Source organism: Asticcacaulis sp. W401b (genome assembly GCF_046503825.1).
Lineage (GTDB): Bacteria > Pseudomonadota > Alphaproteobacteria > Caulobacterales > Caulobacteraceae > Asticcacaulis.
On sequence record NZ_JBKFEE010000009.1, the window covers coordinates 1 to 109,767 of the forward strand.

The 109,767-nt window shown below is 59.8% G+C and carries 75 protein-coding genes and 4 pseudogenes; 40 read left to right on the forward strand and 39 right to left on the reverse strand.

Annotated features, from left to right (window positions below):
* Positions 1 to 81 precede the first annotated feature (81 nt).
* A complete protein-coding gene (locus tag ACK8OE_RS15775; protein WP_410273329.1) occupies positions 82 to 540 on the reverse strand; it encodes an ATP-binding cassette domain-containing protein in 459 nt (152 codons plus the stop codon).
* Between the two features lie 23 nt (positions 541 to 563).
* On the opposite strand from ACK8OE_RS15775, the pseudogene ACK8OE_RS15780 reads away from it, so the two are divergent.
* Positions 564 to 1,858: pseudogene (locus tag ACK8OE_RS15780) on the forward strand (IS3 family transposase); the annotation flags it as partial.
* Positions 1,859 to 2,075: 217 nt separating this feature from the next.
* Here ACK8OE_RS15780 and ACK8OE_RS15785 read toward each other — a convergent pair.
* The 11 genes and pseudogenes from ACK8OE_RS15785 to ACK8OE_RS15835 all read right to left on the reverse strand — a co-directional run bounded on the left by ACK8OE_RS15785 (position 2,076) and on the right by ACK8OE_RS15835 (position 10,824).
* Positions 2,076 to 2,729: a hypothetical protein gene (locus tag ACK8OE_RS15785; protein ID WP_410273330.1), complete on the reverse strand. Its 654-nt coding sequence runs from the start codon at positions 2,727 to 2,729 to the stop codon at positions 2,076 to 2,078.
* Between the two features lie 405 nt (positions 2,730 to 3,134).
* Positions 3,135 to 3,275, reverse strand: a pseudogene (locus ACK8OE_RS15790) (transposase); the annotation flags it as partial.
* A gap of 53 nt (positions 3,276 to 3,328) precedes the next feature.
* Positions 3,329 to 4,885, reverse strand: a complete 1,557-nt coding sequence (locus tag ACK8OE_RS15795) for an ISL3 family transposase (protein ID WP_410273331.1) — start codon at positions 4,883 to 4,885, stop codon at positions 3,329 to 3,331.
* 203 nt (positions 4,886 to 5,088) lie between these two features.
* Positions 5,089 to 6,699 carry an IS66 family transposase gene (gene tnpC, locus ACK8OE_RS15800; RefSeq protein ID WP_410273332.1) on the reverse strand — a complete coding sequence of 537 codons (1,611 nt, stop codon included), beginning with the start codon at positions 6,697 to 6,699 and terminating at the stop codon, positions 5,089 to 5,091.
* 52 nt (positions 6,700 to 6,751) lie between these two features.
* Positions 6,752 to 7,105 carry an IS66 family insertion sequence element accessory protein TnpB gene (gene tnpB / locus ACK8OE_RS15805; protein WP_410273333.1) on the reverse strand — a complete coding sequence of 118 codons (354 nt, stop codon included), beginning with the start codon at positions 7,103 to 7,105 and terminating at the stop codon, positions 6,752 to 6,754.
* The gene (gene tnpA / locus ACK8OE_RS15810; protein ID WP_410273334.1) at positions 7,086 to 7,583 is read right to left on the reverse strand and encodes an IS66-like element accessory protein TnpA; all 498 of its coding nucleotides are present in this window, start codon (positions 7,581 to 7,583) and stop codon (positions 7,086 to 7,088) included. The genes tnpB and tnpA overlap by 20 nt, the downstream gene beginning before the upstream one ends.
* Positions 7,584 to 8,169: 586 nt before the next feature.
* Entirely contained in the window at positions 8,170 to 8,376 is a 207-nt protein-coding gene (locus ACK8OE_RS15815; protein ID WP_410273335.1) for a hypothetical protein, read from the reverse strand.
* A gap of 61 nt (positions 8,377 to 8,437) precedes the next feature.
* Positions 8,438 to 8,842 carry a hypothetical protein gene (locus tag ACK8OE_RS15820; RefSeq protein ID WP_410273336.1) on the reverse strand — a complete coding sequence of 135 codons (405 nt, stop codon included), beginning with the start codon at positions 8,840 to 8,842 and terminating at the stop codon, positions 8,438 to 8,440.
* A 989-nt stretch (positions 8,843 to 9,831) separates the two neighbouring features.
* Complete coding sequence (locus ACK8OE_RS15825) at positions 9,832 to 10,215, reverse strand: type II toxin-antitoxin system PemK/MazF family toxin (protein ID WP_410273337.1); 384 nt, start codon at positions 10,213 to 10,215, stop codon at positions 9,832 to 9,834.
* Complete coding sequence (locus ACK8OE_RS15830) at positions 10,212 to 10,481, reverse strand: hypothetical protein (RefSeq protein ID WP_410273338.1); 270 nt, start codon at positions 10,479 to 10,481, stop codon at positions 10,212 to 10,214. The genes ACK8OE_RS15825 and ACK8OE_RS15830 overlap by 4 nt, the downstream gene beginning before the upstream one ends.
* Before the next feature lie 64 nt (positions 10,482 to 10,545).
* Positions 10,546 to 10,824 carry a hypothetical protein gene (locus ACK8OE_RS15835; protein WP_410273339.1) on the reverse strand — a complete coding sequence of 93 codons (279 nt, stop codon included), beginning with the start codon at positions 10,822 to 10,824 and terminating at the stop codon, positions 10,546 to 10,548.
* Positions 10,825 to 11,287: 463 nt separating this feature from the next.
* On the opposite strand from ACK8OE_RS15835, the gene ACK8OE_RS15840 reads away from it, so the two are divergent.
* From ACK8OE_RS15840 to ACK8OE_RS15855, 4 genes and pseudogenes are all read left to right on the forward strand, one after another.
* Positions 11,288 to 12,634 (forward strand): IS1380 family transposase, encoded by a 1,347-nt coding sequence (locus tag ACK8OE_RS15840; protein WP_410273127.1) that lies wholly within the window; start codon positions 11,288 to 11,290, stop codon positions 12,632 to 12,634.
* A gap of 309 nt (positions 12,635 to 12,943) precedes the next feature.
* Positions 12,944 to 13,384, forward strand: coding sequence for a Tn3 family transposase (locus ACK8OE_RS15845; protein WP_410273400.1), 441 nt, complete (start codon positions 12,944 to 12,946; stop codon positions 13,382 to 13,384).
* Positions 13,353 to 13,688: pseudogene (locus tag ACK8OE_RS15850) on the forward strand (transposase); the annotation flags it as partial. The gene ACK8OE_RS15845 and the pseudogene ACK8OE_RS15850, both read left to right, overlap by 32 nt.
* Before the next feature lie 226 nt (positions 13,689 to 13,914).
* Positions 13,915 to 14,292, forward strand: coding sequence for a hypothetical protein (locus ACK8OE_RS15855; protein ID WP_410273340.1), 378 nt, complete (start codon positions 13,915 to 13,917; stop codon positions 14,290 to 14,292).
* 145 nt (positions 14,293 to 14,437) lie between these two features.
* On the opposite strand, the gene ACK8OE_RS15860 is transcribed toward ACK8OE_RS15855, so the two are convergent.
* From ACK8OE_RS15860 to ACK8OE_RS15880, 5 genes are all read right to left on the reverse strand, one after another.
* Positions 14,438 to 14,938, reverse strand: a complete 501-nt coding sequence (locus ACK8OE_RS15860) for a hypothetical protein (protein ID WP_410273341.1) — start codon at positions 14,936 to 14,938, stop codon at positions 14,438 to 14,440.
* A 46-nt stretch (positions 14,939 to 14,984) separates the two neighbouring features.
* Positions 14,985 to 15,407 carry a hypothetical protein gene (locus tag ACK8OE_RS15865; RefSeq protein ID WP_410273342.1) on the reverse strand — a complete coding sequence of 141 codons (423 nt, stop codon included), beginning with the start codon at positions 15,405 to 15,407 and terminating at the stop codon, positions 14,985 to 14,987.
* Positions 15,408 to 15,482: 75 nt separating this feature from the next.
* Positions 15,483 to 15,929, reverse strand: coding sequence for a hypothetical protein (locus tag ACK8OE_RS15870; RefSeq protein WP_410273343.1), 447 nt, complete (start codon positions 15,927 to 15,929; stop codon positions 15,483 to 15,485).
* Between the two features lie 29 nt (positions 15,930 to 15,958).
* Positions 15,959 to 16,327 (reverse strand): hypothetical protein, encoded by a 369-nt coding sequence (locus ACK8OE_RS15875; protein ID WP_410273344.1) that lies wholly within the window; start codon positions 16,325 to 16,327, stop codon positions 15,959 to 15,961.
* A 20-nt stretch (positions 16,328 to 16,347) separates the two neighbouring features.
* On the reverse strand, positions 16,348 to 16,803 hold the full coding sequence (locus ACK8OE_RS15880) for a hypothetical protein (RefSeq protein ID WP_410273345.1): 456 nt from the start codon (positions 16,801 to 16,803) through the stop codon (positions 16,348 to 16,350).
* 178 nt (positions 16,804 to 16,981) lie between these two features.
* On the opposite strand from ACK8OE_RS15880, the gene ACK8OE_RS15885 reads away from it, so the two are divergent.
* The 5 genes from ACK8OE_RS15885 (at position 16,982) to ACK8OE_RS15905 (ending at position 23,333) form a co-directional block, all read left to right on the forward strand.
* Positions 16,982 to 17,626: a hypothetical protein gene (locus tag ACK8OE_RS15885; protein WP_410273346.1), complete on the forward strand. Its 645-nt coding sequence runs from the start codon at positions 16,982 to 16,984 to the stop codon at positions 17,624 to 17,626.
* Between the two features lie 75 nt (positions 17,627 to 17,701).
* A complete protein-coding gene (locus ACK8OE_RS15890) occupies positions 17,702 to 20,635 on the forward strand; it encodes a CHAT domain-containing protein (RefSeq protein ID WP_410273347.1) in 2,934 nt (977 codons plus the stop codon).
* Between the two features lie 81 nt (positions 20,636 to 20,716).
* A complete protein-coding gene (locus ACK8OE_RS15895) occupies positions 20,717 to 21,418 on the forward strand; it encodes a response regulator transcription factor (protein WP_410273348.1) in 702 nt (233 codons plus the stop codon).
* Positions 21,415 to 22,794, forward strand: coding sequence for a sensor histidine kinase (locus ACK8OE_RS15900; protein WP_410273349.1), 1,380 nt, complete (start codon positions 21,415 to 21,417; stop codon positions 22,792 to 22,794). The genes ACK8OE_RS15895 and ACK8OE_RS15900 overlap by 4 nt, the downstream gene beginning before the upstream one ends.
* On the forward strand, positions 22,791 to 23,333 hold the full coding sequence (locus ACK8OE_RS15905; RefSeq protein WP_410273350.1) for a hypothetical protein: 543 nt from the start codon (positions 22,791 to 22,793) through the stop codon (positions 23,331 to 23,333). Before ACK8OE_RS15900 ends, ACK8OE_RS15905 begins: the two co-directional genes overlap by 4 nt.
* Here the strand turns inward: ACK8OE_RS15905 and ACK8OE_RS15910 are convergent.
* Positions 23,330 to 23,773, reverse strand: coding sequence for a hypothetical protein (locus tag ACK8OE_RS15910; RefSeq protein WP_410273351.1), 444 nt, complete (start codon positions 23,771 to 23,773; stop codon positions 23,330 to 23,332). The genes ACK8OE_RS15905 and ACK8OE_RS15910 overlap by 4 nt on opposite strands.
* A 636-nt stretch (positions 23,774 to 24,409) precedes the next feature.
* Positions 24,410 to 25,096 carry an ATP-binding protein gene (locus ACK8OE_RS15915; RefSeq protein ID WP_410273352.1) on the reverse strand — a complete coding sequence of 229 codons (687 nt, stop codon included), beginning with the start codon at positions 25,094 to 25,096 and terminating at the stop codon, positions 24,410 to 24,412.
* Here ACK8OE_RS15915 and ACK8OE_RS15920 point away from each other — a divergent pair.
* Positions 24,992 to 25,219, forward strand: a pseudogene (locus tag ACK8OE_RS15920) (Tn3 family transposase); the annotation flags it as partial. The gene ACK8OE_RS15915 and the pseudogene ACK8OE_RS15920 sit on opposite strands and share 105 nt — an antisense overlap.
* A 21-nt stretch (positions 25,220 to 25,240) precedes the next feature.
* Positions 25,241 to 25,789, forward strand: coding sequence for a TonB-dependent receptor domain-containing protein (locus ACK8OE_RS15925; protein WP_410273353.1), 549 nt, complete (start codon positions 25,241 to 25,243; stop codon positions 25,787 to 25,789).
* Positions 25,790 to 26,012: 223 nt separating this feature from the next.
* Here ACK8OE_RS15925 and ACK8OE_RS15930 read toward each other — a convergent pair whose 3' ends face one another.
* The 5 genes from ACK8OE_RS15930 to ACK8OE_RS15950 form a co-directional block, all read right to left on the reverse strand.
* On the reverse strand, positions 26,013 to 26,807 hold the full coding sequence (locus ACK8OE_RS15930; protein ID WP_410273354.1) for a FadR/GntR family transcriptional regulator: 795 nt from the start codon (positions 26,805 to 26,807) through the stop codon (positions 26,013 to 26,015).
* Positions 26,808 to 27,003: 196 nt separating this feature from the next.
* On the reverse strand, positions 27,004 to 27,765 hold the full coding sequence (locus ACK8OE_RS15935) for a FadR/GntR family transcriptional regulator (RefSeq protein ID WP_410273355.1): 762 nt from the start codon (positions 27,763 to 27,765) through the stop codon (positions 27,004 to 27,006).
* A gap of 163 nt (positions 27,766 to 27,928) precedes the next feature.
* Complete coding sequence (locus tag ACK8OE_RS15940; RefSeq protein WP_410273356.1) at positions 27,929 to 30,295, reverse strand: glycosyl hydrolase family 95 catalytic domain-containing protein; 2,367 nt, start codon at positions 30,293 to 30,295, stop codon at positions 27,929 to 27,931.
* Between the two features lie 8 nt (positions 30,296 to 30,303).
* Positions 30,304 to 31,809 carry a tryptophan halogenase family protein gene (locus ACK8OE_RS15945; RefSeq protein ID WP_410273357.1) on the reverse strand — a complete coding sequence of 502 codons (1,506 nt, stop codon included), beginning with the start codon at positions 31,807 to 31,809 and terminating at the stop codon, positions 30,304 to 30,306.
* 144 nt (positions 31,810 to 31,953) lie between these two features.
* Positions 31,954 to 34,998: a TonB-dependent receptor gene (locus ACK8OE_RS15950; RefSeq protein ID WP_410273358.1), complete on the reverse strand. Its 3,045-nt coding sequence runs from the start codon at positions 34,996 to 34,998 to the stop codon at positions 31,954 to 31,956.
* A gap of 994 nt (positions 34,999 to 35,992) precedes the next feature.
* Between ACK8OE_RS15950 and ACK8OE_RS15955 the strand changes: the two genes are divergently transcribed.
* The 5 genes from ACK8OE_RS15955 to ACK8OE_RS15975 all read left to right on the forward strand — a co-directional run bounded on the left by ACK8OE_RS15955 (position 35,993) and on the right by ACK8OE_RS15975 (position 43,860).
* On the forward strand, positions 35,993 to 38,287 hold the full coding sequence (locus tag ACK8OE_RS15955; protein WP_410273359.1) for an alpha-N-acetylglucosaminidase: 2,295 nt from the start codon (positions 35,993 to 35,995) through the stop codon (positions 38,285 to 38,287).
* Positions 38,284 to 39,402 (forward strand): acyltransferase family protein, encoded by a 1,119-nt coding sequence (locus tag ACK8OE_RS15960; RefSeq protein ID WP_410273360.1) that lies wholly within the window; start codon positions 38,284 to 38,286, stop codon positions 39,400 to 39,402. The genes ACK8OE_RS15955 and ACK8OE_RS15960 overlap by 4 nt, the downstream gene beginning before the upstream one ends.
* Positions 39,403 to 39,447: 45 nt before the next feature.
* Positions 39,448 to 40,359, forward strand: a complete 912-nt coding sequence (locus ACK8OE_RS15965; RefSeq protein WP_410273361.1) for a BadF/BadG/BcrA/BcrD ATPase family protein — start codon at positions 39,448 to 39,450, stop codon at positions 40,357 to 40,359.
* Between the two features lie 145 nt (positions 40,360 to 40,504).
* Positions 40,505 to 42,934 (forward strand): beta-galactosidase GalA, encoded by a 2,430-nt coding sequence (galA, locus tag ACK8OE_RS15970; protein ID WP_410273362.1) that lies wholly within the window; start codon positions 40,505 to 40,507, stop codon positions 42,932 to 42,934.
* An 8-nt stretch (positions 42,935 to 42,942) separates the two neighbouring features.
* Complete coding sequence (locus tag ACK8OE_RS15975) at positions 42,943 to 43,860, forward strand: family 43 glycosylhydrolase (protein WP_410273363.1); 918 nt, start codon at positions 42,943 to 42,945, stop codon at positions 43,858 to 43,860.
* Positions 43,861 to 43,864: 4 nt separating this feature from the next.
* Here ACK8OE_RS15975 and ACK8OE_RS15980 read toward each other — a convergent pair whose 3' ends face one another.
* Positions 43,865 to 45,445 (reverse strand): alpha-N-arabinofuranosidase, encoded by a 1,581-nt coding sequence (locus tag ACK8OE_RS15980; RefSeq protein WP_410273364.1) that lies wholly within the window; start codon positions 45,443 to 45,445, stop codon positions 43,865 to 43,867.
* Positions 45,446 to 45,641: 196 nt separating this feature from the next.
* On the opposite strand from ACK8OE_RS15980, the gene ACK8OE_RS15985 reads away from it, so the two are divergent.
* On the forward strand, positions 45,642 to 48,551 hold the full coding sequence (locus ACK8OE_RS15985; RefSeq protein WP_410273365.1) for a TIM-barrel domain-containing protein: 2,910 nt from the start codon (positions 45,642 to 45,644) through the stop codon (positions 48,549 to 48,551).
* Between the two features lie 29 nt (positions 48,552 to 48,580).
* Here ACK8OE_RS15985 and ACK8OE_RS15990 read toward each other — a convergent pair whose 3' ends face one another.
* The 7 genes from ACK8OE_RS15990 to ACK8OE_RS16020 all read right to left on the reverse strand — a co-directional run bounded on the left by ACK8OE_RS15990 (position 48,581) and on the right by ACK8OE_RS16020 (position 65,197).
* The gene (locus tag ACK8OE_RS15990; protein ID WP_410273366.1) at positions 48,581 to 50,224 is read right to left on the reverse strand and encodes an alpha-L-fucosidase; all 1,644 of its coding nucleotides are present in this window, start codon (positions 50,222 to 50,224) and stop codon (positions 48,581 to 48,583) included.
* A gap of 303 nt (positions 50,225 to 50,527) precedes the next feature.
* A complete protein-coding gene (locus ACK8OE_RS15995) occupies positions 50,528 to 53,635 on the reverse strand; it encodes a TonB-dependent receptor (RefSeq protein WP_410273367.1) in 3,108 nt (1,035 codons plus the stop codon).
* A gap of 497 nt (positions 53,636 to 54,132) precedes the next feature.
* Complete coding sequence (locus ACK8OE_RS16000) at positions 54,133 to 55,029, reverse strand: formylglycine-generating enzyme family protein (protein WP_410273368.1); 897 nt, start codon at positions 55,027 to 55,029, stop codon at positions 54,133 to 54,135.
* Complete coding sequence (locus ACK8OE_RS16005; RefSeq protein ID WP_410273401.1) at positions 55,016 to 56,575, reverse strand: glycoside hydrolase family 28 protein; 1,560 nt, start codon at positions 56,573 to 56,575, stop codon at positions 55,016 to 55,018. Before ACK8OE_RS16005 ends, ACK8OE_RS16000 begins: the two co-directional genes overlap by 14 nt.
* A gap of 115 nt (positions 56,576 to 56,690) precedes the next feature.
* Complete coding sequence (locus tag ACK8OE_RS16010) at positions 56,691 to 59,453, reverse strand: glycosyl hydrolase 115 family protein (protein WP_410273369.1); 2,763 nt, start codon at positions 59,451 to 59,453, stop codon at positions 56,691 to 56,693.
* A 14-nt stretch (positions 59,454 to 59,467) separates the two neighbouring features.
* The gene (locus ACK8OE_RS16015) at positions 59,468 to 62,599 is read right to left on the reverse strand and encodes a glycoside hydrolase family 2 TIM barrel-domain containing protein (protein WP_410273370.1); all 3,132 of its coding nucleotides are present in this window, start codon (positions 62,597 to 62,599) and stop codon (positions 59,468 to 59,470) included.
* A gap of 45 nt (positions 62,600 to 62,644) precedes the next feature.
* Positions 62,645 to 65,197 carry a GH92 family glycosyl hydrolase gene (locus ACK8OE_RS16020; RefSeq protein WP_410273371.1) on the reverse strand — a complete coding sequence of 851 codons (2,553 nt, stop codon included), beginning with the start codon at positions 65,195 to 65,197 and terminating at the stop codon, positions 62,645 to 62,647.
* A 940-nt stretch (positions 65,198 to 66,137) separates the two neighbouring features.
* On the opposite strand from ACK8OE_RS16020, the gene ACK8OE_RS16025 reads away from it, so the two are divergent.
* Positions 66,138 to 69,503 carry a DUF4450 domain-containing protein gene (locus tag ACK8OE_RS16025; RefSeq protein WP_410273372.1) on the forward strand — a complete coding sequence of 1,122 codons (3,366 nt, stop codon included), beginning with the start codon at positions 66,138 to 66,140 and terminating at the stop codon, positions 69,501 to 69,503.
* A 730-nt stretch (positions 69,504 to 70,233) separates the two neighbouring features.
* On the forward strand, positions 70,234 to 70,707 hold the full coding sequence (locus ACK8OE_RS16030) for a VOC family protein (RefSeq protein WP_410273373.1): 474 nt from the start codon (positions 70,234 to 70,236) through the stop codon (positions 70,705 to 70,707).
* A 36-nt stretch (positions 70,708 to 70,743) separates the two neighbouring features.
* Here the strand turns inward: ACK8OE_RS16030 and ACK8OE_RS16035 are convergent, their stop codons facing one another.
* Together ACK8OE_RS16035 and ACK8OE_RS16040 are read right to left on the reverse strand one after the other, a co-directional pair.
* Positions 70,744 to 71,871 (reverse strand): hypothetical protein, encoded by a 1,128-nt coding sequence (locus ACK8OE_RS16035; RefSeq protein ID WP_410273374.1) that lies wholly within the window; start codon positions 71,869 to 71,871, stop codon positions 70,744 to 70,746.
* A 57-nt stretch (positions 71,872 to 71,928) separates the two neighbouring features.
* Positions 71,929 to 74,202 carry a hypothetical protein gene (locus ACK8OE_RS16040; RefSeq protein ID WP_410273375.1) on the reverse strand — a complete coding sequence of 758 codons (2,274 nt, stop codon included), beginning with the start codon at positions 74,200 to 74,202 and terminating at the stop codon, positions 71,929 to 71,931.
* 377 nt (positions 74,203 to 74,579) lie between these two features.
* On the opposite strand from ACK8OE_RS16040, the gene pelA reads away from it, so the two are divergent.
* From pelA to kduI, 5 genes are all read left to right on the forward strand, one after another.
* Complete coding sequence (gene pelA / locus ACK8OE_RS16045) at positions 74,580 to 75,893, forward strand: pectate lyase (protein WP_410273376.1); 1,314 nt, start codon at positions 74,580 to 74,582, stop codon at positions 75,891 to 75,893.
* Positions 75,894 to 76,021: 128 nt separating this feature from the next.
* Positions 76,022 to 79,306 (forward strand): TonB-dependent receptor, encoded by a 3,285-nt coding sequence (locus tag ACK8OE_RS16050; protein WP_410273377.1) that lies wholly within the window; start codon positions 76,022 to 76,024, stop codon positions 79,304 to 79,306.
* 81 nt (positions 79,307 to 79,387) lie between these two features.
* A complete protein-coding gene (locus ACK8OE_RS16055) occupies positions 79,388 to 81,637 on the forward strand; it encodes a glycoside hydrolase family 88 protein (protein ID WP_410273378.1) in 2,250 nt (749 codons plus the stop codon).
* Between the two features lie 10 nt (positions 81,638 to 81,647).
* The gene (locus tag ACK8OE_RS16060; RefSeq protein WP_410273379.1) at positions 81,648 to 83,018 is read left to right on the forward strand and encodes an oligogalacturonate lyase family protein; all 1,371 of its coding nucleotides are present in this window, start codon (positions 81,648 to 81,650) and stop codon (positions 83,016 to 83,018) included.
* Between the two features lie 2 nt (positions 83,019 to 83,020).
* Positions 83,021 to 83,869 (forward strand): 5-dehydro-4-deoxy-D-glucuronate isomerase, encoded by an 849-nt coding sequence (gene kduI / locus ACK8OE_RS16065; RefSeq protein ID WP_410273380.1) that lies wholly within the window; start codon positions 83,021 to 83,023, stop codon positions 83,867 to 83,869.
* Between the two features lie 11 nt (positions 83,870 to 83,880).
* Here the strand turns inward: kduI and ACK8OE_RS16070 are convergent, their stop codons facing one another.
* Positions 83,881 to 85,026: a hypothetical protein gene (locus ACK8OE_RS16070; RefSeq protein WP_410273381.1), complete on the reverse strand. Its 1,146-nt coding sequence runs from the start codon at positions 85,024 to 85,026 to the stop codon at positions 83,881 to 83,883.
* A 340-nt stretch (positions 85,027 to 85,366) separates the two neighbouring features.
* On the opposite strand from ACK8OE_RS16070, the gene ACK8OE_RS16075 reads away from it, so the two are divergent.
* Positions 85,367 to 86,077: an SURF1 family protein gene (locus ACK8OE_RS16075; RefSeq protein WP_410273382.1), complete on the forward strand. Its 711-nt coding sequence runs from the start codon at positions 85,367 to 85,369 to the stop codon at positions 86,075 to 86,077.
* 186 nt (positions 86,078 to 86,263) lie between these two features.
* Here the strand turns inward: ACK8OE_RS16075 and ACK8OE_RS16080 are convergent, their stop codons facing one another.
* The gene (locus tag ACK8OE_RS16080; protein WP_126424371.1) at positions 86,264 to 86,695 is read right to left on the reverse strand and encodes a hypothetical protein; all 432 of its coding nucleotides are present in this window, start codon (positions 86,693 to 86,695) and stop codon (positions 86,264 to 86,266) included.
* Positions 86,696 to 87,016: 321 nt separating this feature from the next.
* Between ACK8OE_RS16080 and cyoA the strand changes: the two genes are divergently transcribed.
* The 9 genes from cyoA (at position 87,017) to ACK8OE_RS16125 (ending at position 98,866) form a co-directional block, all read left to right on the forward strand.
* Positions 87,017 to 88,042: a ubiquinol oxidase subunit II gene (gene cyoA / locus ACK8OE_RS16085; RefSeq protein ID WP_410273383.1), complete on the forward strand. Its 1,026-nt coding sequence runs from the start codon at positions 87,017 to 87,019 to the stop codon at positions 88,040 to 88,042.
* 46 nt (positions 88,043 to 88,088) lie between these two features.
* Positions 88,089 to 90,119 carry a cytochrome o ubiquinol oxidase subunit I gene (gene cyoB, locus ACK8OE_RS16090; RefSeq protein WP_410273384.1) on the forward strand — a complete coding sequence of 677 codons (2,031 nt, stop codon included), beginning with the start codon at positions 88,089 to 88,091 and terminating at the stop codon, positions 90,117 to 90,119.
* Positions 90,120 to 90,121: 2 nt separating this feature from the next.
* The gene (cyoC, locus tag ACK8OE_RS16095) at positions 90,122 to 90,799 is read left to right on the forward strand and encodes a cytochrome o ubiquinol oxidase subunit III (RefSeq protein ID WP_410273385.1); all 678 of its coding nucleotides are present in this window, start codon (positions 90,122 to 90,124) and stop codon (positions 90,797 to 90,799) included.
* Positions 90,799 to 91,236 carry a cytochrome o ubiquinol oxidase subunit IV gene (gene cyoD, locus ACK8OE_RS16100; protein WP_410273386.1) on the forward strand — a complete coding sequence of 146 codons (438 nt, stop codon included), beginning with the start codon at positions 90,799 to 90,801 and terminating at the stop codon, positions 91,234 to 91,236. Before cyoC ends, cyoD begins: the two co-directional genes overlap by 1 nt.
* Before the next feature lie 152 nt (positions 91,237 to 91,388).
* Entirely contained in the window at positions 91,389 to 92,888 is a 1,500-nt protein-coding gene (locus tag ACK8OE_RS16105) for a CoA-acylating methylmalonate-semialdehyde dehydrogenase (protein ID WP_410273387.1), read from the forward strand.
* Positions 92,889 to 93,035: 147 nt separating this feature from the next.
* Positions 93,036 to 94,004: a substrate-binding domain-containing protein gene (locus ACK8OE_RS16110; RefSeq protein WP_410273388.1), complete on the forward strand. Its 969-nt coding sequence runs from the start codon at positions 93,036 to 93,038 to the stop codon at positions 94,002 to 94,004.
* 7 nt (positions 94,005 to 94,011) lie between these two features.
* Positions 94,012 to 95,544: a sugar ABC transporter ATP-binding protein gene (locus ACK8OE_RS16115; RefSeq protein WP_410273389.1), complete on the forward strand. Its 1,533-nt coding sequence runs from the start codon at positions 94,012 to 94,014 to the stop codon at positions 95,542 to 95,544.
* Between the two features lie 9 nt (positions 95,545 to 95,553).
* A complete protein-coding gene (locus tag ACK8OE_RS16120) occupies positions 95,554 to 96,564 on the forward strand; it encodes an ABC transporter permease (RefSeq protein WP_410273390.1) in 1,011 nt (336 codons plus the stop codon).
* Positions 96,565 to 96,568: 4 nt separating this feature from the next.
* Complete coding sequence (locus tag ACK8OE_RS16125) at positions 96,569 to 98,866, forward strand: GH92 family glycosyl hydrolase (RefSeq protein ID WP_410273391.1); 2,298 nt, start codon at positions 96,569 to 96,571, stop codon at positions 98,864 to 98,866.
* On the opposite strand, the gene iolG is transcribed toward ACK8OE_RS16125, so the two are convergent.
* Positions 98,856 to 99,839, reverse strand: a complete 984-nt coding sequence (iolG, locus tag ACK8OE_RS16130; protein WP_410273392.1) for an inositol 2-dehydrogenase — start codon at positions 99,837 to 99,839, stop codon at positions 98,856 to 98,858. The two genes, ACK8OE_RS16125 and iolG, sit on opposite strands and share 11 nt — an antisense overlap.
* Before the next feature lie 181 nt (positions 99,840 to 100,020).
* Here iolG and ACK8OE_RS16135 point away from each other — a divergent pair, with 181 nt between their 5' ends.
* The 5 genes from ACK8OE_RS16135 to iolB all read left to right on the forward strand — a co-directional run bounded on the left by ACK8OE_RS16135 (position 100,021) and on the right by iolB (position 106,444).
* On the forward strand, positions 100,021 to 100,899 hold the full coding sequence (locus ACK8OE_RS16135; RefSeq protein ID WP_410273393.1) for a MurR/RpiR family transcriptional regulator: 879 nt from the start codon (positions 100,021 to 100,023) through the stop codon (positions 100,897 to 100,899).
* An 88-nt stretch (positions 100,900 to 100,987) separates the two neighbouring features.
* Positions 100,988 to 102,904: a 5-dehydro-2-deoxygluconokinase gene (gene iolC, locus ACK8OE_RS16140; RefSeq protein WP_410273394.1), complete on the forward strand. Its 1,917-nt coding sequence runs from the start codon at positions 100,988 to 100,990 to the stop codon at positions 102,902 to 102,904.
* A 14-nt stretch (positions 102,905 to 102,918) separates the two neighbouring features.
* A complete protein-coding gene (gene iolD / locus ACK8OE_RS16145; RefSeq protein ID WP_410273395.1) occupies positions 102,919 to 104,745 on the forward strand; it encodes a 3D-(3,5/4)-trihydroxycyclohexane-1,2-dione acylhydrolase (decyclizing) in 1,827 nt (608 codons plus the stop codon).
* A complete protein-coding gene (gene iolE / locus ACK8OE_RS16150; protein WP_410273396.1) occupies positions 104,742 to 105,644 on the forward strand; it encodes a myo-inosose-2 dehydratase in 903 nt (300 codons plus the stop codon). The genes iolD and iolE overlap by 4 nt, the downstream gene beginning before the upstream one ends.
* Positions 105,641 to 106,444, forward strand: coding sequence for a 5-deoxy-glucuronate isomerase (gene iolB / locus ACK8OE_RS16155; protein ID WP_410273397.1), 804 nt, complete (start codon positions 105,641 to 105,643; stop codon positions 106,442 to 106,444). The genes iolE and iolB overlap by 4 nt, the downstream gene beginning before the upstream one ends.
* Before the next feature lie 108 nt (positions 106,445 to 106,552).
* On the opposite strand, the gene ACK8OE_RS16160 is transcribed toward iolB, so the two are convergent.
* Together ACK8OE_RS16160 and ACK8OE_RS16165 are read right to left on the reverse strand one after the other, a co-directional pair.
* Positions 106,553 to 107,644: a Fic family protein gene (locus ACK8OE_RS16160; protein WP_410273398.1), complete on the reverse strand. Its 1,092-nt coding sequence runs from the start codon at positions 107,642 to 107,644 to the stop codon at positions 106,553 to 106,555.
* A gap of 450 nt (positions 107,645 to 108,094) precedes the next feature.
* Positions 108,095 to 109,132: a family 43 glycosylhydrolase gene (locus tag ACK8OE_RS16165; protein WP_410273399.1), complete on the reverse strand. Its 1,038-nt coding sequence runs from the start codon at positions 109,130 to 109,132 to the stop codon at positions 108,095 to 108,097.
* Positions 109,133 to 109,767: the final 635 nt, after the last annotated feature.

A 109,767-nucleotide genomic window follows, 5' to 3' on the forward strand; every position in this document is an offset into this window, starting at 1 on the left:
ACCGTTGAACACGCAGTCCGAGTGATTGTTTATACGAACTTGATCTTTAACTACCAAAGCCCAGAGCGGCCTTGTCCGAGATCAACTGTGAAAAACTTCTGTCGAGGCACCGAGTGCCTTCAATGCCAGCGCCTCGATTTCGGCTTGGCTCAGCCCCTCGAGCGTGGTGGAGGGGCGATGACTAAGCTGCCCGTTCTGGATATAAATCACCTGTTCTGTCAATCGTGAGACTTCCAACGGATCGTGGCTGACGTAAAGTATCGGTAGCCGGAGTGACACGTCGCGTATCAGCGGTAGTATCTCCGCCCTCGCCGCCTGGTCAAGGCTCGACAACGGCTCATCCATCAGCAGCAGTTCAGGTCCGGCCAGCAGCGCGCGCGCCATTGATACCCTTTGTCGCTCACCGCCTGACAATCGCGCGACACTGCGCGACAGCAGCGGCGCGATGCGCAGCAAATCGACAATTTCCGCCCTGTCAGCACCCTTGGGATTGCGTTTCAAGGCAAAGGCCAGATTGCCCTCAACCGACAGATGGCTCAAAAGCGAAGGTTCCTGAAACACGTAGACGCGAGACGCGCCGCCACTTTTCCGCCGAGGAGAAGATCAGGATCGTGCTGGAGGGGCTGCGCGGCGAAGACAGCATCTCGGAACTGTGCCGTCGTGAAGGCATAGCCAGCAGTCTTTATTACACCTGGTCGAAGGAGTTTCTCGAGGCCGGCAAGAAGAGGCTTGCCGGTGACACGGCGCGTCAGGCGACGTCGGATGAGGTGAAGCATCTGCGCAAGGAAAGCCGCGACCTGAAAGAGGTGGTTGCGGAACTGACGCTTGAGAACCGCCTGCTTAAAAAAAGCGCGAACGGAACTGGAGGCGAAGACGAATGAGATATCCCGCCGCCGAAAAGCTTGAGATCATTCACCTGATCGAGCAGTCCCATCTACCTGCCAAGCGCACACTGGCCCAACTCGGCATCCCCAAGACGACCTACTATCGCTGGTATGATCGTTTCCTAACCCACGGCCCCGAAGGCCTGGAAGATAGCACCGGCGGGTCTGCCCGCGTCTGGAACCGTATCGCCGACGAGGTCCGTGGCCAGATCGTTGAGATGGCTTTGGAACACACCGAACTGTCGCCTCGGGAGCTGGCGGTGAAGTTTTGCGATGAAAAAAGCTATTTTGTTTCTGAGGCTTCAGTCTATCGACTGCTTAAGGAACGAAACCTAATCCCCAGTCCGGCCCATATTGTCATGAAGGCCGCAGAGGAATATCACGACAAGACCACATCGCCGAACCAGATGTGGCAGACTGACTTCACCTACTTCAAGATCATCGGCTGGGGCTGGTTTTATCTATCGACCATCCTGGACGACTTCTCGCGCTATGTCGTTGCCTGGAAGCTTTGCACCAATATGAAGTACCAGGATGTCACCGCCACGGTCGAGATGGCGCTTGAAGCCACCGGCCTCGACAAGATCAGGGGCAAGAAACGACCGCGGCTACTGTCGGACAATGGTGGTTCCTACGTCTCGGCCGAGTTGGGCGAGTGGCTATCCGACAGAGGCATGGCTCAGGTCCATGGTAAGCCGGGGCATCCGCAAACCCAAGGCAAGATCGAGCGGTGGCACCAGACCCTCAAGAACCGCATTCTGCTGGAAAATTATTATCTGCAGGGCGATCTTGAAGCCCAGATTGCCGCTTTCATCGACCACTACAACAACCATCGCTACCATGAGAGCCTGGGCAATGTTACGCCCGCCGACGCCTACTTCGGCAGAGCACAGGCAATCCTGAAACAACGGCAAAAGATCAAACTGAAAACTCTCGAACACCGCCGCTTGCAATACCAAAACGCAGCGGCCTAATATCAACCCATACCGAGGTCAAACCCTCCGCTATTTTGCGAACTCGATTGTCCCAATATCTTTGACGACGGACAAACTGAGGGTTAGGCCGCGACAGTGTTTGGGAGAAGACCTCAGTGTCGCGATAAGTGCGCAGATTGGAGCGCAACCTTTGTCTGACCATCACAAGATGAATGGCTGGACCGTCGTCTGCCGCCTCCGGAGAGCCCGAGGTGGGTCAGGGCTTGGTGGGGATCATACCGGTCACCCTCTGGATCTTATCGACCCACCCAGCCGCGACCGGATCAGTCCATGCAATGATTTCCCGAATGCGATCGTACTCTTGCTGGATGTTACGAGAGAAGATCGGCTCGTGGTGAGCGATCCGATTTCTAAGTTCGCGGATCTTGAATAGAGAATTGTGTCCTTGCGCGCGGATGGATTGGACGGTGCTGGTCTGGTCGGCGTGAGGGAAGGATGCAAACAGATACGTGTTCCAAAGGTCTGCGTCGTGACCGTTGGTAAGCATTTTTTCCCAAAACGCAAACTTCAATTCTGCGACGATCTTGCCGCTGGTTGGGAGGTGACGGAGGTTTTGCAAATCCCGCCTTGGGCTATAAGCCTTCTTTGGGTCTCTGAGCGTAATCTCAAAACCTCTCTCCCACGGCCAGTTGGCACCATAGACCGTTTCGATGGCTTTCAGGATTGCATTCCGCACGCTTACTTCGCATATCTGCAAGGGTACAAAAAACGCAGCCGACAGCTCAAGGTTCCACTGGTAGAGTTCCAAGGCATGCCGCTTATCGCCACCTTTAGCGGCCAGATAGGTCGCAAAGCGAGGTGCCGATAACACGCTCGGCAGGGACTGAATTTCTGGCGGGGTGAACGGCAAAGCAGACTTTTCGAACTGAGATCGGAATTTTGTTTCAGATTGACAATGTCAATCAATTTCTGATATGTAAAGAACATTGGCGCGTGAGGTCGCGGGGTAACACCACCCTCATCGTCTTAGGATTATTGAAAAAGCTCGCTTGTGGCGGGCTTTTTCTTTGCCTAAAGACCACGGCCCGGATCGAGATTCCCGCGCCAACAAGACCCCAGATTTAACAACTGATGTGCAGTTGCGCGGCTCACCTAACCCGGTTCATTCATCGTAACGGCGTTCTTCCTTCCGTTCAGGTCGGCGGTTTCATTGACGCGATTGTTCGCGTCGTGTTTTCCGCCACGCGCTAGGTTTGATTTTTCTCCGATGGGGTTGATGGTGATGGCGGCGGTTTCGGGGGCATAGCCCCGTCGTTCATGTGGGGGCGGGTTTGAGGCCGGCCATTAATTGACGGAAGAGAGAGGCCTCCGGGCAAGCCGCGGCGAAGGCAATCCTTACGCGATGTGCGGTCTCTTTGATCCGTGCCCCGATCTTCGGAAGGCGCAAGCGGATGGTATTGTCAACCGGCGTGGAAAAGGGGCTCTGACGCAATTTTGGTGCAAACGGGTTCAATAAACATCCACCAACCGCGCCTGAAGAAGATCGATCTTGGCGCGGCCGTACATTTGGCGCTTCACGAGCTTCAGTTTAGTGATCTGTCCCTCTGTCTGGCCGTTGGACCAGGATGAGGAGATCGCCGCGCTGACTGCCGCCCGGTCCCTGGCCACGCCGTTAGCGAAGGAGGTGATCAGGCTGGCTTTTGCTTGCTCGACCCAGAGGTCGAGTTCAGCCATGGCCTTTTTGCGGATCATGGTGTGGAATTTCGCAACAAGGTCGCGCGCTTCGACAAGTGACGGAACGCCGCCTTCTATAGCCGCGACGAGCAAGGTTTCCGCTTTCGACAAGGTATCTCGGCCCACTGTCATTAGCCTGGCAATGGTCCTCGCCGACGGAACACGCTGTAAGCTTTCAGCGTCGGCCTTTTCCGAACGTCGCCGCCTTGTCGCCCACTCGGTAACGACCCGCATTGAACCTTGGAAGCCTAAGGCTTTGAGACGTCGCCAAAGCTCGGCACCATTTCGATGGCCGGCCACCCATTGTTCATCCAGCCATGGCAAGTGTAGTTCAAGGGAGCTTTCACGAACGCGAAAAATGTCCGAACGTTGGCCCCGCAAGATTTTCCTGACCATACCGCGGCTATGACCGGTAACCCGGGAAATCTCCCGGATCGAAGCTCCGCTTTCCGACTGTTTAAGGATCGCGGCGTTGGTATCTTCACGTCGAAGGTAGCCTTCGTATTGGAGCCGTTCAGCCGAGGTGAGCAAGTCCGCATTGATTACAGTTGCGCCTATTGCCGCCCGGACCTGGCGCATAGATTTCCGCACGGCATCCCTGAATGCCTGGCTGGCATTCTCCATCAGATGCCAGCGATCCGCCACTTGTGTCGCTTGGGGTAGCGCCTTGGCCACGGCCCCGCCGTAACCGCCGCCGCGATCCCGGGCGACAATGGTAATTTGCGGTTGGCCACTAAGCCACGCCTCAGCCGTTGCCGGCTCTCTGTCGGGAAGAAGTCGGATTGGTCGCCGTCGTTCCAGGTCACAAATAATCGTCCCGTAGCGCTGATTGCGACGCCAAGCCCAGTCGTCAATGCCGATTACGCTTGGAGGTGCAAATGCCTTTCCGCTTCGCCGTCGAACGACGCGCAGCAATGTATCATTGCTCACCGGAACCATCAGGCGCGAGGCAAAACTGGCGGCCGGGCGGCCTCCCAATGCCAAGCCGAGTTGGTGAACGACATAGTCGAGCCGAGCTGTCCGGCGTGCCCATGGGACCAGGACCGCACTATCGTACCGCTCGGTAAAGATGCGTTGCTTGCATGAGACGAAGTCGCACTGAAAGCGCCGCGCCGAAACAAGAAGGCGCACCGGCCGCCCAGCCAGTGGCAAATCACCGACACGGCGACAATACCGGCTGCGGACACGTTCGGATAATGAACCGCAGCATGGACAAGCGCTGCCCCTGTTCGTCGCGCGCACCGTGACAACGGTAGCAGCACCGTCGGTCACCGCGTTAACGACCTCGAAGCCGGCGGGGACGAGGTTGGAAGGTTTGAGGGCGTTTTGCATGACGTTGATTCTCAGGTGAAACCAAAGCCAGCCGACGCCCTAACTGCATCAAAATTGAGTCAGAGCCCTTTTTGCACGCCGATCTACACTCTCATCTTCGCTCCTTGATCAGCTACGATGAGGCCAAACCCTCCTTTATTCGTAAGCGCTCATTTCGCTGCACGTAGCGATTTCCGAGATTGTAGACCGCTGTTGAGCTGGGCTTAGGGTTTGGAGGGTTTGGCGAAGTTGAAGGGCAAGAGGTCTTGGAGGTCTGCGTCCTTGTCGCGCTTTGGCATCTCAGTGAAGACATGGCGGAGGTACGCGAGGGGCTCAACGCCGCAGGCGCGGCAAGTGAGCATGAGGCTGTAAACGATAGCGCTGGCCTTTGCGCCTTCGACGGTATCGCTAAACAGCCAGCTCTTTCTGCCTGTTGCAAAGACCCTGATATCGCGTTCGAGCAGGTTGTTGTCGATCGGCATCTGACCGTCTTCAACGTAGCGCGTCAGATAGTCCCATTGGTTGAGCGTATAGCTGACAGCATCCCCAAGCTTGCTGTCAGGCGGAACTTTGGGGGCGATGTCATCGAGCCATTGCTTGAGGGCGGTCAGAACGGGAACGCTATGTGTCTGACGGAAGCGACGGATGCATTCGTATTTTGTTTCGCTGTCACCGGGGATTTCGTCGTGTGCCAGGCGTTCGATGCGATAAAGCTGCTCGAAGAACCGGAGAGCCTGGTCCGGCGGCCCGCCCGGTTTGGGCCTGGCCTTGTGGGCGTCGACAAAGCGTCGCCTGGAATGAGCCATACATCCAAGGTGCGTTGCCCCTTTCAGCGAGCGCCACGCCGTATAGCCATCGCTCATCAAGGTGCCGCGATAGTCCCCCAGGAAGGCCTGGGGGTAGGTGGAGGCACGACCTGGCTGGTAATCGAGCAGTACGATCGGCTCCCGGCTGTCCTCGGCGCTGCGATAGGCCCACATAAAGGACTTACTCGTGGCTTCCCGATCCTTTTCCTTCAGCACCTGAACCGTCGTCTCGTCACCATGGATCAGCGGCTGGGACAAAAGCCGCAGCTTCAGCGCGTCATAGATGCGGCTCAGATGTTTTTCACTGGAACCGATAACCCAGTGGCCCAGGGTGCCGCGGCTGATAGGAACACCCGCGCGTTCAAACGCCTGCGACAGGCGATAAAGAGGCGTTCCGTCGACATATTTATGGACAAGGGCAAAGGCTAGCGTCGAGGCCGTGGCCACACTCCCCGGCAGGGGCTGCGCCGGCATAGGGGCGATGACAACAGGCGTGTGGATACCGTTACGATCGCAATGGCGGCAGGCATATTTGAAGCGCACATTCTGCAGAACCTTCGCCTTGACCTCGATATGAAGCTGCTCGGACTGGACGTCTCCTATCCTATGCATCTGGCCACGACAGCAAGGGCACCCCTTCTGATCGTCGGGAAGGTCATATTCGACGCGCTCGCGCGGCAGGTTTTCCGGTAGCGGGCGGCGCCCGCGCTTCTTACCCGTCTCAGGATTGCCAGACGCTAAGCCGGTTTCCGGTAAAACAACGCCATCGCCATCGCCGCCATCGCCGTCATCACCATCCTCGCCCTCATATTCCGCCACCGTCTGTTCGGCTTCATTAAAGAGGCGGTCGATGTGTTTTTCACTCTTGGGGGCAAATCGATGCAGCCGCGCCAGTGCCAGTTCTTCTTCAAGTTTGACGACCCGCAGGGCAAGCGCTTCCTTCTGCGCCTTCAACAGGGCGATTTCGGCCGCATTGGCCTTCAACTGCGCCAGCAGTTCCGCAACACTTGGCTCGCCCGCTCGATTCATCGGATTCTTGAATCTGAACCGCGTGCCCGCGTCAACTATACAATTGACCTTGTCAGCCTGCGATCTCGTATTGCCGGACAGGATGGCGGACCATGGCATCGACATCGATCCCGTCCAGCAACCAATGCAATTGCTCAGTCGTCAGCGTAACGACCAGGGCCTCGCGCCGAGGCCAGCGAAACCGGTCTTCCGTCAGCCGCTTCAGGACAAGGACAAAGCCCGAACGGTCAAAAAACAGCAATTTCATCCGGTCGCGGCGCCGATTACAAAACGCAAAAACCGCCGGCTTGAACGGGTCCAGTGCCATCGTCTCCTGCACCAGGACCGCAAGACTATTAATCCCCGCACGGAAGTCGATCGGCTCACGATGAAGGTAGACAGGAAGGTCAGCGCCCAGTCTGAACATCGCTCAAAGCCCCAATGATCGCTGCCAATCCATACCTGTCTCCGGCTTCCAGCGTCAGCCTCACCCCGTTGGGTAATGACGCGCTCATCTTCAACGGCGCTCCAAAACCGTCACTCCCCGTAGATCCTAAACGCTCCTGCCGGCCAGATACCATCCGCCCGACCTCCGCCTCTTGCGCACTCTCATCACGGTCGCAAATCTGCACCGGGATGAAGGCTGTCGATGAAGCGCCACCCATTGTGCGGCTCTCTTCGAAGGCCTTGATCCACTTCCTCAACAGGTTCGCGTTTACCCCATGTTCAAGTGCCTGACGCGAAACAGACACTCCAGGTCTAAGGCATGACGCCACCAGCCGCGCTTTCCACACTGGGTCATACCAGCGACGCCCGTCACTCCCAACACGAACAACGCCACGTCCAAAATTCAACGAATCCAATTGGTGTCCACCTTCCTTCTTGGTGGACACATCTTCCAACATCCCCCACCTCACCAAAAGGTGCAGGGAAATTCGCGCTTACCTTTATTCAATTCAACGATTTAGGCCCATTCACGCCGACGCCGGACAGTTACGAACGCTCTTAATTGTCGGGGCGACTTCGATTCTAAAGCAGGCGGGCCGCGGCGTGAAGTTGCCTGCCTGGGTGGTCTCCCTGATAGCACGCCGACCTTACAAAGTGGCCGCTGTTGCCCTCGCGAACAAGATGGCTCGTACAATTTGGGCGCTACTCGTCAAGGGTGGCACCTACCAATCCCCGCCAACCATGGCTAAAGTATAGGCTCAGAATTCCCAGCGTTCTGGCGTTGGGATAAAGCGGCAAGGTGCCAATGCAGGATGAACCTGAGGGACGACACCTCGACGCCGATTAGACCGTCTGACGCAGTGCGCCTTTGAGCGCGCAAAATTGATTAGGCGATCGGCTTCGCGGATATCATCGTGGCCAGCGGTCAATGATCGCACTGATAGGCCGGACATATGACTGCACCGTCCGATGGTGAATTGAGCTAAAAAACCTTGCTAACCGGGCCGTTCCACATATGAGTCAGAGCCCTTTTTGCACGCCGATCTACACATAAATCTGGTCAAGATCGTCCGCCGAATGGTTGACGACATTAATCATCAGGAAGCCCAAAAGTATCGCCGGAATGGAGAAGTTTTTGAGCACTTCAATGACCATCGCCCATGTATGAGAGAGGGTCTGACCGCCTCTCAACCAGTGGCTTCCAATGGTCTTTTCTGGCCTCGGATGGAGGTCCGTTTTAGCTTGTGACATGGTGACGATTTCCAGAAAAAACAGAAATTACAATCACTTAGTATATCACAAGCGGATGTCTTTATTTACCCTTTTTTGACGCCAAGTTATGCGAGACGAAGAGGTCATAGAGGCGTTTATAAAGGGGCGCCGGTTTGTCTTTCAAAGACTCGATGATCGACTTTGGCGTAGGCTTGTAGACGCCGTAACTCGCAACCGTGGCCTCTTCGACGATAGGCCACTTCTTAGCTAACTCCTCAGGCCCTATGCTGTTGGCCAACAGCTCTCCAACGAGGAGCATAGTGATGTGGGAATTCATAGCGGCGCGCTGGCTGTAATACTCACTCTCGTTATCTAGGTCCGCTGCTATGAGGCCCTTGATGTAATCGCTCGTGGAGATACCAGCTAAAGAGGTCTTTTCGGTTATTCGCTTCTTCATTTCGAGCGACACCCGTAAGGTGATCATCTCTTTCTCAAGTTTCCTCATAATGATCCCTTTTTAAATCGATATATCGTTGCACATGATACTGTATTACAGCTAAGTGCTTGTTTTTGGCTGATGTGTCCAATGTAATACGGGTCCGTATTACAAAAAACCGTTTATCCTTATATATCAGTAGCTTAATATGACAAAAAACACAACGGAAGTTGTGCGTAGCGTGTGCAACTTTTTGGTGGTGGATTGCTAGATAGATACCCCCTTTTTCAATGGTCACTATTCCACTGTTTTGATGCCTCGTTACCTATCAGCCTCTTCGCCTTCGGCCGATGCGTGCTCTATCGCTGCGTTAGCCAATGCAGCATGGTCATGAACTGAAATTTCGAAATTGAGTGAGTATCGTTGCATCTGAACCTCCTATGTTCAGAAGCCCCGACCCCTCCTCTAACCTTTCTGCTCGGCCGAACGACAACAGCGCCTAACATTTCAAGATGTTAGACCCTGTTAGATGACATCATCTCAATCTCTCGATCTGGTCTTCGACCGAGTACCATCCTCAATACTCATTAGCCGCAATTTTCTCCCGCCGTAGTTCTTCAAATTCCTCGATGGCGTCGTCCATAAAACGATCGTACTCGTCCATCGTCTTAAGACCATTCTTCGCCATGAAAGAAGCAATTTCCTCTTCTTCCGTGAAGGTCTCCGGCTATTCCTCACCGAACTCATGGGAGGTCTCGTCCTCCATGAACGACGCCTCTCCCCCGTATATTTCGGACTCTTCGAACACACAGGCCTTCGGCGTGTGTCCCTTCATGAAATATACCGTTTTCGATTTTGATGCTGATGTTGTGAGCATGACCCTAATCCTTTTCTGGTTTCACCAGAAAAGTCCCCTCCCTACCTTACATGATTGCGACAGCTCACCCCATTTCAGATTTCTGTAGATTGCGCTGTTATCACATCCTCAATGGCCGCAATGATGCTGGCTTCATAGGAAAGGCTCCATGCAGTAGCATGGAGCCTCAGAGGATGTAGCGCTATCCCCGCTTTGGAAGCTTATAGCCTGCGGGCACGAAGCCGCAAAACGTCCGGTGGATATAACGGATTTGGTACAGCTCATCTATCGTGACTCTACCCACCAGCTCGGCGCCGCGTGCATTCAGATCCATGGTCTGAATCTGGTTTGCGAGCGCAACGGAAGGTCGGTCGTCCTTCAGGGAGGTAATCGGAACCTCCCAAGGCATATTGCGGATTTTCGTCGTCATGGGGGCGCATATCATCATCCCGTTTTTGTTGAAAACCTGTTTCGACAAAACGACGGCCGGGCGCTTGCCTTGTTGCTCATGCCCGGCCGATGGATCAAAGTCTGTGTAGACGATGTGCCCTTCATCCGGGATGAAGCGAGCGGATTCGTCTGTCACAGCAGCTCCTCCCCTCGCGGTCTACCCTTCAGCATTGTCACATCGACCGTTTCCGGCGACATACCCAAGGTCAGCTCGTCGAAAAGACGGTTATGTTCCGCCTCCTCGTCCGTGATAATCGAACAGGGTTCGACCACGATCTTGCCATCGATGAAGTCCATTCTGAACCGCAGGCTGGGTGTCAGATTATGCGCGGCAGTAAAATCCTTTGGCATGTGCAGCGCCAGGCTGTTCCCAGATTTCTTAAGATGAGTAATGACGGACATGATAGGCCTCCCGCAGAGGATTACATTGTAATCCCGCTTTGGCGGAGATGCAAGGCGGAAGGGTTTACGCTTCATTGGTTGCCATCTCCTCTTCCGGACCGAGTTGGTCGAACGTCCACTCTTCTCCGTTTCGATCGAGGTAGATCTCGCGCCCTTCCCTGGTTGCGACCTTCTCACAATCCCAAAACACCTCGGCGGTATCGAGCATTACTGGCTCACCAGAGGCGGTAAATCCTGCGATTTCCGCCCGCCCGACGAGAAGAATCATCTTACCGAGTATCTCGCTTCCGGTGGGGCTATTGTAGGTCCGGAGGTCGTCGGTGTTTCGTGCAATGTCTGACATGCCTTTGCTCCTAAGCTGGCTTGCCGGCATGGGCCCTTCCCTTCCTTTAGCACTGCGACCTCTTCTGCCGTCGCCAAGAGCAATTGTTGTAGTGACGACTTCCGAGCGCCCTCGATCCGAAGCATAGCCGCGCTGCCCGAGATATCTGACCAGTTGCGACTTAATGAGAGGTAGGGGCGGTAAGGCATGGCTTACCCCAAAAACGACGAATGCCGCGATAAACTCAGTCCATCCGCTCATTGCAGAATCTCACTGTTTTGACACACCTTTCGGGCCTACCATAATTCAAAAGGGGTGTTTGCTTCTACTTAATCCGACACGCCCAACATGGAGGAATTTTTAGCCTGGATTATTCACAGCGGGGGCAAAAAAGTGCAGCGGGTGTAGCGTAAAGCGTTGTTTTGGAATAGATTCTGGTTACCACACCTGACCTAAACCCAAGACACGCGGAGCCACACCCGCCATGGACCAGGATACCGATCTTCCATTCGATTTGCCAAGCGTTTCCCGCAAGAAAATCACGGCCGCCTTTGATGGCGGACGCATCAGTTCGGACGGCGGCGTGATGCTGTTGTCTGCCGTGGAACGCCGGATCGGGATCATTGATCGGCTTTGGCGGCTGATACCGGATCGACGCAATCCGTTCCTGGTGACGCACTCGGTGGCTTCGATCCTGAAGGCCCGCATCTTCGCCATCGCCTGCGGTTATGAGGATGGCAACGATCTGGCTTTCCTGCGCACCGATCCGGCCTTCAAGCTGGCATGTGGACGACTGCCTGAAGGCGGCAAGGACCTGTGCTCACAACCGACCCTGTCGCGCCTTGAGAATGCGCCGGACCTGCGTAGCTCGATCAGGCTGACCTACGGTCTTATCGACCAGTACTGCGCCAGTTTCGGGTCGGCTGTTCCAATGGCCATAACCCTCGATATCGATGACACGGTCGACGTGGTTTACGGCCGACAACAGTTGTCGCTCTTCAATGCTCATGAAGGGGAATACGTCTTTAAGCCCATCCACGTCTACGACGTGGCCACGGGCCGACCGGTTGTCGTTATCCTGCGGCCAGGCAAAACACCGTCAGGCAAGGAGGTGCGCGGCTGGGTCCGCAGGATGGTGCGCCAGATCCGCAAACACTGGCCCACAACCCACATTACCCTGCGCGGTGACGGCCACTATGCCCGACCCGAAGTCATGGCCTGGGCTGAGCGCAAGGGCGTTGACTATATCTTCGGGCTCGCCGGCTCAAAGCCTTTGCATGCTAAGGCCGAAGCCTTTGCTGACCACATCCGTGTCGTTCGGGCCGAACAGGACGCCGCGGCCGTGCGCGGCTACACCGAAGTCCGTCATGGAGCCAAATCCTGGGGCTGTGAGCGCCGCGTTATCGCCCGCATTGAAGCCACACCGCTCGGCCTCGACAGTCGCTTCGTCGTGACATCCCTGACCGATCCCGATCCGGAAACCCTCTACGCCAAACTCTATTGCGCCAGAGGCCATGCTGAAAATCTGATCAAGCTCCACAAGACCCAGCTTAAAAGCGATCGCACCTCTTGCCGCTGTCCTCTGGCCAACCAGATGCGCCTGATCCTTCACACCGCCGCCTATTGGCTGATGCTGGCTGTCCGCGATCAGATCCCCAGGGCCCATAAGCTGGCGACCGCTGAGTTCAATACCATCCGCTTGCGCCTTCTGAAGATCGGGGCACGGATCAAAGAGACCGCCCATCGCGTAAGGATTGCCTTCGCCGCGGCTTGCCCGGAGGCTTCGCTCTTGCGCCATTTAATGGCGTCCCTCAAACCCGCGCCCGCATGAACGACGGGGCTATGCCCCCGAAACCGCCGCCATCACCATCAACCCCATCGGAGAAAAATCAAACCCAGCGCGTGGCGGAAAACACGACGCCAACAATCGCGTCCGCGAAAAAGCCGACCTAACTGAAAACCCGAACAACGTTACGATGAATGATCCGGGTTAGACCGTTGAACACGCAGTCCGAGTGATTGTTTATGCGTCTTCGTTGAGCTTCGTGACCGCCTGCGTGCCGGCGACGTCTGGGTCCGCGGAAGTCGGCAATATCGTGCTGTAAATGATCAGCTTTTGCCAAAGAAGGTGTTCGAGGTCATGGCGGCAACTGGTCCTCTTCCAGTGGCCATCCCTCAATCTGCTGCCGAGTTCATTGAACAGCGGAAGGCGTTGCTGCGTAGGAGAATACAAGAGGTTGCGGCCAAAGCTGACCAAGGTGCACTGGCCGACGTCCGCGTCAGCAATTCTGGCTTCAAAATAACGCCGTTGAACGCCGCAACGCCGGAAGCAGCCGAGAGCCTTGGCGCCCGAATATATGGTCTGCTTCCCCGCGTGAAAATCACGGAGCTTTTGGAAGAGGTCAATCAATGGACACGGTTTGCAGACGCCTTCACCCACCTGCGCAGCGGCGTGCTGCCCGACCAACGCGTTCTCCTTTCTGCCATCCTCGCCGACGCCACCAACCTCGGGTTCACCCGCATGGCTGAAGCTTGCAGTGCCGTCACGTATACGCTATCGAGCCAGCAAGGTAGATTGTGAGAGTTGTGAGTTGAAGTCACGGTGCTGCCCGAACGCGCCGGCGCGGAAAGTACCGCGATCAATCTATGAAGGCGCGCGTGACATGGCCAGAGACATTGCAGAAACAGACGCCTATGTGACTTCCAGGCGCGAGCGGAAGAAGGTCGAGATGCTGTTTGCTCATCTCAAGCGCATCCTCAAACTCCACCGCCTGCGGCTACGCGGTCCGAATGGGGCCCGAGACGAATTCCTACTGGCCGCAGCGGCGCAAAATCTTCGGAAATTGGCCAAGGTTCTGCCAATACAGACCCCGCGACACGCCTAAGAGCAGATCGCGACGATTGAACTGTCGGCGGGGCAACCGCCACGACAATAGCAAGACCGACTTTTTCAACAATATCCGCGCGCAGCAGTCTACGCCGATTGCGCCGGAGGGGGAGGCGGCCTGTCCATTTCTTTCGCTTACAATTCACCCCACCTTACAGCCATTGTAAGTAACGCAGGTGCAGCGCGCGTGATAGCTCTGAGGGACTGTTTCAGGAGCCCCTCACGTGTCTCGCCGTCTCGCCCTCAGCGCCCTGCTGGCCATACTTACTCCGATGTCCGCTTATGCCGACACGGCGTTCAACGACGCTGTCCTCAGGTACGAAATAAATATGAAAAATGTCGAGGTTCAGGTGACGGGAGCGGCCACACAGGCACAATTGGGGCAGCATGCCGCCGCCTGCTCGGCCTTGAAAGAGGCGATAAAGTCCTATGACTATGCGTTGGGCAGTCTCGACATGGCGGAGAACGCTCCTGCGGACCCGGCTGACAAACCGCGCCCGACCAAAGACCAGTTCGAGCGCGCGCGCCAGGACATCCGCGACAAGAAGGCAATGTTCGCCCCTATCGTTGAAGAGAGCTGCAATCGCGCTAAATTGAAATAAGGTTGTCCAGATGGGCTATCAGCGCCGCGTTGTGGGGAGGCTTGGGATAGTCCCACGTCTCCTTTGCCCGCCCCCATTCAGTGCTATGTGCCTTCTGGCCTGAGGGTAGGTTTTTGACCGGGCAACGGGCGCTTCCCGGAGGATATCAAATAAGCTTATAGGCGCTTTTCAGGCACCGTTTGGTGAGCGTTATAGCCCCTTTCCGGGTCGTTTTCGCGTCGTCGAAGAAGCCATAGACGATCGTCATCGTCTGGGACGCAATTTGGTATGAAGCCCGATAAGACATGACATTATAGTCATTACTTTCAACCTCCCTGGCCGCGATATCACCAACAACGATCTCCTTAGCCGACACGCGTATGATCGGTGTGGGTTCGCCAAACTGCTCGGGTTTGCAATGGCGCGGGTGGCAAGAGGTCATTGCTTTAAGGTCCACTGCTAGCTCGACGGTCTCGTCGACAATTCCCTGGTAATCCTCCGTCTTCAGAAGCGTACCAAAGCTGTTAGTGCCTTCCAGGCGACTGCTCTGAGGCTGACAGGTCAGGTTAAAGGCGGTCGCGGTTTGCGCCTGGACGGGATTCGACAGCGCAAAAATGACAAGTCCGGTTCCGCAGGCAAGTTTAATTTTCTCATGGACATACGGCATGGCGACCCTTTCAATTTGAGACCTATGCTCAAGGCGAAAAATAGGATCAGCAGAGGTCTTCTTTCTTCACTTCGGTCAGAACGAGCTCAAGCGTCTTGCGGAATTTTTCCGCGGTGGCGACCACCTCTTGGGGAGCCTTCTCCGGTTTGGCATTTTCCAGATAGCCAATCGCCGATTTGAAATCACCGCAGGCCTTGCGCAGGTTGCGTTTACTGTAAAAACCGTCAACGCCACGGCAAAATGAGCGATGGCTTTCCGCCGCCCAAATGGGTACAACGCCCCCGATCTTGAACAGCTCGCCACTTATGCCCTGACATGCCGCTTTTTGGCGATCGAACAGACCATCACTGGAAAGGCCTTCCCCGGTCGTGGCTTCAATAAACTTGTGTGTTCGCGCCACCCAAATACTGGCGCCGTCGTCCGTAAAAGGGATGGCCATGGCCGATTGAGCGTTGAAGGCGGCGACCAAGATGGAGCCCACGATTGCTGTGGACCTACAAAAAGATTTCATGGTTGGATATATCCCTGTTACCAAAGGGTTGGATCAGTTTTTGCCCGTGGGCGTTCCGCGGATCGTCTGAAGTGTCAGCACTACGGCTGCCATGGCGAGCTTTTGTTCAAGATCGCATTCCTCGGCGCCGACTTCACTTTCATTGACTGGCATATCAAGATAGTCGGCCCAGCAGGTTGAGCGCATCTCCTGCGGGCAGCCGGCTTCGAACGACTTTTCGCGTTCTGAGACAAAGCGTTCGGCCATGGCCGCATCGGTGAGTTGGCTAAGCACGCTGAGGGTCAGAGATTTGGCCTCCGTATAAGGCTTTTCCCCGGTCAGGCCACGGCAGTAATAGGCGCTTTCCATCAGGTTTTTCAGATCGTGGGGAAGCTTTTTGACTGCCTCTCTTTGCGCATCGGTGGCAGCGCCCCATGACGGAGGCGCTGCGTACAAAGACAGGCCGATGCTTAGGCCAAGGATGACTGATAAGCGCATCATGAGATGTGGGCTTTCCGATGGCTGATTGTTTAGGGGCAAGGATATGCGGCGCTGAGTATGCGTTTTTGGTAGGCGTTTAGCGTCTCATCATCGATGGGCTTATTGTCCTTAATCGTCGCCTTGAGGCGCATGAGATGCGTATGGGGCTGTGAGAGCAGGCCGATCAGGCCGGGCGCGCATTTGCCAGACGTATCGCCGGTTTTGCGCAGCGCCACGAAGGAGTCGAGATAGCAAAGCTTGAGCTGGTCCGGATTATCGGATTTTGCATTTTTGCATTGCTTGTAAAAATCCTGAGCAGATAGGTCGGCCTGGCCTGAACCCTCTTGTGCAAGGGCGGGGGGCGCCAAAGGGGCCAGGGTTAAACAAAACGTGGATAGGACTATGGGTAAGGACTTCATCGGTTTTCCAGTACTTAGGGTCAGACGGCGCAGTGCTCGCGTTCCACCATTTCAATGGCGGCGGTGAAAGAAATGTAGGTGTAGATGTAGGCATTCTCTTCAGACCGGACATTGACCTTGTCGAAGGTTTGGGCGGACTTTCGGATGACCTTGCAGGCCTTGGCCTTGTCTGTGCCTGAGTTCAGCGTATCGATGCCGTTGCACAGATCGGTCTGGCCACCCACGGCCCACTTCGGCATTTGCCTGCTGTAGGTGTCCACCCCTGAGCGCATTTGCCCGCAGGCGCGCGCCATAGCGTTAAGACCCATGGGACGGGCTTCGGTAAAGGCTATGATCCCCGAAGTGAACTGGGCCTTAGCGTCGGCGGAAAAACCGTTTCCCGCATAGGCGGGCGCTGTGGCGAGCCCCAGGGCGCAAAGGGCCCCGGCTAATACACTAAAGCGTTTCGCAAAATGTCGTGAAGGCGATTGTGCCATTTTTCCCTCATCAATCCCTGACGTGGCGTCAGTGAGAAAAGGGTGGCAAGACGGCTTGCGACTGTCACCTTACATACCCTGTAAGGATTAACCTTGCGACATCCTTACAGGGTTTGTCATTTTCCACGGGTCGATCTTACCCATAAGCTCCGGGGTATCGTTCACCGGGGTTTTAGAGATGCGCTTCTCCTCCGCCATTGCCTCTGCATGCGGTCTTTTCGCCGGTGCCTTAGTGCTTGGGTTTGCGACATCGGGCGAGGTGAAGGGACAGACGACTCCGAGCCCTGTCGCTGAAGATAGGCCCTTAGATTGCGCGGCGGCGCTTGCGGGGGTTGCACTGGCTTTCAAGCTAAATGAGCCCGATAAGTTGCCGCCAGTCATGGCCGATCTTGAAACGTGGATCGGGAAGCTCGGCAAATCGCGTCAGGGCGAGATCGTTCCACACTTCAAAAAGATGGATGCGCAGTATGGCTCGCGTTGGTCGATAGACACGGCCATTTCGTGCCGTAATGAACTGCATAACGCCACCCCTGCCCAATGCCTCCAGGTCGTTAAGGAACGACAGGACCAGGCCATTTGGTATTTTAAGGCCGCCGCTGAACAGGCCAAACTGGGGCGCGCCATTGGCGGGCACATAGGTTACGCCGAGCAGGACATTAAGCTTGGCTGTAAACATATCGATTATGCCCGGGCGTGGCTGCGCGAGAAAAACTGCGATGCTCGCAGTATCGAGGTTATGGAGGAAACATGGCGCAACTACGTGCTGGATGTCCCCGGAGAGAAGGGTAGTGCACGCCTTGCCTGCATCGGAAACGGAAACTAAAGGCGCACTTGCCAATACCCGCGTTATTGCGCCAAGGTGCGCGGAGGGACAAAAAGGCGCGGGGAGTTGGATACCATGTTTAAACGGATGGTCGGGCCTTGGATTTTAACGGCCACCTTGATAGCCGTTCACGGCGCGAGCGCCGCTGCCAAGCCTCCTAGACAGCCAGCATCAATGGCTCAGGCCCCAAAGTCACAAACCCTAAGGCAGGCCGCGCATCAGAACGACCTTCATAAGCGCATTCAGGCCGCCTACGATGCTCCCCCGCCCAGTGACGCCAAAGAAGAGCTTGCGGCACTTGAACCCCTTATGCGGGAGGCGAGGGCGGCAAAAGGGATCGACCCCAATGACTTCGCCAACCTTTCGCTAATCTACGCGCTCGCTCTCTATCACAATGAGCGCGTGAAAGACGCCTCCGACACCATCGCGGAAGCCCTTATTGTCTATGAGCGGGCAGGATTTGGGGATACAGCGCAGCTTTCTGATCTATTGAAAAACCAGGCAGTATACCTCAATGCGTCCGGACGCCCTGACGAAGCCATTGAAATGCAAAAACGCGCCCTTGAGGTCATTTCGCGGCGCGGAGGGGCCGACGGTCAGCAGGCCGGCGCCATACTGGCCTCCATGGCTTTTGCTTACACGAAGATCGGCCGTTTGCAGGAGGCGCTAAAGACCTATGAGCGCGCTATGGCCCGCATGACGGCGGAGAACGGCATGGCTGGCTCTTACAGCGGTCATCTTGGCAACTTCGCCGGACAGCTAAGCTATGTAGGCGATTATGATCGTGCTGTCGAAATGAGCCAGAAGTCTCTCGAGGTCGCCTTAAAAAACCTACCTGAGAATAATCGGGCCGTGCGTTGGGCCTATTCAAAACTTGGCGATCAGCTCAGTGATCTGGGCCGCAACACCGAGGCGGAGATCTACTCGCGCAAGGCTTTGGAGCTGGCCGTCGCCCACACCGGCAAAGTATCTTCGGAAAGCGGCGCATTTGGCTATAACCTTTCGCGCGTGCTTCATCGCATGGGCCGAACCGAAGAAGCTGAAGCGCTGGCGCTCAATGCCCTTGAGGTGGTGAAACAAAAGCCCCCGGTCAACACACCTGACACAATTGGCATCGTGTGGATGGAGCTCGGCGATCTGGCTTTCGAACGGGGTGATCTGGGGCAGGCTGAGGCGCGGTTTCGTCAGGGGCTCGCCGCGATTGAACCCTTGGGCAATCGCGGCGTGGTTACACGCTGCGCCATTCATACGCGCTTATCGAGCCTGTTGCTGGTTCAGGGGCGACGGGATGCAGCGCTTGAGACCGTGAGGGAGGCTCTGCCTTATTATCGGAAAGAGTATCCCCTCTACGCCAAGGCGCGCCTCGATGCTGAAATGCTCGAAGCCTTGATCCTTTCGCGTCAGGGGCAGGCCAATGAGGCCTTTAAGCTTGCTCGTTCCCTGGAAGAAGCGATGCGCGTGCGGCTCCTGAGCGCGCAGTTGACTGTGCGGGAACGGGCCGAACTGGCCGAGGTCTATCGCAACAATTTTGCCCGTTTTGCCGATATTGCGCTGAGTGCCGGACAGTTAGACGTCGCCTTTGATGCGGTGCAATTGGCAGGGTTTTCCGAGAATGCGGTGAACGCCCATATGATGGCCCGCCGGGTCAGCTTACCGAACCCGAGAACACAGGCGCTGTTTGCTGACCTTGAGGCTACGCAGGCCCTGATCTTCCGACTGGAGCGCGAGCGCGCCTTTGCGCTAGGTAAATCTGACGAAGTGGTCGCAGAGGCCCAGGCGCAGCTCGAGCATGCCCGGCAAAGGCTTGTGTCGCTGAGTTCGGCTTTGGACTCTGAAGTCCCTGATTTTAAGGATCTGATGCAGCCAAGCCCAATGCCGCTTGAGATCGCCAGAGCCCGTCTGGGATCTAAAGAGGCGCTGCTTATACCGGTGTCAGTCGACGATCAGTTTATCGCGATGGTGCTTACGCCGAAGGGCCTTGTCTATGACGTTTCACCGATTACCCGCTCTACAGTCAGGGCCTATGTAGAAAATCTTCGCCTGAGCCTAAAGTCTGGCGAAACCGGCGGCGCTTTTGATCAGGTTAGCGCCCTCGGCCTCGGGCAGGCCATTTTCACTGAGCGCAATATGCGGGCTCTCAAAGGGATCGAGGACGTGGCCATACTGGGCGCGGGACCCATTATGCGCGTACCATTTGCGCTTCTGTTGACGAGATCTGGTGGCGCGACCCCGGCCTATGCCATCAAACGTTTTGGCTTTTCTGTTAAGCCGGCCCTACTGATGAGGCCTGCGCCGGAAGCTATGTCGTCTGGATTTGCCGGCATAGGCGCGCCGATCCTTGGTCCCGAAGCCCCGACCTTTGAGCTCCCCGCGTCGCAGGCTCTGTTCAGGGGGGGCAAAGTCGATGCCGATCTCATACGCCTCTTGCCGGGTCTTCCGTTGGCCCGCTCCGAGCTTGAACGGTTGCGGAACGCGCTAAATGAGCCAGATAGTCTTTTGATTCTTGGTGACCAGGCAAATGAGACCAGAGTAAAGGCGACGGCACTTGATCGATTTGGCATCGTCGCCTTTGCGACCCACGGATTGATGGGCGGCGATCTAAAGTCGTTGAGCGAGCCAGCGCTCGTTCTTACACCTCCTGACAGGGCAACGGCCGAGGATGATGGCCTTTTGACCGCTTCGGAGGTCGCCGGCCTTAAACTGAATGCGCAATGGGTCATACTTTCGGCTTGTAATTCCGGGGCCGAACGCGAAGCCGGGGCGGGGGTCTATTCAGGTCTAGCCCAGGGTTTTATTCAGGCTGGAGGGCGCAATCTTCTGGTCTCGCTCTGGCCCGTGCGTGATGATGTCGCCGAGCACTTAAGCGTCGAGACGGTTAGGTTCCATAAGCGGGGGCTGTCGAAGCCGCAGGCATTGCGGCGCGCCATGCTGAATCTGATCAGAAACCCGCGCGTCGATAATGCCAGCCAACCCGTTATCTGGGCGCCTTTCTCATTGATTTCTCAATGATCCTGTCAGGATTTGTAAATTGCCCACCGGTTCCTTTTTTGTTTTAGATTTCTCTTTGTGAATAGCTTGACGAGTACATTCATGCCACCTTCGTCCATATTGTTGATCGAAGATGAACCAGAAGGGGCGGCGATCGTCGGTGAAGCCCTGACCCGGGAGGGCTATGAAGTGGTCTGGCGCGCGACGGCGTCGGCTGGCCTCAGCGAGGCCGGACTAGGCCAGCATCACCTGATCATCCTCGACCGGATGCTCGGCAATACCGACGGCTTGCATGTTCTCACAACGCTTCGCGAGGCAGGCGTAACTACACCTGTCCTGATGCTGTCGGCCTTGGCGCGCAGTGAAAACCGTATCGACGGGCTTGACAGCGGCGCGGACGACTACCTTGGCAAACCTTTTGAACCTAAGGAGCTTCTTGCGCGGGTCCGCGCCCTGATCCGCCGCTCGCAGAACCGTATGCATAGTGCCATACTCATTTACGGCGACCTGGAACTACATGTTAAGTCCCGCACGGCGCATCGCGCTGGGCGACATCTGGCCTTAAGTCCTAAAGAGTTCGAAATTCTCAAGCTCCTGATGGAGCACGCGGGGGATGTGGTCACGCGCGACATGTTGTTGCAGAAGGTGTGGAAGCTCAATTTCGACCCGCAGACCAATGTCATCGACGTCAATATGAGCCGTCTTAGAAATCGCCTTGAAGACGGCTTTGAATACCCCTTGCTTGAGACGGTACGCGGCGTAGGATTTCGCTTGATCTGTCCGGTCAGTGAGGCAGGCCTTTGAACCGCCTGCACATCTATCACTCACTGGCGCTGAGGGTAGCGCTAAAGGTCGCTGCGGCGACCGCGGTCGTGGGCGTCTTGTTGTTCGGCGCTATTTATCAAGGGCTTGCTCATCAGGGACGAAGCGCGCTTTTGGGAGCGATCGACACGGATATAGCCGGTTTGGTCGACGTCTACGCTGGTCAGGGACGAGAAGGACTTATTCTGCGCTTAAAAGAACGGCTAGATGTTGCACCCGCTATATCTGAAACACCCTATTACCGCCTGACAGATTCCAGGCAGCGGGTTCTGGTCGCAAACCTTCCGGCCCTGCCAGCGATCAATCCAGGCACCTCCCCGACCTTCAGTATGCGTCTTACTGACCCGCCGGTGGCGGTGAAGTTGCGCGTGACACGGCTTCGGGACGGTCTGATCCTTGCCGTTGGCCGATCGGAGGAAAAGCTTGAGGCGTCACTGACGCAGCTTCAGCTCATGTTTGGCGGGGCCTTGTTTGTTATGGTGTCGGCGGCGTTCGTAATCGGCGGCTATGCAAGCCTGAGCCTTCGACGTCGGATCTCCGCCATAAACACCTTGTTTGAAAATCTGATCGGCCCGTCTCCAGTGGCTGTAAACGGCTTATTGAACGGCGATGAAGTCAGCTATCTGGAAAGCAATATTCGCGATGCTGCCGCCCGCATTGAGCGTCTGCTAAACGCTCAGCGCGACATTAGCGACCATGTCGCACATGAGATGCGTACGCCCCTGATGCTTTTGGAAAACAGGTTGAGGACGGCGATGGAAAAGGTGGGCAATCCAGAGGTTCTGGTCTCGCTTCAGGCGGCTACCGACCAGACGCATTCTCTACTGCAACTTCTTGATGCGCTGCTGGATATCGCCTCTGCGGAGGCCCAGAGGGGCGATCTTAAGGGGCTTGGCGATATCAGTTTGTCAGAGGTCAGCCGCTCCATATGTGAGCTTTATGCAGCCAGCGCCGAAGAGGCGGGGCTTAAACTCATTTGCGAGATCGAAGACAATGTCACCATGCGTGCAGACGCTATGCAAATCTCACGGCTTCTGGTGAACCTTCTCGATAATGCCTTCAAGTATGGAGCGTCCGGAGAATTCATACGCCTTAAAGTCTCCTGTGGACCCGTGATTGAGATTGAGGACGATGGTCCGGGTGTGGCAAAGGCTGATAGGACCAGAGTATTTGAACGCTATGGTCGAGGGGGGGCCGATCATAGCCGTCGCGGGCACGGTCTGGGGTTGGCGTTGACGCGTGCCATCGCTGCCCGTTATGGACTTGGTGTTAGGCTTGAGGATGGAGCCTCTGGCGGTGCTCGCTTCATCGTCGCGCCCGAAGCCACCACCTCAAATGCGACCGGGCAGACGTCATGAAATCCATTTTGCTTGCAGGCTTACTTATGACCGTGGGAACACAAACGCCATCGGACCAGTTGGCAACGGCGTTACGGGCCGGGTTTGAGGCTGAAGACAGAGACGATGGCAAGGCTCTGATGCAGGCGGCGACTACCCTAAGGCAAATCGGCGCACGCCCCGTTGAGGGCGAACCCGATCTGGCGGACCTGTGGGCTGAACGTGCCAGATTGTTGGGAACGAAAGAGACAAGACTGCCGCTTTGGCGTGGGCGGGTCTTAGGCCCGGCTTATCGCTATGGAGAGTTAGCGGCCAATGCGCGCTTTACCACGCGACAAAGTTTTATCGCTGGGCAGAAGGCGAATGTCGTCGTCGAACCACGGGGCGGAGTAAAGCTTGAACTCGCTGTAAACGACGATGCGGGCGCACCGGTTTGTCAGGTCAGCGCCTCGTCTAAAACCTTAGGCTGTCAGTGGGTCCCGACCTTTACGGGCACTAACGTCATCGATATTGTCAATACTGAAGCCCGCCCCGTAAGGTTTTATCTGATCTTGAACTAAGTGGTCCCCGCGATAATTTTGAGGAGAGATTTAAGCAGGGCCAGGGTGTCATTGTTTTTCTTAAGACAGGCGATCTGCCCCTCGTCCTCACTTTGGGTCGGCATATTCATGTAGGTCCGCCAGCACGTTTCCTTGTCTTTACATTCGGAGGCAAAGGTTGCGTCCTGAGAGGCGATGAAATTGTTGCTCAGTTTTTCGTCCGCCCCCATGGCGCTGAACAAGACGACGGTCATCTCCTTAGCCTTGTCATAGGTTTCCGGCCCGATAACACCCTGACACTTATAGGAGGTCTCCAGAAGATTGCGCGTTGACAGAAACAACAGTTCAGCAGCCTGTTCATCCGATGTTGTCAATGCGGGTTCGGCGGCGCAAACCGCTGGAGACACTGCCATCAAACCAGCCACCAGGAGGCATGATAAGGAAGATCGGTATAGGTGCATGGAGATGTCCTTGGCTTACAGGCTACGAAGGCGTGGCTGTCGGAATCTCTGCCTGGTGACGGCATACGGAAAGAAAAAGTGCAACTGAAAACGGTGCCCATAGATCAGGCCTAGATTCCGACTTCTCAATTTTGTGGAATAATTGCGCGCAAGTCCCGTTACAAACACCGTTAGGGATGTGGATGTACATGCCGTCTGCCCCCCCCACCACGTTTGCGGGAGGCCTGTGATTTAAAAAAATCGAGACGGCCTCTTAAACCTTGAGTGCGAATGCCACCCTTGGCGAGCCGTGACGCTCAGGTCTCGATCGGTCACGGTTGCTCCGTGATTTAAGCCGAAGTTCGTCGGACATCAAAATCACCTTCCGCTTTTGGGGAAGGAATTAGAAACCGCCGCTTTCGCAGTTCCATTTCCGGTTAGGGCGCTGGAGAAAAGGGAGATCAAAAGGTGGTTGCAATCAGTAGGCCCCCGTTGGCCGTCTTAAAAACACCCACCTGTGGCCACTTCAAAAACACCCACCCGAAGCAGCAGACACGTGCAGGTTAAAGTGTGTTTTCAGGCATGCCAAGCCCCATCTGTTTGGTGGGGACGGCTCGCTGAGCGCGCTATTCAAGGGCGCTGTAGCGAGGCGAGCCGCTACTCCGTCGGGGTTGTGATTGAGCGCTCAGCGGCTTCCTTTAGACGCCAGCTTTTACCATCGAAGTTCAGGAGGCGTCCGTGGTGAAGCAGACGGTCCAGAAGGGGTGTCACGACAACGACGTCGCCGATCAGTTGGGACCAGTCGGTGAAGGGACGATTGGACGTGATCAGGGTCGATGCCTTTTCGTACCGTCCCATGAGAAGGTCGGCGAGCTCGTCACCGGCGCCAGCGGGTAGCCGGCGCAGGAAGAGATCATCGATGATCAGCAGGTCGAGGGTTTTGATCTGGGCGCGATATTTTCGGATATTGCCGAGCTCTCTGGCCTCAACGATATCCTCGATGAGCTGGTGGGCTTCTCTGTAGAGGACCTTGTATCCACGCTGCACGGCCATCAGAGCGACGGCCTTGGCGACGAAGCTTTTGCCGGTGCCGGGCGGCCCGATCAGCAGGGCGTCTTCCCTGGCGTCGATAAATTTGAGGGCGCATAGATCGAGGATGTCCCGCCTGGGCAGCTTTGGATTATAGGTCCAGTCGAAGTCTTTGAGGTCCTTGCGCTCCTGAAGGCCCGACAGGGCAAAGTGGTCGTTGCCGCCATAGTTCTTTGGAACACGGTCTACCTCGGGCGCGCGGTGGAAGCGCTGCGCGCCGGCGGCGAGCACGTCGACAAGGACCTCCTCGCTCATATTGCTCCATTGGGCTGGCAACACATCAACCTGACCGGTGACTATCTCTGGGGCGAAATCCGCAACAATCCTCAAAATTGGAAGCCGTTGCGCCAGAAAATCGATCTTCTCGCTGCCGCGTGAACCGCAAAACAGGAAACGTTCTTGTTATGTCCGCTTAGCGAGGTTTTTGACTCCCGGTTACGGCGTGGCCCCAACAAGGCCATATACGACATCACCGTCAAGGCCAATGACCCCTCAAAGAACATGATCAAGGGGTATGAACTGAACTGGCAGCAGTCCCTCGACGCTCTGCTGCCTGTCAACGGGTTCGGTGTGATCGCCAACTACACGCACGTGACTCAGGACAAGTCCGCCAAGTTCCAGTTGCGTAACCTCTCCGAAAACACCGCCAATCTGACGGGTTACTGGGAAAACTCGGTCTTCAGCGCCCGGATCTCGGCCAACTACCGCTCAGAATACCTCCAGAACTCTGCGGACAGCTTCTTTGCGCGTGAAACTCACATTGTGAAGGATCGCACGCAGATAGATGTGGTGCTGGGCTATACGATCAACCCCCAACTGAGCCTGTCATTCGGGGCTCAGAACATCACGGGCGAGACGGAAGAAGCCTATTATCTGAAGGAAAACATCTGGCAAATGACCGCCGTCACCGGCCCCAGCTATTACCTGTCGTTCCAGTACAAACTGTAAATCAAGTACCGACTGACCGGCCAGGGCCTTTGGTTATCCTCCCCCTGGTCCTTGCCGGTTAGAGCGTAAAAAACGCGACCAAACAAAAAACTTAGAGTCCTTCGGCGGCTCAACTAAGCCGACGAAGGACTCTAGACGCCGGGGCTGTGAAACAGAGCGCGTATCCGCTTTCACAGCCCCGGCGTCTGTCTTTTTGCATCTGCGGAAATTCTGTGTGGAGGCTCTAGCCCTGAATGGCCGGCAGGGACTCGCTTAAGGTCAGGGCCGTTTTCAGATTCTCGTAGTGGTGCCACATCGAATAGAAGGCCCCGTCTCCGTCGCCGCGATGCAGGAAGTCGAGCGTGCGCTGATGGTCGGCAAACACAACGCTGCGGAAGCGGTCACCGTACAGGAGAACGCTGAGATTGCGCAGGGCCGGACTTTGCTGACGTCGCTGCCAGGCCTGTTCCGACATGAAGACAAATTCGTAATTGTACGTGGCCTGCGCGATCTGACGATGGAACTGGTGGTTGCGCGGCTCGTATTCCTCGTCCGCACTGGTATTGACCAACATCTGCAAGGCCTTTTCCATAGCCGCCGTGTCGTCTTCGCTGTGGCGCGTCGCCGTGATGCGCGCGATCTGACAATCCAGCCATTGATGCGCGTCAATCAGATGCTGGGGGTTAAGCTGCGCCACCGCCAGTTCGTTCGTCGCAAAACCATCGGACGCCTCGACATTGACGCCCTGCGCATAGGCCTGCGGCATAATGTAGATGCCAGAGCCCTGACGCGATTGCACTGCGCCCTTGACTTCGAGCATGACCAGCGCATCGCGGATGACCGCGCGCCCTACCCCATAGATTTCCGCCAGATCACGTTCAGTCGGCAGTTTGCCGCTACTACGGAATTCCCCGGAACGAATGCGTTCCAGCAGCGACTTGCCGATCACCTGATAGGCGCGAAGGTCTTTCTCGCTCCACGTCTCTTCGCTGCCCGCCGGCTCTGCGTCGGTACCTTCACGGCTGTGTCGGGATGCCATTCTGGGGTTCATCAGGGCTCTCAGATTCTTGCGGTCTGCCGCGGTGAGGGTGTTGCGCCCGCCATTTAGACCATACACTTTTTATTGGCCAACCAATATCTAATTTTGGGGTTAAGGCCCCAAAGACAGCGAAAAAAGCTTTACAGGTTTAATGACTCAGCCATGCCTGCCCATCGGGATTGACCGGCCAATACCGTCAGGACGGCAGGCTCAGCGCGGTGGTTTCGGACTTGTACAAGGTCTTCAGGTTCTCGAAATGGTGCCACATGGCGTAATAGGCGCGGTCGCTATCACCTTTTCTGACCGCCTCCAGCGTCCGTTTGTGGTCGCCAGCGCACAGATTACGCAGGGCCACGAAAGGGGGGGCGTCGTTCGCCAGATGCGCCACCGATGCCTGAGCCCGGCGTTCCCACATCTGTTGCGACAGCCACAGCAGTTCTGTATTGCGCGACGCCTGCGCCAGCGCGCTGTGCCATTGCCCGTTGAGACGATGCAACTCCGGCGCAGAGGCCGTCAGACGCAGGCGCTCAATCAGGTCCTCCAGCCACAGGCCGTCGGCACCCGCCAGCGCCGCCTGCTTGGCAATATGGCTTTCCAGGCATTGCTGGGCGTGCAGGATGTCGAGCCATTTCGGCGCCGGAGCTTCGCTTAAAGGGTGGTCGGCAAACTCCTCCTTGCGCTCAGGCCAGCCCTCGGCATAGGCGGTTTTGGTGATGTAGATGCCCGACCCCTGACGCGACTGCACCAGACCCTTGACTTCCAGCATGACCAGCGCGTCGCGGATGACCGCGCGGCCGACGCTATAGACCTCGGCCAGTTCGCGCTCAGTCGGCAGCTTGCCCGTGGCGTGGAACTCACCGGAGCGGATACGTTGCAGCAGGGATTGCCCGATAACCTGATACGCCCGCAGGTCGCGCTGGGTGCGTAGCTCCTCCGAGGCCATCTCTTCGTTTGACATCACGTTCCGCCGCACGGCTGTTGAACGTCTTGGATAGCCCGCACTTGACCGCCGGGTCAATGCGCCCGCGCGCATTTGATCGGACCCGCCGACGCTGGGCCTGGCGCGACAGGTCGAAAAGGGCGAGCGGTTTTCGACAAAAATATCGCGACAAAACAAAAATTCAGAGCGCATAGGTCCGTCCGGCCTGCAATTCGACCGCCCTGCCCCAGTTCAGAGCCGCCTTGCCGTCGCTGAGCGCTTTGAGACCGTCCTGTCCCGGCGGCGGCAGAATCCGGTAACGGGCCTTGCGCGAGGCCTTCACCACACAATGGGTCAACTGACCGTTCGCCCATTCCAGATCGACGATCAGGCCGCCGCGTGCCCGCAGGCCACGCACACGCCCGTTCGCCCATGACTTCGGCAGGGCGGGCAGCAGGCGCAATATGCCATTGTGGCTTTGCACCAGCATTTCGGCGATGGCGGCCGTCGCCCCCAGATTGCCGTCGATCTGGAAAATCGGCTCCGGCGTGTAGGGGTGGGTGTCGAAGAAGTTGGCCCCGGTGGACTGACGGAACAGCTTGCGCAGCATGGCCAGCGCCTCATCCCCCTCGCCCAGACGCGCCCGGAACATGGTCAGCCACGCGGCGCTCCAGCCGGTGTGGCCACCGCCGTGACGCAGGCGCTCGCTCAGGGTGCGCCGGGCCGCATCAGCCAGATCAGGCGTGTCGTGAGCGTCGATCTCAATGCCGGGATAGAGGCCGAACAGGTGCGAGATATGGCGGTGGCCGGGTTCGGCCTCTTTCAGCGGCTCGCTCCATTCCTGTACGCGCCCGTCCGGCCCGATCTTCAGCCGGTCCAGTCGCGCCAGCGCCGCCGCACAGGCCTGGCGCAGGTCAGGCTCAACAGACAGCGCCTCCGTGGCTTTTTGCGTCAGAGTCAGGACGGTAAAGGCCATGGATTGCGACATGGCGCAGCCCATATCGACATAGCCCACTTCACCGTTGTCCATCACATAGCTGTTTTCCGGCGAGCTGGCGGGGCCAGAAACAAGCTTGCCGGTGCGCGGGTCTTCGACAAGGTAGTCGAGCGTAAATTCGGCACAGGCCTTAAACACGGGCAAGGCGCGCGTCTTCAGGAAGTCGAGGTCGCCCGTATAAAGATAATGCTCCCAGTAATGCAGGGTCAGCCAGGCCAGCCCCTCCGGCCACAACCCCCACTGCACCTTGCCATCCAGCGCGGTGTGTCCCCACGGATTGGTCGTATAGTGGGCCACGGCCCCGCGGCAGCCATAGGCGATCTGCGCCGTCTGCCGCGCATGGGGCATCAGGCGGTCCACATAGTCGAACAGGCTCTCGTGCAGTTCGGACAGGCCGCACACCTCGGCCGGCCAGTAGTTCATCTGGATATTGATGTTGATGTGGTAGTCGGCGCTCCAGGGCGGCGCGAAACCATCGGCCCACAGGCCCTGAAGATTGGGCGGCACGGAGCCCGGACGGTTCGAGCTGATCAGCAGGTAACGCCCGAAATTGAAATAGGTCTCGATCAGCGCCTTTTCGGCCACGTCTGACGCCGCCGCCAGACGCTCGGACGCCAGACGCGGCACACCCGCCGGGGCCAGCGTCAGCTCCACCCGTTCAAACAGGGCGCGGTGATCGCGTTCCCGATCACGGGCGAGAGCCTGCCACGACCGGGCGGCGAGTTTGGCCTGTGCGGCCTGCGCCACCTTTTGCGGTTCGGGAGCCAACAGGTCGGTGGCCCCGGTCAGGGTGAGGACAACCGCCCGCGCGCCGGTCACGCGGAAACCGTGGCCATCGGGTGTGACGCTGCCGCCTTCGCTGCGGCAGGCCAGGTAGGCGCAGTAGTGCACACCGAAGGGCTGCGGCTGACCCGACATTTTCAGCACCTGACCCTGCCAGTCAAAGGCCACATCGCGGTCGCGTTTCAGCGTCGCCGTCAGGGACAGGCCTTCCGGAGCGCTGGTTTCGATCCGCACGGCCAGACACTGATCCGGGGCTGAGGCCAGAACGGTCCGGCTATAGGTCGCCTTACCGATGCGGTAGCGTACCGTCACCTGACCTGTGGCCATATCCAGTTCGCGGCTATAGTCGCTGACGGCCTCGTCGTGGCCCATCTCCAGCCGCAGATCGCCCAGCATCTGATAGGACCCGTAATCGACGTCGTTCATCGGGGCCATCATCTGGTCCTGCGCCAGACGGTTGGCCTCGGCGCGCTTACCGGCAAACAACAGTTCGCGCACCTTGGGGAGAGCGGCGCGCGTGGTCTTGGGGTTGTCTTCGACCGTGCGGCCAGACCACAGTTCGATATGGTTCAGTTGCAGCCGTTCGCTCTTTACGCCGCCATAGACCATCGCCCCCAAGCGTCCGTTACCGACCGGCAAGGCCTCCATCCAGCGCGCCGCGGGCGCATTGAAGCTCAGCACCCTTGTGGAGGCGTTCGCGCCCTGTGCGCGGGCCTGCGCCGCCAGCAGAGGCAAGGTGCTGAGGGCCAGAAGTCCACCGAGGGTTTCGCGGCGTGTCGATCGGGTCATGGGGGTCCTTAGGCTGAAACAGTGGCCGCGCAGAAATGGCGGATATAGTCCTCATGCGGCGGCATCCGGTCGCGGCAGGCGGCGATCACTTCGCGCGTCTGGCGCAGCCAGGTTTCCGAACGCTCTTCAGGGATGCTGAGCACCAGCGGATCAGGCGCGGCCGGGCGCAGGCCCTGCCCCCACATCACCGCCAGCCAGTTGCCGGTGCGAAACTGCTCGCCGCGCTCCTGCGGGATGCGTCCACGGCTGCGGAACAGGTTGAGCCGGTGCGTCAGGGCGTCCGGCACCGTCATGTCGCGGCAATAGCGCCAGAAGTCGCTGTCACAACGTGACCCTACGTAATAGTGCAGGATGAGGAAGTCGCGGACCTCCTCATATTCGCGCGTCAGATCGGCATTGTAGGTGTCGATATCGGCCTGATGGAAGTCACGATCGGGGAACAGATACTGCAACCGCGCAATGCCGTTCTGGATCAGCATGATCGAGGTCGATTCGAGCGGCTCCAGAAAACCCGACGACAGGCCGATGGCAACGCAGTTCTTTTCCCAGAACTTTTGCCGGCGACCCGTCTGGAAACGGATGGCGCGCGGCTCGGCCAGAGGCTCCCCGTCAAGATTGGCCAGCAGGTTCTGGCGCGCCGTCTCTTCGTCCATGAACTGGCTGCAAAAAACGCTGCCATTGCCGACACGGTGCTGCAACGGGATGCGCCAGCGCCAGCCGGCACTGTGGGCGGTCGAGCGCGTATAGGGCACGGGCGGCTCGGTCGAGCGGCTGGGCACGGCCAGCGCGCGGTCGCACGGCAGCCAGTGCGACCAGTCTTCAAAGCCGACGCCCAGCGCTTCGCCCAGCAACAGCGAGCGGAAACCGGTGCAGTCGATAAACAGGTCGCCCTCAATCAGGCGCTCGCCGTTCAGACGTAAACCGCTGATGAACCCGCGCTCATCCAGATCGACGTGTTCGATGCGACCTTCGACGCGGCGCACCCCCTCGGCCTCGGACATCTGGCGCAGGAAGGCGGCGTAGTGGCTGGCGTCGAAATGATAGGCATAGCTGATTTCAGCCAGCGGCGAATTGGCCCCGGCGGGCGGCATGAACTTGCCAGCCCTGGCCGCCAGCGCCTGAAGATTATAGGCGTCGAGCGAGGCGTCGTGATCGCTCAGGGCGTGGCGCAGCCAGACCGAGTGAAAGGGCAACGCGCCAAATTCACGCCCGAAAGGCCCGAACGGATGGACATAGCGATTATTGATGGCCCCCCAATCGACAAACTCGATCCCCAGCTTGTAGGTGCCATAGGTCGCCTTCAGAAAGGCGTGCTCGTCGATACCCAAAACCTGATTGAAGACGCGGATATAGGGGGTCGTCGCCTCGCCCACGCCGATGGTCGAAATCTCTTCGCTTTCAACCAGCGTAATGGTTTCGACGTCATCCTTGAGCAGTCGGGCAAACCAGGCTGCGGTCATCCACCCCGCTGTGCCACCGCCCGCAATGACCACGTGTCTTATTTTCTGGGACATGTCCCCATCCGGATATCTGGAAAAAAAGATGCCTGACAAATCACTTGTCAGGCATCGAGGCCCGTATCCAGAGCTATTTTCAGGAGGGGGAGCGCTCTGGATACGGTCGGAACGGGTTCCCGCGAACGGGAACCCGCGGGAGGCTTAGAAGGTCGCACGCGCTGTCAGCGTGATCGTGCGGCCGTCATAGTCAATCCAGCGAACAAAGCGCTCGTCGTTTTCGTACTCGTAGCGCATTTCGTCGGTGACGTTGTAGGCATCAAGGGAGATGCTGAACCGGTCGGTCACGTTGTACGAAGCCGACAGGTCAAGCTGCCCACGTTCCTTCACCGAACGTGCAGCGCCCGTATAGGTGCCGTTCGCGTTCAGAGGATAATCGGTGCGATAGTTATAGATCGCGCGAATACCGTATTTGGGCGTCTCATAGAAAACGATGGCGTTCATCGCGTGCTTGGAAATACCCGGGAAGGGTGCGATAGCGGGGCTCTTAGAGTCTGTGTAGGCGTAGTTGAAGCTTCCCCCAAAGTTCTTCCAGAAGCCCGGCAGGAAGTCGAGGTTCTGCTGGATGTTGAACTCAAGGCCCTCAACCGTCGTATCGCTGTCGAGGTTGTAGGCACCCGACGAGTTTACGTGCACGACCTTAGCGGCCGAGGACAGGCTGGTCGCCGTGCAGTACTGGCCGTCCCAAGAGAGAGGTCCAAAACCCCAGGTCGAGCCATCCGCCGGGCAAAGGATCGCCGGGTCCGAGGTGCCGACGACCCGACCGGTGATAACCTTCTTGAAGTAGGCAAGCGAGATCACGCCGCCGGGGCGGTTATACCATTCCAGCGACAGGTCATACGAATCGGCTAGGTATGGCTTCAGCTTGTTGTTGCCGATGCGCACACTCACGTCATAGACGCTCGTGGTGGGCGTGGACAGGGTGGCGTTAAGTACTTGTGACGGCGTAATACGCGTTACAGGCGAATACTGTCTCGGCTGCGGACGTACATAGGTCTTGTAGTAGGCCCCGCGCAGGATCAGATCATCACGCAGCTCGGCGGCGAAGATGGCCGAGGGCAGCCAGAAGTCGTAGCTGTTCTCGATTTGCTGCCACTTGAAGTTCGCCAACGATCCGACCGAATTTGTGAACGGCGTGATAACATCGTACGAGTCGATGGTGTTTTCCGTAGATTCGTAGCGAGTACCAAAGTTCCCGTGAACACGGCGACCGAGGATTTCAGTGTCGTATTTGAATTGGATATATGCCTGGCTGACCGTGTTTTCGGTGTTATAGTTGTAGTCAGCAAAGGCACCGTCAGCATATTGAATGTTGAAGCCAGCCGTCGTCAGCCCGCCGCCCGAAGGCGTATAGGGCGTAACCGGCTTCACTGCGGAAATAAAACGTTCCGCGTCGAACGTGATCCAGTTGCGAGTGATGTTCGCCTTCCCACCCATGAAGTCATCGACGAAGGACGGGGTATAGACCATGTCCGCCGTGATGTTCTGCATCTGCAGACCAAAGCCCATGTTTCGGAAGCCGCGCGACTTGAAGCTGTTTTTCAGCAGCATCACTCCGCCTTTGACGCTGGTGACCGGACCAAACTTTACAAAACGCTCGACATTGACCTGGGCCGAATTGACCGTTTCCTCAGCCAGCGACTCCGACCCCGACAGGCTGAAGTAGTAGACACCGCCCGGCTGAAGATAGCCGGCGGGATCAGACGCGTTGGCGTTAATGGCGTTCGAAGCGCCCTGCCAAACCCACCCTGTGGTGAACAGACGGTTGGCCGGTGTTGGGGTTACGGTGTAGTTGAAACGATCAATATCACCAAAGCCCGTGGTGATGGTACCGCTTACGCCATTGGTCCCACCCGTAACGGAATTGGTCTGGAGGTTAAGCTCGGTTTCAATCGACGAGTTTTCACCCTTTGATAGGGCCAAGACACCATCAATCTTCCACGTTTCGTCTGACCACTCTGCGTTGGCGACAACACCGCCCGCCTTTTGGTGCTGACCATACTGACGGGTGGAAATCTTGGCCGGAAAGTTATTGTGGGTTACGGTTTCATAAAGCCAGCGACCGTCTGAGGTCTGAACCGGCGTACCAGAAGGCGTCATTGTACCCGCACCAGACCACACAGCGTTGATCAGGAAGTGCTGGGTCGTCTTCGGTAGGTCGCGATCGGTGTAGTAGCCGACAATACCGAGCTTAGTATTATCATTGGGACGCCACTCTGCGCCACCCGACGCCGTCCAAAGATCACCTTCGTTTGTGCGTGTGTACTGACGGATAGCATCCAGCGCATAGACGCCGGTATTGCCTTTCGAACCCGTGGTCGCCGTGTTGAAGTTTTGGCCAGTCGTGGCCCCGACAGCGTCATTCAGCGTGCGACAGAACGAACCCGAAGACGGGCAGGCCGTCGCCGAATAATAGTCGCCGTACGTGGCAGCGAACTGCGACTGCGTCAACCCGGTCAGGCTTGGCGTCAGGCGGCTGTAGCCGTTAAAGCGCAGTGTATCGCGACGGAAGTTTTCTTTGCGATAAGCCACGGTGCCAAAAACCGCGAGGTTTTCTGCCAAGCGCTTGTTGTAGCCAACCGTGAAAGCCGGCGCTGTCGTGCCGCCAACTTCGTTATACTCATACGACGCCTTGAAAAGTCCCCCCTCCTGACGCGAAAGTGCGCCAGCGATCTGCATGTCCACGTTACCCGATAGACCGCCCGAGGGCGCATTGGCCATCGGGGACTTCTGAATCACGAAAGCCGAGAAGATGTCAGAGTTGAACGCACCCAAGGGCGTGCCCTGATCATTCGCTAACGACGGCGGAGAAGCAAAGGCGATACCATTGATCGTCGTTTGCGCATAGGAGCCCGGCATGCCGCGGACATTAATCGTCGCGTTACGCCCTTCGGCTTCCCGGTTGATCTGTACGCCAGGAACACGTTGCAAGGCTTCGCCGACGTTCAGATCCGGAAAGCGACCCAGGCCATCAGAAGCAATACCGTCAGAAATTTCGATGTTGTTCCGCTTCGCACGGACCGCATCCATGTAGCTTTTCTTGAAGCCGGTAACTACAACCGTCTCGACCTCACCCTCGCTTTGCGCGCCGGCTTCCTGTGCTTGCGCGGCTGCGGCACCGCAACCCATCAGCATGGTGGCGCCAAGAAGGATGGATTTCGTCCCTCTAACGTATGACCGCAATTTCATCTCTAACTTCTCCTGGGATATCTGGCCTTACTCAACTGAGCGGCATGACCTTGGTGCAATTCCATCCTGCGGCCCTGTTCTGCGATTGTTGCAAGGTAAAGATCCGGATTCAGACCTTGTTAATCTCCCTGCCCGCAACACAGATTTTAAAGTCGCGGCTTACTCAACTTAAGCATTCTCTGCTTTTTCTATCATCTTTATTGACGACGCCTGCAGGACAACTTAGTGAGCCAGGGGCGTCAATCGTGGCTGAATATGCGCCGAATAATTGGCCTGTCAATTTGTAATATGCCTGACATAAACGATTTTTGCGCGCCAATTTGGCCGCAATTGCGAAATGGTTCCGCTATCATTTTTTTTATTATTATTTTTCAGATAATTAAATTTTTCGCGCTTACAAATAAAAGGTCAACCAAATTAGAAATTTGACAAAACAGTGTCTCATATATGACACAAACAAAAATGCCGACGGTATAAAACTGGGCCAAAACGGTTTGGTTTGCCAATGTTTGGGCAGGAATCGCCTGCCGGACGAACGGATAGGTCAAACCAATATTGGCCCGCCAAAGCGCTGACCTGAGCGCTCAGTACCGGCCTCGCCAGACGCAAGCGCACCGCGTTTACCGACGTCCCGCGTGGGGATCACAAACCCCTGCAACCGATTCAGCTTGCGATGAAATTTATAAAAATACATTTCTAACAATATTTTAGAATTTTAACCCTCAACCACGTCGGTTGTGTCGCACATGTCTGCACGGAAAAAAGCGACACGGTTTTGATATAAAAAATTGACAGGCCAATTTTTTGACGCATAGACTGCCCTCATCGCCACCCTTACCGGCGGCACAGAATTATCGGGCTGAATCAAATATTAAATGCGATATTTCTTCGGTTCAGCAGTAAATCCGGCCCGTCATTCAGCCCTTGTTTCCCATAAGACAGCGTAATCAGGGCCGGTTGCTGTTCGCGTTCTTTCCTCCGTTGAGACCCTGCAATGCCCGCACTTAGCCGCCGGACGTTCCTTTCAACCTCAATGGCCACGGCGACCGCGCTGGGCCTTATGCCTGTGGCGCGCGCCGAAGCCGCCACGCCCTCCGCTGCTGAGGGTGTACTCAAGCGCTTTCTGGGTAGGGATGCCGCGCGTGTACGTCTGACGCTGGATGCCTCCGGCACCGCTCCTTGGTACGCGGCCAAAAGCACAGGCGCTGGCGTCACTATCACAGGCAATTCACCGGTGGCCCTGACGCACGGGGCCTATAGCTACCTCAAGAGTGCAGGCGCGGCCAATCTGAGCTGGGAAGGCGACCGCGTCGCCCTGCCCGCGCGCCTGCCGGCCGCCACAGGCGCAAAGGTCGAAAGCCCGTTCGCCCACCGCGTCTATATGAATACCTGCACCTTTGGGTACACGACGCCCTTCTGGGACTGGGCGCGCTGGGAGCGCGAACTGGACTGGATGGCGCTGCACGGCATCGACATGCCGCTGGCCATGGAAGGACAGGAATATGTCTGGCAGGCCCTGTGGCGCGAACTGGGCCTCAGCGACGCCGAATTGGCTGACTACTTCTCAGGCCCCGCCTTCACGCCCTGGCACCGCATGGGCAATATCGAAGGCTATCTGGCCCCTGTGCCGCAGGCGTGGATCGAGAAGAAACACAAACTCCAGGTGCAGATTCTGGGCCGCATGAAAGAGCTGGGCATGACGCCCATCCTCCCGGCCTTTGGTGGCTATGTGCCCAAGGCCTTTGCGCAGAAGCACCCCGAGGCGCGCATCTATCCCATGCGCCCTTGGGAAGGCTTCCATGAAACCTACTGGCTCGATCCGGCCGATCCGCTGTTTGCCAAGATCGCCGCACGTTACATTGCGCTCTACACTGATACCTATGGCGAAGGCCGCTACTATCTGGCCGATTCCTTCAATGAGATGCTGCCGCCCATTTCGCACGACGGTTCGGACGTTAAGGCCGCCAAGTACGGCGACTCGACCGCCAATACGAAGGAAACGGAGACCGTCGTCGATCCGGCGGTGAAGGTTGAGCGCCTCGCCGCCTATGGTAAGGCCATCTATGATTCCATACGTCAGGCCCGGCCCGACGCCGTGTGGACCATGCAGGGCTGGCTGTTCGGGGCTGACAAGCACTTCTGGACGCCGGACGCCATCGGGGCCTTCCTGCGCGACGTGCCGCAGGACAGGCTGATGATCCTCGATATCGGCAATGACCGCTATCCCGGCGTCTGGCAATCGAGCAACGCCTTTCAGGGCAAGCCGTGGATTTACGGCTATGTGCACAATTACGGCGCGTCCAACCCCGTCTATGGCGATCTCGGCTTCTACCGCGACGACATCAGGGGCCTTCTGGCGCGCAAGGATACGGGCGATCTCAAGGGCTTCGGCCTCTTCCCCGAAGGCCTGCACAACAATTCCATCGTCTATGAATATGCCTATGATCTGGCCTGGGGTCAGACCGATCAGACGGTGGCCGAATGGCTCAGCACCTATCTGAAAAGCCGCTATGGTCAGGTGACGCCCGCTCTCATTTCGGCGTGGAGCACCTATGTCGAGGCGGCGTTTTCGACGCGCTACTGGACGCCGCGCTGGTGGCGCAGCAAGGCCGGGGCCTACCTGCTGTGCAAACGCCCGACGGCGGATATGGTCGAGTTCGAGGGCCATCCGGGCGACCGTAAAAAGCTGCGCTCAGCCGTCACGGCCTTCCTGTCGCTGAAAGGCTTTGAAGGCTCGGCGCTTTATCGCCACGACGTGATTGATGCCGTGCGTCATCTGGTCTCCGAAGAGATCGACGACCGTCTGATCGCCGCCATGAAGGCCTATAAGGCGGGCGACGTAAAAACCGGCGACGCCCTGCGCGAAGAGATCAGCGCGCTGGTCACGCAGGTCGATACGCTGATGGGGGCGCAGCCCGACACGCTGGCCAGCTGGATAGATGAAGCGCGCGCTTACGGCGATACGCCCGACGAAAAGGCCTACTATGTGCTGAATGCCAAGGCGCAGGTGACGGTCTGGGGTGGCAAGGGCAATCTCAACGACTATGCCTCAAAGGCGTGGCAGGGGCTCTATAAGGACTTCTACCTGCCGCGCTGGATGAAGCTGCTGGCCGCCTTGCGCGCCTCGGCAAGCGGGGGCGCGCCCTTCGATCAGAAGGCCTTTACCCGCGACCTGATCGGCTGGGAGCAGGCGTGGGTCAGGGCTGATATCGCCTTCAAGCGCCATGCGCCGAAACAGCCGCTCAACGCCGCCCGCGCTCTGCTGGCGCAACTGGGGACCAAGGCATGAGTGCGGCCCGCTACACCGCCCTCGATGTGTTTCGCGGCCTGACGGTCTGCGTCATGATCGTGGTCAACACCTCGCCCGCCGGGGCCGAGCCGTTTGCACAGCTTCAGCATGCGCAGTGGTTTGGCTTTACGCTGACCGATCTGGTCTTCCCGTCGTTTCTGTTCGCCATCGGCAATTCGATGGTCTTCGCCTTCCGCAAGCCTCTGCCCCAGAAAGAGTTTCTGCTGAAGGTGCTGAAACGCTCAGCCCTGATCTTCCTGCTGGGCTATCTGATGTACTGGTTCCCCTTCGTGCATCAGACGCCGGACGGAGCCTGGGCCTTCAACGACATCGGCCATACGCGCATCATGGGCGTGCTTCAACGCATCGCGCTGTGTTACCTGTTTGCGTCTTTGGCGGCGCGCTATCTGTCGGTGCGCGGTCTGGTGATCCTGAGCGCGGTGCTGCTGTTCGGTTATTGGGGCCTGCTCTACGCCTTCACACCCGCCGCCGACGCGCTCACCATGACCGGCAATCTGGGGGCGAAGATCGACCAGTTCGTGCTGGGGCTCGATCACATGTACCGCGGCGGCGCCAAGGGCTATGAGCCCGAAGGGCTGCTCTCGACCCTGCCCGCCATCGTCAATGTGCTGGCCGGCTATCTGTGTGGCCGTCTGATCCTCGACAGCGAGGACCGTCGGCGCACCGTCATGATCCTCAGCGGGGCCGGGCTGGCGCTGGTCGCGGCGGCTCTGGTGTGGAATTTTGGCTTCCCCTTCTCCAAGCGCCTGTGGACCTCGTCCTTTGTGGTGCTGACCATCGGGCTCGACTGCCTGATCCTGTCCGGCATCATCGCCTATGTCGATCTGGCCAAACGGCGCGAGGGTCTGGGCTTCTTTGAGACCTTCGGGCGCAATCCGCTGGTCATCTATCTGTTCTCAGAACTTCTGGTCACCGTCCTGCAAACCTTCAAGAATGCTGACGGACATGGGCTTTACGACCTGATCGGCCTGCACGTGTTCCAGACGCCGTTGACCGGCTCGTGGGGCGCGCTGGCCTGCGCCGTCTGTTACATGCTGGTCTGCTGGGCTCTGGGCTGGTGGATGGACCGCAAACACCTCATTATCAAACTCTGATCCGGGTAACCGGACCGTCCTGTTTCTGTTATAAGCGTGACTATCATGAGCGATATCATCCCTCCCCTCTACTATATCGGCGTTGATGGCGGCGGCACGCGCTGCCGGGCGCGCCTGCGCAACCGCGCCGGTCAGGTGCTGGGCGAAGGCTATGGCGGCGCGGGCAATATCCGTCTGGGTCTGGGGCTTGTGTGGCGCAACATCATGGCCGCCGTCGATGAAGCCCTGTCGCAGGCGCAGCTCACCCATGCCGACCTGCCTGACATCCATATCGGTCTGGGGCTGGCCGGGGTCACCTCGGCCACCAGCGCGCAGGTGACGGTCGATGCCGGGCCGGATTTCGGCGCAATCTCGGTGGCCAGCGACGCACACGCCGCCTGTCTGGGGGCGTTTTCGGGCAAGGACGGGGCCATTCAGATCTGCGGCACGGGCAGCGCGGGCTATATCCTCAGCGACGGCGTGGGTCACGGGATCGGCGGCTGGGGTTTCGAAGTCGGTGATGACGGCTCGGCGGCGGGGCTTGGCCGGGCAGCACTCAGGGCGGCGCTGCGGGGCTTTGACAAGATCGCCCCAGCGACCGATTTCACGCGCGAAATGATCGCCTCCTTTGGCGGGCAGCCCGCCGACGTGATCGCCTTTGTCACCACGGCGACGCCCAGCGATTACGGCGCGATGGCTCCCACCATCATGGCCTATGCCGAAAAGGGTGATCTGGTCGCCACGGCTCTGGTGCGCGCGGTGGCCGAAGATATCGGGCTTTATCTGCGTCGCCTGCACCATCTGGGGGCCAAACGCATCGCGCTTGTCGGCGGTCTGGGTGAGCCGATCCGCCCCTGGCTTTCGACACGCGACGCAGCCCTCCTCAGCGAGCCGGAACAGGACGCCGTCGAAGGGGCCATCCTTCTGGCCAGAGGGGCCAGCAACGGTCTGGCCTCGCCCGGCAAGATTCTCGTTTAACCCGATTTTTCGTCCTCCCCGAAACACCGGACAAAGCGTGTGCCGGCTTCGGCAACTGGGCGCATCCTCTCCAAATTCCGGACTTTTGAGAGGATGCACCTCTTTTATGATTGCGTGACCGATGACACCCAACCGACGCACCGCAATGGCCAGCCTCCCCGTTATCGGCATGGCCAGCACTCTGGCGGCCCCGGTCGCCGCCACCACCCCGGCACCAAACAGCCCGCGTCAGCGTCTGCGCCTTGATGACGGCTGGCGCTTTCACTTCGGCCATGCCGAAGACCTGGAGCGCGATTTCGGTTTTGGGGCCAATCAACGCACCCTCGCCAAACATGGCCGCAGCGGTGCCAAGCCCGACGCGGCCGATTATAACGATTCGACCTGGCGGTCCGTCATCCTGCCACACGACTGGGCGGTCGAACTGCCCTTCGTCAATAACGAAGACTATCGCCGCAACCCGGCGGACAAGGACGATGAGGACTACGCCGCCGCGCATGGCTATAAGCCCATCGGGCGCAAGTTTCCGGAAACGTCAGTGGGGTGGTATCGCCGCCTGATCACGCTGGATAAGGCCGATGCGGGCCGCTGCCTGTGGCTGGAGTTCGACGGCGTGTTCCGCGACGCCACCATCATCTTCAACGGCTATGTGCTGGAGCGTCACGACAGCGGCTACACCTCCTTCCGCGTTGATATCAGCGACTTTATCAATACAGACGACACGCCCAATGTGCTGCTGGTGCGCGTTGATGCCTCCTATGGCGAAGGCTGGTTCTACGAAGGGGCCGGCATCTATCGCCATCTATGGCTGGTCAAGGCCGACCCCGTGCACGTGCCGCAATGGGGTGTGTTTGTGCGGCCGCAGACGACCGGCACGGTCGAAGCCACGGTCGATCTCGTCAACCGCAGCGACACGCCCCGCATCGCCACGCTCGATGTCACGGGACTGGACAAGGACGGCACCGCGGTCGCCACGACGCGCCAGACGGTCGAACTGACAGCGCAATCCACGACGCCCCGCGAGGTGCGCCTCACCCTGCCACAGCCGCAGTTGTGGTCCATCGACAGCCCCTACCTCTATACCCTGCGGGTGGAGGTGACGACGGAGGGAACCCGCGATCTCTATACGCTGCGTTTCGGCCTGCGCGACCTGCGTTTTGATGCCAAAGAGGGCTTCTTCCTCAATGGCAAACCGGTCAAGATCAAGGGCACCAACAACCATCAGGACCATGCCGGGGTGGGCGCGGCCATTCCCGATGCGCTTCAGGTGTGGCGTCTGAAACAGCTTAAGAGTCTGGGCTCCAACGCCTATCGCACCTCGCACAATCCGCCGACGCCGGAACTGCTTGATGCCTGCGACGAACTGGGCCTGCTGGTCATTGATGAGGTGCGCCAGATGACCTCCAGCCGTCAGGGCCTGAGCGAGCTTGAGGCCCTGATCCGCCGCGACCGCAACCACCCCAGCGTCATCCTGTGGTCTATCGGCAATGAGGAACCGCAGCAGATGACGCCGCGCGGCCTGAAGGTCGCTAAAAGCATGGCGCGGCGCATCCGTGAGCTTGACCCGACGCGCAAGGTCAATGCGGCCATGAACAAGGGCTTTGGCGACGGCATTACGACGGCGCTGGACGTCATCGGCTTCAACTATCACGAAGCCCAGATTGAGCCCTTCCGCGCGCGCTTCCCCGACATGCCGATCATCGGCACCGAAACGGCCAGCGCGGTGTCCACCCGCGGTGAATACAAGACCGACGCCAAACGGCAGGTCGTGGCCTCCTACGATACCGAACACCCCTATTGGGGGGCGACGGCGGAAAGCTGGTGGAGCCTCTATAATTCAAAGCCTTACCTGCTGGGCGGTTTCATCTGGACCGGGTTCGACTATCGCGGTGAACCGACGCCCTTTAACTGGTGGCCGTCGGTCGCCTCCAATTTCGGCGTCTTCGACAGTTGCGGCTTCCCCAAGGACATCTATCACTATTACCGCGCCTGGTGGCAGGACGAACCCGTGCTGCACCTTTTGCCGCACTGGAACTGGAGCGAAGGCGAGACGGTTTCGGTCTGGGCCTACTCCAACTGCGATGAGGTCGAACTGTTCCTCAATCGCCAGTCGCTGGGCCGTCAGACAATGCGGCGCGACTCGCATCTGGAATGGGCCGTGCCTTTTACGCCGGGCACCCTTACCGCCTATGGCTATAAGGGCGGCAAGGTGGTGATGAAGACCGAGCGCAAGACCGCCGGTGCGCCCCATCGTCTGGTCCTCAGCGCCGATCGGACGCAACTGAGCGCCGACGGTCAGGACGTGGCCATGATCAGCGTCAGCGCCGTGGACAAGGCCGGTGTGCCCGTGCCGCTGGCTAACGATCTGATCCAGTTTGCTCTGACCGGTCCGGGTCGCCCGATCGGCGTCGGCAACGGCAATCCCAACAGCCACGAACCGGACAAGGCCGCCTATCGCCGCCTCTTCAACGGCTATGCGCAGGCCATTGTTCAAACGACCAGGACCGGTGGACGCTTCACATTTGAGGCCCGCGCCGAAGGCGTGACCCCCGCTTCCCTCACCTTCACTTCGCGATAGAGGACGCCATGACCTTTAAACTCAGTACCGCCCTCCTGCTGCTCACGGCGACGCAGGCCCTTGCCGGTGAGCCGATCAGCACGCGCTTTAATGCCGACCCGTCGCCGCACGTCTTCAATGGCAAGGTCTATCTCTACGCCACGGATGATGCTTCCAACTCCGGCAAATACTGGGATTCGACAAGCTGGCGGCTCTACACCTCGGACGACCTGAAAACCTGGCGCGACGACGGGTCGTTTCTGAGCGTCACCGTGTTCAAATGGGCGCGCCCGGATGCCAAGGCCTGGGCCCCCGAAGCCGCCTATCGCAACGGCAAATACTATTTCTACGCCCCTGTGGGCGGCGATAAGATTGGCGTGGCCGTGGCCGATAGCCCGGCCGGGCCGTTCAAGGACGCGCGCAGCGACGCCCTGATCGACAAGGCGCGCGATGCCAATGCCGGGGACGAGCCTATCGACCCGCAGGTGCTGATCGACGATGACGGTCAGGCCTATCTGACCTTTGGCACCCGTGTGCCCAAGATCGTCAAGCTCAACGCCGATATGACCTCGCTGGCCGGCCCGATTGAAAATCTGCTCATCGAGGGCTTTCCGGCAAATGACCCCAAGAAAAAGTACGGTGAGGCCCCGTTCCTGCACAAGCATAAGGGCCTCTATTACTTCAGCTTTTCGACCGGATGGCCAGGGCAGATCGTCTATGCCACCTCAAAGACGCCGATGGGGCCCTATACCTATCGCGGTGTGATCTTCGACTATCTGAAAATTTCGACCAACCATCAGGCGATTATCACCTTCAAGGGTAAGCCGTGGTTCTTCTATCACGACAACCTGTTGCCCGGCGGTGGCGATCACAAGCGCTCCATCGCCATCGAACCGCTGCGTTATAATCGCGACGGCACGATCCGCGAGGTCAAGGTAAAGCCCTGAACGCCTACTTCAGGGTAAGCACGATCAGCGATCTGGCCGGCTGCGTCAGCACCAGATACCCGTTTTCGAGCCGTGCCCCGTCAAAGGGGTGCGGCTTTACGGTGTCTGGGCGCCCGAAATCATTGTGGGCGTCCATCTCACCCGCCGTCAGTATGTGCGCGCTGAGCGTCTGAACCCGCAGGTCGCGCAGGTCGAGACGCATCTCCACAGCCTCGTGTGGTGACAGATTGCTCAGCGCCACCAGATAGTCACCGTTGGTCGCGCGCGCCGCCGCCCCGCTGAGCGATGGCATCCAGGTGGTGCCGACCTTGATATCCGGGGCCGCCAGCCGCAACGGCAGGGCGGTCGCCTCCTGAAACGGCACGTACATCTGATAGGCGTAATAGGTCGGCGTCAGCACCATCTGCGGCCCGCGCGTCAGGATGAGCGATTGCAGGACGTTGACCGTCTGGGCGATATTGGCCATGCGCACGCGGTCGGCGTGACGGATGAAGATGTCGAAATTCACCGCCGCCACCAGAGCATCACGCAGGCTGTTCTGCTGATAGAGGTGGCCGGGATCGGTGCCCGGCTCAACCGTGTACCAGGTGCCCCATTCGTCGATAAACAGCGCCACCCGTTTTTGCGGATCATGGGCGTCCATCACGCGGGAATGGGCGGTAATATAGTCGTCCATTTTCAGAGTCTGAACGAAGGTATCGGCCCAGTCCTGCGCGTCGAAACCCGTGGCGGGCTTTGTCACATCGACATTGCCGGTGGGCGAGGTGTAGTAGTGGACAGACAGCGCGTCCATATTCTCCAGCGCCTCAGCCATCACGGCGTCGGTCCATTCGGTCAGGCCGTTCTTGGCCCCTACGGCGACGCGGGTTGCCGCCTGACCGGGCTGCGGATGATAAAAGGCGGTAAAGCGCATGAAGTCGCGCCCGTACTGCTGCGGCGTCATCTTGCCACCGCAGCCCCAGTATTCGTTGCCAATCCCGATGAACCTGACCGGCCACGGCTTGTCACGGCCATTGCGGCGGCGTTCCTGCGCCAGCGCATCCTCACCGTCCGAGGTCATATATTCGATCCACTGGCGCATCTCGGTCGGCGTGGAGGCGCCGACATTCATCGACACATAGGCGTCGGCCCCGATCTGCTCGACAAAGTCGAAATATTCATGCGTGCCAAAGGCATTGGTTTCCGGCGATCCGGCCCACCAGTTGTTCTTGCGCGCCGGGCGTTTGGCCCGCGGGCCGATACCGTCACGCCAGTTATATTCATCGGCAAAGCAGCCGCCGGGCCAGCGCACGACCGGCACGTGGATGGCCTTCAGTGCACCCACCACATCGCTGCGGATGCCACGCACATTGGGTATGCGGCTGTCCGGTCCGACCCAGATGCCCTCATAGATGCCGCGCCCCAGATGCTCGGAAAACTGGCCGAAGATGTAGCGGCTGATGACCGGGCCCGACGGTTCAGCCATCAGCACACCGGAGGCGCGCAGCGGCTCGGCCAGCACAGCCCCGGCCATAAGGCATCCGCTCAGGACCATACCCGCCAGATAACGCCAGGGGTTTACGCTTACGCTCAGATCGTGTCTCATGCCCCTATCCCGAAAGCAGCCGTAACGCCCAATTTGGCCAACCAATTTGGTAGACCTGACGAAAGTGGTCTGTCAATTCAATTTGCGGACGCCCTCGCGGCTCACAAAACGGTATTGGGCCCAAATCAAACCTTGAGCGCGCATCAAAACTCGCCATAATATACTCAGACTAATAATAAGACCTCCGGAGGATAACATGCGCATCTCACGTCGGGCCTTTGCGGCCCTTACCGGCTCCTCACTTGCGGCCGCGACCAGTGCCGCCCGTGCCAAGGGGCTGAGCGCGCTCGACGCCAACGGGCATGTGATCCGCCTCCCGGCGCCCGATACACCGGGCTTTCACTATCAGCGGCTGAGCGAAGGCGTGCAGTTTTACCTGAACGGCGTCACCAAGACGGTCCTCTTCTATGGCCCCGCCACGGTGCGGGTGAATGCGCACCTCGGCAAAAACCACTGGACCAACAAAAGTATCGTCATCCTCGGCCACCCCAAATCCGTCGCCTTTCAGATCGAGGACGGCAAGGCCACGCTGCGGATCAAAAGCGCGGCCCTGAGCATAGACATCGACAAGGCGTCGGGCGCGCTGAGCTTCCTCGCTGCCGATGGCCGCCTCTATACGCGCGAACGCGCCACGTCACCGCAGGCCATTCGCCCGGTCACCTTGCAGGACGCCCCCAGCTATGAGATCGAAAACAGCTTCACCCTGAAACCCGGCGAAGGCATTTATGGCTTTGGCTATGTCAACGAAGCGACGCTGAACCGTCGCGGTCAGAACCTGCTTCTGGTGCAAACCAATACCGGCATCATCATCCCGGTCATGGTGTCGTCCGAAGGCTACGGCATCTTATGGGACACCTATTCCAAGATGCGCTTTTCTGACGGCGCGGACGGCGCGACGCTGTGGGCCGAAAGCGCTCCGGGCGGGGTGGATTACTACTTCATGGGCGGCGGCAGCGCCGATAAGGTCATCGCCGCCTACCGCACCCTGACCGGGACCGCGCCCATGTATCCGAAACAGGCCTTTGGCCTGTTTATGAGCAAGGAACGCTACAAGACGCAGCAGCGTCTGGTCGAGGTGGCCGAGACCTTCCGCAAGGAGGGCTTCCCGCTCGATTATATCGTGCAGGACTGGCAATACTGGGGCTCAGACAAGGACGGTACGTGGAGCGGTATGATCTGGGACAAGGAACGCTTCCCTGATCCCGACGGCATGATCCGCAAAATCCATGATCTGCACCTGAAACTGATGATCTCCATCTGGCCGTCCGTCGGCAATGATACGGCGCTGGCGAAAGAACTCGACAGCTACGGCCTGCGTTTCAAGCCGCTGCACTGGATCTCCAAAAAGGCGCGCATCTATGACGCCTTCAGCGCCAAGGGCCGGCAGATCTATTTCAAGCACATCAAGCGCGGCCTGCTCGACAAGGGCGTCGATGCCCTGTGGATGGACGGCACCGAGGTCGAGGTAGGCACGGCCTGCTGGGACGCGGCCGAAGTGGAGGCCGATATCAAGGGCCTTGGCGTCAATGCCATGGGCGATTTTACGCGCTACCTCAACCCCTACACCCTGATGACGACGCAAGGCACCTATGACGGGCAGCGGGCCACCGGCAATAAGCGCGTGCTGACCCTGACACGCTCGGCCTGGGCCGGGGCGCAGCGCACGGCGGCCACCTCATGGTCAGGCGATATCTTCGCCAGTTGGAAGACCTTCGCCGAACAGATTTCCGGCGGCCTCAACGTCACCATTACCGGCAATCCCTACTGGACGCAGGATACGGGCGGCTTTTTCGTCACCACCTTCCCCGGCGGCGAAAAGAACCCGGCCTATAGAGAGCTGTTCGCCCGCTGGTTCCAGTTCGCGGTCTTCAACCCCCTGATGCGCGTGCACGGCACCAGTATCGAGCGCGAGCCCTATATTTTCAAGACACTGGACCCCACGGTCTATGCGGCGCTTCTGGAGGCCGTGCATCTGCGCTACCGCCTGCTGCCCTATATCTATAGCCTGAGCTGGCAGGTGACCGCCTCGCACTACACACTGATGCGCGCCCTGCCGATGGACTTCCCGCACGATCCGAAGGTGTACGACATCAACGACACCTTCATGTTCGGCCCGGCCTGTCTGGTGCAGCCGGTGACGCGCGCCATGTATAATCTTCAGGACCCGCCGGCGACCACTATCCCCGCATCGGCGCTGCGCACGCCGGACGGCCGACCGGGGCTGGCCGGGCAATATTTCGAGGGTGAGAATTTCGAGACGCCGAAGGGCAAGGTCATCGACGCCAGGCTCGATCACACCTGGCCGGGGCCGCCTCTGGCCGAAGCGCCGGGCGGCTTGAGTGATCTCAACAGCTTCTCCGCCCGCTGGGAAGGGCAGATTATTGCCCCGGAAGACGGCACGTTTGAACTGGGGCTGGAAGGTGATGACGGGTATCGCCTGTTTATCGACGGCAAGCTCTTGGTCGAAGACTGGGCGAATGGCGCCGCGCGTTATAATGGCACCAAGCTGACCCTGAAACAGGGACAGGCCGTCGCGGTGAAGATCGAATATTATCAGGCGACCGGCGGCCGATCCCTGCGTCTGGCGTGGCGCACGCCTGCCGATCTGCGCGCTATCGCTGAAAACCGCAAGGTCACCGATCTCAATACGCGTACCTACCTGCCCGCTTCGACCGGCTGGTACGACTTCTGGAGCGGTGAAAAGGTTGCGGGTGGTCAGAGCGTGACGCGCGAAACCCCGCTCAATGTGTTTCCGTTCTTCATCCGCGAAGGCTCGATCCTGCCTCTGGGGCCGGTCATGCAGTACGCCACCGAGCAACCCGATGCACCCTATGAGGTCCGCATCTATGCCGGGGCCGATGCCACCTTCACGCTCTATGAAGACGACAACGAAACCTATGACTACGAAAAGGGCGCCTATAGCACCTATGCGCTGAACTGGTCGCAGGCGACACAGTCCCTGACCATCGGGGCCCGCAAAGGCCGCTTCCCCGGCATGGTGCAACAACGCGAGCTGCGCCTTGTGCTGATCGACGGCCAAAATCCGCCGCGCACCCGCAGCCACCTCTATGACGGGCAAAAGGCCGTTTTGAGCTTTAAGGGTTAAACGAAAGGGGGCGTTTGCCCCCTTTCTTATCACACCACGCCGTAGATTTTCAGGACGACACCAAACTCATGGCTGGCCGCAGCCGGAACCTCGACGACCAGACCGTCAGCGCTCTGACGGAAGGTCAGCGGATCGTGGCTGCCCACCACCTCAACGCGCTTGACGCGCTTCTGAGCGCCCCCTTGCAGCGAGCGGATGGTGACCGTCTGTGCCGGTCGGCCCAGCGTGATCGCATAGAGGGCCTTGTCCTTCGTGGTGAAGCGCAGGTCTTCGGCAGTGAAGGGCTTCTGGGCGCTTTCGCCGAACATGCCCGCGCCGACCTGAGTCGGACCTTCGCCAAACACCCGCCACGGGCGCGTGCCGTAAATGGCCTCAGAGAAGCGTGACATCCACGACCCGATGCCTTCGACGATCTTGCGTTCTTCTGAGTCAATCGTGCCGTCCGGGCGCACCGGCACGCTGAGCAGCAGATTGCCGTTCTTGGAGACGATATCACACAGACGATGGATGACATCCGCCGCCGGGCGGTACGTCTTTTCGTCATACAGGCGGCGGTTATAGTGCCACTGCCCGATGCAGGTGCAGGTCTGCCACGGCCGCGAGTCGATGGCCGATTTCGAGCCCCGCTCGACATCGGCAACGATACCGCCATTGAACGGGCCGTGCGGCTTCATGTTGACGACGGCCTCGACCTTGCCGCCGTTCCATTTGGCTGAGGCATTGTAGAAGTGGGCGGTGATATCGAGCCCGACCTGCCCCAGCGGCAGGTCGAAATTATCGAAATAGACCATGTCCGGGCGATAGCTGTCGATCAGGTCCTTGCAGCGCAGATACCATTGGCGCGTAAAGGCCGGATTGCGCAGCGGCGGCTTTTCGTCCCACACCCGGTCATTCAGCTCGTGCCAGGCATTGGCGGTTGTGATGCTGTCGAAGCCATCGGGGAGCGGCATGACCGCACCACCATAAAGCTCTTGCGGATCAAGGCCTTCCCACCACTTGCCCTTGCCGTCTAGCTTGTTGAGCTTATAGGCGTCATAGCGCTCGCCTCGACGCGGGCCTTCGGGGTCGTAGCCATAGGCCGTCTGGAACCAGTGCCAGGCGTGGGCCGAGTGGTTGGAGACGCCAAAGCGCAAGCCCCGCTTACGCGCCGCCTTTTCCCAGATGCCGACAATGTCCTTGCGCGGGCCGATACGCGTCGAGTTCCAGTCATGGAAGCGCGAGGCATACATGTCGAAATTGTCGTGATGGTTGGCCATTGACATGAAGTATTTGGCCCCGGCGCTGACATAGAGATCAAGCAGCTCATCCGGGTTCCAGTTTTCCGCCTTCCAGCGCGGCAAAAGGTCCATAAACCCTGTATCCGCCGGGTGACCATAGGTCTTGACGAAGTGCTTATAGGACCCGCTGCCCTGAAGATACATTTCCCGCGCGTACCAGTCGCCCGCTTCCGGCACACACTGCGGCCCCCAGTGCGCCCAGATGCCGAACTTGGCGTCACGGAACCAGTCCGGCACCTGATACTGGCTTTCCAGCGACGCCCATTGCGGCTTGAAAGGCCCATCCGCAAGGGTGTCAAAGCCCGGTTCGACCAGCTCCGCCGCCCCGGCGGGCATGGCCGAGGCCAGCGCCAGACCGGCGCTGCCACGGAACCACTCGCGTTTCGTCATCTTCATGGCATCGTCCTTTTGTTTTATTTGGAAAACCGCTGATTATATCCAAACCTTATTTTGTCGGACTTTTTTTGACAAGCCTGAACTCAAGCGACGCATGTCGATTGCGCATAAAAAAGCAGTGTGGCCGAGGACCACACTGCTCACAGTCAGTTAGACATTGCGCCTATAGGAGGGGCGTGAACCTAGAGCATTCGTCGGCTAAGTTGGGCCGCCGAATGGATCTAGGTTTTTGTTTTGTCGCGATGTTTTTGCGGAAAACCGCTCACGCTTTTTGCTTCGCCGAGCTCCGTTTCCGCACATCGCTTAGAAGGTCGCCCGCACCGTTGCCGTGATCGTGCGGCCATCATAGTCGATCTGACGGATCATCCGTTCGTCACCCTGATATTCCTTACGGTAGGAATTGGTCAGGTTGTACGCATCCAGCGACACCGTTATGCGATCACTGACATTGTAGGATGCCGACATGTCGAGCTGACCACGGGCCGCCGCGTTACGGGCTGCACCATAATAGGTGCCCTGGCCGTCAAGATTGTACTCCGAACGCCAGTTGTAAACGGCGCGTACCCCGAATTTCGGCGTCTCATAGTATAGGATCGCATTGTAGTTGAATTTCGAAATGCCTGGGAACGGCACCGCCGCCGCACCTGTGCCTCGCTGCTTGGCCTGGGTAAAGGCATAGTTCAACGAACCCCCGAAGTTCTTCCAGAAGCCCGGAAGGAAATCGAAGTTTTGCTGAATATTGAACTCCAGACCACTGACATAGGTGGGGTCCGATACATTGTACTGACCCGATCCGATCACGTGATAGCTGTTCGTCACGCCATTCGTCGTGGCACCAGTAGCGTTACAATAAGTGCCGTCCCAGCTCAGAGGACCATAGCCCCAGCCGCCGCCGTCTGCAGGACAGAGGATCGACAGATCCGCAATATTGGCGATACGGTTGGACAGTTTTTTGCGGAAGTAGGCGATCGAGATCAGACCGTTCGGGCGGTTATACCATTCCCAAGACAGGTCCCACGAGTCTGCCGTGTAGGGCTTCAGACGATTGCCTGCGAAGCTCACAGTCACATCAGTGATGATGTTGGTGGACGTCGATAGGCTATTCGTCGCGTAGGAGTAGGTCTGGACCGGGCTGCTGGTGCGCGGGTCAGGGCGCACGTAGGTCTTGTAGTAGGCCGCCCGCACGACCATGTCGTCACGCACGTCGTAGACCGCAATCGCCGACGGCAGAAGGTGGTCGTAACTGCTCTTGTAGGTGTTCCAGGTATAGTCGGCCAGGGCACCAACCCCGCCATTGCTGGTCACACGCGCGGTGCGGTCAAGCGTCTGGGCGGTGTAATCCGTGGTTTCGCTACGCACACCGATATTCCCGCGCAGACGGCGACCGAGCAGTTGGGTATCAAACTTGGCCTGTACATAGGCTTCCAGCAGCTCGTTGGTGATTTCAAAGTTGCTGCCGCTGAAGCCACCATCGGCGTAGAAGATGTTAAACCCAAGCTCGGACAGGCCGCCGTTTGCGTATTGCTTGACTGGGGTGATGGCTGACAGGAAGGGTTTCGGGTCGATCACGTACCAGTTGCTGTTGATGCTGGCATTGCCCTCCATAAAGTCGTCGGCTGAAGGCGACTTGATCAGCATGGAAGAGGTCACGTTCTGGGACTGAATCCCATAGACCATGTTGCGCACACCTGACATCTTATAGGTGATTTTCTCCTTACGCACGCCGGCGGCTATGTTCGAAAGCGGGCCAAAGTCCAGCGTACGATCGACGTCGAACTGCAAGGACTCGACCGTCTTGTCCGCATAGCGGTGCGTACCGGCAACGTGAAGGATGTAACGGCTGTCGGCCGCGAACAGGTCCGTGGGCGCGCTCGGACGCCAGTTCCAGTAGCCCGCCTGATAGGCGGTCGAAGTCGCGTCATAGAAGGGCATCGCAAAGATGGCATTCTGCGGCTGCGGCGAAACCACCTGCGAATAGCCATCCAGATCACCAAAACCCGTACTGAGGGTGCGTGTCAGGGTGTTCGCCCCGCCAGCCGCCGTGTTACCGATAGTTCTCAGGTCCGCTTCGGTTTCCAGCGAACGGTTGGATGACTTGGTCAGCGTCAAAACCGTTGAGAACTTCCACTTCTCGTTGGTCCAATCGGCATTGGCCACGATACCTTCTGCTGCCTGACGTTGCGAGAACATACGCGTCGAGGCCTTGGCGTCGAAGTTGGTCACCTGCGTTTTTTCCATCACCGCATAGCCATTGCTCATGACCACGGGGGTGCTCAGACCGGTAACGATGGAATAGGGAGTTGAACTGCTGGTTGCCGTAGCACTCAGCATATAGGGTTCATTCAACTGCCAGTATTGCACCGTATCGGGCAGGTCGCGTTCACTGTAGTAACCCACCACACCCATTTTAAGGTTCTCGTTGACGCGCCATTCCGCACCGCCCGAACCGGTAATGAGTGTCCCCACGTTCATACGCGTATATTGACGCATCAGGCCCAGCGACCAGACCCCACCCTGCGCCAGCGAACCGACGTTTGAAGGGGCGGTATAGCCACTTGTTCCCAGAACGGCCGACAGACCACAGGTCTGGTCCGTGCTACAAGTCGTCGCCGAAGATGAATAATAGGCACCATACTTGTCTGCAAACTGCTGCTTGGTCAGGCCGGAGTTCAGCAGACCAAGACGGCTGTAACCGTTAAAGCGCAGGGTATCACGACGGAAGTTTTCCTTGCGGATCGCCAGAACGCCAAAAACCGCGAAGTCGCTGTTGATGTGCTTGTTGTAGCCGAAGGTCGCCGACGGGGCCCCAAGGCCACCCAGCGAGTTGCGCTCATAGGAGCCCTTCACAAAGCCGCCGTCCTTGCGGGAAAGGGCCGGGGCGATCTGCATGTCAATATTGCCCGAAAGGCCGCCCGACTGGCTGTTAGCCATCGGGGACTTCTGGACAGAGAAGGCTGAGAAAATATCCGAGTTAAACGCGCCCATCGGCGTGCCGTCGGCGCCACCGGTCGTTTCGAGATAGGGCGGATCGGCAAAGGCCTGACCGTTCAGGGTCGTACGCGCGTAATAGCCCGGCATACCGCGAAGACCAATATTGGCGTTACGGCCTTCGGATTCCCGGTTGATCTGAATGCCCGGAATACGTTGCAGGGCTTCACCAACGTTTAGGTCCGGGAACCGCCCAAGACCGTCCGAGGAGATACCATCGCTGATTTCAATATTGTTGCGCTTGGCGCGCACGGCGTCGGCCACGCTGCGCTTAAAGCCTGTGACAACGACTTCAGTGACGTCGCCGCCGGCCGCCGGCTTGGCGTCCTGCGCATAAGCCGTTGCGCCCATGCTCATCAGGACGGTTGCGCCCAAAAGCGCCGACCGGAACCCGGTTCCCCTGAGGTTTGAGCCCTTATTCATTTTATTTTCCTCCTGTAACCGCCCTTACCCGAAAGCTGATGCCTCGGCCAATCCCGGAGGGCTTAAACCCCTTTGCCTATCCCTCGCAGATGGGTGCATTGACACCTAACCTATGGGGGGCCTTATCCGATCGACGCTTGTGATCAGCGTCGCGGACCCGAAATGAGCTTGAAATCTTTTTTCCTGGGTTTGGGCTTGTGCCCGTTTGTTCTGGCCTAAGGAGAGTTGCTATCTGTTTTCTTGCCACTTCCTGAGACTTTGAAAAGGGTAAGATCACGGTTACGGAATGTCAATTCCGCGAAATTCTAGTAATAGAATTTTTATTCCAAAAACACGCCTCACAGTAGAAGTCCAAGACGCTGAAAAATTCGCAACCCCATAAAATTAAGACAATTTGTTTTATTTATTGAGGGCGGGTCGAAATTTTGGCCTGACAAATTTTACGCAGAATGTGACCAAAAAACCACGAAACTCTTTCCAAAAAAGCGCTTCACGGGTTAATTGGTATGACCATTTCGGTTCAAATCGCGTGCGATTCGAATGCCCTGGTCGAAATTGATAGCTGAGGGGCGATCCTTAAAGCGTACATCCGGGCGAAGAAACGCTGCCCCATAGACCCAGGAACCACCCCGCAGGACGCGTTGCCGACAGTCTTCCGGGCGAGGTGACGTCCCTTCCTTTCTCGCAACCGTATCAGCCGCGCTCCAGCAATCCTCTACCCATTCCAGAGCATTGCCGAACATGTCATAGAGCCCAAAGCCATTCGCCGGCCGTGTCCCCACAGGCTCAGTCTTCTCGCGCGGTGCAAACACCGCTTGCGTCACGTCTAAATCTTTAGCTGGCTTAGCGGAGACCGGTTGACCGGCGCGCGCTGCGTACTCCCATTCGGCGTCGCTAAGCAGCCGATAGGTGTGACCTGTCCTGCCGCTCAACCAACGAACATAGGTTTGCGCATCATTCCACGAAATATTGATAACCGGACGCCTGTCACGTCCCCACCCCAGATCGCTGATCCGTGTGCAGGCTCTGGCGGCTACGCACGCATCATATTCGCGAAACGTGATTTCAAAGCGCCCGACCGCCACAGACTTTATCTCGACCTCTATGGTCGCCGGTTTCTTGTCGCCTTTTGGAGCCTGGCGCGTAATCCGACCCGCCGGGATCACGACCATTTGCGGGCAGACATCGGCGCAATCACTGAACACATCTCCGGGCTTCAGGCTTTCTGACCCCGTCGCCGCCACCGCAACCGTCATACCTGTCACACCTACCCCGCCTGCGCATGCAAAAAACAAGGCGGACAAACCCACCACTTTACGGAGGTCGAACATACGAGTTTTCTCTTGGATTAGGTTGTTTTCTTCAGGGCTTGCGGGGCGGTCAGAAGTGCGCATGTTCCACCTTTCGCAGGCGTTTTTCCGGCACCGCCAGGCTGCCTGTTGTGGCAAAATCAGTGACATTATTCAGAACGAACCGCGTTTTCTGATCCGGAAGTCGCAGCGCGTTCAGGTGCACACCCGCAACATTTTGCATCCAGAAGGCCGGCCGGGCGTCTGAAGTCTGAAGATCAAAAGAGAGGTTGCTGAAGACCAGTTTCCGCGCGTTACGCACAAAGAAACCGTGGGCGGGCAGGTGGCCGAACATGGTGGGCTCCGGATACCCGGCTTCGTTTTGCGGCGGCACGATTGAAGCCAGAGCTTCGTCGCCACCGCCTTCTTGTTCAAAATGGCACTGACTGATCTGAACGTCCTCCACCGGGTACCCCTCAACACCAGCTATGATCGACGGCATCCGATTGGCACCAGATGAGGTGATGTTGGTAATCAGAACGCGGCGCAAGGTCCCCACCGAGAGCGAGGCCGGTCCGCGCATCCGCCGACCAAGCCTCAGGAAGATCGGCGAGGTCGTGACGTCACGCATGGTGATATTGCTGATCGTTATATCCTCCAGCCGTGCCCCATCCACCGTTTCCAGCGCCAGCCCGCGACATTTGTCGAAGACGCAGTTCGTAATGGTGATGTTACGGAACCCGCCATTGGACTCTGTGCCGAACTTGATGCGACCGTGCGACCCGCGCGGAGCAAACAGATAGACCTTCCACGTCCCGTCCAGCACCGAGCCGATTTCATAGCTGCCGGACACATAGCAGTTATCAATCGTCACGTTTTCTGTTGCACGCGCATAGCCCAGCGCAAAAGACGATTTGGGACAGATAGCGTCATCCCAAGGCGCGTTGATGGTGCAGTTACTGACCCTGACGTTGCGGCAACAATCAATGTCCAGTCCGTCGCGGTTGGTGTCGATCAGAAGGTTGTCGATGGTCAGATTGTCGACGCCCGTTGCCAGCAGGGCAAACCACCCGGCTTGCAACATGCGAAAATCACGCAGCAAGACATTCCGGCACAGTTTCAGGGCAATGGATTTATCACCGACACCGGGCCGGCCAGAGATCGGCATGTCGAAGTCGTAGTCGTGACCGCGCCCCAACCCCTTGCCCCAGATCAGGCCGGGACCTTCGATGGCAATATCAGTCAGACCCTCACCCCAGATCAGGCTATTTCGCCAGTGGCTGTGTCCATGATCCTGATAGTTACGATAGCTTTCGGGCAGTTCGACGTCCTGATCATAGCCGCCCGTTGCCAGCCCCTCCTTTGGCGTGGGGGCCGCCAGAATGACCGCGCCAGCATCGAGGTACAGGCGAATGCGGCTTTTCAGGCGGATTGTGTAGCACGCATAGGTGCCCGCCGGAAAATAGAGGGTTCCGCCGCCTTGGGCCGCAAGTTGCTCAATGGCGGCATTGATGGCAGGACTGTCGATAGTCACGCCGTCACCCCGCGCGCCGAAATGGCGGACATTCAGGCCAAAGGGCGTATCAGGGGCGGCTGGACCAGCCCATGAGATATCAGGCAAGGTCAGGCAGGCCAGTGTGGCGGGCAGCATAGTCAGAAACTGCCTGCGTCCCAATTGTTTCATATGGGTCTGATTCATGGCGGGCTTTTCGTTGGAAAAAGATGTGGCTTGGACAATCCGGGCCTACCCAGGCAGGCCCGGGCGCTTACGGCACAACACCATAGAATTTGTCGGCCCCATCAAGCTTCACCTCGGCATAGTCGAGCACCACGCCGGGATCGAGCGGCCAGACTTTCAGTGTATGCACCCCGGCCTCCAGCTTTTTGAAGCCTTGTGTCTGAATGGCCTTGTTGGTCAGGACATTGCCGCGCCAGACATCGCTGCGGCCCACGGTCGCGAAATCCATCACCTGCACCGGGCCGTCATCCAGTTGCACCGCGACCTTAAGGCCTGTGGCCGGGTTCAGCGCATGGACCGGCAGGGCCACGACGCTCAAGGTGCCACCCACGGCGCTATAGGTGGTGAAGCTATAGGTCAGTGGCGTGCCCGCAGGCGTGGCACGCGTGGGCAGGGTCAGGCGTGAGCGCAGGCTGTTACCGGAATGGCCAAGGCCATCCAGCCGCTCCCAGTCGTCACCGCTCAGTGTGGCCAGCGGAATGATCACACGGCGGTCGTTTTCGATAAACGGCGTACGGGCCGGGGCGGGGAGCAGCTTGGTATAGACACGCACCGTCTTGCCGCCACAGGCGATGTCGATGGGCCCGGTGGACGCCCCGCCTTCATAGCTGACGGTCAGGCGTTGCTCAAAACCGTTGCCGGTCGCCAGACGCCCGCTCGTATCGGAAACCTTCAGGCTGTCACCCGTGACCTTCAACGACCAGTCGCGGGCCTCTGTATCGCGGCTGAAGAGTTCGATGACGCGACTGCGCGGCTGACCCGTCACAAAGGTGAGCGCGTTTTCGTCGTTCCACCAGCCGCCGGACACCGCCGCCGCACAGCCCTTTTCCGGCGATATTGACCATTGCGGCCAGGTGGGTTCCAGAAACACCGGCAACTTGCGCGGGGCCATGTCCATCATGTGGTTCCACTTGCCGTTTTCCAGCCCATTATAAGTGGCCGTATCGGCGACCAGCGCCTGATGCGCCGTCTTGGCTTTCGCCACATAGGCGTTGGCGCTGGCGCGGCCCTGACGGGCATAGAGATTAGCCAGATCGAGGTTCAGTTTGCGGCTGTTGAGATTGGCCGCACCGCGCACCGGATAGAGGATCATCTCGAAAAAGGCCGACTGACGATCGGCGGGCAGGGTCTTCGCCACGGCCTCGGCGCGGGCCACCAGATCGGCATAGGCCTTCAGACGCGCCTGCGCCTTTTCGCCATCGGGCTGGACGAAATCGCTCTCCGTCACCGGCGTGACCGGCTCGGTTTCGGAAAAGCCCATATATTCGGGCTTCCGCTCAAAGGCGAGGTCGTAATAACCCATCATCAGGTCGGTGATCTCTGCCGCCTTTTCGGGGCCGAACTGCTCCGCCGCCCATTTCGTCAGGTGATTGCGCGGGGCCTCGGCAAAGCGGTCGGCATCGAAGGCCAGATCGAGGAAATATTCCGTCAGATACTCGATCGGCTTGATGTCGCCGACATTGACGATCCAGATGCGCCGGGCGTCCAGCGCATAGGATTTCTGCATTTCGGCATGGATCAGCGCCGGGTGCGTCGTCCCGAGCCACAGATAGTCGTGCGGACGTCCCCAGTAGGACAGGTGGTAATAGACGCCGGACCCGCCGGAACGCTTGCGCTCCTCCGGATTGCTGAGGCGGCGCACATAGCCGTAATTGTCATCTGCCCACATCAGGGTCACGTCGTCGGGCAGTTTCAGCCCGGCATCATAGGCCTCCTGAAGCTCATGATAGAGGACATAGGCCTGCGGCACCGTCTCTGGCGCCTTGCCGAAGGTCGAGCGGATCAGGTCGCGTTGCAGGCCGATCACCGACTGAAGCACGTCCTTGCGCGCTTCAAGGGTATCCGCGCCCTGCATGGGACCGTCGTGCAGACCGCGCAGACCTACCGTGTAGATGTTTTCGTCGCGGGCCGTCTCTTTCAGACGCGTACGCCAGTAGTCTAGGATCTTGTCGCGGTTGACCTTGAAATTGAAGGGGCCGCTACGCGCCTCATCCCATTCGCGCAGATTGTTGCGCGCCATCGGCTCGGCGTGCGAGGTGCCCATCACAATCGCGTAGTCGTCGGCCAGCTTGGGATTGGCCTTATTGCCATAGAACTGCACGGTGTTGATGTGCATGGCCGGCCACAGCGTATTGGCCTTCAGTCGCCACATCAGCTCAAAGACGCGCCTATAGGTTTTGGGTCCGATATTGCCGACTTCCGGCTCCAGCGTCTTGCCCGCCCACGGCTCAAGGCCCCAGTCTTCGTCATTGAGGAAGATGCCGCGATACTGCACCGACGGCGCTTTCGACAGACGCGGCGCGCCGTCGATAGCAAGGCGGCTAACGCGGCGTGGCTTGACATCCGCCCACCATTCCCAGGGCGACACGCCCAGCTCACGCGACAGGTCGGTCACGCCATAGACGGTGCCGCGCCGGTCGGAGCCATAGATCAGCACATAGGTCTTGCCCTGAAGTGCAAAGGCCACCCGACCATAGCGTTCCCACTGACCTTTCAGCGCCAGCGGATCAACACCCGCTGCCTTGGCCAGTTGCGCGACGACGGGCGCATCAAAGCGGCCGATAACGACGCAAACCTGCGCACAGTCAGAGAGGCGTTGCGATACCTTCGCCGTCTGACCCGTCAGGGCCTTGAGATCGTCCGACAGCATCTGCGCCGCCAGAGAGACGGTTGCGTTCTTGTCGTGGACGATGCTGAGAGGCTGCGTACCGTCAAACAGGGTTGTGTCCGCCGCCGAGGCCGCGCCCGAACAGGCCAGCAGCAGGGTCGAAAAAAGCCAGACTCGTGACATGGGGTTTCCTCTGTTTAATTCGTCTTTTCGGTGGCCGTCAGGCGGAAGCGATAGCTGACCGGTTGAAGCGGGATGCGGTATTTAACCAGCGGGCGTCCGATACTGTTCCAGCCGGTATCGCCGCCCACACCCGCCTGAGCGATATCGACCAGCAGCGAACCGTCACCACGGAGCGTGATGTCAGAGGACTTCCACGTGCCTTGCGGGCGCATATAGAGGTCCTCATAGGGGAATGGCAGGGCATTAACCGACAGGGGCTGCGCCCCGCTGACGCGGACACCAAAGCCTGTCGCATCAGACAGGCTCAGCCAGCGCACATCGGTCTTGTTGCCCGATTCCTGCGGGCGGGCATAGTCGTGATACTGCGCTCGCACGGACCCGTTATAGAGGCCCAGCGCCGCGCCCGTCTTGCGGTCAGAATAGTTTTCCCACGGCCCGCGTCCGTACCAGTTCAGCCCGTCCAGCGCCGCATCGAAATCAAAGCGCAGGCCGACACGCAGCGGGTCCGGCAGATCGTCTTTCAACGGCACAAAGTCAGCGGTGACATCGACCTGACCGTCGGCGGCCATCTGATAGGTGATGTCAAAGCGCCCGCCGCCTTCACCCAGCGCAAAGCGCACCTTGATGCGGTCGGGGCCGCTGTCGATACCCAACAGCCGCCGTGTGGTAGAATAGTGCTTCCAGTCGGCGTGACTTTTGGCGAGGCCGATGCCGACATCATTATCGGTCAGGCCGCGCCAGAAGTTGGGCGTCCCACCGCTGAGGAGGCGACGGCCCCCCTGTTCGTAACGCATGTGGCCCGTGCGCAGGTCTACCGTCAACTGACGGGCGGCGGCCTTGAGCGACAGGGCCTCAGACGTGCGCGACACCTGAACGCCGCCCGCCGTTAATGACGGGAGGGGTGTGCCCGGACGCAGGATAAACTGGCCGAAGGCCAGCTCGGTGCCGCCCGGCACGCCTTTGATCGCGCCCTCACGCGAAACCGCGCGCAGGCTCAGGATGGCTTCATCGTCGGCCGGCAGGTCAGGCAGGTCGAGCGCCAGTGGCTTCGTTTCACCGGCCTTGACCACGGGCGTCGGCAGCGTGCCGCTGGCCTGAACACGACCATCCACGGCCAGCGCCCAACGCAGCTCATAGCCCGATAAATCTATGAAATCGTGACGATTCTGAACGGAAATCGTGCCGGTGGCATCACGATGAAAGGCCAGCGGGGCCTGAACGTGGCGTAACTCGTAATATTCCTGGTCGGGTGTGCGGTTGGCCTGAATAACGCCGTCGCCGATGACGCTGTTGTCGCCATGCTTGGGGTTAAGGTCGAAACCGGACGCCCAATAGGTGCGACCCTTCGCGTCTTTGGCATAGACGTACTGATCGACCCAGTCCCAGACAAAGCCCCCCTGAAGCTTTTTGTGCGCGCGGATTGTTTCCCAGTAGTCGGCAAAGTTACCCAGACTGTTGCCCATGGCGTGGGCGTACTCCGTCTGGATCATCGGCTGGGTAAATTGCGGGTTTTCGGCATAGTCGCGCATCCGGTCGATATCGTCGTACATCGGCGCGTAGATATCGACATAGGCATTGGGCCTGTGCTCTTCGGTCAGGGCGCTATAGCCGAGGAAGGAGATCAGGCGGGTCGGATCGTTCTGGCGCACCCATTTCGCCGCGGCCTCGAAATTGGGGCCAACCCCCGTCTCATTGCCCAGTGACCAGAAGATGATCGAGGGGTGGTTCTTATCGCGTTCGACCATACGGCTCACGCGATCCAGATGCGCGGCGGCCCAGTGCGGCTTGTAGCCCAGTTGCACGCTGACATTACCCGTATCGCGGCCCAGCGTCATATATTCATGGCTCTCGATATTGGCCTCATCCATGATGTAGAGGCCGTATTCGTCGGCGAGGTCGTAGAGGTACGGATCATTGGGATAGTGTGAGGTGCGCAGGGCGTTGACGTTGGCCTGCTTCATCAGCTCGACATCCTTGCGCATCAGCTCCGGCGTCATGACGCGGTAGGTTTTGGGGTCGTGCTCGTGGCGATTGACGCCCTTGATCAGGATGCGCTTGCCATTGACCTGCACCTCGCCATTGCGGATTTCCACCGTGCGGAAACCGATCTTTTTGGCGGTAGCTGAGATCAGATTGCCCTTGGCGTCCGTGACCTCGATCACCAGCCGGTAGAGGTTGGGCGTCTCCGCCGTCCACGCCTTGACGCCCTTGAGCGTGCCGCTCAGTTGCGCGGGCTTGCCAACATTTGCTTTTGCTGAGGTTTTCAGCACCTGCGTCTCGCCGTCATAGACGGTGGCGGTCACCGTGGCCGCACCCTTCTGACCCGCCAGTTCGGCCTCCAGCGCAAAGACGCCGTCCGTATAGGTCTTGTCCAGCGTCGCGCGCACGGTGAAGTCACGCAGGCGCGTCTTCGGTTCGGCATAGAGATAGACCGAGCGCTCGATGCCCGACAGCCGCCAGAAGTCCTGATCCTCCAGATAGGAGCCGTCGGCGTAGCGGTAGATTTCCAGCGCGATCTCATTGTGACCGGGCTTGAGGAATTGGGTGACATTGAATTCGGACGGCAGCTTGGAATCTTCCGAATAGCCGACCTTCTCGCCATTGACCCAGATATAATAGGCCGCGCCCGCCGCCCCGATATGCAGAAACACGTCCTGCCCGGCCCAGTCGGCCGAAACGTCGAAACCGCGTTTGTAAGACCCCACCTCGATCATATCGTGCGGGATGAAGGGCTCATTGGCCGGGAAGGGGTATTTGATATTCCAGAATTCGGGCAGGCCGAACTTGCCGTCGCCCTGCGCCTGAATCATGCCGGGGACCTGAATTTTGTCCCAGCCGCTGAGGTTCGCGCCGGTCTTATAGAAGTCCTTGGGGCGATTATCGACGCCTTTGGAGAATTTGAAATCCCAGGTGCCATCCAGCGACAGGAAGCGCTTTGAGGCGGCCTTGTCGCCCTTCAGCGCCAGATCACGGCTCTCGAAATTGAAGAAGGTCGCCTTCATCGGCTCGCGGTTCACCGCCACCACCTCAGCCTGCTCCCACTCCGCCGCCCCCTGCGGTGGGGGCGTTTGTGCAAACGATGGCACAGGCGCAAGCATCGCCAGCCCGGTGAGAACCGAGGCCAGCGCGTAAGGACGATAAGACATGGTGTTTCCCGTGGTTGAGACGCCGGTAAGACGCCTGAAAGCCAATTACTGAACGCAGGTTTGGGGTGGCCCCGCGATGAACTCGACCTCGGCCACCTGTGCCTTGGCCTTACCAGCCATGTGTAGCCGGTAGCGGGCATAGGCAGCGGTTTTGAGGTCAAACACACGCGTCATGTGCGGACGGTCAAAGACCTCCCCCTTACGGCGGTCCAGTTCGCGCCAGCGCTTCCCATCCCAGCCCTCCAGTCGCCACGCCGAAGGCATCGGCCCCTCTGCGCCAACGCTAACGCTGTAAGCTTTGAGGCAAACCGGTTCGGATCGCTCAAACGAGGCGCTGTCTCCCGGCCCTGCGGTCCAGGTCGTCGAGGTCTTGCCATCCGCAAGCGCAGGCACCGAGGCCTTAACCCCCACGACCGCCCCGTCATAGACCCACTGACCGGCTGTGTCGCTCATGGTGAAGGCGAGCTGCCCGCCACCGCGGATTTGCGCCTGAGTCACATAGGGCGTCTCAAGCGGCTGTCCATTCAGCGTCACGGCGGCGATATAGGGCCGGTCCGCCCCGGCATTGGCGGCAGTGATCTCGAAGGTCCTGCCATTCTCAAGATGCAGGACGCTGCGCGCATGACGCGGCCCGTGCAGATAGTAGCGGTCGGTTGTCAGCTTTGGAAACAGACCCAGACGGTTGAAGACGTAGTTGGAACTCATCGCGCCGGCGTCTTCATCACCGGGATAGGCCGTATCCGTGAAATATTTGAACGTATCACGCGCCCAGTAGGACGACTGATCGGCACGCCCGATAGCATGGAACAGCCACGGCGTCGAAAAGGACGGCTCATTGGTAATATCGATCAGATGCGCGCTCAGGGCATATTGCAGGCGCTCGTTAAAGCGCACGCGGCCGCCTATCGCCTCGATCAAGCCATCGAGATCATGCAACACACCGTAAGAATAGATCCACGCCGTGCCTTCATAATAGCCGACATTGTTGTGAACCTTACCGTCCCAGCCCAGCTTGGGGTCAATGTCCTGAAACCTGCCGTTCGGATAGCGCGGCATCAGGAAGCCACTGAACCCGTCGCTCTGCGTGGCCGGGTTCCAGATTTTTTTCCAGTTGGCTGAGCGCTTGAGGAGCGTCTGCGCTTCTTCCGTGTGGCCGGTCTTTTGCGCCATCTGCGCCGCGTAGAAGTCGTTCAGCGCAAAGCCCAGCGTTGATGAACCGGACTTGGCGCGCTGATTGTTCGGTTCGGGGCTGAGATCGCCCACCCCGAAATAACCATCGGTGAGATAGCGCGGACGGCGACGCTCAAAAGCATTGAAATGCGTGACGCGCCAGGCCTGCGACCAGTCCACGCCGTCCGCGCCGCGGATCAGCGCCTCGCCCAGCACATTGTCCACCTCATCGCCCCCTTGCCCCACATGGTAGTTCTGGCCGCCGATGATGGCCGTATCCGCCGCGCCGAACTTGTCAAACGTGTGGATCAGGCTGTTGAGGTTGGCGGTGTAATCCGTAGGCGAAATCAGAGACATCAGCGGGAACAGGGTGCGATAGGTGTCCCACAGCGTATAATGATCGTCCCAGTTGGGCCGAGTGAGCTGGGCCCTGGGCTGATCCAGCGAGCGGTCGCGCGGCTGAATGGAGGCGTGATAAAGGGCGGTATAAAAGCGCCGCGTCTGGGCCTCGGTCAGGCCTGAGACTTCGATCTTGGACAGTTGCGCATTCCACGCCACCTGCGTTTGTTGCCGCACAGCATCGAAGTCCCAACCCGGAATCTCCTGATCAAGAAGCGCCTCGGCGGTCTCCGCGCTGGTGAAGGAAACAGCCAGCTTGACCAGAACCGGCTTTGACGGGTCGCCTTTGAAGGTCAGCCACGCCCCCAGCCGCTCATCGGGCCCGGTCCGGCCTTCGTTCGCACCCGGTTTCGCTGTCGCTTTGTCGAAAATGCCCCAGCGGGTGGGTGACTGGCTCAGCTTGGCGACGAACCAGATGTCGATCAGTGCCGGATTCCAATAGCCCTTGGCCTTCACATGCCCGACAATCTTGCCGCTTTCTGGATAGTACTTCACCTCGGCCGCTTCGGAGGCGACCAGTCCGCCGACCTTGCGCGTCACATCGATGACGAGTTGCGCCTCATCGGTTTGCGGATAGGTCAGACGGTAGAGGGCTGAATAGTGGGCGGGGGTAATTTCCACGCGTGTCTTATATCGTGTCAGATCGACCGCGTAATAATCCGCCGCCATCTCAACATTGGCCTTGTCCGACAGATGGTCCGGCTCATTGAACAGAGGCGCCCCTACCTGCGGTGACAGCAAAAACGTGCCGTAGGTCGTAACGCCGCCTGAGCCCTGCGTGTGCAATTGCCCAAAGCCGCTGATCTTTTCGGCCGGATTATAGCCGGAATTATTGGGATTGAGCGTTTCCGGCGACGGGTGGATGGAGCCATTCGGACGCGCCGGGCCGGGGATGGTGTCGCCCTCATTGTCATTGCCAAGACCGATACGCAGATCGGGCAACTTATACAGATTCGAGTCCGCAAACACCTGAAGCGGTGCACAGACAAGCACCCCTGCCAGCAAGGTGATGCGCAAAGTCACTGTCATTTTGCCTCGTCCTGTTGTTTCCGCGAACTTCGGTCGATCCGATTATCGAGACCGGGGCAATCGCGCCGTTATTATGTGTCAACCTTTTTGAGCTTTCGCCGTCTCAGGCCTGAACTCACGAAAAAGACGGACCAGCTACGCTTCGCTGGTCCGCTCAGTCAGGATGAGTGCAGCGAGACCGAAGGGAGGAGTCCCGCCGTTACGCTTACTCAGCTATCGGGTCGCGAAATGCCACTAAAGCAACCCAATGCGCACACCCCCGAAACCCCGGAGGAAATCTCAAGGCCTCAGGTTGTCATCTGAAGCCTAATTCTCTTAAGGCGCGCCCGTCATATCGGACAGCCAAATTGGCCAGACCTTTGCTAAGTTTCTAACCCCACAAGAGTCTTCATCGTTCTTTTGATTTAAAGGTAAACCAATTTAATGCGCTTGACAATAAGACTCCGGTGTCGAGAATTCAAAATTAATAATTTGTTTTTAAACATATTTTTGTATAGAGTTGGAAATTTAAGCGTTTTTGCACTGCACAATGGTTGCCAAATTTCGATCCGATACAGCTGAATTTGGTATGACCTAACTTGAAAGCCTCATTCCCTAAAAAGTCCATCAAAGCCTTTTGGGCGCTCTCAAAGGGTCATAGGGTGTCAAACCGGCTTGCACCGTTTCTATATGTGTAATATTGTCCCTATATGAGAGCTTTGATTTCGCCTCCCAAACGTCATACAGCGTGGCCGGAGGCAGAAACGTGTTCCGATCTCTCACTCCCTGATGCGGAACACCCCATTTAAGCCCCTCCTGAAAAGGGGGGGCTCTTTTTTTGATTTGTAAAACGGTTTATGCTCGATCCTGACGAATATGGCTTGAAGGTGATTAATCGTCTCTATATTTAAAATACAACCCTACAAAAATGACACACAGGGACACGCCATCAGGAGCTTTCATGCCTCGTCTGCGACCGACCGCCCTCGCCTGCCTGTTGCTGTTGTCTTCGGCACTGATCAGCCCCCTTTCCTATTCTCAGGCCCGCGCTCAGGCCCCGGCGGCCACGGGCGGCCTGCGTCCCAATATCGAAGGGCAGATGTCAACGCCGCTGCGTTACCAACCGGACAAGGGCGATTTCGTCATCCGCAATGGCGCGGAATATTTCAACCGCGCGCTCTACGGCGGGCACACGGCCTTTCGCGTCGATGCGGGCGACCGGCCGGAATTTTCGCTCTACCTGCCCGGCCGTGGTGGCAATCTGCGCCTGGGGCTGCGCACCGCTGCGGGTATCAAGTGGATCAATGACGCGCAAAACACCGAGAGCCGCTATCGCCCCGGCGAGATGCTCTACACCATCCGCGATCCGCTGATCGGTGCGACGGGCCAACTGGTCATCGAAGTCATAGCCGACCACGCCAGCGAAGGCCTGTTGCTGCGCGCCAGCGGCTCTGACCTGCCCAAGGGCACGGAACTGGTCTTCGCCTATGGGGCAGGTAATGGTCAGCGCGGCAATCGCGACGGTGATATCGGCACCGAAAAAGTGCCGATCAGCCAGTATTTCCAGTTCAAGCCCGACTATGCCGACGGCACACGCTACAAGACGGATGCGCAGGTCTTCCATGCCGACAGCCGCACGGCAGGTCTGACCGGCACGGTCTCCGTCCCCGCCGCGCTGAAACTGTCCGATGCCACACAATGGAGCGATGCGGCACAGCTTCTGGCCTCCGATCGTGCGGCCATACAGGTGGTCACCGGCCATGTGACGCTGGGCACCGGTCCGGTCTATCTGGCTATACAGGTCACGCGGCGCGGCGCGGCGGAGGAGCTTGGCACCTATCGCGATGTGACGGCGGGCAATACAGGCTCCCGGTCCGAAACCCTCTCGACCTCCGCCGCCTATGCGGCGTCGGAGCTGTCGGCGCGTTTTGAGGACGCCCGTCGCCATTTCGCGCAAATACGCACTCGCGTGCGCACCGAAACCCCCGACCCCTATCTCGATGCGGCCATGGGCGCGCTCAATATTGCCTCGGACGGCCAGTGGGATGAGCGCGACGGCGGCGGCGTCATGCACGGGGCCATCGCCTGGCGGGCACGGCTTCTGGGCTGGCGCGGGCCCTATGCGCTGGACGCGCTGGGCTGGCACGACCGCGCGCGGCAGAATTTCAACGGCTGGACGCGCAAGCAGAACACCAAGCCCATTCCCGATTTCGTTGCCCCGCCCGAAGAGAAGACCAATCTGGCACGCAATCCGGATGGGATGCATACCAATGGTGACCTGTCCAACACCCACTACGACATGAATATCGGCTTCTTTGACGCGATGTTCCGTCACCTGCTGTGGACGGGTGATCTCGAATACGCTAGGCGCGTCTGGCCGGTGATCGAGCGGCATATGGCGTGGGAAAAGCGCCTGTTCCGTCGCGAATACGGCCCGGACAAGCTGCCCCTCTATGAGGCCTATGCCGCCATCTGGGCGTCGGACGATATGCAATATTCCGGCGGCGGCGTCGCCTATACGACGGCCTATAACCTCTACCACAACCGCATGATGGCGCGCCTCGCCACCCTGATCGGCAAGGACCCGACGCCGTATCAGACCGAGGCCGCTCTGATCGAACGCGGGATGCAGACATATCTATGGATGGAGGATCGCGGGGCCTATGGCGAGTTCCGCGACTATCTGGGCAAGCAGTTGCTCCACCCCAGCTACGGCCTGTGGAGCTTCTATCACAGCATCGATTCCGGCGCGCCCGATGCACGTCAGGCGGCACGCATGGCGACCGACCTCGAACGCCGCCTGCGTCCCCTGCCCGTGACCGGTGAAGGCGTGCCCAATGACCGGCCCTATCGGATGCTGCCTTCGTCTGACTGGATGCCCTATAGCTGGTCGATCAATAATGTGGTGATGGGCGAAAACCTGCACACGGCGCTGGCCCTGTGGCAGGCCGGGCGGCCGGACAGCGCCTATGAGATCACGCGCGGCAGCGTGCTCGCCAGCTTCTATATGGGCATCGCGCCCGGCAATGTCGGCAGCATGAACTATCTCGACGTCTATCGCCGCGAGTCGCAACGCGACTTTGCCGATGGCACGGGCGTCATGGCGCGTACCGTGGTCGAAGGCCTGTTTGGCGTGCGCCCGGATGCGCTCAGCCGCACCCTGACGCTCAGCCCCGGTCTGCCGCCGGAATGGGACCATGCGCGGCTTATCCATCCGAACCTGAGCCTTGCTTATCGGCGCGAGGGTCAGACCGATATCTGGACCGTCACCCCGTCGGATCAGCGCTTTGACCGCGCCGTGTTGGACCTGCCCGTGCGCCGCGACCGCGTGGCCCGCCTGACCGTCAATGGCAAGGCCGTCAGATGGGACGCCCCGGAGGGCGTCGGCGCGCCCAAACTGCGCCTAGAGACGCTGCTGAGGGGGCGCACTGAGGTACGCATCGTCTGGGCCGGTCAGGCCATAGACTCGGCCAAAGCGAATAAGGTGCCGGAGGCCGATCCGGCCTTTACGGCGATGTCGCAGGGACAATTTAGCTGGCTGGCCCCCAAGGCCCGGACACCGGACTTTGCATCCTGTCCCGTCACCGCGCCCGCATGGGCGACGGGGGCGCAAACCGTGCGCGCCGAGCCGGTGGATATCAGCGCCGCCTTCAATGACAAGGTGACGAACATCTTCCAGCCGGGAAAATACCGCTCACCGCGCTCGCCCTTTGTGTCGCTGGCCATGCCGGCTCAGGGGATTGGCGCGTGGGCCGGGCACGTCAATGCCACGGCCACTATTGACGATGTTGCCTTGCGTCAGGCGGGGGGAGAGGTCACGACCGTCAATGGTCTGCGCTTCCGCACGCCTGCCGATGGCAACAATATCGCTTTCGCGTCGCTGTGGGACAATTATCCGGACGAGGTGAGCGTGCCTTTACGCGGACAGGCGAAGCGCGCCTTCCTGCTGATGGCCGGTTCAACCAACCACATGCAAAGCCGCCTGACCAATGGCGAGGTCGTCGTCACCTATACGGACGGCACGACGCAGGTGCTGACCCTACGCAACCCGGAAAACTGGTGGCCGATCGAGCGCGACTATTTCATCGACGACTATCAGTTCCGTCTGTGCGGCGAAGTCCCGGTGCGCGTGGACCTCAAGACGGGCAAGGTGTGGACGCCGGGCCCCGACTGGAAAGGTCGCGCGAGCCGTGAAAAAATTGACGGTGGCGCGGGCAGCGTGCTCAGCCTCGACCTCAATCCCAACAAGACGCTGCACAGCCTCACCGTGCGCGCCGTGGCCAATGAGGTGGTGATTGGCCTGATGGGCGTCAGTCTGGAGCGCTGACCGCTGGCACCGCCCCATCGCACTAGAGCGAAATGACTTTAGGTGGAAACGCCATTTCGCTCTAAATTTTTGTTTTGTCGCGATGTTTTTGCGGAAAACCGCTCACACTTTCCGCACAACGCTCAAAAAAAAAAGAACCCACTGTCGCGCGACAGTGGGTAAGATCTGAGAGAGAAATAAAACCGAACCCCGTCTTATGAAGTCTCAAGACCGGGAACCGGGTAAACTACGTGATCAAACACACACTCACGTACTCGCTTACGCCCCGGACCGTAGCAGGCCTTAAGGGCGTCGGAGCTATGGGGCCATTCCGCGTGGGATCGGCCGAAAGGGATCAGAGCCTCAGACAGGTCAGGGTCAAACGGCCAAACCTGTGACCATCATCTCCCTGACATGTGCGCCTTGTCCAGCGATTATTATTTCAATTTGGTTTAATAATGGCAATAGTACTACAATTTGTAAATTTCAATCGCGAATTTCGCTGAAAGTTGATTTTGCGAGTGAAAACATCCCTGTAAATGGCCCTCTGTGTCCAGATTGGCTCAGGCTTTGGGTTTGTAATCTGGCTGTGCCGCACGGGCCGTACGGCAGATCATATAGACACCAAGCGCTTTGGGGAGTAAGATTCAACCGACAGTTTGGGCGAAGCGAAACGAACGCCCGACACCCCCTTCCGCTGTGCCAAGGCCGTTACGCCCACTGCAAAGACACAACACAACGGAGGATTATCATGCCCAAGAACACTGTTTGCCTGTGGTACGCGCGCGAGGCCGAAGAGGCGGCGCGCTTTTACGCCAGCGTCTTCCCGGACAGCGCGGTGACCGCCGTGCATAAGGCCCCGACCGACTTTCCGGGCGGCAAGGCGGGTCAGGTGCTGACCGTCGAATTCACTGTGTGCGGCATTCCCTGTCTGGGGCTCAATGGTGGCGACGCCTTCCGGCAAACCGAAGCCTTTTCGTCCCAGATTGCCACCGAAGATCAGGCCGAAACCGACCGGTATTGGGACGCCATCGTTGGGAATGGCGGCAAAGAGAGCGCGTGTGGCTGGTGCAAGGACCGCTGGGGCCTGTCGTGGCAGATCACGCCGCGCGCCTTAAGCGACGCCATGAAGCAAGGCGGCGAGGTAGCTGAGCGCGTCTTTCAAGCCATGATGACCATGGGCAAGATCGACGTGGCGGCCATCGAAGCGGCGGCGAAAGGGTGAACCTAGCCATCTATAGCCATTAATGGCTATAGATGGCTAACCGGCGCTGAAATCCGTCTCCGGGCGACCACGCACCCACACTTCCAGCAGAGGGTCGTTAAGCCGCCAGGCGCGCTCTACCTTTTCAGCCACCCCGAGCCGCGACAGGCGACGCAGCGCCGTCTGCACGCGGTCAATGGTCGGACCCCCCCCTCCCGTCAGGGCCGCCAGACGCGCGGTCGAGCTTTCGGCATAGGGCTGTTCTATATGCTCGGCCAGCAGCCGCAAGGTGGCGCGCTGAAGCGGGCTAAGGCCGCTCCACAGACGGTCAAATCCGAACTGTGCCCCCAGCTCATCGAGCACATGCGTCATGGCCGTGTCGGGCGTCAGGCGATCGTGCGCCATCAGCGCGATCAGCCATTGCTGAAAAAACAAAGGGTTGTGCTCAATGCGCTCAAATACCCGCAGCGCATCGCTCCGTTCGATGCGGCGGCGTGCCTTGGCCCGAAACACCGCCAGTTGATGATCGACAAAGCCGTCATCCAGTACCGGCAGGGTCATCTGGGTGGCGAAGCGGTAAAAGGGCGCTTCGCGGGCATTGAACACGTTGCGCAACCCCTCCTGCGACGAGCCGGTGAAGACCGAGACCAGCCCTGAGCGCCGGCGGTCAAGACTGGTGCGTAGGGCCGCAACGATGGGGGCGGTGTGCGGGCTGCGCGCCACCTCCTGAAATTCGTCGAACAGCAAAAGCGTCGGGTGTTTGTCATCCGCCAGCCGCTCACAATACTGATCGAGCAGCAGCAAGTGATCGTCCTGCGGTTTGCCGCGCAGGCTCCCCAGATCGACCTCGACCTCCGTGCCGCCGGGCGCAGAGAGTTTGAGTGTCGGTGAGAGGTCGCGCATCGCCGTCCCTAACCGGTCGCTCAGCCGCCCACCGCGCAGGGCCGCGTCAAAGGCGTAGAGCAGGCTGGCGATCGGGGCTTCGACCGTCTGCCACAGACTGACATATACTACGCGGTGTTTGCGCGCCTCGGCCAAAGGCGCCAGGTCTTCGCGCAGAAACTCGGTCTTGCCGGTGCGGCGCGGGCCGAACAGACTGAGTGCGGAAGCCGGGCTGTCGATCAGCAGGCTATAGACCTGCTCGGCAAAGGCCCGTCTCGGGAAATGCCATTCCGATTTTGCCATGTTCAACCTCCTGTAGCCACTTATAGCCACGAATGGCTAACTCTGGCTACAGGTCCGTTACAACGACGGCCGCAGACCTTCAGCCCGCACGCGCCAGCCGTTTCCGGGGAAGCCGGGGGCCGCCCCGCCCTGCCCGTCCCAGCCGCCGGCCATCAGGGCGACGGCCAGCAACAGGCTGCCGTTCGAGGGGAAATAGGTCTCCGCCGCGCGCTGATAACCCGGTCCGTCGGGCCCTGTGTCCGCTTGCACGCCCGCCCCGGTCGCCGTCGGGACAAAGGCTGCGGCGTGGGCATCAAGATGCACGCGCGGCGTCATACCGCTTTGGCCATAATGGTTGTTTTTGGCCTCGAAAAACAGCCAGTCAATCGCCTCATCCGGCGCATTCAGCCGCGCGGCGGTCATAGCGATCATCGCGTAGTCCCAGCCCCAGGTCTGGCGCAAATCCCAGTCGCGTTTCATGCGGTCCAGCGTGCGACGCATAGTGGGTTTATCGACATCCCGGCCCGGAAGCCAACCCAGCGGCATCAGAAAGGACGGATGGTCGCGGTTCTGGCACGTCTCATTTAAGGCATTTGATCTGCACGCCCCCGCCGCCTTGTCCCAGAAATCTGGTTCAGAACGCACGGGCAGATAGAGGCCGTCCTTGTGCGGCAGGTCTGGCCATTTGGCCAGCACCACGTCCCAGTCGGGGCGGCGGCCCTTGCCCGTTCGCTCGCGCCACGCCTGCGCCGTCTCGATGCCCCAGCGATAATAGGCCACCTCAAAGGCCGGATCATAGGTGGTCAGCGGATCGAAATTCTCCTGCACCGGGATGATCGGCGGCCCCAGCCGGTACGTGCCCGTCTGTTCATCGAGATAGGGGAAAGAGGCCAGCAGGTCGGCGCTCTGCTCGACCAGTTCGCCATAGGTTTTGAGGATGCGTCCGCTGTCGCCTGCGCGATACAAAAGTTCGCACATATAGATGGGGTGCGGCTGCTGCCACATGATGAAGGGTGAGACCTTGGACGGGCTATCGACGCCATCCGGTCCGATCATCTTGGGCCACCACGCGCCTTTTAAGCCCTGTTCGGCGGCGCGCGCCTTCGCCCTGGGCAGGAAGGCCACATACCAGCCAAGGCTCTTTTCCAGCAGGTGCGGTCGGCCCCACAGGGCGAAGTGCGCCGAATGCCAGGGGTGCATTTCAAGGTGCGACTTGCCGTTCCAGCTATTGGAGAACAGCCCCTCCTCCTGCGGCGGGAAGGCCCCGGCCGCATTCACCGCCATCAGATATTGCGACAGGATGACCCGGCGTTCCAGCTCCGGCGCGCGTGGGTCGCTCGAACCACTGAAATCAACCATGCCGCCCTTTGACCAGTAGTTGATCCAGTGCGTTTCGGTCGCCGCCTTGGCCGCAGCGGGCTGTGGCAGGGCCGCGATGGGATCAGGCGAAAAGGACGCCATGACGCTCAGGGTCGGGGTTGTCGCGCTGACCCGATAGCTGTGCGGCGCGCGGGCCTCGATAGCGCTCCCCGGTGCGACGATGGCGGCGTGATAGGTGGTCGCGTCGATCTGGCGTTTCAGGCGCACTTCACCGGCCTTGCGAGACACCTCAGTCGTGGTGTGGGCGGACGGATTGGTCCAGTCCGACGGGTCAGGATTGAGCGTCTTCGACACGCCGGGAAAACGCACGGCGACGCCCAGACGGCCCTGCGCCACCAGAGCTGAGGTGACCTCAGCCATGATCGTGTCGCTGTCGGGCAGGACGCGGGTCACGACCGTCACGGCCTCGTCCTCATAGACAAAGCGGCTGGTCAGCGTGCCGTTCCACAGGTCGAGTGTCTGCCGCGTGTCCTTGATGTCGGCAAAGCGCGCGGACGTCCCGTCCTTCGCCCGCAGGTCCAGCGACAGCCGTCCCAGCGAGAAGCGATGCGGGTTTTCACGAATCCACGCCACCGCCGAGTTCTTCGCGGCCTCGGCCCAGTCTTTAATATAGCCATAGCGGCGCTTTTGCCCGCGCACGTCGATCTCGATCTGCGTATCGCGGACGGTATAGCCCTGCGGATTGGGGAAGCTGTGCCAGGCCCATTGCGCCTCGGTCAGAAGCGGCGCGATTTTCGAATAGGGCTCGGTAAAGGTCTGAAGCCCGGTAATATCCGCCGTAAAACCGATATTGCCGTTCCCCAACATCAGCGGCGCGTGCGGATCGACCGTGGTCAGGGTCGGATTGTGACGGCGGACCAGCGCCTCACGGTCAATGGGCATCGTCTCAGCCGACGCGGCGGGCACGGCGAACGAGGCACCCGTGGCCGCCGCCGTGAGCAGCAGATGACGACGGGAAAGCGAAATCGGCATGGGCGGTCTTCCTGTAAGGGGTAAGCGGCGATATCCGCAGTCTCTTTATTTGTAATCTTGTATCACCAGAGAGCGGCTTTATCCGCGTCGGGGAGGGGCGGCAAATGTGTCCGGCGTGATATTTTCCCCTTTTCATAATACCGCCATCCCACGATAGCAATCGTATGAACCGCGGCCATTTCTTCACAATCACGCACATTCAATCAAAAAATGACTTGAAAGCCACACTTTTTTTCATGCAATTGCCCTGTTGCGTTGCAATATTTCGCAAGAGAAAGAGATTTCAAAAAATGTGTCGAAATTGAGCATTTTCGTTTACACCCCCTCACGCTTCGAGTATCTATTTTAAAAAATACATTCCGATAAAAGGGACGAAAATGCCATCAGCGAGATGGGTGGGCCTGATTTCCGCCACGAGCCTTGCCGTGTCTATTGCCGCCGGGCCGCAGATGGTCGGGGCTGCGGTGACCGGCACCAATACGCCGGCACCTGAGGTAAGCCTGAACCGTCTGGCCGAGCTGCCCGCCGCGCAGCGCGCTGCCTGGGCCGACTATATTGCGCGCTCGCAAAAGCAGATGGCCTTCGATAAGGCGACTCTGGCCGCTGAGCTTCAGCCGGGCGAAACCTCGCCCCCGCCACCTGTGGCCGGCAGCGGCAAGATGGCGCTCAATAAGGACGCCGCCTGGTACGCCACACCCGAAGCGCGCGCCATGGCCGACACGATTGTCAGCTTTCAGACCCCGTCGGGCGGCTGGAGCAAAAATCAGGACCGCACCAAGCCGCCACGACTGCGCGGTCAGCGCTTTGGCAATAATGCCGAGACGATGGAGCTGAATACGGGCAGTTTTGATGCCCCGCACGACCGCTTCTGGACCTTTGTCGGCACGCTGGACAATGGCGCGACGTGGACCGAGATGCGCTTTTTAGGCCGCGTGCAGGCGCAAGCCCCCGGCCAGGAGGGCGACGCCTATCGCGCCAGCATCCTCAAGGGCATTCACTACCTGCTGATGGCGCAGTACCCCAATGGCGGCTGGCCGCAGAACTATCCGCTGGAAGGCGGTTTCCACGACGGCATCACCTTCAATGACGATGCGGTGGCGCAAGCGGCCCTGCTTCTGACCGACATTGCCGAAGGCAAGCCGGATTTCGCCTTCGTGCCTGCCGATCTGCGCCGCAAGGCCGGTGAAGCCAGTGCGCGCGCCTTGCGCCCCATTCTCGACGCTCAGATCGTGGTGAACGGTAAGAAGACCGTTTGGCCGCAACAGGTCGATGCCCTGACGCTCGCCCCGATTTCGGCGCGCAATTACGAGATGCGCTCTCTGGCCAGCGCTGAAAGCACGGATGTACTGCTGTTCCTGATGCGCCAGCCCAAACCGTCGGCAGAGGTGCGCGCCGCCATCCATGCGGGCGTCGAATGGCTGAAAGCTCATGCCATCTATGACAAGGCCTTTACCGAGGTCAGCAAAGAGGAAGGCCGCAAGCTGATCGACAAGCCAGGGGCCGGTCCGATCTGGTCGCGCAACTATGACATCCAGACCGGCAAGCCGATCTTCGGCGACTGGGACAAGTCGATTCAGGACGATGTCAATAACATCTCCAAAGGCCGCCGCAATGGCTATTCCTGGTACGGGTCAGGGCCGAAAAAGGCCATAGATGCCTATGCCGACTGGGTGAAAAAATACCCGAAATAACCTTTTGCAGCGTCCGGATGACACCGGTAACCGCAGCTCACAAAACCAATCACACCACCCGGAAGCCAATCCGGGGACACCACAAATGGGAAGGGATTAAGACCATGAAACTTTAGAGCACCGCACTTATGTTCAGCGCCTCTCTGCTGGCGCTCAGTACGGCCAGCGTCGCACTGGCTCAGAACACACCCGCACAACCGGCGGCCAATGCCGACGACGTTCAGGAAGTGATCGTCGTGGGTGCGCGCCGCGCCGAGCAGTCGGCCATCAATCGCAAGAAAAAAGCCGCCACGGCGCAGGATTCCATCGTCGCCGATGACGTGGGCAACTTCCCGGACAAGAATGTCGGCGAAGCCATCGCCCGTATCGCCGGTGTGGCGCTCAATATCACCGACTCCGGCGATCAAGGCGGCTTCACCATTCGCGGCCAAACCGACGATCTGATCCGCATCGAAGTCGATGGCATGTCAATGTTGCCTACCGACTCGCAAAACGGCCGCTCGGTGACGGCGCTCAACGACATGTCGTCTGACCTGATCAAGAGCGTGGACGTGATCAAGGGGCAGACTGCCGATATGCGCCCCGGTGGCGTCGGCGGTACGGTGAAGATCGAACAGCGCGGCGGTCTCGACTTCGCCAAACCGCTGTACAAGTTCAATTTGCAATACCAGCGCAACACGTTGGACGGCAACTGGTCGCCGCGCGCCAACCTCATCCTGACGCGCAAATTCCTCGATAACCGTCTGGGTGTCCTGTTCAACTTCACCTATGACGACGGGCGCACCTCAACCGACTTCAACAGCGTGTCGGACAAACAGGTTGGCTATCAGCCCTTTGGCGACCACGACAATTCGCCGGAAAAAACCTTTACCACCCCCTATGACAAGGTGGCCGCCGCCGTTACCACCAAGGCCGGTTGCGCGGCCCTGCCCACCTCCGGCATCAACAGCCGCCTGAACTGCTATGCGCAATGGGAAGACTATGCGCCGTCGCTGCCGCGCATGCGTCGCGAAAATCGCCGCGACACGCGCACCTCGTTCCAGTTGCGCGCCGACTATCGCTTCAGCGACAGTCTGACCGGCTTCATCTCCTACAACCCCAATATCCGCAAACAGGATTTTCAGGCCTATAATCTGCAAATCATCGCCCCAAGCGGTTCAACCTCAACCGCTGGCGTGCTGAGCACCAATATGCGCAATGTGGTGGTGAATGCGAACCACTACATCACCCAGTACGATCTGATCCGGGGCAATGGCGTCACCACGCTGAACTATGACAGCCAGATCCGCGATATCCAGCGGACCAATGAGCAGCACTACACCCAGATCGGGCTCGACTACAAAAAGGATCAGTGGATCGCCAAAGGCCGTATCCAGTACGGCTCAGCCAAGGGTGAGCGCGAAGATGATGCGTTCAAGATCATCGCCTCCATCCCTTCGGCGCGTTTTTACATGATCCCGGAAAACGGTCTTTGGACGTTTGAGGTGCCTAATGTCGATCTGACCAGCCCGGCGGTCTACTATCCGACCTCACCGGACAATGCCGGGGCCACGCCACGTCCCGGCGTCTTCCAGAACCCGACGACGACCGCGCGTCTGGAATACACGCCGCAGGCCGACAAGAATAACGAACTGAACGTTCAGTTGGATGTCACCCGCTTCTTCGACCATTTCGGCCCCCTGAAGACCGTCAAGTTCGGCCTGTCGCACACGGCACGTGAAAACAAGACCTGGCGCGAAGGCGGCTTTAACATCGCGCCGGGCGTCACTCTGTCACGGGCCCGCAGCCTCGACTATATCCGTCTGTGCGACCCCAGCGTCAGCGGCGCCAATTGTCAGTACGGCTCACGTACCCTCGTGACCAGCGCGACCAGCACAGACCGTCTGGAAAAGGAGCATATGTTGACACCGGCCCAGTATCGGGAACTGCTGCAAAACAGCATCATCAAGATGCCGGGCGCCAACTATTTTGAAGGCATGCCGGACCGCGGTGCGCTGATCAATTCGTGGACAGCGTTTGATTTCGACAGCTTCTTCAGCACGCTGGGTCAATATGCCGACCTCAGCCACCACAATCTGAACTGCCTCTACGAGTGTATTGCCTCCGACGGCAAAACCTACACCCGTCCCAGCTATTCGACCGAAGAAAGCACCACCTCGGCCTACCTGATGGGCGATTTTGAGACCCGCCTGTTCGGTATGGATGTCACGGGAAATCTCGGCCTCCGCTATCAGCGTATCGAGGTACACGCCGCGCCCTCGGTCAACTTCTATAACCGTGCACTCGATACCACCAAGGTGTCAGCCCTCAACCCGGCCCCCTATACCGACGTTTTTGTATCGCGCCGGGTCACTCAGGTTGATCGTCAGTCAGAAGACTTCCTGCCGAGTTTCAACCTCGCCATCTGGCCGATCGAAGATCAGGTGGTGGTGCGTTACTCGATCGCCAAGCAACGCGCACGCCCCAGCATGACGCAGCTAACCGGGACCAGTGCAGCTAACTGCTATAAGCTGGATCAGGCCCTGCTCGACTTCTACGCCAACAATCCGGGCTATTTCGATGACGGTGATCCGGACACCGAAGATCCCACTGCGTCAACCGCTACCCGGTGTTCTGGCCGTATCGGTAACCCGGAACTGAAAGGCTATGAGGCCACAACCTCCAACCTATCGCTCGAATGGTATCCCAACAAGGACACGCAGGTGTCGCTGGCCTCCTACAGCATCGACGTGAAGACCCAGCGTCCCGAAAACGTTACCCTGCCGGAATATGAACTCGAGGGCACCAAATATATCGCCGACACCTTCGAAGACGGGCCTGGCGGTCTGAAGCAAACCGGCTTTGAAGTGTCGGCGAAGACCGCCTTCACCTACCTGCCGTGGTATCTGAGATATACGGGCGCGGGCTTCAACTACTCCAAGACCGAATCGAACGCGGCGAATACGGCCGTTGATCCGATAACGGGCAAGGCGCTGCCGCCGCGTGGTCAGTCCGACTACTATTACAACGTCAATCTCTGGTATGACGATGGTCGCCTCAATGCTCGCGTCGCCTATCAGAAACGCGACTTCTACTATGACCGCATGGACGCCAGCGAAAGCGCCAACCGCGTGCCCAACGCAGCGACCCAGCAAGCGCTTGGCATTAATCTGGAGCCCTTTGGCAGTGCGACCAGCTATTTCAAGACCGTAACACCCATCTACAAGAACGGCTCGAAGTCGCTGGATGCGCGTGTCTCTTATAAGGTCAACAAGAAGCTGGAGCTGTTTGCCGAAGGCAAGAACCTGCTCGATGACACGGTGACCCGCTATGCACCAGAGGAATACCGCAATGTCGGTGGCGGTACGCCCTATGTCTTCGATACCCTCTACTATGGTCGCCGCTATTACTTCGGCATCATCACCACCTTCTAAACCCTTTCAGTACGCGTAACTTTGCCCGTAACTGAGTCCGGCCCCTTTCACCGGGGCCGGACCTTTTTAAGGACGTTTCCCATGACCTCGCACCCGCGCCTGAAACACGCCACCCTGTCGCTGGTCATGAGCGCCCTTATGGCCTCATCCGTTGGGGCCGCCGATGCGCCGCAGACAACCCCCGTGGCGGGGATCGAAGCGCGCTGGCTGACCCCGCCGCCGCGCCCGAACACGACCTTTGCCCCCGACCGCGTGCCGAACCGTCAGGCGGTGCTGCCCGTGCTGGAATATGTCGCCGCGTCACAAATCGCCGATATGAGCCGCCGTCCGATCCAGCTTTCGACCGGCTCCAACCTCTCTGAAATTTCCTCCAACTGGGTGGCCGCCACCTTCTATGTCGGCGCAGCGCGGCTGGCGCGGATCAGCGACAATCCCGACACCCTGCGCTTTCTGACCGCCACGGCGGAGCATTATCATTACGCGTTTCGCGGCGCGCGGGCCGAGCGCCTGATGCTCAATGCCGACGAACTGGCCATCGGCGACCTCTATCAGGAACTCTATGCGCGACGGGGCCAACCGGGCGTGCTGATGCCCTTGCAACAGCGCCTCGATTACATGGTGCCGCACCTCAACCGTCCGCAGGAGACCGAGGCCCTGATCTGGTGGTGGAGCGACGCCCTGTTCATGGCCCCGCCGGTGCTGGCGCGACAATCGGCCCTGACCGGCGACCCGAAATACCTCAGGGCCATGGACAAAGAATGGCGGCGCACGGCGGCGCGTCTGTGGGTCGAACAGGACCGCCTCTTCCTGCGCGATGAGCGTTTCAAGGACCAGAGCCATCTGGGCACCGACGGCAAGCCGATCTACTGGGCGCGTGGCAATGGCTGGGTGATGGGGGGCCTCGTGCGCGTGCTGGACGCCATGCCCGCCGACTTTGAAGGCCGCGGCTTCTATGTCGATATCTTCAAGAAGATGGCCAGCCGCCTGATCGAATTGCAGCAGGCTGACGGCCTGTGGCGCAGCGACCTCAATGACCCAAAGGGCTATCCCGAAGCCGAAACCTCCGGCTCGGCCTTCTTCGTCTATGCGCTGGCCTGGGGGATCAATCATGGCCTGCTGGAGCGCGCCACCTATCAGCCGGCGGTGACGAAGGGCTGGGCGGCGCTCAATCGCCACGTCCTGCCCAATGGCCTGATCGGCGCGGCACAAAAGACCGGCGACCGCCCGGTGCCGACCAAACCCACCGATGTCGGCCCCTACGCCACCGGGGCCTATCTGCTGGCCGGGATCGAGATGATGGACCTCAATGAACCGGTGCAGAGCCTGCCCGAAGCGCCCCGGCCCCGCGATAGCGACGACGCCATCCTTGCCACCACGCCGCAGCCGATCGCGCCGGTGACCGTGGTCGGGGACGCCGAAAAGGCGCGCCGCGAAGCCGAAATGAAGGCGACGCGCGCCCTCGCGTACGATCCGGCAACGCTGAAACGCCCGGCCCCCATCGAAAAGCTGACGCCGCCCGCTGATCAGACGCCGCGCGCCGTCGCCCGCTTTGCGCCGGATCGTCTGGATGACCTCCTGTGGGAAAACGACCGCGTGGCGCACCGCATCTATGGCCCGGCGCTGGAAGTGCGCGAAGCCCCGTCCGGCTCCGGCATCGACGTGTGGGCTAAGCGCGTGCGCTACCCCTATATGGACCGGCAGTTGAAATTCCCCAACTACCACACCGACCGCGGTGAAGGGCTCGACTATTACGACGTCGGACGCGGACGCGGCGCGGGCGGGCTTGGCATTTGGTACGACAAAAAGCTGTGGACCTCGCGCAACTTCTCAACCTACCGCATCGACAAGACCGGCGGCGATGAGGCGAAGTTCAGCGTCGATTACCGTCCCTGGCCCGTCGATGTTGTGCGCAAGGTGTGGGAGACGCGCACCTTCTCGCTGCCGCTGGGGTCGAACTTCACGCGCATGACCTCGATCCTGCGCTCGGACACCCAAGAGCCGCTGATCGTCGGCATCGGCATCAACAAACGCAAGAGCGACGGCGGATCGGGCGTGGTGACGAAGGACGCCAAGGCGGGCATTTTAAGCTTCTGGGAGCCGGATGTCGGGGATCACGGCCATATCGGCATCACCATCGCCGTCGATCCAGCCATGGTCGAAGGCTTTACCGAAGACGCTGAAAACTATCTGATTCTGGTGCGCGTCACGCCGAGCCAGCCCTTCACCTACTATATGGGATCAGCCTGGGACGGCGGGCTTGATTTCAAGTCGCGCGAGGCGTGGGACGCTTTCGTCAAAACGCAGACCTTCAGCTTTAAACCTGTAAAGTAAGGAGTACCCCATGTCGGATTCGACCCGTCGTACCGCGTTGAAGGGCCTGTGGGGGGCCTCGGCCCTACTGCCTCTGATCATGGGGCAGGCCGCGCAGGCGCAAGCCCCCGCAGTGCCCGCAACGGCACCGCCCGGCCAGGCTCCGCGCGCCTTTACCGATCCAAAGACCGGTCGTCGCGTGATACGGATTTCCGATGAGGACGGCTCCGGCGTGCTTTACTTCTATCGCCCGGCCTATACGCCGCATGGCGATGTTATGGTGATCAAGTCGCCGTCGGGCATTGTGGCCGTGCGTTTGAGCGACTGGAAGACCAGCCTGCTCGTCAAGGGCAAGGACAACGATCTTCTGTTCATGATGCGCACCACGCGCGAAGCCGTCTATGCCGTCACCGACGCAGGTGAAGGCGAGGCCGAAGACCGTCCCAAGACGCTATACGCCATCCATGTGGACACCAAAAAGGTGCGCAAGCTGACGCGCATTCCGGCCGGGCGCATCACCGGCTCCAATGCTGATGACACCCTGCTGCTGGGGCAGGTCGCCTATGGCGCCAAGCCCTTGCAGCCCAAGGACAAGGGCTCGCTGGAAAAGTTCGGTCAGGCCGAATATGCGGCGCTGGGACCGGACGGCAAGCCGCTCAACTTCGCCAAGGCCAAGGGCGTGCGGATGCTGGAACGCTGGGCCGCGCGCGTCCCGGCGGAACTGTTCACCATTGACCTGAAAACCCAGGCACGCCGCGTCCTGTTCAAAACCGAGGAGTGGATCGGCCACGCGCAGTTTTCACCGACCGACCCGACCCTGATCCGCTTCTGCATGGAAGGGCCGTGGCACCGGGTGGATCGGATTAAACTGATCAAATCCGACGGCACGGGGCTGCGAAGCGTACACACCCGCAGCATGAATATGGAGATCTGGGGCCACGAATTCTTCAGCCACGATGGCAAATGGCTGTGGTACGACCTGCAAACCCCGCGTGGTCAGGTCTTCTGGGTGGCGGGCCTTGAACTCGGCACCGGCAAGCGCGTGTGGAAGCGGCTGGAGGCCAACGACTGGGGGGTGCACTTCAACATTGCGCCAGATAATAAAACCTTTGCCTCGGACGGCGGCGACGCCGACATGGTGGCGCACGCGCCCGACGGCAAATGGATTTCGCTGCTGGAGGCCGAAACCATCGTTGATGCCGACCTGCCCTCCTACGATGAGAGCCTGATCACCATTGAAAAGTTCAAGGCGACGCGGCTGGTCGATATGGGGGCGCACGACTACCGGCTTGAGCCCAATCTGCGCTTTACGCCGGATGGCCAATGGCTGGTCTTCGTTTCCAACATGCACGGGGCCAACCACGTCTATGCGGTCGATGCCCGGCCGGGGGTGACCGGCTGATCATGTTTGAAAAGACCTATTACGCCACCCACCCCGACCAACTGGCGCTGGCCGACACGCAAGACCTGCGCGACCGCTACCTGATCAGCGGCCTGTTCGCGCCGGAAGCGGTCAGACTCAACTATCTGCATCAGGAGCGCCTCGTGATCGGCGGGGCCGCCCCGGTGCAACAGCGCGTCGCCCTGCCCGTGGTAAGCGAGCCCGCCTCGGCGGCCGGGTCGTCCCTTCTGGGGCGCCGCGAAATGGGCGTGGTCAATGTCGGCAGCGGTACCGGCGTGGTGCGCGTTGACGGCGTCGCCTACGCGCTCAGCCCACTCGATGCCCTCTATATCGGCGCGGATACGGGCGAGGTGACGTTTGAAAGCGTGGACGCCGCGACCCCGACGCGCTTCTACCTGGCCTCTACCCCGTCGCATTTCAGCTACCCCACCCAGCACATCCCCCTGTCAGGCAGTCACCCGCTGGAGCGCGGCAGCCTTCAGACCTCAAACGCGCGCATTATCCATCAGCTGATCGTGCCGCGCGTCTGCCGCTCGGCGCAGTTGCTGATGGGCCTGACCCTGCTCAAGCCAGGCAATGTGTGGAACACCATGCCGCCGCACCTGCACGACCGGCGCTCAGAGGCCTATTTCTATTTTCAGATGGGTGAAAGCGATCGCGTCTTTCACTTCATGGGTCAGCCGGGCCACACCCGCCACCTCGTCTGCGCCAACGAAGACGCCATTATCTGCCCGCCGTGGTCGATCCATTGCGGGGCGGGGACGTCTAACTACGCCTTCATCTGGGCCATGGGCGGCGAAAATCTCGACTATGGCGATTTCAGCGAACTGGACCTGTGCCAACTCGCCTGAAGCGCTGGCTGTTACCAATTCTGCGCCGTGTTTTCGTCGTCGATGTAAAGCGCCGACAGGCTGTCGGCATAGTCCATCAGCAATTCCGCGTACTCTTCCGCCGACAATCGCTGAAGCCGGTGCACCCGTGCCATACGATAGTTCCAGAATGAGCTGATATGGCTGAGGATGCCGATACTCTCACCGAGCTCGAAGAACAGCGACGGCCCCTCCAGAAGGAAACGACGAAACGGGGCCGGATCACGCCCCTTGGTCAGGGCCAGATAGGCCTGATCATAGATGGCCAGGGTGCGCCCCACCGCGACAATGGCCTGGGAAATGCGCCGTGCCAGACGCGGGCGGATGTCGCCCAGAAACTCCAGCACCGACTTATCGCGCGTCAGCATGGGCTGATAGGTGGCGAGCCCATTCAGCACCTTGTTCAGTTCACCCTGAAGCTCTGTATAGCGCCATTTGAAATAGAGGAAGCCGCGCCAGGAAAAGATGCCGTCCGAAAATTCGGCGGTTGAGAGGCGCAGCGTCATGCGCAACGGGTCAAGCTCATGGTCCAGCTCATTTGCCAGAATCTTGCCGGCCAGTTTCAGCGTCGCCTGCTGCATGGTGGTTCCGAAGGCTTCGCGCACAAGGCTTTCGATCTCACCATTGGCAAAGCCGATCATGCAGGCAATATCGGCCTGGGTGATGTAGAGGTAACAGGGCGCCGGACGGTAACCGCGGCGGCCCAGATGTTCGCGCACCAGAAACGGATCGAGCGACGGCAGTTCGTCCAGCGCCCGCAAAACCTCGACATCCGGCAGGGCCGCGACCGCCTTGGTATTATAGATGTTGCGCAGAAAGGCCTCATAGCCGATCTGCCCGATCAGGATCGACTGCCCTCCCAGTTTCAGATCATCCGGATCGAAGGGCAGAATGATCTTCGTCGTGGTACGCCGGGGCTTGGTGAACAGGTCCTGCTCATTGGCGCGCAGGGTGTGTTTGAGGATCAGGGCGCGGTTCATCTGCTGGTTGGCAAAGAACGGCTTTTGCCGGTATTCCGCCTGCTCGCCATGCGTGCGATAGACGTGACCCAGATTGAGCACGCGCGAGGTCGAAGCCGTTTCGCTCAGATTGGCAAGACTACGGACATCCTTTTGCCCGCCTGACATTTCGAAGACCATAAGCGGACCCCCGCCCGACTCTGCATCTCGCCGGCCGCCCGTTGCGACCGTGCGTCTCTTTAAGGTACGCCACTTATATAACCGCGAGATATGAGATCACGGGGTTAATGCGGGGTAAATAAACACCGGTCAGTTGTCTCTGTGAACCCTCTAATATGACACATTTTCGTGCATAATGCGAAATGATGGCCTATAGGGCCTGAGTTTAGAGCGATGAGCGGAAAAGTGTGAGCGGTTTTCCGCAAAAACATCGCGACAAAACAAAAATTTAGAGCGAAATGACGATTCCACTCAAAGTCATTTCGCTCTAATGAGCGATGTCCTCGCAAAAGGAAGTGACATGCGTCGTCTTCTGGCCCTTGTCGTTATCTTTGTAGCCGTACTGGGTCTGACCGCATTGGGGGTATGGCAGGTGCAGCGCCTGATGTGGAAGACGCAGCTGATCGAAACCGTCAATGCCCGCGTCAACGCCCCACCGCAGCCTTTGCGCGCGGGGCCGGGTGGCTGGCCCACCTTCACGGCCTCGAATGACGAATACCGCCGCGTGACGCTGAGCGGGCATTTCCGCCACGATAAGGAGACGCAAGTCTATGCCCTGACCGATCTGGGGGCCGGATACTGGGTGATGACGCCGCTGGAGACGCCAGACGGCACGGTCATGGTCAATCGCGGCTATGTGCCGACCGACAAACGCGACCCGGCCACGCGCGCCGCCGGGCAGGTGTCAGGTGAGGTGCAGGTTACGGGGCTTGTCCGCCTGAGCCAGAACAAGGGCTGGCTGTTCTCACAACCCAACGACCCGGCAAAGGACCAGTGGTTCCTGCGCGACGTGGCGCAGATCGCCAGTGCGCGTCAGGTGGCGGTGCCCGGCTGGTTCATCGACGCCGAGGCGGCACCGGTGCCGGGCGGCTTACCGCAGGGTGGCCTGACCGTGGTGCGCTTTACCAACAACCATCTGGTCTATGCGCTCACATGGTTCACCCTGGCGGGGGGACTGGCCGGGGTCAGTTTATGGCTGAGCCGTCGCAGTCGGCGCAAAGACGGTAATTAGCCACGAAAAGCACGAAGGTGTAAGCAACGGCCCGGAGGGCCCTGTATTACGATGAAGCGCTGCGCGCAGTCGTTTCTTCTTTTTCGTGTCTTTTCGTGGCTAACCGACTTCACGCCCAAAGCAAAAGCGCCCGTCCGAGGGACGAGCGCTTTGTCTTTTTCTCATTACAACCCTGCGGATCAGTGATCAGGCATGGACGTTGTTGAGCCAGCGCGCCAGACGCTCCTCATTGCGGTCCATGATGGCCAGATGCAGGCGGCGGAACGGCGCATTGACCAGCTCCAGCGACACGTCAAACATGCCCAGACCGCGACGCGGGGCGACGGCGGCGACGATGTGGTCGCGCGGGATGGCGATGTCGAGCAGGATGCCCTGATATTCCAGACGGTCTTCATAGACGCGCAGTTCGCAACGCCACAGGACCGGCGTCAGGAAAAGGGCGATCGAAACCGGGATCATCCCCAGCACCACGCCCGAAAACTGCTGCAGGACGGTGCCGCCCGCCAGATAGGCCTGCGACATCAGCAACACGCCTGCGACAATTTGAAGCAGGGCCGCGCTGAGCAGGGCAATCTTGACGACCGGTCCGAAACGGTAGGTGTGCAGAGCATTCGTCATATCAGTTCCTCCAGACTTGACGCCAAAACTCACAACAGCGTCAATTTGTCTCAGTGTTGCGCGCCGCAACGGTTTGCGCAAGCGGAATCTGCGGCAATCTGACACAGATGTCATTTATTTATCCCCAGATGCGGCCCTTCTCACGCATTTTTTACATAAGTGCCGAATTTCAAATAACAAAACTACCCGCATAGTTAACGATCTGCGACCTATGCGCCTGAGACAATTTGTCCCTTGCGCTTCTCCGCAATTTCATTAGGACGCGAACGCTTTGACATTTGAAAACCTCCCGCGTGCGGGACTTACTTCGGTGAACGCGTCGTGCATCTGAATTTTTTTGAAGGCAGGAACCTGATCCGCAAGGGCCTCATCGCGGGCCTGATGGTGACCGCCGCCATGTCCTTAAGCGGCTGTGATTGGGCGCTGATGGACCCCAAGGGTCCGGTCGGTCTGGCGCAAAAGGACCTGATCATCCTCGCCACCCTGCTCATGCTGATCCCGGTCGTACCAGTGATCGTCATGACCCTGTGGTTTGCGTGGCGTTACCGCGCTTCCAACACCAAGGCGACCTATGATCCGAACTTCGAGCACTCCAACCGCATCGAAGCCGTGGTCTGGGCCATCCCGACGCTGATCATTATTGCGCTCGGTACCGTGACGTGGATTTCGACGCACGAGCTTGACCCGCACAAGAAGGTTGAGGCCGCCGCCGACAAGGCAGGCGTGACCCCCATCGAGGTGCAGGTCGTGGCGCTCGACTGGAAATGGCTGTTCATCTATCCGCAGTACGGTATCGCCACGGTCAACGAAATGGCCATGCCGGTCGGCGTGCCGGTGCATTTTGAGATTACCTCGGCCAGCGTGATGAACTCCTTCTTCATCCCGCAGCTTGGCACGCAGATCTACGCCATGAACGGTATGCAGACCCACCTGTCCCTGCGCGCCGACCATGCCGGCGTCTATGACGGCATTTCCGCCAACTATTCGGGCTTCGGTTTTGCCGAGATGAAGTTCAAGGCCAAGGCCGTGGACCAGAGCGGCTTCGACGCCTGGGTGGCCAGCGCCAAGGCCTCCGGTCAGACGCTTGATGCTGGCGCTTATAAGAGCCTGCACCAGAAAAGCACGCTGAAGGCCCCGGCCTATTATGCAGCGGTTCAGCCCGCCCTCTTCACCAAGATCCTCAATGGCTGCGCCGACGGTGGCCTGTGTAAGGAAGACGCCTTCAACATGGCGATGATGAAGAATCTGGTGCCCGGCGCAGTCGATTGCGTCGCCCCAGAAATTCTGACGTCCAAAAACAAGACGGCCGACAAGGTGGCGCTGAACCGCGCCACTCCGGAAAGCTGAGTTCCGCGCCGCCCCCACCGTTTGACCCGTAAAAAGATTATAACCCATGTCCAGCCCTGTCGCCGAACTCCACGAAGACCCCGTTCTTCGCTTCCTCTTCGGTAAACTCGATATCAGCTCCGTGCCGTGGCACGACCCCATCATCATGGGGGCCGGTGCCGGTATGGTCGGTGCCGCCGTGCTCGTGCTCGGCCTGACCACCTATTTCAAGCTCTGGCCCTATGTGTGGAAAGAATGGCTGACCAGCGTCGATCACAAGAAGATCGGCGTGATGTACATCATCCTGGCCCTTATCATGCTGCTGCGTGGCTTTGCCGACGCCCTGATGATGCGCGCTCAGCAGGCCTTGGCATCGGCGGGCGGCGCAGGCTTCCTGCCGCCTGACCACTTTGACCAGATCTTCACCGCCCACGGCGTGATCATGATCTTCTTCGTCGCCATGCCCTTCGTTATCGGCCTGATGAACGTCATCATGCCGCTTCAGATCGGCGCGCGCGACGTGGCCTTCCCGTATCTGAACAGCTTGAGCTTCTGGTTCACGGCAGCGGGTGCGGTGCTGATCAACGTCTCGCTGGTCATCGGTGAATTCGCCCACACGGGCTGGCTCGCCTATGCGCCTCTGTCGGGATTACAGTTCTCGCCCGGTGTCGGGGTCGATTATTATCTCTGGGCCATTCAGATTTCGGGGATAGGTACGACACTGTCCGGGGTGAACCTGATTGCGACCATCTTCAAGATGCGCGCGCCGGGCATGACCCTGATGCGTATGCCGGTCTTCACCTGGACGACGCTGGCCGCCAACATCCTGATCGTCGCCGCCTTCCCCATTCTGACTGTCACTCTGGCGCTCTTGGGCCTCGACCGTTATCTGGGGATGCACTTCTTCACCAATGACGGCGGCGGCAACGCCATGATGTACGTCAACCTGATCTGGGCCTGGGGCCATCCGGAAGTGTACATCCTTGTCCTGCCGGCCTTCGGTATCTTCTCGGAGATCGTGGCCACCTTCTGCCGCAAGCGTCTGTTTGGCTATGACGCCATGGTCTATGCGACCATGTGTATCGCCATCCTGTCCTTCATCGTGTGGCTGCACCACTTCTTCACCATGGGGGCCGGGGCGAACGTCAACGCCTTCTTTGGCATCTCGACCATGATCATCTCGATCCCCACCGGGGTTAAGGTGTTCAACTGGCTGTTCACCATGTACCGCGGCCGCGTGCGCCTCGAAGTGCCGATGCTGTGGACCATGGGCTTCATCATCACCTTCGTCATTGGCGGGGCGACCGGCGTCATGCTGGCCATTCCGGGGGCAGACTTCGTGCTGCACAACTCAGTCTTCCTGATCGCCCACTTCCACAATGTCATCATCGGCGGCGTTTTGTTCGGCTGTATCGCGGGCCTGAACTACTGGTTCCCCAAGGCCTTCGGCTTCCGCCTGCATTCGGGCATCGGTAAGGTCAGCTTCTGGTGCTGGCTGATCGGCTTCTACGTCGCCTTCATGCCGCTCTATGCGCTGGGCCTGATGGGCATGACGCGCCGCTTGAGCCATATGGACAACCCCGTCTGGCATCAGTACCTGATCGTCGCCGCCATCGGTGCCCTGATCATCTTCGCCGGCATCATCGCCCAGATCGTTCAGATCGGCTATTCGATCTGGAAGCGCGATGAGTTGCGCGACGACAGCGGCGACCCGTGGGATGGCCGCACGCTGGAGTGGGCGACCTCTTCGCCGCCGCCCTTCTATAATTTTGCCGTCACCCCGGCCATCGGCAACCACGATGCCTTCTGGGACGCCAAGCAGACGGGTCAGGCCTATATCCAGCCCAAGTCCTATGAGCCGATCCACATGCCGCGCAACACGGCAACCGGCCTGCTGATCGGTCTGGCCAGCATTCCGTTCGGCTTCGCGCTCGTCTGGCACATCTGGTGGCTGGCAGTTGTGACCCTGATCGGCATAATCGGTCTGGCTATTCTTCACTCCTTCAATGAAGACCGCGACTATTACGTCCAGCCTGATGAGATCAAGGCTATCGAAGACGCGCGCTTCGCCAAGCTCAACACAACGACGGAGGCGTAACCATGAGCAGCACCCCCGTTAATCCGGCGGAAAACCCCGTGGGCGCCTTCAAGCAACAGCTGGAATCGGCCTACGACCACAATCCGAACGACGTCCACGACACGCACGACCACCACCATCAGGACGAAGAGGCCAAGGTTACGCTTGGCTTCTGGATCTACCTGATGAGCGACTGCCTGATCTTTGCGACGCTCTTTGCCACCTTCGCGGTGCTGAAGGACGCAACCGCGGGCGGCCCCAATGGCCGTGAGCTGTTCGATCTTGGCTTTGTCGCCATCGAAACCTCGCTGCTTCTGCTGTCGTCGCTGACCTTTGGTCTGTCGATGATCTCGATGCAGAACAACAAGCTGAACGGCGTGCTGGGCTGGCTGGCCGTCACCGGGCTTCTGGGCCTCGGCTTCATGGGCATGGAACTTTATGAGTTCAACCACCTGATCCACGAAGGGGCCGGTCCTGACCGGTCGGCCTTCCTGTCGGCCTTCTTTACGCTGGTCGGCACGCACGGCCTGCACGTCTCGTCGGGCCTGATCTGGATGGGCGTCATGTTCGTCCACCTCTTCCGCCGCGGCCTCACCCCCGCCAACCGTATCCGCATGATGGAGCTGAGCCTGTTCTGGCACTTCCTCGACATCATCTGGATCGGCGTTTTCAGCATCGTCTATCTGATGGGAGCCGCCTGATGCACATCCCTGACAAGCCCACCCTGCACCCTGCCAAGGACCCGCACACAGAACTGGCCGACCACCACGCGGTGGACAAGCTGAACCATGGTCACGGCCACGATCATGGGGCTGGTCACGCCTCGGTGAAGGACTATCTGATCGGCTTTAGCCTGTCGGTCATCCTGACGGCCATTCCGTTCGCCCTGACCATGCTGAAGCTTCTGCCGACCGCGACTCTGGTGCCGGTCATCCTGATCCTCGGCGTGATCCAGATTGTGGTGCACCTGCGCTACTTCCTGCACATGAACAGCTCATCGAGCCAGGTGTGGAACAATCTCGCCTTTATCTTTACGGCGATCATTGTCGGCATCCTGATCGTTGGCTCTTTGTGGGTGATGACGCACCTCAACCACAATATGGCCCCCGGCATGATGAGTGGCGGCGGCATGGGCTAAGCCCCCCGCATCACAGACGACCACCACACCGCCCGGACCCATCCGGGCGGTTTTTTAATGCCGTCCGATAAAATAAAATGGTCATTGCAAAATTAAACCATATGAAATAATTTTTCCAAAACATCAAAGATCATCCCGGACAGGCGGAATCCATGCGACACATCTCACACTTTATCGGCGGGCAGGCGGTAGCGGGGGTGTCGGGCCGGGTGGGTGAGGTGTTCGATCCCAATACCGGCCGGGTGCAGGCGCAGGTCGATCTGGGCACGCCCGATGAGCTGGCGCGGGCCGTAGCGGTGGCCAAGGCCGCGCAGCCGGGCTGGGCCGCGCTCAACCCTCAGCGCCGCGCGCGGGTGATGTTCGAGTTCAAGCGCCTGCTGGAACGCGATATGGACGCGCTGGCGCATCTTCTGGCGTCTGAGCATGGCAAGGTCATTTCCGATGCCAGGGGCGATATTCAGCGCGGGCTGGAGGTGGTGGAGTTCGTTTGCGGCATCCCGCACCTGCTGAAAGGCGACTATACCGAAGGGGCGGGGCCCGGCATCGACGTCTTTTCGCTGCGTCAGCCGCTAGGGGTGGTGGCGGGCATCACTCCGTTCAACTTCCCGGCCATGATCCCCATGTGGATGTTCGCCCCGGCGCTGGCCACCGGCAATGCCTTTATCCTCAAGCCGTCCGAGCGTGACCCCTCCGTGCCCGTGCGGCTGGCGGAGCTTTTGCTGGAGGCAGGGCTGCCCGAAGGCGTGCTCAATGTCGTGCACGGCGACAAGGTGGTGGTCGATGCCATACTCGATCACCCCGACATCCGCGCCGTGAGCTTCGTCGGCTCGTCTGACATCGCGCAATACGTCTATGGTCGCGGGTCGCAGAACGGCAAGCGGATGCAGTGCATGGGCGGGGCCAAGAACCACGGCATCGTCCTGCCTGATGCCGATCTCGATCAGGCGGTGGCCGATATTATGGGCGCCGCCTATGGCTCTGCCGGTGAACGCTGCATGGCCCTGCCCGTGGTGGTGCCGGTGGGCGAAGAGACGGCTGAGCGTCTGCGGCCCAAACTGCTGGCCGCCGCCGAAGCCTTGCGCGTCGGGGTCTCGACCGACGCCGAGGCCCACTATGGGCCGGTCGTGTCGGCGGCGCACAAGGCGCGCATCGAACACTATATCCAGATGGGTGTCGATGAGGGGGCCGAGCTGGTGCTCGACGGGCGCGGATTCAAACTTCAGGGCCATGAGGGCGGCTTCTTCCTGGCCCCCAGCCTGTTCGACCACGTCACACCCGCCATGCAGACCTATCAGGACGAAATCTTCGGCCCGGTGCTGCAAATCGTGCGGGCCAAGACGCTGGAAGAGGCCATCCGCCTGCCGTCGCAACACCCTTACGGCAATGGCGTGGCCATCTTCACGCGCAATGGCGACGCGGCGCGCGAGTTCGCCTCACAGGTCGAGGTCGGCATGGTCGGTATCAATGTCCCCATCCCGGTGCCCGTGGCCTATCACTCCTTCGGCGGCTGGAAGCGCTCAGGCTTTGGCGACCTCAACCAGTACGGCATGGACGGCGTGCGCTTCTACACCCGCACCAAGACCGTCACCCAGAGGTGGCCGCGCGCAGGCCAGAGTCACGATTCCAGCTTCATTATTCCGACTATGCGTTGACGTTGGAATAAAAATTCCATTTACTACACAAACAAAAAAAGCCGACCAATCGGCACGTCCATCCGGGGCACCTGCCACACGCCTTCGTCCCGGAGATCGAACACATGACGCAGCCGCAAGGCGCACGGTTCCACGGGAGGAACTCTTATGTCGATTCACCGCCGCCACCTGCTGGCCGCCAGTCTGGGTATGGGCCTTGGTCTGGGCCTGACCGCCTGTCAGAAATCCGGTTCTGCCGCTGCCACCGACGGCATTGTCGTCAGTTTCAGCGACCTGTCGCAGCCCTTCTTCGTGGCCATGCGCCGCGATCTGGAGGACGAGGCCAAAAAGCTGGGCGTCAAGGTTCAGGTGCTGGACGGTCAGAACAATTCCTCAAAGCAGGTCTCCGATCTGGAGGCCGCGCGCGTTCAGGGCATCTCGGCGGTGATCATCGCGCCGACCGACTCCAAGGCGCTGGCCTCGGCCACCGACGCCCTGATCGACGAAAAAACCGTGGTGGTGTCCGTTGATCGTCAGATCGGTGGCGGCAAGCACCCGGTGCCCCATTTCGGGGCCAATAATGTCGAAGGCGGACGCGCCATGGCCGACTGGGTGGTCAAGACCTACCCCAAGGGGGCCAAGGTGGTGGTCATCACGAATGATCCGGGCAGCACCTCTTCGATTGAGCGCGTCAAGGGCGTGCATGAGGGGTTGGCGGCCGGCGGTGCGGCCTATCAGATCGTTGCCGAACAGACCGGTAATTCCAAACGAGATCAGGCCTTAAGCGTCACCCAGAACGTGCTTACCTCGATGGGCGGCGCGCACCCGGACGTCATCCTGTGCCTCAATGACGACATGGCTATGGGCGCGCTTGAGGCCATTCGCGGCGCGGGCTTTACAACGCAGCAGATCGCCGTCCTGGGCTTCGATGCCATCCCCGAAGCGCTGAAACGTATCCGCGACGGAGAAATGGCCGCCAGCGTCGAACAGAATCCGGGCGAGCAGATCCGCTCGGCCCTGCGCGCCGTCGTGGCCAATCTGAAAGACAAGACCCCCATCGTCTCCAAAAGCCTGACGCCGGTGCTGATCACCCGCGACACGCTCACTCAGGCGTCGCGCATCGGCGAAGTGAAATAGGCCGGTCATGGCCCTGCTTGAGGCTCAAGACATCACCAAGCGTTTCCCCGGTGTCGTGGCGCTGGGCGGGGCGAGCCTGCGCGTCGAACCGGGCGAGGTTCACGCCCTGCTAGGTGAAAACGGCGCGGGCAAATCGACGCTCCTGAAAATCCTCGCCGGGGCTCAAGGTAGCGACGGCGGTCAACTCACCTTTGACGGAAAGCCCCTGCGTCCCGACGATACGCCCAGCCAGAGGCAAAAGGCGGGCATTGTCACCATCTATCAGGAGTTCAACCTTCAGCCCTTTCTGAGCGTCGCCGAAAACCTCTACCTGGGGCGCGAGCCCCTGCGCATGGGCCTGATTGATCATCGGCAGATGCGCGCGGATGCCCGGCGCATACTGGACGATCTGGGCCTCAGCCTCGATCCCGATCTGGAGGTCAGCCGCCTCAATGTCGCCGATCAGCAGATGGTCGAAATCGCCAGAGCCATGACGCTTCAGGCAAAGCTGATCATCATGGACGAACCCACGGCGGCGCTCAGCCCGCGCGAGGTAGACATCCTGCACCGCATTGTCGGCACGCTGAAGGCGCGCGGCATTGCTGTCATCTATGTCACCCACCGCCTGAAGGAGGTGAAGGCCATCTGTGACGCCTACACGGTGTTGCGCGATGGGCGCTTTGTGGCGAGTGGACAGGTGTCAGACGTCAGTATCGACGACATGGTGCGCCTGATGATCGGGCGCGATGTCGCCTTTCTCAAACGCCCGCCGCGTCAGGTCGCGCCGACGCCGGTGCTGCGCATAGACGGCGTCAGCCGCCGACGCGGCGCGCATGAGGCGCGCGGCACCTCGCTCGACAATATCTCCTTTGAAGTGCACGCCGGGGAAATCGTCGGTCTGGCCGGGCTGGTCGGCGCGGGCCGCACCGATCTGGCGCGCGTGCTTTTCGGGGCCGACCGCAAGGATAGCGGGCGCATCCATCTGTGTGGCCGCGCCCTCGACATTCAGTCACCGGCGCAGGCGCTGGGCGCCGGGATCGCGCTGGTGCCCGAAGACCGCAAACAGCAGGGCTGTTTCCTCGATCACTCCATCCGCCATAACCTGTCGCTGTCCGGCCTGAAGGCCCTGTCGCGCCCCGGTGGCTTCGTCGATGAAGGGGCCGAGCGCCGCCTCGTTGAAACCTTCCGGCAGAAGCTGCGCATCCGCATGAGCAGCCCCGAAGCCGCCATCGGCACCCTGTCCGGTGGCAATCAGCAAAAGGTGCTTCTGGCGCGCTGCATGGCCCTGTCGCCCAAGGTGCTGATCGTCGATGAACCGACGCGCGGCATTGATGTCGGCGCCAAGGCGGACGTGCATCAGGTCCTGTTCGACATGGCGTCAGAAGGCATGGCGGTCATCGTCATCTCCTCCGAACTGCCCGAAGTGATGGCCGTCAGCGACCGCATCATCGTCTTCCGCGAAGGCCGCATCACCGGCACGCTGGAAGCCGCCGCCGCCGATGAAGAAACCCTGATGGCGCTGATGGCCACCGGCAGCGCCCCCCAAGCCCCCAACCCTTGAGTCCCCTTGATGACCGCCACCCCTGCCCCCGCCCCTGACCCGTCTGCGCCCCCGGCCAAACCGCCCTTCGACACGGTGGCCTTTTTGCGGACCTGGGGGACGACCCTGTTCCTGCTTTTGCTGATCATCGGATTCGCGGCGTGGAACCCGCGCTTTCTGTCGCTGCGCAATGCGCTCAACATCCTGACCGAGGTGTCGATCTATGGCGTTATTGCCGTCGGCATGACCTTCGTCATCCTCACCGCCGGGGTCGATCTGGCGGTAGGCTCGCTTCTGGCTTTTGCGGCGATTGCTGCCGCCTCCGTGGTGCAGCATATGGGCGGCGACGTGCCGCAATGGCTGGTGGCGCTCAGCGTCGCCTCGGCCATCGGTCTGGCGGCCGGCTATGCGCACGGCAAGACGATTACCTGGCTAAAGGTGCCGGCCTTTATCGTGACGCTCGGCGGCATGACCATCTGGCGCGGCGCGACCCTGATTCTCAATGACGGCGGGCCGATCTCCGGATTTGATGCCGGTTATCGCTGGTGGGGCACGGGGACGGTTCTGGGTGTGCCGGTGCCCGTCATCCTGTTTGCGCTGGTGGCGCTGGCCGGGCACGTGACGCTGCGCTACACGCGCTTCGGGCGTCAAGTCTATGCGGTGGGCGGCAATGCCGAGGCCGCACGGCTGGCCGGGATCAATGTCAAGGCCATACTGATCAGCGTCTATGTCATTGTGGGCTTTCTGGCCGGACTGTCAGGGTTTCTACTGTCGGCGCGTCTGGGTTCGGCGGAAGCTGTGGCAGGCATTAATTACGAGCTGCGCGTCATCGCCTCGGTCGTTATTGGCGGGGCCAGCCTGTCGGGCGGGGCGGGCAATATCCGCGGCACGCTGATCGGGGCGCTGCTGATCGGGGTCCTGTCAAACGGGCTCGTCATCATGCACGTGTCGTCCTATTTCCAGCAGGTGGTGATCGGCCTGATCATCGTCGCGGCCGTGGCCTTTGACGCCTACGCCAAATCACATCGCGGAAAGGTCTGATCGCATGTCCTATGGTTTGAAACGCAGCGGTTCGGTCTGCGCCCTGATGATGGCGGCCGCCCTCTTCACCCTCAGCGTCCCGGCTGTGGCGCAGCCAACGGCCACCCCGGACTATACCGCGCTGGCTAACCCGTTCGTCGGCGTTGATGACGGCGGCAATACGGTCCCCGGCGCGGGCGTTCCCTTTGGCTTTATCTCCTTAAGCCCGGATACGGCCAATGGCGACACCAATGGCTACGACTCCAAAAGCGCCATTCTGGGCTTCAGCTTCACCCACGTCACCGGCACCGGCGGCACCAGCAAGTACGGCAATTTCCGCGTCACCCCGACGTCTGGGGAACTGGGTGTCAACCATCTGGTCTTCGCCAAACACGATGAGACGGCCTCGCCCGGCTATTACGCCGTGACTCTGGCCAACGAACCGGCCAAGGCGGTGCGCGTCGAGCTGACCGCGTCGCGGCTTGCAGGCTTTCAGCGCGTGACCTTCCCTAAGGGCGCGCCGGGTCAGTTTGTGCTCGATGCCACCTCGGTCATCGGCCTGCGCGGCAGCGGTCAGCGCACCACGGCAGCCCAGGTTGAGGTGGTGGACGACCACACCCTCTCCGGCTGGGCCAGCTTTGAAGGCGGCTGGAACCCGGCCCCCTATAAGCTCTACTTCTACGCCGTCTTCGACCGCCCGGCGATCAAATACGGGGCGTGGAAGGCCCGGCAGGGTGAGGCTCAAATTCAGGAGGGCATCGGGCGTCTGGACGGTGGCAATCAGACCAAGAGCGCGGCCAACCGTCAGGGGCTGATGATCGAATACGACACCGAGCAGGAGTTTTCGAACCGGCTGGGCGGCTTCATGACGTTCGATACGGCGACCGACTCTGTTGTGCAAATGAAGCTGGCCGTTTCGTTTATCAGCGTCGAAAAGGCCAAGGCCAATCTGGCCGCCGAACTGCCCGGCTGGGACTTCGATGCGCAGCACGCCAAGGCGCGCGACCTGTGGAACGGCGCGCTTGCCAAAATCGAGGTCGAGGGCGGCGACGACACCCAAAGGCGCAACTTCTATTCGGGGCTTTACCGCAGCCACACCATGCCGCACAACCTGAGCGGCGAAAACGTCTGGTGGGACTCAACCGAGCCGCATTATGAGGATTTCTATACCCTTTGGGATACGTTCCGCACCCTGCATCCGCTGATGACCATCATCCAGCCGCAGCGCCAGCGCGACATGATCCGCTCGCTGATCGACACCTATGCCCATACGGGCTGGCTGCCGGATTCGCGCATCGCCGGAGCCAACGGCATGACGCAGGGCGGGTCAAACGGCGACGTGCTGATCGCCGATGCCGTGGTCAAAAACCTCGGTGGCTTCGATGTCAAACAGGCCTATGCCGCCTTGCGCAAGGACGGCGAGGTCGAAAGCGACAAGCCCTTCCTTCAGGGGCGCGTGCTGAAGGACTATCTGTCTCTGGGCTATGTGTCGCTGAGCCAGACGCGCTCGGCCTCGCGCACGCTGGAATACGCCTATAACGACTTCGCCATCGCCTCGGTGGCGGCGCATCTGGGTGAAAAGGCCGATCAGGCCCGTTATCTCAAGCGCGCCGAGGCGTGGAAAAAGCTGTGGGACGACGATCTGGGCTGCATCCGTCCGCGCTATGCCGATGGGCGGTGGCTGGAAAACTTCACCTGCACCTATGACTATCCGGACAAGTCCGGCCCGTGGTGGGAAGCCCCCTTCTATGAGGGCAATTCGCTGCAATATTCGACCTATGTGCCGCACGATGTCGAAGGCCTGATGGCCAAAACCGGCGGGCGCGAAGGCTTTGTGCGCTGGCTCGACCGCCTGTTTGACGAAGGCTATTACCTTCAGGGCAATGAACCCGATATTCTGGCCCCGTGGCTCTATATCCACGCCGGGCGTCCGGATCGCACGGCCGAGCGCGTGCGGCGCATCCTGTCGGTGCACTATAGGCCGACGCGCAACGGCCTGCCCGGCAATGACGATGCCGGCACCATGTCGTCGTGGTATGTGTGGGCCAGTCTGGGGCTCTACCCCAATGCGGGGCAGCCCCTCTACTACATCGGCTCGCCCCTGTTCCGGAAAACGACCATCCATCTGGAAGGCGACAAGACGTTTCAGATCATCGCACCCAAGACCTCAGAGGCCAATCTCTATGTCACGGGAGCGCGTCTGAACGGCAAGGCGATCGACCGCGCCTGGCTTACCCATGCCGAGCTGAGCAAGGGCGGTACGCTGGAGCTGGATATGGCGGCCCAACCTAACGGCTGGGCCACCAAGTTTGTCAAACCCTGACAACCTGACCGGTGGCGACCGAATAGGCCGCCGCTTCGGCCAGTTCCAGCGCGCGCACGGCGTCGTCATAGCCCACCATCGGCTTCGCCTTGCCCGCCACGATGTCGGCGAAGTGCGCGATTTCGCTGCGATAGGCCTCGGCATAGCGGTCGAGGAAGAAGTTCTGGAAGGCATCAAGCACCGGGCCCTCAGCGCCCCAGTGCGCCACCGTGCTTTCCAGCACATTGTCGGCCTTCAGAAGCCCCTTCTGCCCATAGGCTTCGAGGCGCTGATCGTAGCCATAGCCGGAACGTCGCGAATTGCTGATCACGCACAGACGGCCTGAGGCGGTTTTCAGTGTCGTCTTGGCGGTATCCACATCCCCCGCCTCACCGATGGCCGGATCGACCAGACAGGCCGCCGCCGCATAGACCTCAACAATCTCTTCGCCCAGAATAAAGCGCGCCATGTCGAAATCGTGGATAGCCATATCCTTGAACAGGCCGCCTGAGACCTTGACGTAGGACACTGGCGGCGGTGCGGGATCATGGCTGACGATCAGAAGGCTTTCCAGCGCCCCGATGCGCCCGGCCTCAAGCTGTTGTTTTAGCGCCCCGAAATGGCGATCGAAACGGCGATTGAAGCCCAGCAGAAGCGGCTTGTCCCCGCCCAGTTGCGCCGCGGCCCCCCGCGCGGTTTCCAGACCCTGATCCAGCGGCTTTTCGCACAGGACCGCCTTGCCCGCCGCGATGCACTGAAGCGTCTGCGTCAGGTGCTGATCCGTCGGTGAGGCGATGACCACCCCCTTGACGTTCGGATCGGCCAGCACGGCCTCAAAGGTCGAAACCTCAGGCCCCAGCGCCTTTGCCAGTTCCGCCGCGCTGTCGCCCACCGGATCGACAATGGCCTTCAGGTGTAAGGCCGGGTGCGCGGCGACGTTTCTGGCGTGGATACGACCGATACGCCCGGCCCCGATAACAGCCACTTCAAACATTGCGTTTCCTTTGGTTTGGGTCTGGCGGCAGGCCTGATCCCGCTTTGAAATATCTATTCCATTTTTGAAACCCAAGCCTTACAAAAGGGTTCCATGTTTGGCTTTGTGTTTTGGAACAAATATTCCATATTGTGTCAACTTGGAAAATGCCTGATTCCCTTCTCTGCGGCGGAGTGCCCCGATGAGCCCACACCCGGTGGAAACCCCCGAAGACGCCAATCCCGGCGGTGATGCGCCGCAAACGCTCGATGCCCTGCGCTCGGCCATCATGCGCCAGTATGATGACGCCTCACGGCGTATGAAACAGGTGGCCAGTTTCGTGCTGGACAAACCCGAAGACGTGGCGTTTGAGACTCTGGCCGTGGTCGCCGAACGGGCCGACGTGCAGCCTTCGACGCTGGTGCGCTTTGCCAAGACGCTGGGCTATGCCGGGGCCTCTCAGATGCAGAAGGTCATCCGCGATGAGCTGTTGTCCAGTCATATCAGTCTGGCCTACGGGGAACGCGCCCGCGCCTTTGGGGCCTCTGAGGGCGTGGGAGACGAAGGGCTCAGCACCATTCTGGACGAATTTGCCGAGGCCGATATTCTGGCTCTCACTCATTTGCGGCAAAGCGTGTCTGCTGAGCAGATTCGCACCAGTGTTGAGGCCATTATCGCCGCCGACAACGTCTATCTCGCGGGGTTCCGTCGCGCCTTTCCGGTCGCCGCCTACCTGGCCTATGCCCTTCAGCGGGCGGGCAAGCGTGTGGTGTTTCTTGATGGCGCGGGGGGTTTGTGGGAGCAGCAGGCGCGCGGCATCCGTGCCGAAGACCTTTTGATTGCCATCAGTTTCCGGCCCTATGCCGAAGAAACCGTGCGTTGCCATGCGCTGGCGCTGGAACGCGGCGCACAGGTCCTTTCGATCACCGATTCCAACGTCTCTCCCCTCGTCAAGCCGGGGCACCAGAGTCTGTTGCTGCGCGAATCCGAAGTGCGCGCCTTCCGTTCGCTCACCGCGCCCCTATGTCTGGCGCAGTCCCTTGTCGTGGCATACGCCTTTGCCATTACACCCGAAGGGTAAAATCGGTTTGAAATGGTAATTGCAAAATTTCAAATAAAGAAATAAACATTCCAAAAGAGGCCGCTTCAAGTGCCTCGTGGGAGGTTTTATGGGCGCTCGCACCCTTGGCGGACTCGATGTCATCACGCTGGGCCGGTCCAGTGTAGACCTGTACGGGCAGCAGATTGGCGGCCGTCTCGAAGATATGGCCTCGTTTGCCAAATATGTCGGCGGCAGCCCGACCAATACGGCCATCGGTGCCGCGCGACTGGGCCTGAAGGTCGGGCTGATCACGCGCGTCGGGGCCGACCATATGGGCCGCTTCATCCTTGAGGCCCTGCGCCGCGAAGGCGTGGATACGACCGGCGTGGTGACCGATCCGGCGCGGCTGACCGCGCTGGTGCTTCTGGGGATTGTCGATAAGGACACCTTCCCGCTTATCTTTTACCGCGAAAATTGCGCCGACATGGCCATTGATATGGCCGATATCGACCCGGCCTGGCTGACCTCGGCGCGCGCGCTGGTTATTGATGGCACCCACCTGTCGCAGCCGGGTGTCTTTGCCGCCAGTCTGGAGGCCGTGCGGCAGGTGAAGGCCGCCGGCGGTCAGATCGCCTTTGACATCGACTACCGCCCCGTCCTGTGGGGTCTGACGACCCGCGACATGGGTGAGCAACGCTATGTCGCCGATCCGGAAGTCACCCGGCGTCTGGCCACCGTGACGCCCCTGTGTGACCTGATTATCGGCACTGAGGAAGAGGTGCGGATTCTGGGCGGACATGAGGATGTGATTACCGCGCTGAAGGCCATCCGCGCCCAGACAAACGCCATACTGGTGTGCAAGCTGGGGCCGGACGGCTGTGCCATCTTCCCCGGCGAGGTGCCCGACCGCATCGCTGACGGGCTGGTCGTGCCGGGCTTTGCCATTGAGGTGATGAATGTGCTGGGGGCCGGAGACGCCTTCAGCGCCGGTTTTCTGCGCGGGTGGCTGGGTGGCGAAGACCTCGCCACCTGCGGGCGCTGGGCCAATGCCTGCGGTGCGCTGGTGGTCACGCGCCATTCCTGCGCCCCGGCCATGCCGACCTTTGATGAATTGCAGGCCTTTATGGCCGCGCAACACCCGATGACGGCTGAGGCCCAAAACGCGCTGGACCACCTGCACTGGGCGCGCACCCGCCACCGCGACTATGACGCCCTGATGATCCTCGCCATGGATCATCGCTTTCAATTCGAGGAGATGGCCAGCGATTTCAGGGCCGACCTGTCGCGCGTCTCGGCCTTCAAGCGGCTGGCGCTCAGGGCCGTGGACCGTCTGGCGCAGGGCCATGCCGATTTCGGCGTGCTGCTCGATGGCCGTTATGGGGCCGAGGCGCTTAGCGAGGCCGGACACACGACCTACTGGATCGGCCGCCCGGTCGAGGTGCCAAAATCAAGGCCGCTGCAATTTGAAACCGGGGCCGATGTCGGGCTCGACCTGCACACCTGGCCTGTCAATCAGGTGGTCAAATGCCTCGTCCTCTATCACCCCGACGACGAGAAAGCCCTGCGCGACGAACAGGAGCGTCAGTTGATCACCCTGTTCGATGCCTGCCGTCGCTCAGGCCATGAATTGCTGCTGGAACTGATCCTGCCTGCCGGTATGGCGTTGGACGCCATGACCCGCGCGCGGGGGATGCAGCGCCTGTACGACCTTGGCATCAAGCCCGACTGGTGGAAGCTGGAACCCGTGGCGGACGCTGACAACTGGCGACACATCGAAGCCGTCATCGCTGATAATGACCCGCTGTGTCGCGGCGTGGTGGTGCTGGGCCTCTCTGCGCCCGAAAACGAGCTTCTGGAAGCCTTTGCGGTGGCTGCCCGTTTTGAGTGCGTGAAGGGTTTTGCCATCGGTCGGACCATCTTCCACGATGTGGCGGCCCAGTGGCTGCGGGGCGAAATGGATGATGACGCCGCCACCGCGGTTATGGCAGACAAGCTGTCGCGGCTGGTGGACGGGTGGCGGGCCATTCGTCAGCCCCGCCAATAACCGGGAGAGACGCCATGACCCTTATCCGACTGACCATGGCTCAGGCCCTGACGCGCTGGATGGCTGTGCAGATGATCGACTCAGAGGACGGCCCTGTGCCCTTCTTTGCCGGCGTCTGGGCCATTTTCGGGCACGGCAATGTGGCCGGGCTGGGCGAAGCCCTCTATGCGGTGCGCGATCGCCTGCCGACCTATCGCGCCCATAACGAACAGGGTATGGCGCATGCCGCCATCGCTTATGCCAAGCAGATGGCGCGTCGGCGCGCCTTTGCCTGCACCACCTCCATCGGGCCGGGGGCGACCAATATGGTCACCGCCGCCGCCGTCGCCCACGTCAACCGTCTGCCGGTCCTCTTCCTGCCCGGCGACGTCTATGCCAGCCGCCGCCCCGACCCGGTCTTGCAGCAGATCGAAGCCTTCGGTGATGCCACCGCCTCGGCCAATGACTGTTTCCGGCCCGTCTCGCGCTATTTCGACCGCATCACCCGCCCGGAACAGATACTGAAGGCCCTGCCCGCCGCCATGGCCGTACTGACCGATCCGGCCCAGTGCGGCCCGGTGACGCTGGCCCTGTGTCAGGATGTGCAGGCCGAAGCCTTTGACTATCCCGCCAAATTCTTTGAGCCGCGCCTGTGGCCGCTGCGCCGTGCCCCGGCCGATGCCCATGATCTGGCCGCCCTGCATCAGGCGCTGACTGAGGCCAAACGCCCGCTGGCTATCGCCGGGGGTGGCGTGCGCTACAGTCAGGCCGAAAGCGCCCTGTCGGCCTTCTGCCTGAGCCACCGCATTCCCTTTTGTGAGACGCAAGCGGGCAAGGGCGCACTGCCCTATGACCACCCGCTCAATCTGGGGGCCATCGGCGTCACCGGCACGGACGCCGCCAATCAGGCGGCGCGTGAAGCCGACCTGATTATCGCCATCGGCACACGGCTACAGGACTTCACAACCGGTTCCGCCGCCCTCTTCCCGCAAGCGCGCATCGCCTCGATCAATACGGCGGCCTTCGATGCGCACAAGTTCGACGCCCTGCCCGTCATTGGCGACGCGAAGACCGTCCTGTCGCAGATCGCGAGCAACTATCAGGCCCCGCAGGACTGGGCCGAGCGTCTGAGCGCCGCCCGCTCTGTCTGGGAGGCCCGCGCTGACGCGGTGATGGCCGCTCAGGGCACGCCTACCGAGGCGCAGGTGTTGGGCGCGCTGATGCGACGGGCCCCTGAAAACGCCGTGGTCGTGGCCGCCGCCGGAGGCCTGCCCGGTGATATGCACAAGCTGTGGCGCACACGCCAGAGCGGCGGCTATCATATGGAATACGGCTATTCCTGCATGGGCTATGAGATCGCCGGCGGGTTAGGCGTGGCCATGGCCGAGCCGGAGCGCGAGATCTATGTGCTGGTCGGCGACGGCAGCTATATGATGATGAATTCAGAGCTGGCCACCGCCGTCATGATGGGCGTGCGCCTGACCCTTATCCTGATCGACAATCGCGGCTTTGGCTGTATCCATCGCCTGCAAAAGGCGACGGGCGGAGAACCGTTCAACAACCGCCTCGAAGACAGTCACCACGACACCCTGCCGGATATCGACTTCGTGGCCCACGCCCGCGCCATGGGGGCCCATGCCGTGCACGCGGCCTCCATCGACGCACTCGAAAGCGCCATAGAAGCCACCAGAACACGCGGCGGTGCCAATCTGATCCTTATCGAAACCGAGGCCACGCAGGGGCTTGGCGAAGGTGGGGCCTGGTGGGACGTGGCCGTCCCCGAAGTCTCCGACTCTGCCGCCGTGCGGGCCGCCCGCAGCGCCTATGACCAAAAACTCAAAACACTCAGGGATCCCTCATGACCATTACTTTCGGCGTTAGCCCCATTGCTTGGATCAATGACGACATGCCCGAACTGGGCGGCGATACCCCGCTTGACAGCGTCCTGAAAGACATTGCCGAGGTTGGTTTCGCCGGATCGGAGCTGGGCGGCAAATTTCCCAAAGACCCTGCGGTGCTGAAGGCCCTACTGGACGGCTACGGGCTGGAACTGGTCGGCGGCTGGTATAGCTGCGAGCTTCTGACGCGCGACGCCGAGGCGGAAATCGACGCCCTGCAAGGGCATCTGGCGCTTTTGAAGGCCATGGGTAGCCGCGTTTTCGTGATCGCCGAAACGAGCAATGCCATCCACGGGCAGAAGGACATCCCGCTGAAGAACCGCCCGCATCTCGATGCCGAAGGCTGGGCGCGTTTTGGGGCGCGGCTCAGTGCGGTGGCCGACTATGTCAACGGTCAGGGCCTCAAGCTCGCCTACCACTATCATCTGGGCACGGTCGTACAGGACGAAGCGGATCTGAAGGCGTTTCTGGCCCACACCACGCCCAATGTCGGGGTAACGCTCGATACAGGCCACGCGGTTCTGGGCGGTATCGACCCCTATGGCCTGATCGACAGCCATCCGGAGCGCATCGTCCACGTCCATTGCAAGGATGTGCGTCAGGCCGTGTTTGACCAGACCGCCGGGGCTGAGGCCAGCTTCCTCAACGGCGTGCTGGCCGGTATGTTCACCGTGCCAGGCGACGGCTCGATTGACTTTGACCGCATTATGCAGGGGCTAAAGCGTATCGGCTATGCCGGCTGGATCATCATCGAGGCCGAGCAGGACCCGGCCAAGGCCGATCCGCGCGCCTATGCGGAGATGGGGCTGAAAACCCTGCGTACCGCCGCTCAGGCCGCCGGTCTGTCAGAGGCCGCCCGATGAGCCATCTGCGCGTTCGCCCGGCCCCGCCCGATGCCGAAGGCCGCGTCACCGTCATCACGCCGCAGTCGGCGGGCTGGACCTATGTCGGGTTCACGCTGGTGCGGTTGCCGGCCGGTCAGACCTATCGCGCACAGGACGAGACGCGCGAAACCTGCCTCGTTATCGTCAGCGGTACCGCCGATATAGAGGCCGGAACAGAGCACTTCGCCGCCGTGGGTGGTCGCCGCTCGCCGTTCGAGGACGCGCCGCCGGGCGCCGTCTTCGTACCGCCCGCCACCGCCTATGCCGTTACCGCCGTGGACGCGGTTGAGCTGGGCGTCTGTACCGCGCCGGGTCTGGCCGGCGATGCGGTACGCCAGATCGCCGCCTCAGACTTGTCACGCGAAGTGCGCGGTCAGGGGACCAATACCCGCTACGTCCGCAACATCCTGCCGCAGGACCGCCCGGCTCACAGCCTGCTGGTGGTCGAGGTGATTACCCCCGCCGGTCACTGGTCCAGCTATCCGCCGCACAAGCACGACAGCGCCGAGCCTGAGTTGGAAACCCAGCTCGAAGAAACCTATTATCACCGCATTGACCCGCCGCAGGGCTTCGGCTTCCAGCGCGTCTATACCGACGACCGCAGCCTCGATGAGGCGGTGCTGGTCGAAGATGGCGACGTGGTGCTGGTCCCGCGCGGCTATCATCCGGTCGGCGCACCGCATGGCTACAACCTGTACTATCTCAACGTCATGGCCGGTCCGGAACGCCGCTGGATCTTCCGCAATGACCCGCAGCACGAATGGATGCTTAACGGCTGAGGGTGGGTTCAAGAGGCAGGGGTCACAACCCCTGCACCCCGAAACACGGTGCCCGCCGTTCGTGCTCCCGGTTAGGGGGTGAAGGCACCTGCGGCCCCTTCAATCTGTTTAGCTTTCGGACACCTCAAGGAACAGCCGCACCAGCTCGCTATTGATGTAATAGTTGTTCTTGCCGGAACGGTGCTTTTCGACAAAACCCTGCTCCGCCAGCGTATCGAGATACCGCGCCGCCGTCTGACGAGTCACCCCCAGATCATTCTGGACGTATTCAATGCGGGTGTAAGGGTGGCGGAACAGATTGTTCAGCAGGTCCTGACTATAGAGCTTGGGTAAGTCCTCCCGCATCCGATGCTTTACACGGGCCATCTGTTCCCGGATGCCTTCAACCAGTCGTATCGTGGTGGCCGAGGTTTCCGCCACGGCCTCCAGCATGAAAACAACCCAGTCTTCCCACGCGCCCTCATCACGCACGGCTTGCAGCAGGCGGTAATAGTCCGCTTTGTGACGGGTTATATGGCGGGACAGGTACAGGATCGGAATGTCCAGCAAACCTGTCCGCGTCAGATACAACACATTGAGGATTCGGCCGATTCGCCCGTTCCCGTCCGGAAAAGGATGGATGCTTTCAAACTGGTGATGGATCACTGCCATCTTAATCAAAGGGTCAAGCGCCGACAATTCATCATCATTGATGAAGCGTTCCAACGCCGCCATATGCTGAAGAATGGCTTGCCCGTCCTGCGGCGGGACAAAGACGGTTTCGCCCGTCATCTCGTTTTTCAGCGCAGTGCCCGGCACAACCCGAAAGCCGTCATTGCGCCCCTTGAGCAATCGGAACATCTCGATCAGGGCTGCATTGGGTATCAATCCGTCTGTCTGACGTAGCCGGTCGTATCCCAGCCGCAAGGCATCCCGATAGAGCGCCACCTCCTTGGCGGCAGGGGATTGCGGGTCATCCGGGAACAGGTCCGCTTGAAACAACTCGTCCTGCGTCGTAACGATATTTTCGATTTCCGAAGACGCCTTGGCCTCCTGCAAGGCCAGTGTGTCAACCAATATGCCTTGATTGGGTATGGTGCGGGCCTGACCTTTCAGATCGGCCAGGGCACGGCTGGCCCGGGTCAGCGCCTTGTAAACGCGCACGGTCTCCAGTTCGACCGGTGGCGGAAGATCGGGAATGGCATAGGTCGGGATCAACATGGCAAGCGTTTTAACATGAAACCCGGAACATGTTATGAAAATCTCATTTTTCTAACATGAGAGATTCAATATGTTCGGAAAGTCACTTTTCGCGAACATGAAAAAGAAGGCAGGGGTCAGGACCCCTGCACCCCGAAACACGGTGCGAGCCGGTCTTCGGGCGAAGCCCCCCTCCCCTATCCGCCTCTGCACCTGGCCAGCCGTTCGCGCTCCCCGGTTAGGGGGTGAAGGGGCCTCCGGCCCCTTCGTTTGCCTTCTTACAAACCGCTTAAAACCACAAATCCACGCAAAGGGCACTCAGACGCCTGCACGGCGGATTTTTTTGTTTGGGCCATAGGACATCAAAAAAGAACCTGAAGGCCGCTCACGCGCCGCCTGAGCGCCTCACAACTGTCGTGGCGTCTATAAATGCTCGGAACATAGCTAAGACACTGATTTTGAATCAGAAATTCAGCGTTTCAGCGGCCCCACAGGCACGGGTTCACCGAAATCGGGGGTGCCATCCTTGCGCCACTTCACATATTGCAATCGAGAGTGGCGGTTGGGATCAAAAAGCGAGTTGCCCTTGATCTCCTTGTAGTCGCGGGCGTGATAGACGATGACGTCACGACCGCGCTCATCGACGGTGAAGCCATTGTGCCCCGGCCCCCAGATATTGTTCTTTTCCGAACTGACGAAGACCGGCACCGGTGACTTGCTCCACGAGGCCGGATCCATCAGGTCGGCATCGGCCCTGGCCGTCAGAAGGCCCAGACAGTAGTTATGATCGGTCGCCGAGGCGGAGTAGGTCACAAAGACGCGGCCGTTGCGGATTAGCACCGCCGGCCCTTCGGCGACCTTGTACTTCACCGTCTCCCAGTCATAGGTCGGAATGGTCAGGCGCACCGGCGTCGCCGCAAAGGTCGTCGCCGTGGCCAGAGGTGCCAGGTAGAGGTTGGAATTGGTGTCAATGCCGGGCTCCTTCTGCGCCCATATCATGTAGGTCACGCCCCGGTGCTCAAACAGGCTGGCATCCAGATTGAAGGTGTCCCAGGGCATTTGCACTGGCACGGGCGCGTTCCACTTGGCGGTCAGCGGATTGGCCTCGGCGGTTGAGATGACATAGGTGCGCACACGGAAGGGCTCACCCTTGTCCCCGGCTCCGAAATAGAGCCGCCACTGGCCATCGAAATGATGAAGCTCCGGCGCCCAGATATAGCCGCCCATCCTGCCCTCGCTTGGGCGACGCCACACCACCACCTCTTCGGCCGCGGACAGTCCGCCCAGCGTCTTGGCCCGGCGGATGACCAGACGATCATACTCCGGTACCGTCGCCATGAAATAATAATAGCCGTCGCTGTGTCTGAGGATTTGCGGATCAGCGCGTTGCCGGATAATCGGGTTGATGATCGGCGCGCTTTTAGCCTGCGCGATGACGGGTCCGCTGAGGCCAGCGGCGGTCGCAGACCCGATAAACAGACGGCGCGATAAAAAGGTCGGCTTCGGCATTTCGGCATCCCATTGTGATTATGTCTTACAATTACCCTATCGCCCTCCCCGGCCCTTGTCAAAACGCCCTTTTCAACCCTTTTCCATTTCTAAATCTCTGAAGACGTTAGAGAGGTTCAAGAGTCTTAAGTTACAGAGTTAAACGCCCCTAATGACCTGAAATTCGCAATGGAGTCATCGGGCTAGGCCTACACAGCGTTCCCGTTGTGTCGCGTCTGCGTTCCCGAAGTGTCAAAGCCTGCGTTCCCGAAGTGTCAGGGGATTGTTCCCGATGTGCCAAAAGCCGTTCCCGATGTGTCGAAACTCCGGTGCAGGGCCGTGGTTTTTGAATCAATTTGGCTCACCCCTTCGCAAAACTCGTTCAAACCGATTCCCTTCCTGTCAACAGATTCGGTTTTTGTGACGGTTTGTCGTCAAACGACGCAGAGTGATTCGTCACTTCGGGAACGCTTTGGTGAGGGAACCGAAATGAAGAAGAGGAAAGACGCAGGGCCCCGCAGGCCCCTGCACCCCTATACGCTCAGGCCTCTATGATCTTCGGGCGAAGCCCCTTCCCCACCAAGCCACACAATAAGGCTGGTCGTTTGTGCCCCGTTGTGGGGTGCAGGGGGACGCGGCCCCCCCCTCTTCCCCTC

Bases quoted from the DNA above. Each gene is read 5' to 3' on its own strand.
- iolD (WP_410273395.1), top strand. From the start codon at position 102,919: ATGACCCTTATCCGACTGACCATGGCTCAGGCCCTGACGCGCTGGATG.
- cyoC (WP_410273385.1), top strand. From the start codon at position 90,122: ATGAGCAGCACCCCCGTTAATCCGGCGGAAAACCCCGTGGGCGCCTTC.
- iolG (WP_410273392.1), bottom strand. From the start codon at position 99,839: ATGTTTGAAGTGGCTGTTATCGGGGCCGGGCGTATCGGTCGTATCCAC.
- ACK8OE_RS15815 (WP_410273335.1), bottom strand. From the start codon at position 8,376: ATGTCACAAGCTAAAACGGACCTCCATCCGAGGCCAGAAAAGACCATT.
- ACK8OE_RS16005 (WP_410273401.1), bottom strand. From the start codon at position 56,575: ATGCTGCCCGCCACACTGGCCTGCCTGACCTTGCCTGATATCTCATGG.
- ACK8OE_RS16025 (WP_410273372.1), top strand. From the start codon at position 66,138: ATGCCTCGTCTGCGACCGACCGCCCTCGCCTGCCTGTTGCTGTTGTCT.
- iolB (WP_410273397.1), top strand. From the start codon at position 105,641: ATGAGCCATCTGCGCGTTCGCCCGGCCCCGCCCGATGCCGAAGGCCGC.
- ACK8OE_RS15910 (WP_410273351.1), bottom strand. From the start codon at position 23,773: ATGCACCTATACCGATCTTCCTTATCATGCCTCCTGGTGGCTGGTTTG.
- ACK8OE_RS16125 (WP_410273391.1), top strand. From the start codon at position 96,569: ATGTCCTATGGTTTGAAACGCAGCGGTTCGGTCTGCGCCCTGATGATG.
- ACK8OE_RS16160 (WP_410273398.1), bottom strand. From the start codon at position 107,644: ATGTTGATCCCGACCTATGCCATTCCCGATCTTCCGCCACCGGTCGAA.
- ACK8OE_RS15915 (WP_410273352.1), bottom strand. From the start codon at position 25,096: ATGAGCGAGGAGGTCCTTGTCGACGTGCTCGCCGCCGGCGCGCAGCGC.
- ACK8OE_RS15960 (WP_410273360.1), top strand. From the start codon at position 38,284: ATGAGTGCGGCCCGCTACACCGCCCTCGATGTGTTTCGCGGCCTGACG.
- ACK8OE_RS15950 (WP_410273358.1), bottom strand. From the start codon at position 34,998: ATGAAATTGCGGTCATACGTTAGAGGGACGAAATCCATCCTTCTTGGC.
- ACK8OE_RS15940 (WP_410273356.1), bottom strand. From the start codon at position 30,295: ATGACCCGATCGACACGCCGCGAAACCCTCGGTGGACTTCTGGCCCTC.
- ACK8OE_RS16035 (WP_410273374.1), bottom strand. From the start codon at position 71,871: ATGGCAAAATCGGAATGGCATTTCCCGAGACGGGCCTTTGCCGAGCAG.
- cyoB (WP_410273384.1), top strand. From the start codon at position 88,089: ATGTCCAGCCCTGTCGCCGAACTCCACGAAGACCCCGTTCTTCGCTTC.
- ACK8OE_RS15955 (WP_410273359.1), top strand. From the start codon at position 35,993: ATGCCCGCACTTAGCCGCCGGACGTTCCTTTCAACCTCAATGGCCACG.
- ACK8OE_RS15885 (WP_410273346.1), top strand. From the start codon at position 16,982: ATGCGCTTCTCCTCCGCCATTGCCTCTGCATGCGGTCTTTTCGCCGGT.
- ACK8OE_RS15985 (WP_410273365.1), top strand. From the start codon at position 45,642: ATGCGCATCTCACGTCGGGCCTTTGCGGCCCTTACCGGCTCCTCACTT.
- ACK8OE_RS15880 (WP_410273345.1), bottom strand. From the start codon at position 16,803: ATGGCACAATCGCCTTCACGACATTTTGCGAAACGCTTTAGTGTATTA.
- ACK8OE_RS15930 (WP_410273354.1), bottom strand. From the start codon at position 26,807: ATGGCATCCCGACACAGCCGTGAAGGTACCGACGCAGAGCCGGCGGGC.
- ACK8OE_RS15975 (WP_410273363.1), top strand. From the start codon at position 42,943: ATGACCTTTAAACTCAGTACCGCCCTCCTGCTGCTCACGGCGACGCAG.
- ACK8OE_RS15830 (WP_410273338.1), bottom strand. From the start codon at position 10,481: ATGTCCGTCATTACTCATCTTAAGAAATCTGGGAACAGCCTGGCGCTG.
- galA (WP_410273362.1), top strand. From the start codon at position 40,505: ATGGCCAGCCTCCCCGTTATCGGCATGGCCAGCACTCTGGCGGCCCCG.
- cyoD (WP_410273386.1), top strand. From the start codon at position 90,799: ATGCACATCCCTGACAAGCCCACCCTGCACCCTGCCAAGGACCCGCAC.
- ACK8OE_RS16010 (WP_410273369.1), bottom strand. From the start codon at position 59,453: ATGTCACGAGTCTGGCTTTTTTCGACCCTGCTGCTGGCCTGTTCGGGC.
- ACK8OE_RS16080 (WP_126424371.1), bottom strand. From the start codon at position 86,695: ATGACGAATGCTCTGCACACCTACCGTTTCGGACCGGTCGTCAAGATT.
- ACK8OE_RS16040 (WP_410273375.1), bottom strand. From the start codon at position 74,202: ATGCCGATTTCGCTTTCCCGTCGTCATCTGCTGCTCACGGCGGCGGCC.
- ACK8OE_RS15935 (WP_410273355.1), bottom strand. From the start codon at position 27,765: ATGTCAAACGAAGAGATGGCCTCGGAGGAGCTACGCACCCAGCGCGAC.
- ACK8OE_RS15795 (WP_410273331.1), bottom strand. From the start codon at position 4,885: ATGCAAAACGCCCTCAAACCTTCCAACCTCGTCCCCGCCGGCTTCGAG.
- ACK8OE_RS15820 (WP_410273336.1), bottom strand. From the start codon at position 8,842: ATGAGGAAACTTGAGAAAGAGATGATCACCTTACGGGTGTCGCTCGAA.
- ACK8OE_RS16070 (WP_410273381.1), bottom strand. From the start codon at position 85,026: ATGGTCTTCGAAATGTCAGGCGGGCAAAAGGATGTCCGTAGTCTTGCC.
- ACK8OE_RS16135 (WP_410273393.1), top strand. From the start codon at position 100,021: ATGAGCCCACACCCGGTGGAAACCCCCGAAGACGCCAATCCCGGCGGT.
- ACK8OE_RS16030 (WP_410273373.1), top strand. From the start codon at position 70,234: ATGCCCAAGAACACTGTTTGCCTGTGGTACGCGCGCGAGGCCGAAGAG.
- ACK8OE_RS16050 (WP_410273377.1), top strand. From the start codon at position 76,022: ATGTTCAGCGCCTCTCTGCTGGCGCTCAGTACGGCCAGCGTCGCACTG.
- ACK8OE_RS15875 (WP_410273344.1), bottom strand. From the start codon at position 16,327: ATGAAGTCCTTACCCATAGTCCTATCCACGTTTTGTTTAACCCTGGCC.
- pelA (WP_410273376.1), top strand. From the start codon at position 74,580: ATGCCATCAGCGAGATGGGTGGGCCTGATTTCCGCCACGAGCCTTGCC.
- tnpB (WP_410273333.1), bottom strand. From the start codon at position 7,105: ATGTTCAGACTGGGCGCTGACCTTCCTGTCTACCTTCATCGTGAGCCG.
- iolC (WP_410273394.1), top strand. From the start codon at position 100,988: ATGGGCGCTCGCACCCTTGGCGGACTCGATGTCATCACGCTGGGCCGG.
- kduI (WP_410273380.1), top strand. From the start codon at position 83,021: ATGTTTGAAAAGACCTATTACGCCACCCACCCCGACCAACTGGCGCTG.
- ACK8OE_RS15990 (WP_410273366.1), bottom strand. From the start codon at position 50,224: ATGAAGATGACGAAACGCGAGTGGTTCCGTGGCAGCGCCGGTCTGGCG.
- ACK8OE_RS15845 (WP_410273400.1), top strand. From the start codon at position 12,944: ATGGCGGCAACTGGTCCTCTTCCAGTGGCCATCCCTCAATCTGCTGCC.
- ACK8OE_RS16110 (WP_410273388.1), top strand. From the start codon at position 93,036: ATGTCGATTCACCGCCGCCACCTGCTGGCCGCCAGTCTGGGTATGGGC.
- ACK8OE_RS15895 (WP_410273348.1), top strand. From the start codon at position 20,717: ATGCCACCTTCGTCCATATTGTTGATCGAAGATGAACCAGAAGGGGCG.
- ACK8OE_RS16000 (WP_410273368.1), bottom strand. From the start codon at position 55,029: ATGCGCACTTCTGACCGCCCCGCAAGCCCTGAAGAAAACAACCTAATC.
- ACK8OE_RS16015 (WP_410273370.1), bottom strand. From the start codon at position 62,599: ATGTCTTATCGTCCTTACGCGCTGGCCTCGGTTCTCACCGGGCTGGCG.
- ACK8OE_RS15890 (WP_410273347.1), top strand. From the start codon at position 17,702: ATGTTTAAACGGATGGTCGGGCCTTGGATTTTAACGGCCACCTTGATA.
- ACK8OE_RS15905 (WP_410273350.1), top strand. From the start codon at position 22,791: ATGAAATCCATTTTGCTTGCAGGCTTACTTATGACCGTGGGAACACAA.
- tnpC (WP_410273332.1), bottom strand. From the start codon at position 6,699: ATGAATCGAGCGGGCGAGCCAAGTGTTGCGGAACTGCTGGCGCAGTTG.
- ACK8OE_RS16020 (WP_410273371.1), bottom strand. From the start codon at position 65,197: ATGACAGTGACTTTGCGCATCACCTTGCTGGCAGGGGTGCTTGTCTGT.
- ACK8OE_RS15965 (WP_410273361.1), top strand. From the start codon at position 39,448: ATGAGCGATATCATCCCTCCCCTCTACTATATCGGCGTTGATGGCGGC.
- ACK8OE_RS16115 (WP_410273389.1), top strand. From the start codon at position 94,012: ATGGCCCTGCTTGAGGCTCAAGACATCACCAAGCGTTTCCCCGGTGTC.
- iolE (WP_410273396.1), top strand. From the start codon at position 104,742: ATGACCATTACTTTCGGCGTTAGCCCCATTGCTTGGATCAATGACGAC.
- tnpA (WP_410273334.1), bottom strand. From the start codon at position 7,583: ATGTTGGAAGATGTGTCCACCAAGAAGGAAGGTGGACACCAATTGGAT.
- ACK8OE_RS15860 (WP_410273341.1), bottom strand. From the start codon at position 14,938: ATGCCGTATGTCCATGAGAAAATTAAACTTGCCTGCGGAACCGGACTT.
- ACK8OE_RS15995 (WP_410273367.1), bottom strand. From the start codon at position 53,635: ATGAATAAGGGCTCAAACCTCAGGGGAACCGGGTTCCGGTCGGCGCTT.
- ACK8OE_RS16120 (WP_410273390.1), top strand. From the start codon at position 95,554: ATGACCGCCACCCCTGCCCCCGCCCCTGACCCGTCTGCGCCCCCGGCC.
- ACK8OE_RS15945 (WP_410273357.1), bottom strand. From the start codon at position 31,809: ATGTCCCAGAAAATAAGACACGTGGTCATTGCGGGCGGTGGCACAGCG.
- ACK8OE_RS16105 (WP_410273387.1), top strand. From the start codon at position 91,389: ATGCGACACATCTCACACTTTATCGGCGGGCAGGCGGTAGCGGGGGTG.
- ACK8OE_RS15840 (WP_410273127.1), top strand. From the start codon at position 11,288: ATGGACCAGGATACCGATCTTCCATTCGATTTGCCAAGCGTTTCCCGC.
- ACK8OE_RS15980 (WP_410273364.1), bottom strand. From the start codon at position 45,445: ATGAGACACGATCTGAGCGTAAGCGTAAACCCCTGGCGTTATCTGGCG.
- ACK8OE_RS15870 (WP_410273343.1), bottom strand. From the start codon at position 15,929: ATGATGCGCTTATCAGTCATCCTTGGCCTAAGCATCGGCCTGTCTTTG.
- ACK8OE_RS16060 (WP_410273379.1), top strand. From the start codon at position 81,648: ATGTCGGATTCGACCCGTCGTACCGCGTTGAAGGGCCTGTGGGGGGCC.
- ACK8OE_RS16075 (WP_410273382.1), top strand. From the start codon at position 85,367: ATGCGTCGTCTTCTGGCCCTTGTCGTTATCTTTGTAGCCGTACTGGGT.
- ACK8OE_RS16055 (WP_410273378.1), top strand. From the start codon at position 79,388: ATGACCTCGCACCCGCGCCTGAAACACGCCACCCTGTCGCTGGTCATG.
- ACK8OE_RS16165 (WP_410273399.1), bottom strand. From the start codon at position 109,132: ATGCCGAAGCCGACCTTTTTATCGCGCCGTCTGTTTATCGGGTCTGCG.
- ACK8OE_RS15835 (WP_410273339.1), bottom strand. From the start codon at position 10,824: ATGTCAGACATTGCACGAAACACCGACGACCTCCGGACCTACAATAGC.